Origin of the sequence: Qipengyuania sp., from assembly GCF_965277845.1 — a bacterium.
Lineage (GTDB): Bacteria > Pseudomonadota > Alphaproteobacteria > Sphingomonadales > Sphingomonadaceae > Qipengyuania.
Genome location: NZ_OZ255844.1, coordinates 1965778 through 2075834, shown reverse-complemented (window position 1 = coordinate 2075834; position 110057 = coordinate 1965778). Strand labels below are relative to the sequence as shown.

At 64.3% G+C, this 110057-nt stretch carries 116 protein-coding genes and 3 tRNA genes (2 of these 119 only partly in view); 67 read left to right on the top strand and 52 right to left on the bottom strand.

The genetic code is table 11. From position 1 onward, the window contains the following. On the bottom strand, window positions 1–39 hold the start of the coding sequence (locus tag ACQY4G_RS10185; RefSeq protein ID WP_067695022.1) for an Lrp/AsnC family transcriptional regulator. It extends 423 nt beyond the left edge of the window; 39 of the gene's 462 nt are visible here — the first part of the coding sequence; the start codon lies at window positions 37–39; its stop codon lies off the left edge, out of view. A 243-nt stretch (window positions 40–282) separates the two neighbouring features. Here ACQY4G_RS10185 and ACQY4G_RS10180 point away from each other — a divergent pair, with 243 nt between their 5' ends. From ACQY4G_RS10180 to ACQY4G_RS10160, 5 genes are all read left to right on the top strand, one after another. Then, complete coding sequence (locus ACQY4G_RS10180; protein WP_421990701.1) at window positions 283–2106, top strand: sensor histidine kinase; 1824 nt, start codon at window positions 283–285, stop codon at window positions 2104–2106. A gap of 282 nt (window positions 2107–2388) precedes the next feature. After that, the gene (locus ACQY4G_RS10175) at window positions 2389–3120 is read left to right on the top strand and encodes a WalW protein (protein ID WP_366932975.1); all 732 of its coding nucleotides are present in this window, start codon (window positions 2389–2391) and stop codon (window positions 3118–3120) included. A 56-nt stretch (window positions 3121–3176) separates the two neighbouring features. Next, window positions 3177–3253 (top strand) — tRNA-Ile (locus ACQY4G_RS10170). A 26-nt stretch (window positions 3254–3279) separates the two neighbouring features. Beyond that, window positions 3280–3356, top strand: a tRNA-Pro gene (locus tag ACQY4G_RS10165). A 77-nt stretch (window positions 3357–3433) separates the two neighbouring features. Further along, the gene (locus ACQY4G_RS10160; RefSeq protein ID WP_421990699.1) at window positions 3434–4765 is read left to right on the top strand and encodes an MATE family efflux transporter; all 1332 of its coding nucleotides are present in this window, start codon (window positions 3434–3436) and stop codon (window positions 4763–4765) included. A 9-nt stretch (window positions 4766–4774) separates the two neighbouring features. On the opposite strand, the gene ACQY4G_RS10155 is transcribed toward ACQY4G_RS10160, so the two are convergent. Next, window positions 4775–5971: a GGDEF domain-containing protein gene (locus ACQY4G_RS10155; RefSeq protein ID WP_421990697.1), complete on the bottom strand. Its 1197-nt coding sequence runs from the start codon at window positions 5969–5971 to the stop codon at window positions 4775–4777. A gap of 191 nt (window positions 5972–6162) precedes the next feature. Next, entirely contained in the window at window positions 6163–7374 is a 1212-nt protein-coding gene (locus tag ACQY4G_RS10150) for a GGDEF domain-containing protein (protein ID WP_291169926.1), read from the bottom strand. 272 nt (window positions 7375–7646) lie between these two features. Between ACQY4G_RS10150 and ettA the strand changes: the two genes are divergently transcribed. The 3 genes from ettA to ACQY4G_RS10135 all read left to right on the top strand — a co-directional run bounded on the left by ettA (window position 7647) and on the right by ACQY4G_RS10135 (window position 10264). Further along, a complete protein-coding gene (gene ettA / locus ACQY4G_RS10145; RefSeq protein ID WP_421990695.1) occupies window positions 7647–9326 on the top strand; it encodes an energy-dependent translational throttle protein EttA in 1680 nt (559 codons plus the stop codon). Beyond that, window positions 9326–9763, top strand: a complete 438-nt coding sequence (locus ACQY4G_RS10140; protein WP_421990693.1) for a hypothetical protein — start codon at window positions 9326–9328, stop codon at window positions 9761–9763. Before ettA ends, ACQY4G_RS10140 begins: the two co-directional genes overlap by 1 nt. Before the next feature lie 189 nt (window positions 9764–9952). Continuing rightward, a complete protein-coding gene (locus ACQY4G_RS10135; protein ID WP_421990691.1) occupies window positions 9953–10264 on the top strand; it encodes a GIY-YIG nuclease family protein in 312 nt (103 codons plus the stop codon). Between the two features lie 6 nt (window positions 10265–10270). Here the strand turns inward: ACQY4G_RS10135 and ACQY4G_RS10130 are convergent, their stop codons facing one another. Next, a complete protein-coding gene (locus ACQY4G_RS10130) occupies window positions 10271–11401 on the bottom strand; it encodes an endonuclease/exonuclease/phosphatase family protein (RefSeq protein WP_421990689.1) in 1131 nt (376 codons plus the stop codon). Window positions 11402–11599: 198 nt separating this feature from the next. On the opposite strand from ACQY4G_RS10130, the gene ACQY4G_RS10125 reads away from it, so the two are divergent. Beyond that, window positions 11600–12037, top strand: coding sequence for an FKBP-type peptidyl-prolyl cis-trans isomerase (locus ACQY4G_RS10125; RefSeq protein WP_067694991.1), 438 nt, complete (start codon window positions 11600–11602; stop codon window positions 12035–12037). A gap of 49 nt (window positions 12038–12086) precedes the next feature. After that, entirely contained in the window at window positions 12087–12353 is a 267-nt protein-coding gene (locus tag ACQY4G_RS10120; RefSeq protein WP_421990687.1) for an acylphosphatase, read from the top strand. Here the strand turns inward: ACQY4G_RS10120 and ACQY4G_RS10115 are convergent. Continuing rightward, window positions 12350–12919, bottom strand: a complete 570-nt coding sequence (locus ACQY4G_RS10115) for a pyridoxamine 5'-phosphate oxidase family protein (RefSeq protein WP_421990685.1) — start codon at window positions 12917–12919, stop codon at window positions 12350–12352. The genes ACQY4G_RS10120 and ACQY4G_RS10115 overlap by 4 nt on opposite strands. 189 nt (window positions 12920–13108) lie before the next feature. Between ACQY4G_RS10115 and ACQY4G_RS10110 the strand changes: the two genes are divergently transcribed. After that, window positions 13109–14245, top strand: coding sequence for an RcnB family protein (locus tag ACQY4G_RS10110; protein WP_421990683.1), 1137 nt, complete (start codon window positions 13109–13111; stop codon window positions 14243–14245). Window positions 14246–14333: 88 nt separating this feature from the next. On the opposite strand, the gene ACQY4G_RS10105 is transcribed toward ACQY4G_RS10110, so the two are convergent. Continuing rightward, on the bottom strand, window positions 14334–14888 hold the full coding sequence (locus tag ACQY4G_RS10105) for a cytochrome b (RefSeq protein WP_421990681.1): 555 nt from the start codon (window positions 14886–14888) through the stop codon (window positions 14334–14336). Between the two features lie 99 nt (window positions 14889–14987). Here ACQY4G_RS10105 and ACQY4G_RS10100 point away from each other — a divergent pair, with 99 nt between their 5' ends. After that, complete coding sequence (locus ACQY4G_RS10100; protein WP_067694979.1) at window positions 14988–15656, top strand: prolyl hydroxylase family protein; 669 nt, start codon at window positions 14988–14990, stop codon at window positions 15654–15656. Between the two features lie 7 nt (window positions 15657–15663). On the opposite strand, the gene ACQY4G_RS10095 is transcribed toward ACQY4G_RS10100, so the two are convergent. After that, window positions 15664–16776, bottom strand: coding sequence for a PAS domain-containing protein (locus tag ACQY4G_RS10095; protein ID WP_421990679.1), 1113 nt, complete (start codon window positions 16774–16776; stop codon window positions 15664–15666). A gap of 57 nt (window positions 16777–16833) precedes the next feature. Next, complete coding sequence (locus tag ACQY4G_RS10090; RefSeq protein ID WP_421990677.1) at window positions 16834–18468, bottom strand: lysine--tRNA ligase; 1635 nt, start codon at window positions 18466–18468, stop codon at window positions 16834–16836. 226 nt (window positions 18469–18694) lie between these two features. Here ACQY4G_RS10090 and ACQY4G_RS10085 point away from each other — a divergent pair, with 226 nt between their 5' ends. Then, window positions 18695–19054 (top strand): hypothetical protein, encoded by a 360-nt coding sequence (locus ACQY4G_RS10085; RefSeq protein ID WP_291169887.1) that lies wholly within the window; start codon window positions 18695–18697, stop codon window positions 19052–19054. 137 nt (window positions 19055–19191) lie between these two features. Here ACQY4G_RS10085 and ACQY4G_RS10080 read toward each other — a convergent pair whose 3' ends face one another. Continuing rightward, window positions 19192–20166 (bottom strand): hypothetical protein, encoded by a 975-nt coding sequence (locus ACQY4G_RS10080; protein ID WP_421990675.1) that lies wholly within the window; start codon window positions 20164–20166, stop codon window positions 19192–19194. A 197-nt stretch (window positions 20167–20363) separates the two neighbouring features. On the opposite strand from ACQY4G_RS10080, the gene ACQY4G_RS10075 reads away from it, so the two are divergent. Both ACQY4G_RS10075 and ACQY4G_RS10070 read left to right on the top strand, forming a co-directional pair. Continuing rightward, complete coding sequence (locus ACQY4G_RS10075) at window positions 20364–23105, top strand: ATP-dependent DNA helicase (RefSeq protein ID WP_421990673.1); 2742 nt, start codon at window positions 20364–20366, stop codon at window positions 23103–23105. Beyond that, the gene (locus ACQY4G_RS10070; protein ID WP_067694962.1) at window positions 23102–23629 is read left to right on the top strand and encodes a SixA phosphatase family protein; all 528 of its coding nucleotides are present in this window, start codon (window positions 23102–23104) and stop codon (window positions 23627–23629) included. Before ACQY4G_RS10075 ends, ACQY4G_RS10070 begins: the two co-directional genes overlap by 4 nt. A gap of 83 nt (window positions 23630–23712) precedes the next feature. Here the strand turns inward: ACQY4G_RS10070 and ACQY4G_RS10065 are convergent, their stop codons facing one another. Together ACQY4G_RS10065 and soxR are read right to left on the bottom strand one after the other, a co-directional pair. Beyond that, complete coding sequence (locus tag ACQY4G_RS10065; protein ID WP_421990671.1) at window positions 23713–24024, bottom strand: DUF6968 family protein; 312 nt, start codon at window positions 24022–24024, stop codon at window positions 23713–23715. Between the two features lie 62 nt (window positions 24025–24086). Then, the gene (soxR, locus tag ACQY4G_RS10060) at window positions 24087–24524 is read right to left on the bottom strand and encodes a redox-sensitive transcriptional activator SoxR (RefSeq protein ID WP_067694959.1); all 438 of its coding nucleotides are present in this window, start codon (window positions 24522–24524) and stop codon (window positions 24087–24089) included. Window positions 24525–24649: 125 nt separating this feature from the next. Between soxR and ACQY4G_RS10055 the strand changes: the two genes are divergently transcribed. After that, on the top strand, window positions 24650–25021 hold the full coding sequence (locus ACQY4G_RS10055) for a VOC family protein (RefSeq protein WP_421990669.1): 372 nt from the start codon (window positions 24650–24652) through the stop codon (window positions 25019–25021). On the opposite strand, the gene ACQY4G_RS10050 is transcribed toward ACQY4G_RS10055, so the two are convergent. The 3 genes from ACQY4G_RS10050 to ubiA form a co-directional block, all read right to left on the bottom strand. Continuing rightward, window positions 25012–25362, bottom strand: a complete 351-nt coding sequence (locus tag ACQY4G_RS10050) for an ArsR/SmtB family transcription factor (RefSeq protein WP_421990667.1) — start codon at window positions 25360–25362, stop codon at window positions 25012–25014. The two genes, ACQY4G_RS10055 and ACQY4G_RS10050, sit on opposite strands and share 10 nt — an antisense overlap. Before the next feature lie 79 nt (window positions 25363–25441). After that, window positions 25442–25894: a tRNA (cytidine(34)-2'-O)-methyltransferase gene (locus ACQY4G_RS10045; RefSeq protein WP_421990665.1), complete on the bottom strand. Its 453-nt coding sequence runs from the start codon at window positions 25892–25894 to the stop codon at window positions 25442–25444. A 93-nt stretch (window positions 25895–25987) separates the two neighbouring features. Beyond that, complete coding sequence (gene ubiA, locus ACQY4G_RS10040) at window positions 25988–26890, bottom strand: 4-hydroxybenzoate octaprenyltransferase (protein ID WP_421990663.1); 903 nt, start codon at window positions 26888–26890, stop codon at window positions 25988–25990. A 136-nt stretch (window positions 26891–27026) separates the two neighbouring features. On the opposite strand from ubiA, the gene ACQY4G_RS10035 reads away from it, so the two are divergent. Genes ACQY4G_RS10035 through ACQY4G_RS10025 form a run of 3 tightly spaced genes read left to right on the top strand, consistent with a single transcriptional unit; the run spans window position 27027 to window position 29518 of the window. Further along, window positions 27027–27782 (top strand): 16S rRNA (uracil(1498)-N(3))-methyltransferase, encoded by a 756-nt coding sequence (locus ACQY4G_RS10035; RefSeq protein ID WP_421990661.1) that lies wholly within the window; start codon window positions 27027–27029, stop codon window positions 27780–27782. A 42-nt stretch (window positions 27783–27824) separates the two neighbouring features. Beyond that, window positions 27825–29195, top strand: a complete 1371-nt coding sequence (locus ACQY4G_RS10030; protein ID WP_421990659.1) for a glutamate--cysteine ligase — start codon at window positions 27825–27827, stop codon at window positions 29193–29195. A 20-nt stretch (window positions 29196–29215) separates the two neighbouring features. Next, window positions 29216–29518 (top strand): putative quinol monooxygenase, encoded by a 303-nt coding sequence (locus ACQY4G_RS10025; RefSeq protein WP_291169855.1) that lies wholly within the window; start codon window positions 29216–29218, stop codon window positions 29516–29518. Here the strand turns inward: ACQY4G_RS10025 and ACQY4G_RS10020 are convergent, their stop codons facing one another. The 5 genes from ACQY4G_RS10020 to ACQY4G_RS10000 form a co-directional block, all read right to left on the bottom strand. Then, window positions 29519–30874: a methyltransferase family protein gene (locus ACQY4G_RS10020; protein WP_421990657.1), complete on the bottom strand. Its 1356-nt coding sequence runs from the start codon at window positions 30872–30874 to the stop codon at window positions 29519–29521. 55 nt (window positions 30875–30929) lie between these two features. Beyond that, window positions 30930–32273, bottom strand: a complete 1344-nt coding sequence (locus tag ACQY4G_RS10015; RefSeq protein ID WP_291169852.1) for a PQQ-binding-like beta-propeller repeat protein — start codon at window positions 32271–32273, stop codon at window positions 30930–30932. 40 nt (window positions 32274–32313) lie between these two features. Further along, complete coding sequence (locus ACQY4G_RS10010) at window positions 32314–33114, bottom strand: tetratricopeptide repeat protein (RefSeq protein ID WP_291169850.1); 801 nt, start codon at window positions 33112–33114, stop codon at window positions 32314–32316. Window positions 33115–33231: 117 nt separating this feature from the next. Next, window positions 33232–34341 (bottom strand): glycosyltransferase family 4 protein, encoded by a 1110-nt coding sequence (locus ACQY4G_RS10005; protein ID WP_421993614.1) that lies wholly within the window; start codon window positions 34339–34341, stop codon window positions 33232–33234. 32 nt (window positions 34342–34373) lie between these two features. Then, window positions 34374–35306, bottom strand: coding sequence for an alpha/beta fold hydrolase (locus ACQY4G_RS10000; RefSeq protein ID WP_421990655.1), 933 nt, complete (start codon window positions 35304–35306; stop codon window positions 34374–34376). Window positions 35307–35315: 9 nt separating this feature from the next. Here ACQY4G_RS10000 and ACQY4G_RS09995 point away from each other — a divergent pair, with 9 nt between their 5' ends. Both ACQY4G_RS09995 and astD read left to right on the top strand, forming a co-directional pair. Continuing rightward, window positions 35316–36731, top strand: coding sequence for a protein adenylyltransferase SelO family protein (locus ACQY4G_RS09995; protein ID WP_421990653.1), 1416 nt, complete (start codon window positions 35316–35318; stop codon window positions 36729–36731). 68 nt (window positions 36732–36799) lie between these two features. Further along, window positions 36800–38212 (top strand): succinylglutamate-semialdehyde dehydrogenase, encoded by a 1413-nt coding sequence (astD, locus tag ACQY4G_RS09990; protein WP_421990651.1) that lies wholly within the window; start codon window positions 36800–36802, stop codon window positions 38210–38212. A 7-nt stretch (window positions 38213–38219) separates the two neighbouring features. Here the strand turns inward: astD and ACQY4G_RS09985 are convergent, their stop codons facing one another. Both ACQY4G_RS09985 and ACQY4G_RS09980 read right to left on the bottom strand, forming a co-directional pair. After that, complete coding sequence (locus tag ACQY4G_RS09985) at window positions 38220–38930, bottom strand: hypothetical protein (protein ID WP_421990649.1); 711 nt, start codon at window positions 38928–38930, stop codon at window positions 38220–38222. A 218-nt stretch (window positions 38931–39148) separates the two neighbouring features. Continuing rightward, the gene (locus tag ACQY4G_RS09980; RefSeq protein ID WP_421990647.1) at window positions 39149–39658 is read right to left on the bottom strand and encodes a glycine zipper 2TM domain-containing protein; all 510 of its coding nucleotides are present in this window, start codon (window positions 39656–39658) and stop codon (window positions 39149–39151) included. A gap of 183 nt (window positions 39659–39841) precedes the next feature. On the opposite strand from ACQY4G_RS09980, the gene rarD reads away from it, so the two are divergent. Next, window positions 39842–40744: an EamA family transporter RarD gene (gene rarD / locus ACQY4G_RS09975; RefSeq protein ID WP_421990645.1), complete on the top strand. Its 903-nt coding sequence runs from the start codon at window positions 39842–39844 to the stop codon at window positions 40742–40744. On the opposite strand, the gene pyrC is transcribed toward rarD, so the two are convergent. Further along, window positions 40722–41759: a dihydroorotase gene (gene pyrC / locus ACQY4G_RS09970; RefSeq protein WP_421990643.1), complete on the bottom strand. Its 1038-nt coding sequence runs from the start codon at window positions 41757–41759 to the stop codon at window positions 40722–40724. The two genes, rarD and pyrC, sit on opposite strands and share 23 nt — an antisense overlap. Window positions 41760–41797: 38 nt before the next feature. Here pyrC and ACQY4G_RS09965 point away from each other — a divergent pair, with 38 nt between their 5' ends. Continuing rightward, window positions 41798–42541 (top strand): YgfZ/GcvT domain-containing protein, encoded by a 744-nt coding sequence (locus ACQY4G_RS09965; RefSeq protein WP_421990641.1) that lies wholly within the window; start codon window positions 41798–41800, stop codon window positions 42539–42541. On the opposite strand, the gene ACQY4G_RS09960 is transcribed toward ACQY4G_RS09965, so the two are convergent. Then, complete coding sequence (locus ACQY4G_RS09960) at window positions 42522–43121, bottom strand: TetR/AcrR family transcriptional regulator (RefSeq protein WP_421990639.1); 600 nt, start codon at window positions 43119–43121, stop codon at window positions 42522–42524. The two genes, ACQY4G_RS09965 and ACQY4G_RS09960, sit on opposite strands and share 20 nt — an antisense overlap. Before the next feature lie 117 nt (window positions 43122–43238). Here ACQY4G_RS09960 and ACQY4G_RS09955 point away from each other — a divergent pair, with 117 nt between their 5' ends. Beyond that, window positions 43239–44117 carry a metal-dependent hydrolase gene (locus ACQY4G_RS09955; RefSeq protein ID WP_421990637.1) on the top strand — a complete coding sequence of 293 codons (879 nt, stop codon included), beginning with the start codon at window positions 43239–43241 and terminating at the stop codon, window positions 44115–44117. Between the two features lie 133 nt (window positions 44118–44250). Here ACQY4G_RS09955 and ACQY4G_RS09950 read toward each other — a convergent pair whose 3' ends face one another. From ACQY4G_RS09950 to rplU, 3 genes are all read right to left on the bottom strand, one after another. Next, window positions 44251–44793 (bottom strand): GNAT family N-acetyltransferase, encoded by a 543-nt coding sequence (locus ACQY4G_RS09950; RefSeq protein WP_291178664.1) that lies wholly within the window; start codon window positions 44791–44793, stop codon window positions 44251–44253. 222 nt (window positions 44794–45015) lie between these two features. Beyond that, window positions 45016–45285: a 50S ribosomal protein L27 gene (gene rpmA / locus ACQY4G_RS09945; RefSeq protein WP_067694900.1), complete on the bottom strand. Its 270-nt coding sequence runs from the start codon at window positions 45283–45285 to the stop codon at window positions 45016–45018. A gap of 12 nt (window positions 45286–45297) precedes the next feature. Then, entirely contained in the window at window positions 45298–45771 is a 474-nt protein-coding gene (gene rplU, locus ACQY4G_RS09940) for a 50S ribosomal protein L21 (RefSeq protein WP_067694897.1), read from the bottom strand. A 113-nt stretch (window positions 45772–45884) separates the two neighbouring features. Between rplU and ACQY4G_RS09935 the strand changes: the two genes are divergently transcribed. Beyond that, on the top strand, window positions 45885–46478 hold the full coding sequence (locus ACQY4G_RS09935) for a hypothetical protein (RefSeq protein ID WP_157075185.1): 594 nt from the start codon (window positions 45885–45887) through the stop codon (window positions 46476–46478). A 66-nt stretch (window positions 46479–46544) separates the two neighbouring features. Here the strand turns inward: ACQY4G_RS09935 and ACQY4G_RS09930 are convergent, their stop codons facing one another. The 14 genes from ACQY4G_RS09930 to coxB form a co-directional block, all read right to left on the bottom strand. Then, window positions 46545–46967 carry a hypothetical protein gene (locus ACQY4G_RS09930; protein ID WP_421990635.1) on the bottom strand — a complete coding sequence of 141 codons (423 nt, stop codon included), beginning with the start codon at window positions 46965–46967 and terminating at the stop codon, window positions 46545–46547. Window positions 46968–47041: 74 nt separating this feature from the next. Further along, entirely contained in the window at window positions 47042–47509 is a 468-nt protein-coding gene (locus ACQY4G_RS09925) for a molybdenum cofactor biosynthesis protein MoaE (RefSeq protein ID WP_421990633.1), read from the bottom strand. After that, the gene (locus ACQY4G_RS09920) at window positions 47502–47744 is read right to left on the bottom strand and encodes a MoaD/ThiS family protein (protein WP_421990631.1); all 243 of its coding nucleotides are present in this window, start codon (window positions 47742–47744) and stop codon (window positions 47502–47504) included. The genes ACQY4G_RS09925 and ACQY4G_RS09920 overlap by 8 nt, the downstream gene beginning before the upstream one ends. 3 nt (window positions 47745–47747) lie before the next feature. Then, a complete protein-coding gene (locus tag ACQY4G_RS09915; protein WP_421990630.1) occupies window positions 47748–48047 on the bottom strand; it encodes a Rossmann fold domain-containing protein in 300 nt (99 codons plus the stop codon). Further along, window positions 48044–48418, bottom strand: a complete 375-nt coding sequence (locus tag ACQY4G_RS09910) for a dihydroneopterin aldolase (RefSeq protein WP_291169798.1) — start codon at window positions 48416–48418, stop codon at window positions 48044–48046. Before ACQY4G_RS09910 ends, ACQY4G_RS09915 begins: the two co-directional genes overlap by 4 nt. A 65-nt stretch (window positions 48419–48483) precedes the next feature. Beyond that, entirely contained in the window at window positions 48484–49377 is an 894-nt protein-coding gene (locus ACQY4G_RS09905; RefSeq protein ID WP_421990629.1) for a class I SAM-dependent methyltransferase, read from the bottom strand. After that, window positions 49377–50768, bottom strand: coding sequence for a threonine synthase (gene thrC, locus ACQY4G_RS09900; protein WP_421990627.1), 1392 nt, complete (start codon window positions 50766–50768; stop codon window positions 49377–49379). The genes ACQY4G_RS09905 and thrC overlap by 1 nt, the downstream gene beginning before the upstream one ends. Before the next feature lie 50 nt (window positions 50769–50818). Next, the gene (locus ACQY4G_RS09895) at window positions 50819–51385 is read right to left on the bottom strand and encodes an SURF1 family cytochrome oxidase biogenesis protein (RefSeq protein ID WP_421990625.1); all 567 of its coding nucleotides are present in this window, start codon (window positions 51383–51385) and stop codon (window positions 50819–50821) included. A gap of 93 nt (window positions 51386–51478) precedes the next feature. Then, window positions 51479–52300, bottom strand: coding sequence for a cytochrome c oxidase subunit 3 (locus ACQY4G_RS09890; RefSeq protein WP_067694869.1), 822 nt, complete (start codon window positions 52298–52300; stop codon window positions 51479–51481). 66 nt (window positions 52301–52366) lie between these two features. Continuing rightward, window positions 52367–52939 (bottom strand): cytochrome c oxidase assembly protein, encoded by a 573-nt coding sequence (locus tag ACQY4G_RS09885; RefSeq protein ID WP_291178633.1) that lies wholly within the window; start codon window positions 52937–52939, stop codon window positions 52367–52369. Between the two features lie 124 nt (window positions 52940–53063). Further along, entirely contained in the window at window positions 53064–53981 is a 918-nt protein-coding gene (locus tag ACQY4G_RS09880; RefSeq protein ID WP_421990623.1) for a heme o synthase, read from the bottom strand. A gap of 23 nt (window positions 53982–54004) precedes the next feature. Continuing rightward, window positions 54005–54964, bottom strand: coding sequence for an alpha/beta fold hydrolase (locus ACQY4G_RS09875; RefSeq protein WP_421990621.1), 960 nt, complete (start codon window positions 54962–54964; stop codon window positions 54005–54007). A 79-nt stretch (window positions 54965–55043) separates the two neighbouring features. After that, entirely contained in the window at window positions 55044–56762 is a 1719-nt protein-coding gene (ctaD, locus tag ACQY4G_RS09870) for a cytochrome c oxidase subunit I (protein WP_291169777.1), read from the bottom strand. 30 nt (window positions 56763–56792) lie between these two features. Further along, window positions 56793–57857 (bottom strand): cytochrome c oxidase subunit II, encoded by a 1065-nt coding sequence (gene coxB / locus ACQY4G_RS09865; protein ID WP_291178625.1) that lies wholly within the window; start codon window positions 57855–57857, stop codon window positions 56793–56795. Between the two features lie 211 nt (window positions 57858–58068). On the opposite strand from coxB, the gene pyrE reads away from it, so the two are divergent. Genes pyrE through ACQY4G_RS09825 form a run of 8 tightly spaced genes read left to right on the top strand, consistent with a single transcriptional unit; the run spans window position 58069 to window position 63666 of the window. Further along, a complete protein-coding gene (gene pyrE, locus ACQY4G_RS09860; RefSeq protein WP_067695259.1) occupies window positions 58069–58650 on the top strand; it encodes an orotate phosphoribosyltransferase in 582 nt (193 codons plus the stop codon). After that, window positions 58647–59390: a pyridoxine 5'-phosphate synthase gene (locus ACQY4G_RS09855; protein WP_421990619.1), complete on the top strand. Its 744-nt coding sequence runs from the start codon at window positions 58647–58649 to the stop codon at window positions 59388–59390. The genes pyrE and ACQY4G_RS09855 overlap by 4 nt, the downstream gene beginning before the upstream one ends. Next, complete coding sequence (gene acpS, locus ACQY4G_RS09850) at window positions 59387–59788, top strand: holo-ACP synthase (protein ID WP_067694854.1); 402 nt, start codon at window positions 59387–59389, stop codon at window positions 59786–59788. Before ACQY4G_RS09855 ends, acpS begins: the two co-directional genes overlap by 4 nt. Next, window positions 59785–60660: a signal peptidase I gene (lepB, locus tag ACQY4G_RS09845; protein ID WP_421990617.1), complete on the top strand. Its 876-nt coding sequence runs from the start codon at window positions 59785–59787 to the stop codon at window positions 60658–60660. Before acpS ends, lepB begins: the two co-directional genes overlap by 4 nt. A gap of 23 nt (window positions 60661–60683) precedes the next feature. Further along, window positions 60684–61796: an AI-2E family transporter gene (locus tag ACQY4G_RS09840; protein ID WP_157075184.1), complete on the top strand. Its 1113-nt coding sequence runs from the start codon at window positions 60684–60686 to the stop codon at window positions 61794–61796. Then, window positions 61786–63030 carry a DUF3089 domain-containing protein gene (locus tag ACQY4G_RS09835; protein WP_291169760.1) on the top strand — a complete coding sequence of 415 codons (1245 nt, stop codon included), beginning with the start codon at window positions 61786–61788 and terminating at the stop codon, window positions 63028–63030. The genes ACQY4G_RS09840 and ACQY4G_RS09835 overlap by 11 nt, the downstream gene beginning before the upstream one ends. Continuing rightward, complete coding sequence (ruvX, locus tag ACQY4G_RS09830) at window positions 63006–63494, top strand: Holliday junction resolvase RuvX (protein WP_421990615.1); 489 nt, start codon at window positions 63006–63008, stop codon at window positions 63492–63494. Before ACQY4G_RS09835 ends, ruvX begins: the two co-directional genes overlap by 25 nt. A gap of 7 nt (window positions 63495–63501) precedes the next feature. Continuing rightward, entirely contained in the window at window positions 63502–63666 is a 165-nt protein-coding gene (locus ACQY4G_RS09825) for a hypothetical protein (RefSeq protein WP_421990613.1), read from the top strand. On the opposite strand, the gene ACQY4G_RS09820 is transcribed toward ACQY4G_RS09825, so the two are convergent. From ACQY4G_RS09820 to ACQY4G_RS09810, 3 genes are read right to left on the bottom strand one after another with little or no spacing between them, the layout of a single operon-like run. Next, entirely contained in the window at window positions 63657–64553 is an 897-nt protein-coding gene (locus tag ACQY4G_RS09820; RefSeq protein ID WP_421990611.1) for a transposase, read from the bottom strand. The two genes, ACQY4G_RS09825 and ACQY4G_RS09820, sit on opposite strands and share 10 nt — an antisense overlap. Continuing rightward, window positions 64541–65512, bottom strand: a complete 972-nt coding sequence (locus ACQY4G_RS09815) for a hypothetical protein (RefSeq protein WP_421990609.1) — start codon at window positions 65510–65512, stop codon at window positions 64541–64543. Before ACQY4G_RS09815 ends, ACQY4G_RS09820 begins: the two co-directional genes overlap by 13 nt. A 15-nt stretch (window positions 65513–65527) precedes the next feature. After that, window positions 65528–65680, bottom strand: a complete 153-nt coding sequence (locus ACQY4G_RS09810; protein WP_421990607.1) for a hypothetical protein — start codon at window positions 65678–65680, stop codon at window positions 65528–65530. A gap of 133 nt (window positions 65681–65813) precedes the next feature. On the opposite strand from ACQY4G_RS09810, the gene ACQY4G_RS09805 reads away from it, so the two are divergent. Further along, window positions 65814–66260, top strand: coding sequence for a PaaI family thioesterase (locus ACQY4G_RS09805; protein ID WP_067694838.1), 447 nt, complete (start codon window positions 65814–65816; stop codon window positions 66258–66260). Window position 66261: 1 nt separating this feature from the next. Beyond that, window positions 66262–66669: a PaaI family thioesterase gene (locus ACQY4G_RS09800; RefSeq protein ID WP_421990605.1), complete on the top strand. Its 408-nt coding sequence runs from the start codon at window positions 66262–66264 to the stop codon at window positions 66667–66669. 4 nt (window positions 66670–66673) lie between these two features. On the opposite strand, the gene ACQY4G_RS09795 is transcribed toward ACQY4G_RS09800, so the two are convergent. Both ACQY4G_RS09795 and cobS read right to left on the bottom strand, forming a co-directional pair. After that, complete coding sequence (locus tag ACQY4G_RS09795; RefSeq protein ID WP_421990603.1) at window positions 66674–68875, bottom strand: transglycosylase domain-containing protein; 2202 nt, start codon at window positions 68873–68875, stop codon at window positions 66674–66676. Window positions 68876–68924: 49 nt separating this feature from the next. Then, window positions 68925–69917, bottom strand: a complete 993-nt coding sequence (gene cobS / locus ACQY4G_RS09790) for a cobaltochelatase subunit CobS (RefSeq protein ID WP_421990601.1) — start codon at window positions 69915–69917, stop codon at window positions 68925–68927. A gap of 108 nt (window positions 69918–70025) precedes the next feature. On the opposite strand from cobS, the gene ACQY4G_RS09785 reads away from it, so the two are divergent. From ACQY4G_RS09785 to ACQY4G_RS09770, 4 genes are all read left to right on the top strand, one after another. Continuing rightward, window positions 70026–70871 carry an oxygenase MpaB family protein gene (locus ACQY4G_RS09785; RefSeq protein WP_421990599.1) on the top strand — a complete coding sequence of 282 codons (846 nt, stop codon included), beginning with the start codon at window positions 70026–70028 and terminating at the stop codon, window positions 70869–70871. A 66-nt stretch (window positions 70872–70937) separates the two neighbouring features. Continuing rightward, window positions 70938–71291, top strand: a complete 354-nt coding sequence (locus ACQY4G_RS09780; RefSeq protein WP_291169736.1) for a DUF1428 domain-containing protein — start codon at window positions 70938–70940, stop codon at window positions 71289–71291. A gap of 15 nt (window positions 71292–71306) precedes the next feature. Next, window positions 71307–71936: a glutathione S-transferase family protein gene (locus ACQY4G_RS09775; protein ID WP_421990597.1), complete on the top strand. Its 630-nt coding sequence runs from the start codon at window positions 71307–71309 to the stop codon at window positions 71934–71936. Window positions 71937–72000: 64 nt separating this feature from the next. Beyond that, complete coding sequence (locus tag ACQY4G_RS09770; RefSeq protein WP_421990595.1) at window positions 72001–72393, top strand: DUF302 domain-containing protein; 393 nt, start codon at window positions 72001–72003, stop codon at window positions 72391–72393. Here ACQY4G_RS09770 and ACQY4G_RS09765 read toward each other — a convergent pair. Next, window positions 72390–72983: a DnaJ domain-containing protein gene (locus ACQY4G_RS09765; RefSeq protein WP_421990593.1), complete on the bottom strand. Its 594-nt coding sequence runs from the start codon at window positions 72981–72983 to the stop codon at window positions 72390–72392. The genes ACQY4G_RS09770 and ACQY4G_RS09765 overlap by 4 nt on opposite strands. Before the next feature lie 83 nt (window positions 72984–73066). Here ACQY4G_RS09765 and ACQY4G_RS09760 point away from each other — a divergent pair, with 83 nt between their 5' ends. From ACQY4G_RS09760 to ACQY4G_RS09745, 4 genes are read left to right on the top strand one after another with little or no spacing between them, the layout of a single operon-like run. After that, the gene (locus ACQY4G_RS09760; protein WP_421993612.1) at window positions 73067–73315 is read left to right on the top strand and encodes a BolA family protein; all 249 of its coding nucleotides are present in this window, start codon (window positions 73067–73069) and stop codon (window positions 73313–73315) included. A 13-nt stretch (window positions 73316–73328) separates the two neighbouring features. Then, window positions 73329–74219: a pirin family protein gene (locus ACQY4G_RS09755; RefSeq protein WP_421990591.1), complete on the top strand. Its 891-nt coding sequence runs from the start codon at window positions 73329–73331 to the stop codon at window positions 74217–74219. Window positions 74220–74229: 10 nt separating this feature from the next. Further along, window positions 74230–75045, top strand: coding sequence for an SDR family NAD(P)-dependent oxidoreductase (locus ACQY4G_RS09750; RefSeq protein ID WP_421990589.1), 816 nt, complete (start codon window positions 74230–74232; stop codon window positions 75043–75045). A gap of 2 nt (window positions 75046–75047) precedes the next feature. Further along, window positions 75048–75950 (top strand): alpha/beta fold hydrolase, encoded by a 903-nt coding sequence (locus ACQY4G_RS09745; protein WP_421990587.1) that lies wholly within the window; start codon window positions 75048–75050, stop codon window positions 75948–75950. On the opposite strand, the gene ACQY4G_RS09740 is transcribed toward ACQY4G_RS09745, so the two are convergent. After that, window positions 75951–77042, bottom strand: a complete 1092-nt coding sequence (locus ACQY4G_RS09740; protein ID WP_421990585.1) for a DUF2332 domain-containing protein — start codon at window positions 77040–77042, stop codon at window positions 75951–75953. A 36-nt stretch (window positions 77043–77078) separates the two neighbouring features. Between ACQY4G_RS09740 and hisG the strand changes: the two genes are divergently transcribed. The 10 genes from hisG (at window position 77079) to ACQY4G_RS09690 (ending at window position 87971) form a co-directional block, all read left to right on the top strand. Next, window positions 77079–77735 carry an ATP phosphoribosyltransferase gene (gene hisG, locus ACQY4G_RS09735; RefSeq protein ID WP_421990583.1) on the top strand — a complete coding sequence of 219 codons (657 nt, stop codon included), beginning with the start codon at window positions 77079–77081 and terminating at the stop codon, window positions 77733–77735. Next, entirely contained in the window at window positions 77735–79024 is a 1290-nt protein-coding gene (gene hisD / locus ACQY4G_RS09730) for a histidinol dehydrogenase (protein WP_421990581.1), read from the top strand. The genes hisG and hisD overlap by 1 nt, the downstream gene beginning before the upstream one ends. Next, window positions 79021–79473 carry a transcription antitermination factor NusB gene (nusB, locus tag ACQY4G_RS09725; RefSeq protein WP_067694795.1) on the top strand — a complete coding sequence of 151 codons (453 nt, stop codon included), beginning with the start codon at window positions 79021–79023 and terminating at the stop codon, window positions 79471–79473. The genes hisD and nusB overlap by 4 nt, the downstream gene beginning before the upstream one ends. Window positions 79474–79587: 114 nt before the next feature. Beyond that, on the top strand, window positions 79588–80451 hold the full coding sequence (gene thiL / locus ACQY4G_RS09720) for a thiamine-phosphate kinase (RefSeq protein ID WP_421993610.1): 864 nt from the start codon (window positions 79588–79590) through the stop codon (window positions 80449–80451). Window positions 80452–80605: 154 nt separating this feature from the next. Further along, window positions 80606–82762 carry a sodium-translocating pyrophosphatase gene (locus ACQY4G_RS09715; RefSeq protein WP_421990579.1) on the top strand — a complete coding sequence of 719 codons (2157 nt, stop codon included), beginning with the start codon at window positions 80606–80608 and terminating at the stop codon, window positions 82760–82762. Window positions 82763–82887: 125 nt separating this feature from the next. Beyond that, entirely contained in the window at window positions 82888–84063 is a 1176-nt protein-coding gene (locus ACQY4G_RS09710) for a GNAT family N-acetyltransferase (protein WP_421990577.1), read from the top strand. After that, window positions 84060–84938, top strand: a complete 879-nt coding sequence (locus ACQY4G_RS09705) for a transcriptional regulator (RefSeq protein WP_421990575.1) — start codon at window positions 84060–84062, stop codon at window positions 84936–84938. Before ACQY4G_RS09710 ends, ACQY4G_RS09705 begins: the two co-directional genes overlap by 4 nt. A 7-nt stretch (window positions 84939–84945) precedes the next feature. Continuing rightward, a complete protein-coding gene (locus ACQY4G_RS09700; protein WP_428483064.1) occupies window positions 84946–85986 on the top strand; it encodes a GNAT family N-acetyltransferase in 1041 nt (346 codons plus the stop codon). Beyond that, window positions 85983–87020, top strand: coding sequence for a hypothetical protein (locus tag ACQY4G_RS09695; protein ID WP_421990571.1), 1038 nt, complete (start codon window positions 85983–85985; stop codon window positions 87018–87020). The genes ACQY4G_RS09700 and ACQY4G_RS09695 overlap by 4 nt, the downstream gene beginning before the upstream one ends. A gap of 21 nt (window positions 87021–87041) precedes the next feature. Next, window positions 87042–87971, top strand: coding sequence for an acyl-CoA thioesterase (locus ACQY4G_RS09690; protein ID WP_421990569.1), 930 nt, complete (start codon window positions 87042–87044; stop codon window positions 87969–87971). A 306-nt stretch (window positions 87972–88277) separates the two neighbouring features. Here the strand turns inward: ACQY4G_RS09690 and ACQY4G_RS09685 are convergent, their stop codons facing one another. After that, complete coding sequence (locus tag ACQY4G_RS09685; protein ID WP_421990567.1) at window positions 88278–88571, bottom strand: hypothetical protein; 294 nt, start codon at window positions 88569–88571, stop codon at window positions 88278–88280. A gap of 62 nt (window positions 88572–88633) precedes the next feature. Between ACQY4G_RS09685 and ACQY4G_RS09680 the strand changes: the two genes are divergently transcribed. Next, window positions 88634–92023 carry a type ISP restriction/modification enzyme gene (locus tag ACQY4G_RS09680; protein ID WP_421990565.1) on the top strand — a complete coding sequence of 1130 codons (3390 nt, stop codon included), beginning with the start codon at window positions 88634–88636 and terminating at the stop codon, window positions 92021–92023. A gap of 126 nt (window positions 92024–92149) precedes the next feature. After that, entirely contained in the window at window positions 92150–93970 is a 1821-nt protein-coding gene (locus tag ACQY4G_RS09675) for a DEAD/DEAH box helicase (RefSeq protein ID WP_421990563.1), read from the top strand. Window positions 93971–93992: 22 nt separating this feature from the next. On the opposite strand, the gene ACQY4G_RS09670 is transcribed toward ACQY4G_RS09675, so the two are convergent. From ACQY4G_RS09670 to ACQY4G_RS09660, 3 genes are all read right to left on the bottom strand, one after another. Then, on the bottom strand, window positions 93993–94811 hold the full coding sequence (locus ACQY4G_RS09670; RefSeq protein WP_421990561.1) for a universal stress protein: 819 nt from the start codon (window positions 94809–94811) through the stop codon (window positions 93993–93995). 196 nt (window positions 94812–95007) lie between these two features. Continuing rightward, window positions 95008–95499, bottom strand: coding sequence for a hypothetical protein (locus tag ACQY4G_RS09665; RefSeq protein WP_421990559.1), 492 nt, complete (start codon window positions 95497–95499; stop codon window positions 95008–95010). 178 nt (window positions 95500–95677) lie between these two features. Then, a complete protein-coding gene (locus ACQY4G_RS09660) occupies window positions 95678–95851 on the bottom strand; it encodes a hypothetical protein (RefSeq protein WP_421990557.1) in 174 nt (57 codons plus the stop codon). 247 nt (window positions 95852–96098) lie between these two features. On the opposite strand from ACQY4G_RS09660, the gene ACQY4G_RS09655 reads away from it, so the two are divergent. Next, window positions 96099–96821, top strand: a complete 723-nt coding sequence (locus tag ACQY4G_RS09655) for a class I SAM-dependent DNA methyltransferase (RefSeq protein ID WP_421990555.1) — start codon at window positions 96099–96101, stop codon at window positions 96819–96821. A 146-nt stretch (window positions 96822–96967) separates the two neighbouring features. On the opposite strand, the gene uvrC is transcribed toward ACQY4G_RS09655, so the two are convergent. Next, complete coding sequence (uvrC, locus tag ACQY4G_RS09650; protein WP_421990553.1) at window positions 96968–99040, bottom strand: excinuclease ABC subunit UvrC; 2073 nt, start codon at window positions 99038–99040, stop codon at window positions 96968–96970. Window positions 99041–99119: 79 nt separating this feature from the next. Here uvrC and ACQY4G_RS09645 point away from each other — a divergent pair, with 79 nt between their 5' ends. From ACQY4G_RS09645 to ACQY4G_RS09595, 11 genes are all read left to right on the top strand, one after another. Then, window positions 99120–100403, top strand: coding sequence for an APC family permease (locus tag ACQY4G_RS09645; RefSeq protein ID WP_421990551.1), 1284 nt, complete (start codon window positions 99120–99122; stop codon window positions 100401–100403). Window positions 100404–100454: 51 nt separating this feature from the next. Continuing rightward, complete coding sequence (locus ACQY4G_RS09640; RefSeq protein WP_421993608.1) at window positions 100455–101576, top strand: NAD(P)/FAD-dependent oxidoreductase; 1122 nt, start codon at window positions 100455–100457, stop codon at window positions 101574–101576. 110 nt (window positions 101577–101686) lie between these two features. After that, the gene (locus tag ACQY4G_RS09635) at window positions 101687–103300 is read left to right on the top strand and encodes a WS/DGAT/MGAT family O-acyltransferase (RefSeq protein ID WP_421990549.1); all 1614 of its coding nucleotides are present in this window, start codon (window positions 101687–101689) and stop codon (window positions 103298–103300) included. Continuing rightward, entirely contained in the window at window positions 103297–104076 is a 780-nt protein-coding gene (locus ACQY4G_RS09630) for an esterase/lipase family protein (protein ID WP_421990547.1), read from the top strand. Before ACQY4G_RS09635 ends, ACQY4G_RS09630 begins: the two co-directional genes overlap by 4 nt. 124 nt (window positions 104077–104200) lie before the next feature. Then, window positions 104201–104446, top strand: coding sequence for a translation initiation factor IF-1 (infA, locus tag ACQY4G_RS09625; RefSeq protein WP_007163491.1), 246 nt, complete (start codon window positions 104201–104203; stop codon window positions 104444–104446). A gap of 6 nt (window positions 104447–104452) precedes the next feature. Further along, the gene (locus tag ACQY4G_RS09620) at window positions 104453–105028 is read left to right on the top strand and encodes a Maf family protein (RefSeq protein WP_421990545.1); all 576 of its coding nucleotides are present in this window, start codon (window positions 104453–104455) and stop codon (window positions 105026–105028) included. After that, window positions 105021–106001 (top strand): ribonuclease, encoded by a 981-nt coding sequence (locus tag ACQY4G_RS09615; RefSeq protein ID WP_421990543.1) that lies wholly within the window; start codon window positions 105021–105023, stop codon window positions 105999–106001. The genes ACQY4G_RS09620 and ACQY4G_RS09615 overlap by 8 nt, the downstream gene beginning before the upstream one ends. Further along, window positions 105991–106182, top strand: a complete 192-nt coding sequence (gene yacG, locus ACQY4G_RS09610; RefSeq protein WP_067694724.1) for a DNA gyrase inhibitor YacG — start codon at window positions 105991–105993, stop codon at window positions 106180–106182. Before ACQY4G_RS09615 ends, yacG begins: the two co-directional genes overlap by 11 nt. Window positions 106183–106272: 90 nt before the next feature. After that, a tRNA-Phe gene (locus tag ACQY4G_RS09605) sits at window positions 106273–106347 on the top strand. A 175-nt stretch (window positions 106348–106522) separates the two neighbouring features. Continuing rightward, window positions 106523–107326, top strand: a complete 804-nt coding sequence (gene purC, locus ACQY4G_RS09600; protein WP_067694721.1) for a phosphoribosylaminoimidazolesuccinocarboxamide synthase — start codon at window positions 106523–106525, stop codon at window positions 107324–107326. A 123-nt stretch (window positions 107327–107449) separates the two neighbouring features. Continuing rightward, window positions 107450–110057, top strand: partial view of a M16 family metallopeptidase gene (locus ACQY4G_RS09595; RefSeq protein WP_421990541.1) — the 5' portion only. Its footprint extends 239 nt past the window's final position; the window shows 2608 of its 2847 coding nt (coding positions 1–2608); its start codon is at window positions 107450–107452; the stop codon falls past the right edge of the window.

The following is a 110057-nucleotide window of genomic DNA, read 5'->3' as shown; positions in this document are numbered from 1 at the left end:
CCCCAGCAACCGCCGGTCGATATCGTCGAGATTGGCCATACAAAGTGCCCCTGCTACCCTGGCGCCAGAGGCAGGGCATCGCGAAACTTCCACGAAATGTTGACAACGCGATGCAGCCGTCTTGGCTAACATTATTATCCCTGCCAGCAATTGTCCCGCTTTGCAACGCGTTACCAACGCTCACTAGAGGTAAATCGGCGGGTAACTATATCCCTTGTCCTTCGGCCAATGCCGCGAAGGCATGGCGAACTCTGCGACCTTGCTGCCTATTCCGGAGACTGAATGCATTTCGACGACCGCCTTGCCACTGTGCTGCGCCATCGCGCCGCCGGCGAGCGTGCGGCGAAAACCCAGTTTCGCCAGTTGCTCGACCTGTTGGGCGAACGACCGCAGGCAGGGGATCCGGCGCTGAAAGCGGCCGCCTATCTGCGCCTGATCGCCTTGGCCGAGGTCATCCCCGTGGCCGACCGCGCGGCGATCGTGGGGGAGAACGGCTGGCGGTTCCGCAATCCCGAACTGGTTCGCTGGTTCGGCGAGGCGCATCCGGCCATCGCCGGAGCGGCGCTCTATCGTGCGCAACTTACCGGCGAGGAATGGGCCGAACTTATCCCGCGCCTCCCTATTCGTGCGCGCGGCTTTCTGCGCCATCGCACGGACCTGCCGACCGGCGCGATTCGCGTACTCGACCGGCTAGGCGTTTCCGACCGGGCATTGCCGGTGCCGAGCGATATGACCCGGTCGGATATCGGGGAGGATGCAGACAGCGAACCCACCGACGTCGGCGAGCCCGAGCCGTTGATCCTGCGACCGGCCAATGAAAACAGCCAGACCGCGGCTACGCCGGCATCGGCAGATCAGCAGAACAATGTGAATGTGGATGGTGCGGGGCCGGCCGTGCCGCCAGTCGAAGAACCAGCACCGACCGCGTCCAGGGAAGGAACCGCTGGCAAGCCCGATGACATCCGCTCGCTGGTCGAACGGATCGAGAGCTTTCGCAAGGCGCGCGGTCCTGCTTCGCAAGCCCATGACGCGCCGACGTTGCCGATGGCGGGGCTGGACGAGGTGCAGCACCGAAAACCGATCGATGTGTTCAGCTTCGGGACCAATTCGGAAGGCCGCATCGACTGGGCCGAACCCGATATCGCGCCGATGGTGGTGGGTATCGACCTGTCGCAACGCCGCGATGGCGGGCAGGCGGGCGAGGACTTCGCCAGCGCATTCATCAATCGCCAGCCGGCACGCGGTGTGCCCATCACCCTCTACGGCGCCACGGCCATCGAGGGCGATTGGATCGTCGATGCCGCTCCGCGCTTCACTCGCAGCGAGGGGCGCTTCTACGGTTATGTCGGACGCTTTCGGCGCGCGATCGCGACGGTGGACGATCGCGCCCAGCGCGGCGCCGACCGTTTGCGCCAGCTGCTCCACGAACTGCGTACTCCGGTCAATGCCATGCAGGGTTATGCCGAGGTCATCCAGCAGCAGGTCTTCGGCCCCACGCCGCATGAATACCGCGCGCTGGCAGCTTCCATCGCAGGCGATTCCGCGCGCATCCTGGCCGGCTTCGACGAACTCGACCGGCTCGCGCGGCTGGAGACCGGGGCGCTCGACCTCGAAGCCGGCGAAAGCGATTTTGCGAACGTCGTGCGAGCACAGCTCGCCCAGTTGCAAACCGTGCTCGGCCCTCGCGTCGCGCGCTTCGATGCACGCCTTACCGACCGGCCAGCCCCGCTGGCGCTCGCGCAGAACGAGGCGGAAATGCTCGGCTGGCGAGTGCTGGCGACATTGGCTGGCGCCACCGGCGCGGGCGAGAACCTTTCGCTCACTCTCGCGCTCGATGGCGAACAGGTCACGCTGCGCGCACAACTCCCGACGAAGCTCGCCGGAGCGGAAGACGTCTTCTCCTCTGACGTCAGGTCGGGCGGAAGCACGCTGAGCTCGGGCATCTTCGGCGCCGGCTTCTCGCTCCGTCTTGCTCGGGCAGAGGCCCGCGCGGCGGGCGGCGAGCTGGCGCGCGAAGAGAACGAGCTCGTTCTCAGCCTGCCGCTCTTGACCGGCGCCGAGACGCTGCCTAGCCCTGCCGATGCGCCTGATCGCGCGGCTGGCTAGGACACAGAAAAAATCATTTACGCCAACCTCCTCGAACCGCCCAAACCTTCGCAGACGGCGCGCTTCGCCGAAGGTTTCGGACAGCGCTCGCTCCTGACGATCGACACGGAAGAGGAATTCGACTGGAACGCCCCGTTCCGCGCCGATGGCTACGGGCTCGATCACGTCCGCGCGATCAGCGGGTTTCAGGAATTTTGTGAAGGCATCGGGGTCTCGCCGGTATATCTGGTCGACTGGCCTATCGCTACCGACCCGCTTGCGCGTGAGATCATCGGTGATGCGGTGCGCGCCGGCCGGGCCGAAGTCGGCGTGCAATTGCACCCCTGGGTCAACCCGCCGCACGACGAAGAGGTAAACGCCCACAACAGTTTTGCCGGCAATCTCCCGCACGACTTGGAGGCAGCCAAGTTTCGCCGGCTACGCGATACGATCGAGCAGGGTTTCGGTATCGCCCCGCGGATCTACCGCGCGGGCCGCTATGGCCTTGGCCCGCAGACCGCCAAACTACTGAGCGAGAACGGCATCGCGATCGATAGTTCGGTGCGCGCCCGTTACGACTATTCGGAAACCGGTGGCCCGGATTATTCGCGCCACCCGGTCGTCCCCTACTGGACCGATCCGGACCATCGGCTGCTCGAACTGCCGCTGACTACCGTATATTGGGGCATGCTGCGCCAGCAGGGCCAGCAGCTATTCCCGCTCGCGGGCAAAGTGCCCAAGCTCGGCGGCGTGCTGTCGAAGCTCGGAATGCTCGAGCGAATCGGTCTCACGCCAGAACGCGTCACCAAGGAAGAGGCGCTGCGCGCGCTCGATATCGCGATCGACGACCAGTTGCCCGTACTTGTGATGAGCTTCCACAGCCCTTCGCTCGCGGCCGGCCATACGCCCTATGTCCGCACGGAAGACGATCTCGACCGGCTGTATGATTGGCTGCGCGCGATCTACGGCTATCTCGAGATTCGCGGTGTCCGTCCGACGACGATCGAAGAAATCATGACCGCAGTGGACGCCTAGCGCTTGCAAGCCCCGCGCGCCGGGGCTAGGCGCGCTGTTCCGCACGGCGTGGCTGGGGGCCCGTAGCTCAGTTGGTTAGAGCTGGCCGCTCATAACGGCTAGGTCGCGGGTTCGAGTCCTGCCGGGCCCACCAAGCCTGGCGCGGTGCGGAAAATCGGTCGGGGAGTGGCGCAGCCTGGTAGCGCACTTGTTTTGGGTACAAGGGGTCGCTGGTTCGAATCCAGTCTCCCCGACCAGCATTTCGTGAGACGAAGCCTTCCGGAGGACGGTTTGGGCCGAAATGCCCCCAAGCGAAGCGCGGGAGGTGCGCCGTTTGAATAACCCGACTGCCGACGCCTCTCCCGTTATCGACACCCGTTTGATCTGGGCGATCGCATTGCCCGCCATGGTCACGAATGTCGCCACGGCACTGATTGGCGTGGGCGATATGTGGATCGTCGGGCGGCTTGGCGATGCCCCGACGCAAGGGGCCGTCGATATCGGCGCGAAGCTTTTCGCCACGCTGTTCACGGTCATGAATTTCCTCAAGACCGGCACTACCGGTCTGGTCGCGCAGGCGGGTACTCGCGACGGCGCTGGGGCACAGGCCCAGGTGCTGCTCAAGGGACTTTTCGTCGGTCTCGCGATCGCGGCATTGCTGCTGCTTGCCAAGCCGGTGCTGCTGCCCTTGCTGCTCGATGCGCTCGGCGCCGAAGCGAGGGTGCGCTCCGCTGCCGTCGTCTATGCCGACATCCGCTACTGGAGCGCCCCCGCAGTGATGGTCAATTTCGCGCTGATCGGTTTTCTGGTCGGACGGCGGCGTATGCGCGAGGTACTTGCGATCGAGGTATTCTACAATCTGCTCAACGTCGCGCTGGGCCTGTGGCTGGCACTGAGACTCGACTGGGGGATCGCCGGCATCGGCTGGTCGAGCTTCATCGCCGAGTTCGCCAAACTGGCGGTTACGGGGCTGTTGATCTGGCACCTGGCGGGACGCGACATTCGCGCAGCGCTCGGCGCCGGCGCAGGCATTTCGTTCAAGGCACTCAGGCCCTTTCTTTCCGTAAACCGCGATCTCTTCCTGCGCACCGTCGTTCTGATGGTGGCGATTGCCGCGCTGACCAGGCTCGGCGCCGAGCGCGGCCCTATAGTGCTGGCGGCGAACGGAATCATCTACCAGCTGTTCGTGCTGACCGCGCTGCTGCTCGACGGATTCGAGAACGCGGCCCAGGTGCTCAATGGCGAACGGATGGGAGCACGGGACCGCCCGGGTTTCGATGCCTATATCGGAGCGCTGTTATGGCGCGGCCTCGGCCTCGCAGTGCTGCTTTGTGCATTCTTCGCGCTTTTGGCCGGTCCGCTGATCGACAGTTTCGCCGCCACCGAAGAGGTCGCGCGCGTGGGCCGGGAATATGCGATCTGGCTCGCGATCATCCCGCTCGCCGGCTTCGCCGCCTTCGTTTACGATGGCGTCTTCGTGGGAGCCAGCTGGACACGATGGCTGGCCGTTTCGATGCTTGGTGCAGCAATGCTCTACGCCGCTGCGCTCTGGCTGACCTGGCCGCTCGGCAATCACGGCCTGTGGCTGTCATTCACCCTTTTCCTCGCAGGACGCGCGGCGATCCAGGCCTTGGTCGTACCGCGCCTGTCGCGGCGCGATTTCTGAATTGCGGCTTCAGGCGGCGGTTCGACCGGTCGCGATATCGACGATCGAGGCTCCCCCACCCTGCCGCGGCGAACAGCAGACCCGGTCTCGCCCAGCGTCCTTGGCGGCATAGAGCGCCCTGTCGGCGCGCGCGAAGAGCTTGCCGTATCCTTCCCCCGGCTCCCATTGGGCCACGCCGAAACTGGCCGTTAGCAGCAGGTCGTCTCCGCCCTCTTCGATCGGCGACTGCGCGAAAGTTTCGCGGATGCGTTCGGCAAGCCGCCCGGCCCCCTCCAGTTCGCACTGCCACACGAGGATGCAGAATTCCTCGCCCCCGATGCGGCCGACCCTGTCGCTGGCTCGCACCATCCGTCTCAGCAGCGATCCGAAACTGGCGATCACGCAATCGCCGATCTGGTGGCCCCAATCGTCATTGACGCGTTTGAAGTGGTCGATATCCGCGACGATGACAGACAAGCTCTCGTTCTCGGCATAGGCTTTCTCGAGCATCTCGATAGCATCGTTCTCGAATGCCCTGCGCGTCTTGAGGCCGGTCAGGTGGTCGCGGCTGGATTCGGTCGCCAGGCGGCGAAGCTGATCCGAAACGCAAGCCGCGACAAGGGCCATGGCGAGGCTCGTCGCAAGAAGCGCCACGGTCACCAGCAGCAGGGCATAGAAGGGGGAATCGTGATACTGCTCCGTCGTCATCGGCCCCGATACGCCGATCGCCACATAGGGCCTGACATAGAACTGCACCGCCGTGAGGGTGATCAGGATCAGGATCGCGCGGTCCACCCGCTGTTGCTGGCTTGCCCTTGTCAGCATCAGCGCGATGATGGCGCTCATCAGCCCGTAACAGCTATTGGTGAGATAAAGCCTGGGATTCTGGTTGTCGGTGAAATTGGTGACGAGGAGCAGAACGGCTGTAATCAGTACGGCCGCGGAAAGGGCCTTTAAGGGCACCGATACGCCAGCCCTCAATCCGACCCCCATTGCAAGGCAAATGACCGCCGTCGAATAGACCAGGTGCATTATCAGAAAGGAGCCCTTGCTGTCGGGCGCGGGGGTGAAGTGCTGGATAGCGAAGCCGATCGCCATGGCCACGTAGCAGCCGGCAAGGAAAAGCGTATGCTTGGCTTGCCGTTCGCGCAGCCAGAGCAGAACGAAAATGCCTGCAAAAAGCAGGGTGATCACGGGGATGATAAGGCCGATGATGGATTCGCTCATGCCGCGGTGGGATCCCTCCGGTACCTTTAAGGTAGGCCTTAAGCCGTTGAGATTTGGTTTATATGATCGGCGTTGATCTACGCTAAGACAGATCGGGATCGTCCAGAGAACCGTTACCGCGCAGGGCCAAACGGGCCGCTGGACATTGGTCGCGGAGTCCGGATTCTGCGAATGAGGGAGACGGGCGTCGCCTAAGCGCGCGCTTCCTGCAACGTGTCGGCGTCCTGCTTGATCGGGGTGACGACCGCCTTCTTCTTACCCCCGCCATCGCGTATCACGCGATTGCGGCCTCCCTCCTTCGCACGATAAAGCGCAGCATCGGTACGCGCAAAGAGCTTGCCATACCCCTCACCGTCGGCGCGCGCGGCGACGCCGAAACTGGCGGTCAGGCGATGATCGTCGGGCATGCCCGCGATCTGCAGTTCGGCAAAGCTCTCACGGATGCGTTCGGCCAGGGTGATGCCCGCCTTGGCATTGCAGTTCCAGGCCAGGACGCAGAACTCCTCGCCACCGATGCGGCCGGCGATATCGGTATCGCGTATCGTGCCCTTGATGACTTCGCCGAACTGTTTGATGGCGATATCGCCGACCTGATGGCCCCAAACGTCGTTTACCGCCTTGAAGTGATCGATATCGGCCACCACCAGCGAAACGGGAACGCATTCCAGTTTCGCCCGCTCGAGCATTTCGACAACGTCCTGTTCGAAAGCGCGGCGCGTTCGAAGACCCGTCAGCCCGTCGAGGTCGGCCTGTTCGCGCACGGCCTTGATCTGGTCGTAAACACAGGCGCCGACCAGAACCATCGCGGTCATCAGCGAGATCAGCGCCAGCGAGAGGTTGAGTACCGAATAATAGATCGACTGCCGATAGACATCGGCAGGAATGGTTTGCTCGACCAGCAGCGTGAGCACCGGGCGAATCATGAACTGCGCCGCGAGCAGCGCATGCATGGTGATGATCAACCGGTCGATCGCCTCCCGCCGCTGGGCGCCGAGCAGTGTCATGATCAGAACCAGATACATCGCCCCGTATCCGACATTGACGATGACGAGGCGCGAGGAGATATCGGGCGACGTGACCACCGCAACCGCGAGAGTGGCCGCCGAAAGCGCATAGATGATCAGATGGACGCCGAGGTGGTGCGGCTGGCCCGCGCGCTGCGTCAGCGCCCAGACCCCGCAGGCGACCGCCATCGAATAGAAGAACTGGGTGACGTGGAAGACATAGGGCGAACCGGTGTCGAGCAAGTGCGTCGCGGCGAAGCCCAGGGCGAAGAACAGATAGCCTACCGCAAAGCCGAGGACGTAGTTCCCCATCTTCCCGCGCCACCACATGACGATGAAGACCGCGAGAAACACGATCGACATCGTCGGTGTGATCAGACCCATTATCTGTTCGCGCATGGACCGCCCCTGCCCTTCCTGCCCGTGGAATAGGCAGTTTCCGTTAACTCTTGGTGTAAGTGGAACCCCCAACTACGCCCTAAAATCGGATGTTTTTTAACATTTGTCCATGATCCATTTGCGCCTCCAACTGTTTCGCCCTGGCAGCGTTGCCCGCGCGCAACCTCGATTTCGCACGCTTGCCCCGTGGCACGGGTGCGACTATCTGCGCCCCCATACCTCGCGGGCCATCTCGCCCGCCCATCCATTCGATATCTCAAGGACCCAGCCCGATGGCCGCCCAATACGCTTTCGTCATGAAGGACATGACCAAGACCTTCCCCGGCGCTTCCAAGCCGGTACTCAGCAATATCAACCTGCAATTCTACCAGGGTGCCAAGATCGGCATCGTCGGCCCCAACGGTGCGGGCAAGTCGACGCTGATGAAGATCATGGCCGGCATCGACACCGATTTCACCGGCGAGGCGTGGCCGGGCGAGAACATCACCGTGGGCTACCTGCCGCAGGAGCCCACGCTCGACGATAGCAAGACCGTGCTCGAAAACGTCAAGGACGGCGCGCGCGAGATTGCCGACAAGGTCGATCGCTTCAACGCGATCAGCGCCGAAATGGGCGACCCAAAGGAAGATACCGATTTCGACGCGCTGATGGAGGAAATGGGCACGCTCCAGGAAGAAATCGACGCGGTCGACGGCTGGACGCTCGACAATCAGCTCGAAATCGCGATGGAGGCTCTGCGTTGCCCGCCCGGCGACTGGCCGGTCACCGACCTCTCGGGCGGTGAGAAGCGCCGCGTCGCACTCACCCGCCTGCTGATCCAGAAGCCCTCGATCCTGCTGCTGGACGAGCCGACCAACCATCTCGACGCCGAAAGCGTCCAGTGGCTCGAAAACCACCTCAAGGAATATGCCGGCGCGGTGCTGATGATTACCCACGACCGCTACTTCCTCGACAATGTGGTGGGCTGGATCCTCGAACTCGACCGCGGATCCTACTACCCCTACGAAGGCAACTATTCGACCTATCTGGAAAAGAAGGCCAAGCGCCTCGAGCAGGAAAGCCGCGAGGAATCGGGGCGTCAGAAGGCGCTCAGCCGCGAACTCGAATGGATCCGGCAGACGCCCAGCGCGCGACAGACCAAGTCGAAGGCGCGTATTCGCAAGTTCGAACAGCTCCAGGAAGAGCAGATGGGCCGCAAGCCGGGCAAGGCGCAGATCGTCATCCAGGTGCCCGAGCGCCTCGGCGGCAAGGTGATCGAGGCCAAGAACATCTCCAAGGCCTATGGCGACAAGCTGCTGTTCGAAAACCTCTCCTTCATGCTGCCCCCGGGCGGTATCGTCGGCGTCATCGGGCCGAACGGCGCGGGCAAGTCCACGCTGTTCAAGATCCTCACCGGCAAGGAACAGCCCGACAGCGGCACGGTGGAAATCGGCGACACGGTTCGCCTCGGCTATGTCGACCAGAGCCGCGACCACCTCGACCCGAAAAACAACGTGTGGGAGGAAATCTCCGACGGGCTCGACTATATGAAGGTCAACGGCCACGACGTCTCGACCCGCGCCTATGTCGGCGCCTTCAACTTCAAGGGGCCGGACCAGCAGAAGAACGTCGGCAAGCTCTCGGGCGGTGAACGCAACCGCGTCCACATGGCCAAGATGCTGAAGGAGGGCGGCAACGTCCTGCTGCTCGACGAACCGACCAACGACCTCGACGTGGAAACGCTGGGCGCGCTGGAGGAGGCGATCGAAAACTTCGCTGGCTGCGCCGTGGTCATCTCGCACGACCGCTTCTTCCTCGACCGCCTCGCAACGCACATCCTCGCCTTCGAAGGCGACAGCCACGTCGAATGGTTCGAGGGCAACTTCGAGGCTTACGAAGAGGACAAGCGGCGCAGGCTGGGCGATGCGGCGGATCGTCCGACGCGGTTGGCGTATAAGAAGCTTACTAGGTAGTGTGGACAGCAATCATCTCTGCTGCAGCCGCAATCGTAATCGCGGCGCTAACTCATCTATTTAATAAGAGTCGGGAACGGGAAGCAACCTGGCGTGCAAAAAAGCTGGAATATTACGAAGCATTTTTCCGCGCGTGCTCCGGTATCTCTGGTGGCGCCAATCCTCCGAACGACGCGAAGATCGCTTTCGCCAACGCGATGAACGACTTGCATCTTATCGCATCACAAGACGTGATTGATGTATTGCACGAGATGCAAGAAATCGTCGCGGAGTCCAATGCACACAAATTCTCAATCGAGCGCCACGATGAGATTTGGTCACGTTTGGTCTGGTACATTCGAGAAGATCTTGGAGACGCTCCGCAAAAGCCCATAGGGGAATTCAAAGCGCGTCTTTGGGCATCTGGCACTGGTGCAAACGTTCAGCCGCCGCGGTAGATTCGCAGTTATCCGCGTGCATCTCGCCCTGCGGGAAAAACTCGTCATCCCCGCGTAGGCGGGAATCCAGTGTGGCTTCGGCGCTTCCTCGCTCTGGATTCCCGCCTACGCGGGGATGACGAATTTGCTTGCGGATCTCGGAGGGCAATTGGCGATGACGTTGCGTGCGACCCGGGATAAGCGTCACCCATGTCTTTCGAGCGCACGCCCTGCGTCTATATACTCGCCTCGCAGCGTAACGGCACCTTGTATGTCGGCGTGACTTCCGATCTGGAGAGCCGAATTCACCAACACCGCACCGACGCGGCCGACGGATTCTCCAAGCACTACGGCGTCAAGAGGCTCGTATGGTTCGAAGTGCACGAGGAAATGGAACCCGCAATTATTCGTGAGAAGCAGCTCAAGAAGTGGAACCGCGCGTGGAAGCTGCGGCTGATTGAAGAAACCAATCCTCAGTGGCACGATTTGGCGGAGGATTTCGGGTTCGAGACGTTGAGGTAGCGTCGATCAGCTTTCCTCGCCCTCGACCGCATCACGTGCCGAATCCTCCTCGAACTCTTCCATAACCTCGCCCGCTTCTTCCTCGTCGTCCTCGTCGGGGGCCTTGGCGCGCTCGTTGCGCGAGCGGGCGGCCTCCGGGTCGAGGCACAGGCGGGCGATGACCGGGCGGTGGTCGGAGCCGACGCTCTCGCCTACGCGCATTTCGGAGAAGAGGAATTCCTCGGTCACGAACAGATGGTCGAGCGGCCAGCCGAGCCACACCATGCCCGCCGGAAAGGTGGCGTAGGTTCCACGCCCGATACGCGGGTCGAGAAAGCCGCCGATATCCTTGAACAGGCGCGTGGTGTCCGACCAGGCGACATCGTTGAAATCGCCGATCGCCAGCACCGGCAGCGCGAGGTCCTGCGCCTGCTTGGCCGCCATGACGATCTCCGCGTCGCGCTCCTCGGTGTCCTGCCTGGGCACGGGCGGGCGCGGATGCAGGCCGATCATGCGAAAGTCGTGCCCGCCGACCGACAGCGTGGCGAAGACGCTCGGCGTGTCCTTCTGCGCCAGATCCTGGATAGAGGCGTTCGCCATCGGCAGCTTCGAGGCGAACATGATGCCATAGGTATTGTCCAGCGGCCGGTCGATGCGCCCCGGATAGCCTGCGAGCGCCGGCGCAACCGCATCGGCCCAGGCCCGGTCGGTTTCCATCAGCAGCACGATATCGGGATCGAGCCGCCGGATGAGGTCCACCGTGCGGCCGTATTCGCGATTGTCCTGCAGCACATTGAGCGTGAGCGTGGTGAAGCAGCCCGTCCGGTCGGTTTCCTGTTCAGCCACGCGATCCACCTCCGGCGAGGTCATGGGCGTGTACGGCAACACCCGATAGAACTGCCAGAGCGCGAAGCCTGCGAGCGCGAGGGGTAGCCAGGGCCGCCATGCACGATCGAACCTCCACAGCGCGAGCGCGGCGGCGATCATCGCCAACAGGATCTGGATCCGCGGGAAATCCCATATCCGGATCCACCATTGGTTGAGTTCGGTCGTGCTCATGAGCGAGCCGACCACCAGCAGCACGGCGATGGCGCGCATGATCCACAGCCCGACCCTTGCCCATCGTGCGCCCGATCCGATCTTATGTGCGCGTCCCATTCGGACAGACCCCCTTGTTTTCGTGGTTTCCCCTATCGGCGATTGCGCCAACTATCCACCGAAAGCTCGGCATCCGGGTCGGGCCGTTTGACTAGTGCCGCCGGACTTGCGAGACTCTGTGCCAAGGCGCCCGTTGACAGGGCGCGCTTCCCGACGGCGCATCGATGCCGCGAACACGAAATCCCGAAAAGGACATGTATGACGACTCCCAACACCGGTGACACCGTAACCATCGACTATGTGCTCAAGCGCACCGACGGCGAAGTGGTCGGCGATACCGCGCAGGCCGGCCCGCAGGAAATCCAACTGGGCAACGGCCAGATCTTTCCGCAGATCGAAGAGGCGCTGACCGGCATGAATGTCGGCGAAGAACAGTCGGTCGCCATCCCCTGCGACAAGGCCTTCGGACCGCGGCGCGAGGAAATGGTCATCGACATCCCGCGCGCCAACCTGCCGGCCGAACCGGCCCCGCAGCCGGGCATGGCGATGCAGGCGCAATCGCCCGACGGCCAGCCGCTGACGCTCTATATCGTCGAAGTCGGCGACGAGACGGTGAAGGCCGACGGCAACCACCCGCTGGCAGGCGAGGACATCACTTTCGACATCACCCTGCGCGAGATCAAGCAGGCTGCCTGATGACGGGAATGCGGGCGGCGTGGCTGGACGGCGGGAGCCGCAAGAGCCGATGACCGCCCGCCATCTCATCGTTCACGGCCGCGTGCAGGGCGTTTTCTATCGCGACTGGACGGTGGAAACCGCGCGCGATCACGGCCTTGCAGGCTGGGTGCGCAATCTGCCCGACGGCACGGTGGAGGCGCATCTCGAAGGGGACGGAGAAGCAATCACCCGCATGATCGCTGCGATGCACGACGGCCCGCCCCGCGCGGCGCCGACGCGAATCGAACAGCGCAGCGCCGAGCCCCAGGGGCTACGTGGCTTCACTCGACGCTAGGGTGAAATCCACGTCCCCCCATCGCGCGTCAGAAGGGCACGACGATGACCGGTGTGGGCAAGGCTGAACCAGTCGATCTCCGCCACCTCGACCAAGAGGATGGCAAAATTTTCGCGGGCGGGAACGATCTGTTGGTCATCGGGTTCGGCGCCTTCGAATTGCTGTGGCAGGCCCGATGTTGGCACATCCGACACCGCACCGGGGCCTTCCCCCAGATAGCAGCGCCGCGCGAAATTGTTGCTCTCGGCCCAAGCGGAATCCACCGCCGGCCCTTCGCGCTCGATTCGCCCTGTTCCCCGCAAACGCAATTGGACCTTTGCGGGCCGATCGTAGCCGAGAACGGCGACACGCCGATCCGCCTCGATCGCAGCCACCTTGGACGCGCGGACATCCGTATGGAAACGCAGCGTCCAACGATCGCAATCGAAGGCGCGCAGCACCATGACCCGCGCGTCGGCATCGGCAGTGGCGACAACGGGCGTGTGCATGGGCGAACGCCGATCACGCGCCGCTTCTTCCAGCCGCGCGGCGATATCGGCGCGGACCTCGTCGAGCGTCTCGTACATCGCCAATGCAATGCATGCGCGGAGCCATAGTGCCAAGGCGGCATTGCGTTCATATTTTTCGTCATTAATATGAATGGCACACCGGTAGACCGGTTCAGTTTGGCGTCAGGCCGTTGTGATACAAGATACCACATCGACAGTGGCCGCGGGTGGTGGAGCGGCATCGGACCGACAAAGAGGACACGCTCCATGAATCCAACCAAGCTAATGAAAGGCAGCGCGCTGAGCGCCCTCGCCGCGGCGATGGCTCTCACTGCCCTGCCGGACGAGGCCGAAGCGCAGCCGCGCGAAATGCAGGAACGCATCCGGGCCGCCCAGGGAGACCGCAGCGAGACCCGCCAGCAGCGTCGTGCACAGCGACAGGAAGCGCGCCAGCGCGCCCGCCAGAATGCGGCGCGCGAGTTCCGCCGGACGCAGAACGGTCGCCGGGCAGGTGGGCGGGATCGCACCGAAACCACGGGTAACAACCGGGTAGACTTCAACGAAGCACGCGCACAGCGCCGTGCAGAACGACGTGCCGAGCGGCGCGATTTCCGCCGGGATCAACGCGCCGACCGGCGCGATAATCGTCGCGATCAACGTGCCGACCGCCGGGATTTCCGCCGCGATCAACGTGCCGACCGCCGGGATTTCCGCCGCGACCAGCGTGGCGAGCGCCGAGCCGACCGCCGTACCGACCGCCGGGAGTTTCGCGAACGCAACCGCACCTATCGCGGCGATCGCAATCGGACCTATGTCGACCGCAATCGGGCCGAGCGTCGTGCCGAACGGCGCCGTGAGGCTCGCCGCGACGCCTATCGTGCGGGCCGGCGGGACGAACGCCGCCGCGACGCGCGCGAGGATCGGCGCATTCGTCGCGATGCCTATCGCGACGGACGCCGGGCCGAGCGTCGGCGCGACCGGTGGGAGGATCGCCGTATCCGGCGCGACTCCTACCGTGACGGCTATCGCGAGGCCCGCCGCGACCAGCGGCGCGCACGCTATCATGACGGGCGCCGGTGGCGGCATTACGATCGTTGGGACCATCGCCGCTGGCGCAACAACCGCCGCTACAACTGGTACAACCATCGCTATTACAATCGCGACATCTTCCGGCTGGGCCGATACTATGCGCCCTATCGCGACTATCGCTATCGCCGGTTGAGCATTGGCGTGCGCCTCGGCAACCTGTTCTTCGGCAGCCGCTACTGGATCAACGATCCCTGGCGCTATCGCCTGCCCGAAGTCTACGGACCCTATCGCTGGGTGCGCTATTACGACGACGTGCTGCTGGTCGACATTTACAGCGGCGAAGTGGTCGACGTGATTTACGACTTCTTCTGGTAGGCCCCGTCACCGATCGGCTTGAGAGTGGTCCGGTCGGCCAACAAAACCCTCGCCGAGCGATCGGCGGGGGTTTTTCATGGCCGCACCATCAGCCAGGCACCTTGCCGAAAGGCAGCATGCGGAAAATGCCGCCGTTCTTGTCGACAAAAGTATGCTTGAGCGCACCGAGAATATGCAGGCCGATCAGGTAGATGAAAATGTTGCCGCCGAGCGCGTGCATGTCGAAGATCGATCCCCCGAGGTCGTCGTTCTCGCCTAGTGGCAGCGGCGGGATGGTGAACAGACCGAAGAAATCGATGTCGCGTCCGGTCAAGGAGTTGGCCAGCCAGCCGCCTAGGGGCAGGCCGATCAGAAGGACATAGAAGAGGATGTGCACCGCCCGCGCCAGCGTCGCCTCCCATTTCGCGAGACCGCTCGGCAGCGGCGGCACCGGGTGGGTCCAGCGCCAGGCGAGCCGCGCCAGCGTGAGCAGAAGAATCGCGATTCCCAGCGCCTTGTGATCGGCGAAAATCTCCGCCTTGGCAGGCATTTCGGCATGCTCGGCCGCCTCGGCGATGCGCCAGTTGACGATCACCGCGGTGGCGATGATCCAGTGGAACAGCATGGCGCCCTTCGAATAACGGCGTGCGGCAGCATCGGTCATTGATCCCTCCCGAACTAAGGCAATCCAGACTAGCGCTTCGACAGGTTGCGGCAAGCCACTACCTTGAAGCCACGAGCACGCTTGCTAACAGGGCGCACGATGAGCAAGACCGCGAACGTTCCCGATCAGGATGCGCTCAAGCGCGTCGGCGCCATGGTGCGCAAGCGCCTCGACTCCGATCCGCAAGCCTACAAGATCCCCACCGACAAGGCCGAGATTTACGCCATCGGGAATTTCCTCTCCCCGGAGGAATGCCAGCGATTGATGCTGATGATCGATGCGGTCGCGCGGCCGAGCGAATTGCACGAAACCGCATATGTCGCGAAGTTCCGCACCTCCTATTCGGGGAATTTCGATCCGCACGATCCCTTCGTCAAGGCGATCTCCCGCAGGATCGACGATACGCTGGGCCTGCCGGGCAAGGTGGGCGAGAACATCCAGGGCCAGCGCTATCTTCCGGGCCAGGAATTCAAGCCGCACAATGACTGGTTCTATACCGACCAGGAATACTGGAAGCTCGAGAAGAAACGCGGCGGCCAGCGCTGCTGGACCGCCATGGCCTTTCTCAACGAGGTAGAGGAAGGCGGGCATACGCATTTCGTCGAAGTCGGTGCCTCGATCGAACCGAAGCCGGGCGTTCTCCTCGTCTGGAACAATGCGACCCCCGCGGGACTACCCAACGAAAGCACTCTTCATGCCGGGACGCCGGTACTCAAGGGGCAGAAATATGTCCTGACCAAGTGGTACCGCACGCGCAAGCACAGCTAGTCCGTCGCTAGGCGTCGGTGCCCGCAAATGCCGGCACGCGGATGGTAGCGCGAAAGCCCTCGGGCGCGAATCGGGGATCGAATTCTCCCTTGAGGCTGCGGATCACACCCTCGATCAGGCGGGTTCCAGACCCCGTCCCCTTCAAGTCGGGCTCCCCGGGGAGCGGACTAGCGCCGCGTTCGCGTTTTTCGATCCAATTGACGGTCAAAGTGTCGTCATCGGCACCCCAGTCGATTTGAACCTTGCCATCTTCGTGTGCGAGCGCACCGTATTTGAGGGCGTTGGTCGCCAGCTCGTGCAGTGTCAGGCCCAGCGGGGTGACATGTTTGCGAGGCAATTCGATCGCCTCGCCGGTGAGGGCGATCCGATCGGGATGCGAATTGCGATAGGGGCGCATCACCGCCTCGACGAGAGTACGCAGATTGCTGCGACCCTCATCCAGGCCTTCTTCGGCAAGCGACACGCGATGGGCTCCTGCTAGCGCCTCGATGCGGCGCTCGATCTTGGCCGAGAGTTCGTCAACATCTTTCGAACCTCGCGCCGATAGCCGCACAATGGCCGTTAGAACCGCAAAAAGATTGTCCGTGCGGTGACGCAACTCGGCTGCAACGCGCTCGTTCTCGACGATGGTTTCCCGCGCCGCCAGCAGCTCGGTAATGTCCCATTGCGAACCGAAAAAGTAGGCGAGATTGCCTTCTCGATCGTAGATTGGTCCCACGTGGACGGCGTTCCAGAATGCGGTCCCGTCTTTGCGGTAGTTGAGGATATCGACGACGGTATAGTTTTCGGTCTCGATAGCCTTGCGAAGCTTGGCCACTGCGGAGGGCCTGGTTCCCCGCCCTTGCAGGAACCGGCAGTTTTGCCCGATGATCTCGTCCATCGAATAGCCGGTGAGATCGGTAAACGCCTTGTTGCAATAGACGATCGGGCAATCCGGTTGATGCGGATCCGAAAGAGCAAGCGCCATGCGGGTCTGCTCCGTCGTTTCGAGAAACAGTTGCGCGGAGCCGATCCTGAGGTCGGCTAGCCGGCCGGCTATGCTCGCATGATGTTCTGCACTGAGACTGTCGATCGCCTCCGGCGTTTCACCTTCCGCTTCGCTGTTGCCCCCGCGATTCATCGTGCCGCCTTCGATCTGCCGCCTGCCCCGCGATTTTGCCGCGAAGCAGACCCGGAATCAAGATTGGCCGCGCGCCAACGCCTCGGCGATCAGCTTGCGCGTATTGGCGACGCCATAGAGCGCAATGAAGCTGCCCATGCGCGGCCCCTGATCGCTGCCGAGCAACGTCTGGTAGAGCGCCTTGAACCAGTCGCGCAGGGTGGCGAAACCATGTTCCTCGCGCTTGCCGATTTCGTAGACCTGGGTCTGCAGATCCTCGGCGCCGGTGTCCTCCGCGGCATCTGCAAGATAGGCATCGAGCGCGCGCAGCGCTTCCGCCTCGTTGTCGGTCGGCGCGCGCTTCTCCAGCGTCGGCACGATGTAATCGCGCGTGTAAGCGACGGCAGTGCCGATCAAAACCGCCAGCTCCGGCGTGATCTTGCCCGCGCCGATATAGCTTTCGAGATAGTCGCGCAGGTTCTCCTCGGTCGCTTCCGCACCCAGCACGCTAGCCAGATTCAGCAGGAGGCCATAAGTCACCGGCAGGCTGTCGCCTGCGCCCGGGGCCTCGCTGCCCTCGAACCCGCCGTTGGCACGCAACAGGTGCCAGGCCGGATTGCCAAGTTGCTTGTCGAGCGCTTGTTCGACCAGGCGCTCGCGGAATTGCCAGTAATCGTCCACCGCACGCGGAATCACGCCGACATGGAGTTGCTTGGCGCTCTTCGGATTGGGGAAGATGTAGAAGCCGAGGCTCTCTTCCGATCCGTAAGTCAGCCACTCTTCGATCGAGAGGCCGTTGCCCTTGGACTTGGAAATTTTCTCGCCGTTCTGGTCGAGGAACATCTCGTAGATCAGTCCCTCCGGCTTGCGACCGCCCAGCGCCTTGACGATCTTGCCCGACTGGATGCCGCTGTCGGTCAGATCCTTGCCGTACATCTCGTAATCGACGCCGAGCGCATACCAGCGCATCGCCCAGTCGACCTTCCACTGCAGCTTGCTCATCCCGCCAAGCGCCGACTGTTCGACCACGGTCCCGTCCTCGTCGGTGAACCGAACCGTACCGGCCTCGGCATCGACCACCTCGACGGGCACCTGCAGCACACGCCCCGTGGAGGGCGATATCGGCAGGATGGGTGAATAGGTCTTGCGCCGCTCCTCGCGCAGCGTGGGAAGCATGATGTCGAGAATGTCCTGGTTCTTGCGCAGGACCTGGCGGAGCGCATCGTCGAAACGCCCCGAATTGTACATGTCGTTCGACGCGATGAATTCGTACTGGAAACCGAACCGATCGAGGAATTCGCGCAGCTTCGCATTGTTATGCGCGGCGAAGCTTTCGTGACCCTTTTCGAACGGATCGGGGACACGCGAAAGCGGCAGGTGCAGATTCGCCTCGAGCAATTCCTTGTTCGGCACGTTGTCGGGCACCTTGCGCAACCCGTCCATGTCGTCGGAAAAGGCAACAAGGCGCGTCTTGCCGTCTTCCGGCTTCGCACCGATCATGGCCTCGAAGGCGCGGCGCACCAGCGTGGTGCGCAGCACCTCCTGGAACGTACCGATATGCGGCAGGCCGCTGGGACCGTAGCCGGTTTCGAACAGGACCGGCGAACCGTCCGGCTTGGCACCGTCGGGATAGCGTTTGAGCAGGCGCTGCGCCTCCTGGAACGGCCAGGCCTTGGACACGCGGGCGGCTTCGATCAGGTCGGTCATGCTCATATCCGCGCCTCTCGCGAAATTGCGGCTGCCGCGCAAGCGGCAAGTTGTCTCTCGCATTTATATCCAGATCCGTTCGACCGCGAGCACCCCCAGCCCCGTGGCCCCCGCAAACGCAACCCGCGAATGCCCCCATGGTGGAGCGAGTTCGAATCGAAAACCGCCGCACGAACCGGGAAAAGGCCCGGGCGGCCGATGGGGTCGCGAATATAAAAAGGGGATTTAGATCATGGCATCTCTTCCAAGCTTCGACGAAGAAAAGGTCCAGAACGCGCTGGAGGCAGCCAGTCGGCACAACGAGATCGTCGGGGCCACCACGGCAGATGGCAGTCCCAACATTCTTGGCGGCGGCGAATATGCGGCGCTGGCCGAATGTATCAGCGTCACGGTCAAGGATCACAAGATCTGCCTCGATCTGCCGCTCGGGATCGGTTCGGTGTGCATCCCGATCCCGATTTCGGTTCCGGAAGGAACCGCGGCGCAGGCATGCCTGCACATCTGCACCACATGGGGCATTCCGACCGGCGTCAAGGTGACCGTGTCCGTCGGCGGAGTCCAGATCGTCTCGAAGTCCTTCGGCAAATGCTGAGCAGGGCCTGACGGATCGGCCGGGGCCACCGCACCTCCTCAGGTCCCGGCCGGTACGACCGAGACGGCAATAGGGGCGCCTTCCCTTTCGGGAGGACGCCCCTACCGCTGCGACACCAGTCGGGGTCGGGAGGGGGTTCAGGCTGTCGCAGGACGCCAGCCGCGCAGCTCGGGCCAGACATTGGTGTACTGGCTCAAATCGATGCTCGGCTTGCGATCGGTGAAACGGGTGCCGATCGACTGCAGGATCAGGCGGGCACGCTTGGCGCGAGCCTTGGGCGAGGCGAATGGGTTGGCGCGGTCGGGCCCGGCTGCGATCATCCGTTGCAGCAGCCGCCTGCGCTCTTCGGGATCGCGCGGCAGCTCGGCCGGAAGCTCTACCGCGGCACCACGGCTTACGCCCACCGGTCGCGAAGGTTCTGAACCCATCGCTGGCAGCGGTGCATCATGCGCCGTGACCCGCGGTTCGCGTTCGATCGTGCGGTGGGCATTGACGATCGGACGTTGGATTACCGGGACATCGGCCTCCCGGCGCCGGCGGCGGCGGCGCGCAAGCAGCAGCAGGAGCGCGGCAAGGCCGATCCCGCCCGCGCCCAGCACAGCGAACAGCAGCGCAGCGTCGGAGCTGTCGTTTACCGGTTCGGGCATTGGATCCGGCGCGGCTTCGGCAGCGGGCTGGGCCTCGCCCGGAACGCTCGCCGCCGTCGACTCCTCGATCGTCGGCACAGATGTGACCGTCTCGTCGACAGGAGCAGCCGTGGTGCGCGGAGTGACGGCGGCCGGGGCGGGCGTTTCGGCGCGCTGCTGCGGAGCGGTGCTGCGGGTCGTATCGGTGGTAGCGACCGGTTCAGCTTCACGCACCACCGGCGGCTCGACCAGCGGCTCTGCCTGCGGCAGCTCGATCGCGGTCACGGGGGCGGGTTCGGGCGCCGCCATGATCATTGGCGCGGGCGAGGAGACGGGCTCGGGCGTCGATGCGACGATCGGTGGCGGCACCAGCGGCTCTGGCATGAAGGCCGTCGCATCCTGCGCGACGGCTGCCGGTGCATGGAGCGCGGCCATCGCGGCAATCGCGACGGGGGCGCTGGAGAGAAGGGGGCGTGTCGTGTTCATGCCGGATAAAACGGGCACAATTTCGCCATAGTTCCGGTAATCGGGCGTTCAGAAAACTCCAACAGGCTGTTTTCTCGTAATTTCTCTCGCGGGTTTCACGGCCAGCCGCCGAGCGTTTGCGACGAACCGAATGAGCTCCGGCATGGTCTCGCCGCGCTCTGTTTACTTTTCGTTCCCGCCCTTTCATGGTCATTTTCGTGAGCGAGCTGCTGCCCCTCCCCGCCCTTCACGCCAGCCACGCAGGTACGTGGCTGCGAGACCCCAATGGCGGGACGCGCGGCTGTTCGAAAGGCGAAGCGGTAATGGCCGCGGCCGATACGCCGCAGCTGCTAATGAATGCGCCGTTGGTAGCCAACCGGCTGGGCTATCCGGACCTTTCGGGGCTCGACCTGCTCGAGCTCTTCGCCTTCGTCCACCCCGCGCGGTTTTGCGTACCCACGCCCAAGGGGCTGGCGCACGCGCTGGGGCTGGAAGAACCTGCTGACGATGCCGGGGTGCCGCTGTTGCTGCAACAGGCTGCAGGGGCCTTGATAGCGACTTGCGAGAACGAGGACTGGCCCGAACGCGAGGGTGCATGGTCGGCGCAGCAATCGCTCGCGCGGCTCCGCTGGCCCTGGTCGGGCGTGCTCGCCCCGCACATCCGCAAACCCGAACGTGCCGAGAAATGGCTCTTCAGCCGCCTGCCCGAGTGGGAGGAGGCCGCCGAGCGCGCGCAGCCCGCACAGGTGCGGATCGAGGAACCGGAGATCGAGGCGCAGCTCGAACGGTTGACCGGCGAAGGAGCCGAGCGGCGCGACGGCCAGCGCAATTTCTCGAAGGGTGCGGGCCACGTCTTCGGCCCGCGCGATCGGCAGAAGCGGCCGCATGTCCTGCTGGCGCAGGCGGGCACGGGGATCGGCAAGACACTGGGCTATCTCGCCCCGGCCTCGCTCTGGGCGGAGCGTTCCGGCGGCACGGTCTGGGTCTCGACCTATACCAAGAACCTTCAGCGCCAGCTGCGGCGCGAGAGCGCCCGCGCCTGGCCTGCCGCCCGCCCCGATGGTTCGCCGCCCGTGGTCGTGCGTAAGGGGCGCGAGAATTACCTCTGCTTGCTCAATCTGGAAGACGCACTGCAGGGCGGTTTTGCCGGCCGCCCCGCCATACTCGCCCATCTGGTCGCGCGCTGGGCGGCCTATTCGCAGGATGGCGACATGATCGGCGGCGATCTGCCCGGCTGGCTCGGAACGCTGTTCCGCAAGCGCGGCATTGCAGCGCTGACCGACCAGCGCGGCGAATGCGTCTATGCCAGCTGCCCGCATTACCGGAAATGCTTCATCGAGCGGAGCGCGCGCAATGCCGCACAGGCCGATCTCGTGATTGCCAATCATGCCCTGGTCATGGTCAACGCCGCGCGCGGGCGCGATCCCGCCAGCCGTCCCACGCGCATCATCTTCGATGAGGGCCATCACGTTTCCGATGCTGCCGACAGCACCTTCTCCGCAGCGCTCACGGGGCAGGAAGCGATCGAGCTGAGGCGCTGGATCATCGGACCGGAAAAGAACAGCCGCGGGCGTCGCCGCGGCCTGTCCGCGCGGCTCGCCGATGTCGCGAGCTATGACGATGCAGGCGGCGAGGCGGTGGAGGACGCGGTCGAGGCCGCGCACGCGCTGCCCGCCGATGGCTGGCTCGGCCGACTTGCGGAAGGCGCGCCGTTGGGGCCGCTCGAGGAATTGCTCGCCGCCGTCCGCGCCACCACCTTCGCGCGCGACGAGAGCGGTCTCGAGATGGGCTATGGTATCGAGACCGAGGCCGCGCAACTGCCCGGCGAGCTGATCGAGGCGGCGGGCACTGCCGCGCAGGCGCTGGCGGCTATCCGGACACCGCTGCTCAAACTTGCCGGACGGCTCGAAGCAGTAATGGAGGACGCACCCGACTGGCTCGACGGTCAGGGTCGCGCGCGGATCGAAGGTGCCCGCCATTCGCTCGCCTGGCGGATCGACCTGATCGCCGCCTGGGAAGCGCTGCTGTCGCGGCTCGGAGGGCCTGCGGACCCGGAATTCGTCGATTGGCTGCAGGTCGATCGCAACGATGCACGCGAATTCGACGTCGGGCTGTACCGCCACTGGCTCGATCCGATGAAGCCGTTTGCGAAGGTCGTGCTCGAACCCGCGCATGGCGTGATGCTGACCAGCGCGACGCTGACCGATCGCGACGAGAGCGGGCCCGACTGGCCGCACGCCATCGCCAAGAGCGGTGCGCCGCATCTCGAACTCAGTCCAAGGACCGTGCAGGCGGACAGTCCGTTCGACTATGCGAGCCGCGCCGAGGTCCTGATCGTCACCGATATCCGCAAGGGCGATATCCCCGCGCTCGCCGGCGCCTATGCGCGGCTGATCGAGGCAAGCGATGGCGGCGTCCTCGGCCTGTTCACCGCGATCCGCCGGATGCGCGCAGTCTATGGCCGCATCGCAGACCGGCTCGCGCGCGCCGGGCTGCCGCTCTATGCGCAGCATGTCGACCCGATCGATACGGGCACGCTGACCGATATCTTCCGCGACGATCCACGCGCCAGCCTGCTCGGCACCGATGCGCTGCGCGACGGGGTCGACGTGCCGGGGCGCAGCCTGCGCTGCGTGGTGATGGAAAGCGTGCCCTGGCCGCGTCCGACCATCCTCCACCGGGCGCGCCGCGCCGCCGCGGCCGAGCAGCAGGGCGGCGCGCAGCGTTACGACGACAGCATCATCCGCGCCAGGCTCGCCCAGGCCTTCGGCCGGCTGATCCGCACGCGCGAGGATTCGGGCCATTTCGTCGTTCTCTCGCCCGCCTTCCCCAGTCGCTTGCTGTCGGCCTTCCCCGAAGGCACGCCCGTCACGAGGCTGACACTCGAAGAGGCTTTACAGCGCGTCGCCAAGGGTGTTGTTAGCCCCGAGCATTCGCCAGCGGAGAGCCAACCATCGTGAAAATCCTCGGCCTGTTGCGCCACGCCAAGTCCGATTGGGGCCAGAGCGACAAGCGCGATTTCGACCGTGGACTCAACGATCGGGGGCGCAAGGGAGCCGAGGTCATCGGCGAGCATATCCGCGCGCATGGCGTTGCTTGGGACCGGCTCGTCGCCAGCCCCGCCGAACGCGTGAAGAGAACCCTGGCCGAAGCGCTTCCCGAGCTCGCGCCGCAATGGGACGAGCGGCTCTATCTCGCGGGCACCGACACGATCATGACCGTGATCCGCGAGGCGGGCGGGGACGGCGACAGCCTCCTGATCTCGGGCCACAATCCCGGGCTTGGCGACATGCTGTTCGAACTGGTTGCGCCCAAGAACGAGAACGCGCTGTACGACGAGGCCAAGGTGAAGTTTCCGACCGCCGCCTATGCGGTGTTCGAACTCGATATCGAGGACTGGGCCGATCTGCGCGACGGCTGCGGTAAGCTCGTGCATTTCGCCCGCCCGCGCGACCTCGATCCGGAACTTGGGCCCGAATATTGAGACGCCCTGTCCGGTTTGAGACGCGTCGCGTTAGCCAGTATTTGGCGGTTTGTGGGTGGGGAGCGGCCACTCAGCCAATGCCGCTACCCTCTCGTTGCTGAGGTGTTTCCACTGAGCGGAGGCAGTCCAAGTTCTCTCCCGTCGAGCCATCGAACTTCAAGCCCGTCCCGCTCCCGACGGAGCAAGAGGTCGCTATGCATGGCCTGCATTGCGAGCAGCAGAGATTGAACGCTGTCCACTCCCCAAGCACTGCGCGAACGAAGACCGTCGGGCCACTTGATCTCATACCGGCAACTGAAGTCCTGACCATCAGAAACGGGCTGATAGAACCGACACGTTAGCTCGGTTCCGTCGAGTAGATAGGTCCGCTCCAGAAAAGGATCACTCTGTTCCATCGGCAATCATTTGACCGAGTCCTCCGATGACCGCAATGTCGTCGCCAACGGACCGTCCGCAACTAGCGCAGCACCCGAGGACCCGGCCCGCCTTCCGCGGCGATATCGTCGGGATTGTAGAGCTTGCACGTTTTCAGGCTCAGGCAGCCACAGCCGATGCAGCCGTCGAGATTGTCGCGCAGCGCCTGCAATTGCGCGATCCGGCGATCGAGGCTTTCGCGGATCGCCTCGCTGATCTTCCACCAGTCGAAACTCGACGGCGTGCGCCCCTGGGGCAGGCTGCGCAAATGGTCGCCGATCTCTTCGAGCGAGAGGCCGAGTTTCTGCACGATCAGGATGAAGCTCAACCGCCGGATATCGCTGCGCAGGAAGCGTCGCTGGTTACCGGCGGTGCGATGTGCCTGGATCAGCCCCTTGTCCTCGTAGAAGCGGATCGCCGAGGTCGAGAGGCCGGTGCGGCGCGCAAGGTCGCCGATGCTGAGAAGGTCGTTCGAGTTCATCGATTTCACTGATAGGGCTTTTGAAGCTTGACCTCAAGTGAAGTTGAAGTTGCATAGGTATGGGCATCGCAAATGCGGACGTCCGACCGGTTCTCGGTTTGCCGTCCCTGTCAAGGAGATGCACCATGTCCACCGGACGCCTCGAACACGCTAATATCTCGGTTACCGATCCCGACCGCAGCGCAGACCTGCTGAAAGACCTGCTCGGCTGGAAGGAGCGCTGGCGCGGCAATTCGCAGCTTGGCGGGCGGACGATCCATGTCGGAGAAGCCCACGATTACATCGCGCTCTATACGGGCGAGCATGTGAAGGGCGAGTATCGCAAGGGACAGCCGCTCAACCATGTCGCCTTTACCGTCGACGATCTCGACGCGGCGGAAAAGGTCGTTGCCGCGCATGGGCTGAAATCCTTCGGCCATGACGACTACGAGCCGGGTCGCCGATTCTATTTCTTCGATTGGGACGGAATCGAATTCGAGGTGGTCAGCTATGAATGAGCCGATCCTGCGAGAGCCGATGTTCGCGCCGCGCGAACCCCGTGTGCAGAACCGTGGTAACCGGACATCGCTGCCAGCGGAACCTCCTCGAACCGACCCAGCCAGCGCCGCGCCATCTTCGCGAGCGGCACCGGGTTGAGATAGTGCCGCTTGCAACGCCCGTCGCGCTCGGAGGCGACCAGTTCGGCTGCCTCGAGCACGGCGAGGTGCTTGGCCACCGCCTGGCGCGTCATCGGCAGGTCTTCCGCCAGATCCGACAGGGTCAGGCCGCCCTCCTCGCTCAGCCGGTCCAGCAAGTGCCGCCGGGTGGGATCGGAAAGGGCGACGAAGGTGTCGGTCATCGAGTCGAGATTAAGAACGCCTTGCCGAGTCGCTCAAGTTTCAGGCGCCTGGGGGTGGACACTTGTCCACCGTCGGGCGCTAGTCCGGGAGCGTTCCGGTCTGCCGCAACGCCTCGGCCAGCGCGATGGCCGCGCTGGTCGCGACGTTGAGCGAACGGACCTGCTCGCGCATCGGCAGACGCACCTTCGCATCGCTCGCCTCGACCACATGGTCGGGCACGCCCGCGCTTTCCTTGCCGAACAACAGCACGTCGTCGGGGCGATATGCATAGTCAAAAGCCGATTGCGTCGCCTTGGTGGTAAAGAGCACCAGCCGCCCCTCCCCCAGCGTCTCGCTGAAAGCAATAAAGTCCGCGTGCCGCACGACCTCGACATGGTCGATATAGTCCATGGCTGCGCGGCGCACGCGGCGATCGTCCCATTCGAACCCCATTGGTTCGATCAGGTCTATTCGCGCACCCAAACAGGCACAAAGCCGCATCACCGCGCCGACATTTCCTGCAATTTCGGGTTCGAACATCGCGATGCGCATGGGATCAGATCAGCCGCCCAGATATCACGAGGAGACCGAACCGTTCATTGCAGCCGTTCTCAAGCGGCCCAACCAAATCGCATTGCGCCAACATCAGGCATTCCCCACGACGAAACAGGCGGCGGCGACCAGTGCCCCCGTCCAGCGATTGGCGCGGAAGCGGTCGAGCGGGTTGCCGGGGTCCTCTCCGTTGAGCGTGGCGACCTGCCAGACAAGGTGCCCTGCCGCGGGCAGCAGCGCGAGCAGCGCGACCCAGTCGGCGCGGTAGAGCCAGAAGGCCAGCGCCCACAACGCGACGGCACCGGCATAGAACAGCGCCACCCCGCCCTGCACCCGCCCGCCCAATCGAAGGGCGCTCGAGCGGATGCCGACCAGCGCATCGTCTTCGCGGTCCTGCATGGCGTAGATCGTGTCGTAGCCGATGACCCACAGCGCTGCACCCGCATACATCGCTGCGAGCGCGTCCCAATTGTCGGCGCGCAGCTGCGTCCAGCCGACCAGCAGCCCCCAGGTGAAAACCATGCCCAGCCATGCCTGCGGCCACCAGGTGATACGCTTCATGAAGGGATAGGCGGCCACCAAGCCGACGCTGGCCAGCGCGACCCCTTGCGCGAGCGGGCGCAACTGCCACAGCACGAGCAGGCCGACGGCGCACAGCGCGAGCAGCCAGGTCCAGGCGAGCTTCTTGGAGATCCGCCCGCTCGCCACCGGGCGCACCGCAGTGCGCGCCACCTTCCGGTCGAGATCGGCATCGACGATATCGTTATAGACACAGCCCGCCCCACGCATGGCAATGCTGCCCAGCAGCATCCAGCCCAGCAGTTCGAGCTGCCAGCCCGCGCCGGTCAGCCACACACCCCAGGCGCAGGGCCAGAACAGCAGCCACCAGCCGATCGGCCGGTCGAACCGCGCCAGCTGCGCCAGATCGCGCGGCAATTGCGGCAGGCGCGCGACGAGGCCGCTATGTTCGCTGTCGGGGACGATGGTTTCGGACATCCAGTGCCCCCTAAACCAATCCGTCATTCCCGCGAAGGCGGGAATCCCGCTTTTTGCGGCATGCATCCAAAGGCGTCGCAGGATCCCCGCCTTCGCGGGGATGACGGAAGGAAAGAATGTCGCTAGCTGCCGGATCATGCCCGCAACCCCCGCCTGGCCGCCCAAGAGCGCCCCGCGCCTGTTCGTCGAACAGGAACTTGCCGCCGACGCCCCCGTGCAGGTCGAAGGAAACCAGGCGCATTACCTCGCCAAGGTGATGCGCGTCTCGCCCGGCGATGCGGTGATCCTGTGCGACGACATTACCGGCGAATGGGCTGCCGAAGTGGTCGAGGCGGGCAAGCGGCACGTCCTGCTCGAACCCAGGCAACACCTGCGCCCCCGCGAACCGGTGCCCGATTTCTGGCTCTGCCCGGCGCTACTGAAGAAAGACCGCTTCGACTTCGTGCTCGAAAAAGCGACCGAGCTCGGCGTCGCGCGCATCGCGCCCGTCGTCACCCGGCGCTGCGTTGCGGACAAGCTCAATGCCGAACGTGCCGATACCATCGTCACCGAGGCAGCCGAGCAATGCGCGCGCACCGCGCTGCCCGAAATCGCCCCCGTTGTAAAGCTCGACCCGCTGCTGCGCGACTGGCCGCAGGAACGCCACCTGTTCTTCGCCGATGAGGAAGGGGGCGAACCGGCTGCCGATGCCTTCTGCTATGCCGAGGGGCCGGCGGCGCTGCTGGTCGGACCCGAAGGCGGTTTCGACGATGCCGAGCGCGCCGCGATCCGCGCGCATCCCACCTCGGTCGCGATCAACCTCGGCCCGCGTATCCTGCGCGGTGAGACCGCAGTGATTGCGGGTATCGCGATCTGGATGGCCGAGGCGGGCGACTGGCTCGGCGAAGATTAATTTCCTTTCCACGCAAGGTTCGGTTGCCTATCGCCACTCGTCATGAGCACGCGCGAGACGTCCGGGGCAGAGGATCCCATCATAGAATCCCGCGACCAGTTGGTCGCTCCGATGCAGCGCGGCGAGAAGCCGAAGCACGCCTGGCGCATCGGCACCGAGCACGAAAAGCTGGTCTATTGCCGCAAGAGCTTTCGCGCGCTTTCCTATGACGAGCCCGGCGGAATCCGCGATATCTTGCTGAGTTTGAAGGAGTTCGGCTGGAAACCAATCGAGGAAGGCGGCAAGGTCATCGCCATGAGCGGCGAGGATGGCACGGTCAGCCTCGAACCCGCCGGCCAGCTCGAATTGTCGGGCGCGCCGCTCGAAAATCTGCACGACACCTGCGCCGAGACGGGGCGGCACCTGGAACAGGTCAAGGCAATCGGCGAGCGGTGCGGAGTCGGCTTCCTCGGCCTCGGCATGTGGCCCGACAAGACCCGTGAAGAATTGCCCGTCATGCCCAAGGGGCGCTACGAAATCATGATGCGGCACATGCCGCGCGTGGGCAGTCTCGGCCTCGACATGATGCTGCGCACATGCACCATCCAGGTGAACCTCGACTATGGCTCCGAAGCCGACATGGCGCAGAAATTCCGCACTGGTCTCGCGCTTCAACCGCTCGCCACCGCCCTGTTCGCCAATTCGCCCTTCACCGAAGGGAAACCCAACGGTTACCTGTCGTACCGCTCGCACATCTGGAGCGACACCGATCCGCACCGCACAGGCATGCTGCCTTTCGTGTTCGAGGACGGCTTCGGCTACGAACGCTGGGTCGATTACATGCTCGACGTGCCGATGTATTTTGTTTTCCGCGAGGGGAAATACATCGACGCCGCAGGCCTTAGCTTCCGCGATTTCCTGGAGGGAAAGCTGGAAGTCCTGCCGGGGGAAAAACCGACCGAAGCCGATTGGTGGGACCACCTCTCGACCGCATTTCCCGAAGTGCGGCTGAAGAGTTTTCTCGAAATGCGCGGCGCCGATGGCGGGCCTTGGAGTCGCATCTGCGCGCTTCCCGCCTTCTGGGTCGGCCTGCTCTACGACCAGGGCGCGCTCGATGCGGCCTGGGATCTGGTAAAGCACTGGACGATGGAAGAGCGCGAGGAACTGCGCAATGCCGTGCCGAAGCTGGCGCTGGACGCGTCGATCCCCGGCGGCGGCAAGCTGCAGGACCTCGCGAAAGACGTGCTCGCGATCGCCCGCGCCGGGCTGGCCGCGCGCGGACGCCTCAACACCTCGGGCGACAACGAGACCGGCTTCCTCGAAACGCTCGACGAGATTGTTGCCAGCGGCAAGGTCCCGGCACAGACCTTGCTCGATCGCTATCATGGCGAGTGGGGCGGCGATATCAAACGCGTCTACAAATACAGCTTTTAGTGGACTGAGGGAGACAGGCGATGATCCAGATCAGCGGAACGATCAAACTGGGGCGCTCGATCGATGCCGCCACGCGCAAGGCGATCGTCGAGATGGTGCGCGCCAGCCGCGCTGAAGACGGCTGCCTCGACTATACCTTCGCCAGCGACATCGCCGATCCCGATACGCTGATCCTGTTCGAACGCTGGCGCGACCGCGCGGCACTGGATGCGCATGGCCAATCGGAACACATGGCCGAATTCCAGAAGGTCATGGCCGCCAATCCGCCACAATCGCGCGATCTGAGAATCTACGAAACCGACGACGGCCAGCCGCTCGGCTGATTATTCTGCCGGCTGCTCGGTGAGCACCTGCCGCGGCTTCACCCGATTCCACAGCCGCGTCAGCGGGGCGGTCAGGAGACCATGCTGCGCCATCCATGCGTGGTATTCGCGATACTTCTGATCCTCGGCAAGCAGGTGCGCTTCCTCGGTCTTGGCGCGCCAGAGATAGATGCCATTGACTACCAGCAGGAAGAAACAATTGCGGATCGCCTCGACCGGCGAACCGCTGGTCACGAGGAACGGCAGCACCGCCGCCCACCAGAACAGGTTCTTCGACACATAGGCCGGGTGCCGCGTGAAGCGGTACGGTCCGTTGGTCAGCACGCCGCGATAGGTGAGGTTAGAAAACCGAAGGCCGAAGGCGAAGGTCGCCCAGGCATAAATCCCGGTGAGGAACACCAGCAGCGCACCCCATAGCGCAATCAACGTGTCGTTGCCCGCCATCCAGTGGAGCCAGCCCGCCGTGTCATGCTCGTAATTGATCGCCTTGCCCCCGCCCAGAATGCCCCACATGATCGGCGGATAGCAGACCAAGGCCGCAATCCAGCCGCCCAGCAGCGGATTGCCCGAGCGGATATGCGCATCGAGCGGGCGCATGGTGACTATATAGCCGACCGTGCCGATCATAACATCGATCATGAACATCGCCTCGATGATCGTCAGCGCGATGCGTTCGGGCCGCGCGGCGATCTCGACGAAATCGGCGGTCACGATATTGCGGTAGGCGAAGGGAATAATCGAGATCATGAAGGCGGTGAAGAAGGCCTTGATGATCCACGTCTGCCAGTGCTTCCTCACCTCCGCCATGTCCCAGCCGGGCCGCATCAGCAACAGCGCGCCGAAGTGCCAGGCGTGGTCGCGCTGGTTCACCAGAGCGCGGTCGATCCAGAAAACATAGGGCACCGACAGCACCACCAGCGGGAGCGCGGCATAGCCGAGCACCTGCATCGAGAAGAGATACTGCCCCTCCCAATACCAGCGGCACAGGCAATAGAGACCGGCGATGATCGCCCAGGTGGCCCACAGGCCGGCCAGCTTGACCCAGGTCGCATGGCGATCCGGTGTGCGATTGCGGACGAGCGACCAGTCGAGGCCGGTCGACGGACGCAAATGCACCTTATCGACGAAGATCGACCAGGCCGCCATCGGAATAGCCGCGGCGAGCAGGCCGACGAGCGCGGAATTGCGCCCGCCCAGCGTATCGCGCGGCACCGACCAGTCGAAGACCTCGGCAATATCGGGAAAGGCACGCGCGAAAGCCACCCAGGCAAACAGCCCGGCAAGGCCGACCAGCCCCACGGCCGAGGAAACATCGCTCGTTGGCCGTGCGAGGGGTGCTTGCTCCGTCGCGTTCATGACCGCCCTTCGTTAGCCCAGATTGGTTAACATGGCGGTCACGCTAGCACGAAAATCAGCGGAAGGCGGTAATCCGGCCGCTGTCGTCGAGGATGTAGAGCGTGTTGTTCGCCACGACCGGCGCCAGCGACACCGGTTGGTCGAGGTCGGTGAACAGGCTTGCCGAACCCTCGCCCGTGCTGATGCGATAGACCTCGCCGCGCGAATTGACCGCCCAGAGATTGTTCCCCGCCAGCACCGGGCCAGACCAGAAGATCGGGCCTTCCTTGTCTTCTTCGTCGCGCCAGCGCGGCAATTGGGTCAGCCAGCGCACCTTGCCCGTCGAGCGCGCGATGGCGAGCAGGCGCGCATCGTCGGTCAGCGTGAATATCCATTCGCCAGCGATGGCCGGGGTCGAAATCCCGGCGAGATTGAGCTCCCAGATGCGCTGGCCGGTAACCAGTTCGTACGCCGCCATGCGGCCGCCCTGGCCGAGCGCATAGACGCGCCCGCTGTCGATGATCGGATCGGCATCGATATCGGTCAGCGATCCAACCTGCGTCGAGATCGAGGTGCGCGCGAGGGCATCGGCCCACAGGACACGACCGTTTTCGTAGCGATAGGCATTGAGCTCACCCGAGCTGTAGCCTGCGATAACAGTACCCTGCCCGGCTGCCGGTGCTGCCACGCCGAACACACCGGCCTGCGTCGAAGAGCCCGATTCCTGCCACTGGATCGAACCATCGGCTGCATCGAGCGCGAAGATCTGGTTGTCCTGCGTCATCACGAAAACCGACCCGAAGGCGATCGTCGGCGAACCCCGGAGGGGGCCCGAGGGCTTGACCTTCCACAGTTCCGAACCCGTCTCGGCATCGAGCGCGATAACGTCGCCCGCGCCGTCGGTCATGTAGACGCGGCCATTGTCATAGCTTGCCCCGCCGCCGAAGGCCGATGGCCTCAAGTCGCTCTCGAGTCCGGGATCGTAGGACCAGCGGCGCGCGCCCGTTTGCGCGTCGAACGCCGCAAGCGTGCCGTCGCCACCTACCGCGAACAGCATGCCGCCGCCCACGACCGGCGATGCACCCAGCCGCCGACGGTTTGTCGCGCCTTCGATATCGACGCTGAAGGCACGGATCGGATTGCTTGCCAGGGCCAGATGACCATAGGACTTGCCGGCATTGCCACCGGCCTGGGCCCAGGCCTCGTTCGCCTGCGCGGGCGGCAATACCACCGAAACGCCTGCCAGCGCGGGGTCGACTTCGGCGCCGGTCTGGATGCGCGACAGGATCGGCTGACGCTCGCCCATGGTGGGCGTGACCTTCTTGTCGTCGCCGCCGCCGAAAAGGCCGCCACTGCAGGCTCCAAGGCCGATCGCCAGTGCCGCTACGATTGCGGTGCGCGGTAGGTTGGTGGACTTCATCTGTATCCTCGTTCCGTATTTCTGGCGGGCCGCAATCGGCCTATTCGGTCGTGGCCGCGGCGTTTTCGCCTTCGGCCGGATCGCGTTCGACCCCTTGTTCCTCGAGCAGCGCATCGACATCCTCGATCGCATCGACACCCAGCACGCCGGCCATCTGGCGCGCGCGCGAGCGGATCGATTCCGGCCCGTTGTCGTCCTTGGCAATCTCGGCAAAGAGGGCGCCCGCTTCGGCACGCTGCCCCTGATCGAGGTAGGCATGCGCGACCAGCTCGCCGGCGCTGGCGAAATAGGGCTCGCCCGGGACCGCGAGCGGCTTGAGCGCAGCGATTACCTCCGCGCTCGACATGTCGTCGTAGTTCAGTGCCACGCCGCGCAGGCGCGCCAGATCGCGGAAGGCAGGCGCGGCATCCTCGTTCTCGGCGACGCTCTGGAACAGGCTGGCGGCCACCTCGGTATCGCCGCGCTGTTCGGCAATCCCCGCGCGCACCATCGCAGCGACCACGGCGGCGCCCGCGCCATCCTTGCCGGCGAGTTCCTCCAGCCGGTCGAACCCGCTGTCGAGATTGCCCGCCTGGATCTGGTCGAGCGCACCCACCAGCGCTTCGGAATCGCGCTCCATCTCGGCTTCCTGGCGACTGTCCCAATAGAGATAGCCGCCGAAAGCGACGAGGCCGGCGATCAGCAGACCGAACAGCGGCTTGCCCCAGGCTTCGAGGAACGCCTCGGCATCGCTCTGGCGGACGGCTTCGTCGACTTCGCGAACCAGCGCTTCCTGCTCGGCATTCGCCTGCCTGGAGCGTTTGTCGTCGCTGGACTGCTTCTTCTTGGGTGTCAGGGCCACTGGGGCGGGCTCCATCTGGATAGATATCGGTTTGCGCGGCTCTTTAAGGACAGGTGCGGGCAAGGGCAATGGTCGGCAAAGCCTGTCCCCGCCCGCGTGAATGCGGGCTGAAAGGTCTCACAGCTCGATTCGCATCGCGCTCGAATAAAGGCGGCGATAGGTCGAGATCATCTTCGCCTCGTCGAATTCCGCCACCGCCTTGGCGCGATTGGCTTCGCCGACCTCCTTGCGCAGATCCTTCGAGACGGCCAGCTGGACCAGCGCCATACCCAGCTCCTCCTCATAGCCCGGCGGCGTGACGAACTCGGCATTCGGTTCGGCAACCATGCTTGCGATGTCGCCCACGGCGGGCGCCACGATCGGGAGACCGGCCGCCATGGCCTCGACCACGGAAAGGGGGAACTGCTCGGAATCGCTCGACAGCGCGAAAATGTCGAACAGGCCGATCACGCGCGCGGGATCGTCGACCGCGCCGGGCAGGTGGACGCGGTGGTTGATCTCCAGCCGATCGGCCTCCGCCAGGATCGCATCGCGCGCATCGCCCTCGCCCAGGATGACGAGCTGCCAGTTGTCGGCGAGTTGGGAAAACACGCGCACCAGCCGCGGCAGGTTCTTGATCGTCCGCAGGCCGGCCAACGTGCCCACCCACAGCTCACCCGGATGCTTGATCAGCCGCAGCGCGTCCCTTTTGGGCCGCATGGCGAAAGACTTTGTGTCGATGCCGTTGGGTATGCGCTTCACCCTGCCCAACGGCTGCTGCCAGTCGACCAGCGCGATTTCTTCGAGCCGCTCCGAAGGGACGACCAGCCCCGAAGCCTTGCCCAGGGCGATCCGGCGATACCAGGTGCGGCCGGTCTTGAGCTTCTTCAGCTCACTCTCGTCGAAACCGTCCTCGTGATGGATCAGCGGCGGGAGATTGTGCAGGTCCTTGAATAACGTATGCGCCATGACGGCATCCATGGCGCCCCAGTTATAGGTGCAAACGAGGTCGAAGCCCTTCATCGCCTTGGCGAGCTTCTGCAGGCGCCCAGGCGTCGGGCGTCCCTTAAGGCTGGGAAAATCGGGCTGAATGCGCGCATCGATGGATTTGGCGATACGATCGGCAGCGCCCAGCCGATCCGGTTCGGCGGACACGATCGTATGCCGCGCCTTCTTACCGAAAGCGTTGATCAGTTGGACCGTGCGCAGTTCCTTGCCACCGGCAGCGAAAGTGGATTGCAAATGCATGATATGCGGCACCGCGCCGCCGCGCGCCCGGTTCACGCGACCCGCGCCAGAAGTCGGTCGATGGCAGCGCGCGCCTCGGGCTCGTCGAGCGTCGGCGCGTGGCCGACCCGGGGAATGACCGCACTATGCGCATCCGGCGCGATTTTTCGCATATCGGCAAAGCTGCGCTCCGACAGCAGGGTCGACAATTCGCCTCGAAGCAGCAGCAGCGGCTTGTCCTTGAGCGCTTCGAAAGCCGGCCACAGGTCGACCGGCGCAGCGGCTTCGGGGCTGGCGAGGATCGGTTCGGCTATCTTCATGTCGTAATCGAAGGATATCCGGCCGTTGTTGCACAGCGTCATGGTGCGCTTGGCCATGGCGATCCACGCCTGGATGTCGAAGGCCGGGAAAGAGGGACCATGCACCTCCTCCAGCGCGCGTGCGGCGTGCATCCATGTCGGAAAGCTGCGGCCTTGGCCGACATAGGTCTTGATCGTGTCGAGCCCGGCAGTTTCCAGCACCGGCCCGATGTCGTTGAGCACCGCCCCCGCAATCCGCTCGGGCTGTTCCTGCGCCAGCAGCATCGTCATCAGCCCGCCCATCGACGTGCCGATGGACACGAAGCTGTCGATACCTTCCTGCGCGAGTAGCGCCAGCAGGTCCTCGACATAGGTCGCCAGAGCGTAACTGTCCGATTCTTCCGCGTAATCGCTGTCCCCGCGCCCGCGCATCGAAGGCACCAGAACGCGCCAGCCCTGCCCCGCGATATATGGGGCGAGATCGTCGAAATCGCGCGCATTGCGCGTCAGCCCATGCAGGCAGATGACCGGCGGGCGATCCCCTGCGGTCCCATATTCGCGGAAATGGAGGGTGAGACCGTCGGCGCTCTGCCAATGGCGGTCGGTAAAGCTGGTATCCATGTCTAGCGGCGAAAACCTTAGTCGCTTGGCGTTCCTGCCCTTGTATCGGGCCGTATTGCCGCTCACTATCGCCGTATGCGCGCCGAACCGCAAGCCGCGAGCTATCGCCCCAACACCCCTATCACCACACTTGCCGACTGGATCGGCGACGCGGTGGAGCCGGCCGAGTTTCCGAAAAGCCAACTGCGCTTCCGGAACGATCGCCATGCTGCAAGCGTGGGACTGGCAGAATTGTCGGACGAAGAATGGCTGCGACATTTCGGTCGATTCGAGCCCTTGCCGGACAATCTCCCCCGCCCGCTCGCGCTGCGTTATCACGGACATCAGTTCCGCGTGTACAATCCCGAAATCGGCGACGGGCGCGGCTTTCTTTTCGCGCAGTTACGCGATGGCGCGGACCGCCTGCTCGACCTCGGCACCAAGGGCTCGGGCCAGACGCCGTGGAGCCGCGACGGCGACGGCCGGCTGACCCTCAAGGGCGCGGTTCGCGAAATTCTCGCCACCGAAATGCTCGAGGCGCTCGGCGTCTATACCTCGAAGACCTTCAGCGTGGTGGAAACCGGCGAGCAATTGTGGCGTGGAGACGAACCGAGCCCGACTCGATCGGCGGTGATGACGCGGCTCAGCCACGGGCATATCCGCATTGGTACCTTCCAGCGCCTGCTCGCAATGGAAGAGCGCGAGCCTATGGCGCAACTGGTCGACTATTGCCTCGCCCAGTTCCCCGGACCGCCCCCGCCCGGGGATGCGCCGGGATGCGACGAACCGGCGGTGCGCCTGATGCACCTGGTGGTCGAGCGGCTGGCCGATCTTTCCGCCGCATGGATGGTGGCCGGCTTCGTCCACGGCGTGCTCAACACCGACAATATGAATGTCTCCGGGGAAAGCTTCGACTATGGACCGTGGCGCTTCCTGCCACGCTGGGATCCGGGCTTCACTGCCGCCTATTTCGATCACCAGGGCCTTTACGCTTTCGGTCGGCAACCCGAAGCGCTGCACTGGAATTGCGGCCAGTTCGCCGTGGCCCTGCGGTTGCTGGCCGATGCCCCGCCGCTGATTGCCGCGATGGAGCGGTTCGGGCCGCTCTACGCGGAAGCAGTCGGCAGGCGCTGGTGCTGGCGCATGGGGCTCGCGCCGCGCGATGCCGAATCCAACGGCAAACTCGTGGGAGCCTGTGAAAAGGCCATGAACGAGAGCGGCATTGCCCCCGACGAATTCTTCTTTTCCCACCGGGCGGGTCGCAATGCCGGGGGCGATCTCGCCGAAGTGCTCCAGGGATTCGAACCGATCTCCGACGATCATCCCTATTGGGACGAGGATGCCCCGCAATCGATGCTGATCGAGGAAGTCGAGGCGATCTGGGCGGCCATCGCAGAAGACGACGACTGGCAGCCGCTGCACGACAAGGTCGCTGCCCTGCGCCGGATGGGCGATGCCCATGGCAATGCACCGGCCCCGGCAGGCCATCCCCGGCCGCAATCGACGACTTGAATTGACGCGGCGCGCCTAACCCACCACTTAGGCTGCGTTTCGAGAAGCCACAGGACATTAGATACGTAATGGCGACCGATCTGGTCTCAACCGAACCCGCAACCGGCTGGGAAATCTGGCACGGCAAATCCGGCGATGTCGACGCCGCCGTCGAACGCGCCCGCAAGGCGATGCGTGACTGGGCGCGCGAACCGCTCGGCCGCCGGATCGAATTCATGCGGCGCTTCGCCAACCAGGTGCGCAAGCATGCCGATCCCTTCGCCGAACTGATCGCCCGCGAGACCGGCAAGCCCTTGTGGGAAGCCCGCACCGAAGTCGAGGCGGTCATCGGCAAGGTCGAGATCTCGATCACCGCCTATGCCGAACGCACGGGCCAGAAGAAACTCAACAGCGCGCTGCAGGGCACCGCCGCCGTGCGGCATAAGCCGCATGGGGTGATGGCGGTGCTCGGCCCCTACAATTTCCCAGCCCATCTGCCCAACGGGCACATCGTCCCGGCGCTGATCGCGGGCAATGTGGTGATCTTCAAGCCAAGCGAGAAAACGCCGGCTGTCGGCGAGTTTCTCACCCGCTGCTTCCACGAAGCCAAGGTGCCCGAAGGCGTGGTGCAGTGCATCCATGGCGGCGTCGAAGTCGGCCAGGGGCTGGTCGAACACTGGATGGTCGATGGCGTGCTGTTCACGGGTTCGGCGCGCGCCGGCATCGCGATCAATCGCAAGCTGGCGTCCGATCCGGGCAAGATCGTCGCGCTGGAAATGGGCGGCAACAACCCGATCGTCATGCTCGACACGCCCAAGGTCGAGGATGCGGCGGCGACCATCATCCAGTCGGCCTTCACCACCGCCGGCCAGCGCTGCACGGCGGCCCGGCGCCTGATCGTCGTCGATTCGATGTTCGACAAGATCGTGCCTGCGGTGAAGGCGCTGGCCGAAAAGCTGATCGTCGACGAACCCTTCGCCGATCCGCAGCCCTTCATGGGCTGCGTGATCGACAATGCAACGGCCGATCTGCTGACCGAAAGCTTCGTCGCGCTGATGAGCCGCGGCGGCAAGCCGATCATGCATATGAAGCGGCCTGACGAGAAACTGCCCTTCCTCACGCCCGCGATCCTCGATGCTACCGAGATTCACGAACGCCCCGACATCGAACTGTTCGGCCCGCTGTTGCAGGTCGTCCGGGTGGCCGATTTCGACGAGGCGATCTACGAGGCGAACAATACGCGATACGGCCTTTCGGCCTCGCTCATCGGCGGGAAACCGGAAGATTTCGAACTGTTCTGGAACGAGATTCGCGCCGGTATCGTCAACTGGAACCGCCCCACCAATGGCGCTTCATCGGCCGCGCCCTTCGGCGGCGTGGGCCTGTCGGGCAACCATCGCCCGGCGGCCTATTACGCCGCGGACTATTGCGCCTATCCGGTCGCCAGCAACGAAATGGGCCAGCCGCGCGCGAGCATCGGCGTGGGGATCAAGGAAAGCTGAGTTCAACTCAGTCGGTGGTGACGAGATCGATTTCGGTCACGCCTTCGGGCAGGCGCCGTCCATAGACGACATAGGCCGCATCGCCCTTGGTCCCGCTCAGGATGTTGTCGCCCGCGCTGGTGACGTGTTCGACGCTGAACCCGGCGCCCCTGGCACGGGTGTAATAGAATGCGAGCACCTCATCGAGGGGGACCGGCGTGAGAAAAGAAACCACTCTCAGCGCACATTCGCCCTCGTCGGTCCCGGCGGCTTCCTGCGTATTGCCGCGCGGATAGACGGGGAAAGCGGCAGGCAATTTGGCGGCCCAGGCCGAAGAATATTCTACCTTGTCGCCGCAATTCTCGCCGCCCGGCGCGACTGCTGCGCGTGCTGCGGCCACCATGGCCTGGCTTGGCGCCGCACCTTCGCCGAGCGCCGTGGCAGTAGGGGCGGACACAAGCTCGCCGCGGCCGCCGACCAGTTCGGCAGCGCGGCTGCGCGCAGCCTCGACCGCACGCGGCGACTTGTCGATATTGGGAATCGCGGCATTGCCCGTGCCCGACAGCGCGGCATTCGCCTCGTTGCGGCCGGCAAGATCCGGATCGGTCATCAGCTCATCGTTGAGAGCCTGTTCGCTGGCCGGGTCCATAGCGTCGCCTGCCGCCTCGTCCTCGGCCGTATCGCCGCAGCTCGCAAGCAGAGCGACGGGGACGAGAGAGGCGAGCAGGCGACGTTTCATGGGTATACCTTCAGCTTGGGAACACGAACGGCATAAGGCCGGAGTCGCCAGGACTTCCAGCCTCTCGACATGCCCTGCACCATAGCGGGACATGCGCTTGGACAAAAGCTAAAGGGCGCCGCCCGCCTCCGGAATGGAGGACGGACGACGCCCGCACGGCTCGGTGGGGAACCGTGGTTTCCGACCGTGGGTGGGCACGGCCGGAACTCGCAAAAGGGTTAGCCGCAGCGCGTTCGGGAACGGTCGATCGAGCGGCCGAGCAAGGCGCCCGCTGCCCCGCCTAGGATCGCGCCAAGCGTTCGGTCTCCACCGCGCCCGGCGATTTCGTGACCGAGCAGCGCGCCGACCCCGGCACCGACCAGCAGGCCGGTGGTGCCATTGTCGCGGCGGCAATAATAACGCCCGTCACGCCCGCGCCAGATACGCGTGTTCGCGCGAACAGGCTGGCCGTAATAGCGGTCGTAGCCCATGTAATAGGGCCGCGATTCGTAGCGCCGGTCGTCGCGGTAATCTCTGTAATCCCGGTAGTCCCGGTAGTCCCGGTAGTCCCTATAATCCCGATAGTGGCGATGATGACGATGGCGCTTGTGTTCGTAGGTCATGTCCCCGGTAACGGTGGCATGCGCGCCCTGCGTCGCGTGCAGCGCGGGGGCTGCGCCTGCCGGCACCGCAAGGGCAAGGCCCGATGCGGCCAGCGCCATCGATGCAGTCTTGAAAAACTTCGACACGGCTTCGTCCTTCTGGTTGGGGCTGGCCACCACAGCCACGTTGTCGATGCCGTTAAGCTTTACGCCCTCGAAGCTGAACCGAATGCAACGGCATCGTCAGATTTGCGATTTTCGACGAATCGAGGTCTGGGCAGCGATGAAATGAAGCTTGCGGGCACGTGCTCACCCCCCTAGCGCGCCCCGATGGATGCCAGCGCCCCACCCCAGCACGACCGGACGGGCCTTGTCGCGGCCTTCGGTGCCTACATCATCTGGGGCTTCCTTCCGCTCTACCTGATTCTCGTGCAGAGCGTCCCGGCGTTCGAATTCGTCGGTTGGCGGATCATCTGGACACTGCCGCTGTGTCTGCTGATCGTGCTGTTTCGCCGGCAGCTGCCCGATCTGCGCGCCGCCCTCGCCAATCGTCATACGCTCGGCTGGCTTGCCGCGAGCGCGGCGCTGATAGCGGTCAATTGGGTGGTCTACGTCTGGGCGATCCAGAACGGCCAAGTCTATGCGGCGAGCCTTGGCTACTACATCAATCCGTTGCTCAACGTGTTGCTCGGCACGCTGCTCTTGGGCGAGAAGCTGACGCGGCCGCAATGGGTCGCGGTAGGCATTGCCGCGATCGGCGTTTCGCTCCTTGTCGCGGGCGCGCTGACGACGCTGTGGATCAGCCTGACGCTGGCGCTGAGCTTCGGGAGCTACGGGTTGATCCGCAAGCAGCTCGACGTCGGATCGCTTCCCGGACTGACCATCGAATCAGCTCTACTGCTGGTCCCCTCGGCGGGGGTTGCGTGGTATTTCGCGCAAACCCAGGGCTCTTCCTTCGCCGTCTCGGCCGAGCTCAGCCTGGCGATCATGGCGGGCGGCGCGCTGACCGCCTTCCCGCTGCTGTTCTTCGCCATCGCCGCGCGCAAGCTGCCCTATTCGACACTGGGCTTCATCCAGTTCCTCGCGCCGAGCATCGTCTTCGTCCTCGGCCTGACCGTATTCGGCGAAAAGCTGAAACCGGCGCAGGCTGCATGTTTCGCCTGTATCTGGACGGCGGCGGCGATCTTCGTCTGGGACCTCGTCGCCCGGTCTAGGAGGCCAGCCGCCAGCTGAGCGTTTCGCCCGCGTGGAAGGGCACGATCCGCGCCTCGCCGCCGTCCACCTCGTCCGGGACCTCGACCGACTCCTTCTCCAGCGTGATTCGCTCCTCATTGGGCGCGAGGCCGTAGAAGGCCGGACCGTTGAGGCTGGCGAAGGCTTCGAAATGCTGGAGCGCGCTCTCGTCCTCGAACACCTGGATATAGCTTTCGAGCGCGAAGGGCGCGTTGAAGATGCCCGCACAGCCGCAGGCGCTTTCCTTGTCGTGGCGATGGTGCGGCGCGCTGTCGGTCCCGAGGAAATACTTCCGCGAGCCGCTGGTCGCCGCGCCGCGCAGCGCGAGGCGATGCTGTTCGCGCTTGGCCACCGGCAGGCAGTACATATGCGGACGGATCCCGCCGACGAGGATGTCGTTGCGGTTGATATGGAGGTGCTGCGGCGTGATCGTCGCGGCGATATTCGGCCCCCCGCTCTCGACGAAGGACACGGCCTGCATCGTGGTGATGTGTTCGAAGATGACGCGCAGGGCCGGCAGCCGGTCGACCAGCGGCTGGAGCACGCGGTCGATGAACACCGCCTCGCGGTCGAAGATGTCGATATCGGGAGTGGTCACCTCGCCATGAACGCAAAGCGGCATGCCGATCTCGGCCATCCGCTCGAGCACGCCCATGATATTGGCGACATCGGTGACCCCGTGGGCGGAATTGGTCGTCGCGCCCGCCGGGTAGAGCTTGGCCGCGGTCAGCACGCCATCGCCGTGGCCCGCCGCCAGATCGTCCGCATCGCTCTCGTCGGTGAGGTAGGCAGTCATCAGCGGGGTGAAGTCCATACCTTCGGGCACCGCCGCCAGGATCCGCTCGCGGTACGCGGACGCCAGCGCCGTGGTGGTCACCGGAGGGGAAAGGTTGGGCATCACGATCGCACGCGCGAACTGGCGAGCGGTCTGCGGCACCACCGCGCGCATGGTTGCGCCGTCGCGGAAGTGCAGGTGCCAATCGTCGGGGCGGCGGATTGTCAGCGATTCGACCATGGTGTTGCCTATGGCGGCGAGCGGCCTATCTGTCACCCATGACTGCTACCCGCCTGACCAGCCGCGCCGTGATCCGCCTGTCTGCCGAGGATCCCGAAGAGGACGTCGCGGACTTCCTGCAGGGCCTCGTGACCAACGACGTCACCGGCAATCTGCCCGTTTATGCCGGACTGCTGACGCCGCAGGGCAAGACGCTGTTCGATTTCCTCGTCTGGCCGGGTCCCGGGGGCGAATTGCTGATCGATTGCGAGGCGGAGGCGGCGGAGGAATTGGCCAAACGTCTCTCGCTCTATCGCCTGCGTCGCAAGATCGAGATTCGCGTCGATCCCACCGTTTCCGTCCATTGGCAGCGCGAGATGGGCGATGGCGGCGCTGCCGATCCGCGTCTCGGCGCTTTGGGCCAGCGCTGGCTTGCCCCCGCGGAGGATGCCCAGGAGGCGGCCGACGAAGCGTGGCTAGCGCACCGGCTCGCACTGGGCGTACCGGAAGGACGCGCCGAGCTGGGCGATGTTTTGTGGCTCGAGACCAATGCGGTCGAGCTGAACGGCGTCACCTTCGCCAAAGGCTGCTATGTCGGCCAGGAAAATACTGCGCGAATGAACTGGCGCAGCAAGGTCAACCGGAGGCTGGTCGTGGTCCCGCTCGACCGGTCGGACGAAAAACGGCGCAAGGCCGGTTACCCGGAATTGGGATTGGCGGTCGACCATCTGAGACTGGCGGATATCGATTTCGAGAACACGCCGGGATGGATGCGCGAGGCGGTTACCGCTTCGGAAGGTTAGCGTCCATCGAGCGGGTGAGCATGCGCTCGGCCCGATCGCGCGCGGCCGCATCGGGCAGGCCGAGCGACCGGGCCAGAGCGGTGCCGATCAGTGCATCGCCCATGGCCATCAGCACCAGTGCGAGCGTTTCTTCATGCACATGCATGGCATCGACACCATGCGCCGCTTCTTCGGGGGCGATCTCGTCGACCAGCTGATGGATCGTCTCGACGATGGGGGTCAGCGCATCCTCATTGCCCGTCAGGATCATCCAGCTGGCAAGCGCGCCCGCCCCTTCCTTGTCGAAGGCATCGAAGGCGAGGTCGACCACTTCGCGGGGGCTGCCCAGCCCGGCGCGGCTTGCCCGCACGGCGTCGATGATCGTGTCGCACACCGTTTTCGCGAGGTGGCCGGCGAGCGCTTTCTGCAATCCCGCGGCCGATCCGAAATGGTGAAGCAGATTGGCGTGCGTACGCCCGATTCGCGAGGCAACGGCCTTGAGCGTTACCGATTGCGGGCCCGTCTCGATCAGCAGCGCGCGCGCCGACTCGAGTGCAGCCAGGCGCGATTCCTCGGGGGAGAGTCTCTTGCGTGTCGCCATGTGTGGTGCGGATTACCCCATCCAAAACGGGGTGGAAAGCGCTAAGGGGCTTTTTATTGACAGGCGTGTAAGTAAGCCTTACTTACATCGATGTCAGTTAATCTCGCGGAGCCCTCCATGAACGCCCCCGTTTCGATCGACACCGATACGCGCCATGCAGCCCCCACGCCGGCCGACCTCACCATTACCGTGCGCGACGAGCGCTTCAATCGCGATACCAACCCCCGTCGCTGGTGGGCGGGCGAACCTTTCGGCACTGCCTGGCACAACGCGCTGTCGGCCACTTTCCCTCGCGGAGAGGCCTTCTTCATCGAAGCGGTAAAGGCCCATCGCGAAGGCGCCGACCCCAAGCTCGAGGCGGAAATTCGCGCCTTCGTTAAGCAGGAAATCAACCACACGCGCGAACACATCGCCTTCAATCGCCTCGCGGAAGATACCGGCTACGATATCAAGGCGATCGATGCGCGCGTGGCCGAACTGCTCGCCCTGACCAAGGACCGCCCGGCCATCGCCAACCTCGCCGTCACCATGGCGCTGGAACACTACACTGCGATGATGGCCGCCGAATTCCTCGCCAATCCGAAGCATTTCGAGAATGCCGACAAGGAAGTGCGCGACATGTGGCGCTGGCACGCGGCCGAGGAAATCGAGCACAAGGGCGTTGCCTTCGACACCTGGAACCATGCGACGAAAGACTGGACCGCCTGGCGCCGCTGGAAGGTCCGCAGCCTGGTGATGCTGACGGTCACCGCGCGCTTCTTCAAGAACCGCTGGATCGATTCGCTCGCTCTGCTCGAACAGGACGGCATCACCGGCTGGAAAGCCAAGTGGGGCCTGTTGAAGTATCTGACTGTCTCGCCCGGGGTGGTGCGCCGGATCTTCCCGGCATGGCTTGCTTACTTCAAGCCGGGCTTCCATCCCTGGGATCACGACGACCGCGAGCTGATCAAACTCTACGAGGGTGACTTTGCAGACGCGCTGATGCCCGCCGAATGACGTGAGTCCCCGCCAGGGCGGGGACCCCGGCAGGATCGGCGCAAGTCAGCCTGAGACCCCCGCCTGCACGGGCGATCGATAAGAAAAGACCCCGCAAGCGTACCTGCTTGCGGGGTCTTTCTTTCGCGTGCCGTCAGGCCGCTTGTGATGAAGTCTGGTCGGCGGCCTCGAGGTCGAGCCGGAACAGCGCGCAGGGCACGTCCTCGCCCCGGGCGCAGCTGTGGCGCTGCGCGACCTTGCCCGTGGGCAGGAAGCCTATCTTACGCAGCACCTTGCCCGAGGCAGGATTGTCGATGAAGTGACCGGCCTCGATCCGGTTGTGGCCGAGCAGCCGCGCGATTTCCAGAACCCCGCTGGCCGCCTCGCTGGCAAACCCGCGTCCCCAATAGGGCCGCGCAATCCAGTAACCGATCTCCGCATCGGCTCCCTCGCAGGGGTCGATCCCAATGCAGCCGATCAGCTCCGAGCCTTCGGCGGAAGGCAAGGTAATTAGGAACACCGGATAGCGCGGATCCTGCTCGCGCATGACGAATTCGCGGGCATGTTTGGGGAGATAGGGCCACGGCGCGCGGGCAAGATTGCGGACCACGCCTTCATCGGCAATGCCGCCGAACAGCGCTTCTGCATCTTCAGGCCAGGCAGGCCGCAACAGCAGCCTTTCGGTCACATGGAACATCGGTAATCTCCCCGTCTATCCACGCTCCGGGCTCCTAGGCCGGACGCGTGACAATTGCATGATGGCGAAAGAAAATTTCGCCGCGAAATCGAAGAGGGAGAAACGACGAGAGGGAGACGGCCCCCTTCCCTGCGGAAAGGTCCCATCTCCCTCTTCGGCTGCCGGATCATGGACCCGGCTGGGACCGTCCCGTTTGGACGATCCCGTTATCGGAGCGTCCGGTTATTCGGCGGCTTCGGCCAGCATGTCGACCGAGACGAATTTGCGGTCGAGCTTGCCCTTGTGGAAGCGCACAATACCGTCGGTAAGGGCGAACAGCGTGTGGTCCTTGCCCATGCCGACATTGGCACCCGGATAGAACTTGGTGCCGCGCTGACGCACGATGATGTTGCCGGCGACGACGTTTTCGCTGCCGAACTTCTTCACACCAAGGCGACGACCGGCTGAATCGCGACCGTTGCGCGACGAACCGCCTGCTTTCTTATGTGCCATCGTCCGTGTTCCTTACTTCTTGTCTTCGGTCTTCTTGGCGGCGGCCTTCTTGGGCGCTGCCTTCTTGGCCGGAGCCTTCTTCGCAGCCGCTTCCTTCTTCGGAGCAGCCTTCTTGGCCGGGGCCTTCTTTTCTGCGGCGTCGTCCTTCTTGGCTGCTTCCTTCTTGGGAGCGGCCTTCTTGGCGGTGCCGGTGCCGACATCGGTGATGCGCAGCAGGGTCATCTGCTGGCGGTGACCGCTCTTGCGGCGATAGTTGTGGCGGCGACGCTTCTTGAAAACGACGACCTTTTCGCTCTTCGCCTGCGCAATGATCTCTGCCGAAACGGTGACCTTGCCGGCGTCGGAAAGCGTGTCGCCCTCGCCCGCAAGCAGGACATCACCCAGCGTAACGGTATCACCGGCTTCGCCAGCCAGCTTCTCGACCGCGATCTTGTCTCCGGCGGCAACCCGGTACTGCTTGCCGCCCGTGCGCACTACTGCGAACATGGTGGTTATCTCTCGTTCAAATTGCTGTGCCGTGATCTTGCGAGTGCACGGCGCGCCCGTCAGGCCGCCAGAGGCAGCCCCGGAAAGAAGCGTGCCGTTAGGCGAAAGGAGTGGTGAAGTCAACGCTTGCGGCGAGGAAAATTGCATCCTCGCTGGTGCATGGCGACGCGCGTGATATGGAGAACGCGATGATCGATCGCAAGCACCTTGTCGCTCCGCTCGCTGCAATCCTGCTGGCAGGATGCGCGAGCACCGCCTCGGACCGTTACCCCTCGCTCGCGATCCGCGATGTGGAACGCGCGGAAGGAACCTTCGAGCCGGTGCCCAGCCCAAGGCTCGACGTTCCCGAGGTCGAGGTAGACCTTGCTGGCGGGCTGGAAGCGCGCCTTGCCGCCCTGCTCGGCCACGCGCAGGCTGCGCACACAGATTTCACCAGCGCGGTTCCCGCTGCCGAACGCCGGGTCGAGGCCGCCGCGGGCAGCGCCATGGGTAGCGACAGCTGGGCTGCGGCCCAGGTCGCGCTGGCGGATCTCGATTCGGCGCGCAGCAACGCCGCGATCGCGCTGGGCGATCTCGACATCCTCTTCACCGCCGCGACCGTGCAGGCGGAAGATGCCGCGGCGATCGCCGCTACGCGCGACGCGGTCGTCGCGCTGGTGGCCGAGGAAGATGCGGTGCTCGAACGGCTGCGGGCACGGGTCCGCTAGGCCGCATACCAAAAAGCGCGGAGCCGGTTTCCCGACCCCGCGCCTCTCCCCAAACTGTCTAGGCGGTCAAACCAGCGCGGCGATCGTCACCGAGGCCACGCCCCAACCGAAGATCAGCACCGGCAGGATCAGCACCTGCGCTGCCGCGTCGCGTGCGGTCACCCGACCGGTGTGGGTCGCGATGCCGCGGCTTTCAAGCTTGTCCCAGCTCATGTTGCGCGCGCGATGGCCGGGCGCCAGCCGCGTCCAGATAAGCGGCAGGCCAAAGCCGGCAACAATGAACAGCGCGAAGATCGCCATCGGGATGATCAGGCCCGGCGTCGACAGCCCGGCCGCCATCACCGCCAGAAATCCCAGATAGAGCCCGACGGTCGCGAAATAGAGCCCCTTGGGAAGCTCGAAGCTGCGGTCGGCATCGTGCGCAACCTTGGGCGATTCGACGATGGCGGCCTGTTGGGCAACCAGCTCGCGGGTGAAATGCTTGGACATGGCGGGCTCCTTTGTTTGAGCCTTGATGCCCCTGTCCCGGTGTCCATTCCTTGATCTCGATCAAGAAGCGCGGATTATTTCCACCGTTCGAGGTCGATCCGGTCCCGATCGCGCGGCTCGATCCAGTGCCAACCGTCGCTGCGCCTTTCGCGTTTCCAGAACCAGGCGGCGGATTTGAGATGATCCATCAGATAGTCGGCAGCTTCGAACGCATTGCGGCGATGCCGCGCGGCTGTGGCGACCAGCACGATCGGCTCTCCCGGCCTCATCATCCCGATCCGGTGCCAGGCGAGCGCGCCGACCAGATTGAATCGATCGTACGCCGCTTGGGCCAGGTCTTTCATGCCCGCGAGGGTGAGCTTTTCGTAATGCGACAGCTCGAGCGCTTTCACGTCGCCATCAGGCCGCACCTTGCCGAGAAAGGACACGATCCCGCCCGCCTCGCCATGGGCGGCATTGAACGCGGCCAGCGCCTCGCCCACCGACAGTCCCTTGTCGAGCAGCCGCACATCGAGCGGCGCCGAGAGAGAAAGCCTACCCACCGCTCACCGGAGGCAGCAGCGCCACCTCGTCCCCGTCGCGCGCGGCAAGCACGGTCTTGTCGGCCAGAACCTTGCCAGCACACGCGACATTGACGCGTTCCTCGTTCAATTGCTCGGCAATCGCCGGCCCGACCGCCTCCAGCAATCCCGCCCAGTCGAGCGGCCCGGGAACCTCGCGCTCCTGCTCCCCCGCGAGATCGCGCAAGGGGCCGAGGAAAAGGATGCGCACGCCCATGGGTCAGGTCTCCAGATACTGGCCGGTGATCCCCGGCGCGTTGGCTAGATAGGCTTCGGTCGCATCGACTGCACCGCCCTCGCCCGCCACCATGTTGATCCGGCGCGGCGCGTGCTTGCGCGCAAGGCCCGCAACCAATGCGATGCGCCATTCGCGATGGGTGTGATCTGCCACGGGCATGGCCAGCATGACGTCCTCGTCGCTGCCGAGTATATCTTCGACATGCGCCAGCCAGTGCTGGTGGAAGACGCCCGCGGCGGCGAGCGGGTCGTCGGGCAATCCGTCGACCGCGATGCGCTTCATTCGCGCCGCTCGCGATGCAGCGTGATCCCGATCTTCTCGCCCGCCTCGGCGATGGCCAGCTTGACGATCTTCACCGTCACCGCCTCGACCCGCTTGTCCTGCAGGAAGAGTGTCTCGCAGACGTGATCGGCAACCGCTTCGATCAGCTTGAAGTGCACGCCTTCGGGCAACGCCTCCGACGCGGCGAACTTCAGGTCCATATAGTTCTTCGAATGGTCTAGCGACGTGTCGGGCTCGTAACGATGCAGCGGCTTCATCCGCACCTGAATGGTGAAGCGCAGCGGCTGCGGCCGGCCGGTTTCTTCGGAATAGATGCCGGTGAGCACATCGTGCTCGAATTCGGCCACTTCGAGGATCAGCGAATCATTCATTGGCAGCGGCCTTAGCGCATCGCCCCGAAAAGTGGGCACCGGTTTTCGGGTAAGGTGATGCGCCATCAAGCGCGCGAATTGGACCAGCGCGCGAAGATCGCGGTGGGAAGCAGGCGTCCCGAGCCATCTTCCTGCACCGCGAGGTCGCCGTGCTCCACCTTGCCCGGCAGCCCGGCAAAGACTTCATCGAGCAAGCCGCCCAGCGCCAGGCTGCTCATTCGTACCGCATAGACAGTGAGGAACAGAAAGCTGCTGTCGGAATCGAGCAACTGCCGACAATCGGACACGAGATCGGGCAGCCCCTGCTCGAGCCGCCACACCTCGCCATCGGGACCGCGCCCGAACTTGGGCGGATCGAGAATGATCCCGTCATAGCGCCGCCCGCGCCGCACCTCGCGCGCGGTGTACTTCATCGCATCCTCGACCAGCCAGCGGATCGGGCGACCGGCAAGCCCGGCCAGCTTGGCATTCTCGCGCGCCTGCGCAACCGATTTCTTGCTCGCATCGACATGGGTGACGCGGCCGTAACGGCTAAGCGCCTGGGTTCCGACGCCGGTATAGCCGAACAGGTTCATCGTCTCGGCGTTGGTCGCATCGCCCAGTTGCTCGCCCATCCAGTCCCACACCGGCGCCATATCGGGGAAGAAGCCGAGGTGGCGGAACGGCGTACATTGCGCGTTAAAGCGCGCCTCCTCGCCCCAACCCAGTTCCCAGCCATCGCGCGGGACGGATTTGGAATACTGCCAGCGACCGCCGCCATCTTCGTCGCTGCCCGGGACGAATTCACCATGCGCATCCCAAGTCTCGAGCCGCGGGGACCACATGGCCTGCGGTTCGGGGCGGATGAAGCGATAAGGGCCATATTGTTCGAACTTGCGGCCATGCCCGCTGTCGAGCAGGCGATAGGCGTCCCAGCCCTCGCCCACCATAAGAACCGGATCGCGTACGAAATCTGCCATCAGGACGCGTGCCCAAGGATATGATCGCGCACCGCCTCATAAGTACCGGGAAGTTCGGCATAGGCTTCCTCGCGCGCGAAGAGGTCGCCGACGCGCGAAGGCAAGGCAGGCCGCGATCCCGTGGCGCGTTCGACCGCGTCAGGGAATTTTGCAGGATGTGCCGTCGCCAGCGTGACGACCGAAATGTCGGCGGGAAGCTCCAGCGCACGCGCAGCGTGCAGGCCGATCGCGGTGTGCGGATCCACGATCTCGGAGCATTCCGCGCTGGCCCAGCGCATCGCGCGCGCCATGTCGTCCTCGTCGGCGCGCAGGCTGGTGAACAGGGCGGAGGCACCCTCGCGCTGGGCGTTGGTCAGCTGCATGGCTTTCGCCGCTTCGAACGCGCGCATCTGTTCGGCCAACGCCACGCCGTCGCGCCCTCCCACGTCGAAGAGCAGACGTTCGAAGTTCGAGCTAACTTGAATATCCATGCTCGGAGCGGCGGTTGGGGTGACCGCTCCGGTCGAATAATCGCCCGCCGAAAGCGCGCGGTGCAGGATGTCGTTGACGTTGGTTGCCACGATCAGCCGTTCGATGGGCAGGCCCATGCGCGCAGCAACATGGCCCGCGAAGACATCGCCGAAATTGCCCGTCGGCACGCTGAAGGCGAGCTTGCGCTCAGGTCCACCGAGATGGAGCGATGCCGCGAAATAATAGACTACCTGCGCCATCAGCCGCGCCCAATTGATCGAATTGACCGCTCCGATCCGGTGCTTCGCGGTCACTTCAGTATCGGCGAAGATACGCTTCACCATGGCTTGCGCATCGTCGAAGCTGCCATCGATAGCGATGTTGTGAACATTGGGCGCGCGCACCGTGGTCATCTGGCGGCGCTGGACGTCGCTGACGCGGCCCTTGGGATGGAGCATGAAGATCTCGACCCGGTCGAGCCCCGCCACCGCATCGATAGCCGCGCTGCCGGTATCGCCGCTGGTTGCGCCGACGATGGTCAGATTGCCGCCCTCGCGCGAAAGGAATTCCTCGAACAGCAGGCCGAGCAATTGCAGCGCCACATCCTTGAAGGCGAGCGTCGGTCCGTGAAACAGTTCGAGCAGCCACTGACGCTCGTCGAGCTGGGTCAGAGGCGTCACGGCCGCGTGGGCGAAGCGGCCATAGGCCTGTTCGGTCAGTTCACGCAGGCGCTCGGGCGTCAGGCTATCGCCCACAAAGGGCTGCATCACTCGCGCGGCCAGTTCGGCATAGGGCAGTCCGCGCATGGCCGATATCTCGTCCATCGAGAAACGCGGCCACTCCTGGGGCACGTAAAGGCCGCCGTCGCTGGCGAGGCCGGTCAGCGTGACGCCGGCGAAATCGAGCGCAGGGGCGCTTCCGCGGGTTGAGACGTATTTCATCGGCAAAGGCGGTTAGCGGGGCGCGCAGGTACGAGCAAGCAAGCGGCTCTTTAATCCGCCCTAGCCCGCGTGGACCGACGGCGCAGCGCGAGGAAGTAGATGACCAGCGCCGTCAGCGCGAAGAAGAACCACTGGCCGGCATAGGCAAGGTGGTTGTTGGGCAAGGATGCCGGATCGGGCTGCAAAAGCGGTTCCAGGCCGGCGGCGGGCTTGGTAGCGACGATCCTGCCCCCCGGCGCGATCACCCCGCTGATTTCACCGCCATCCCATGCGATAGGGGTGGGATCGCGGGAAAAGCCGATATCCACGAGTGCCGGGCTGCCATCTGCAAGGCGGCAAGTCGCGCGCTGGGCCACGCCGTTCCGACCATCCGCACTTCGACCCGCTATTGAGGTCATGCTCTCAACCTGCTCGCAGGCAACCGTGGTGCGCCGGTAAAGCAGCTCGTCCCGTTCGGCGGGATCGGCAGGGTAGTCGACCTCGCTGGACATTGCCGCAGCCTGCTGCGCGCTGGCGATGAGGGCTTCCTTCTCGCCCTTGCGATCGAGCTGCCATATGCCGAGCGCGATCATCGTCGCGACCGCAGCGACAACGATGACGGTCGGGATCAGGGGCATGCGCATGGTCATTTCAAATCTCGTCGCATACGAGAAGGGCAGCGCCGGCCATGCCGGGCTGCCCCTCGTGTGTTTCAGTCCTGTCGACTGGCATCAATGGACGGCAGCGCCCCAGCCGCCCCAGATGTAGACGACGATGAACAGGAACAGCCACACGACGTCGACGAAGTGCCAGTACCAGGCCGCCGCCTCGAAGCCGAAGTGCTGGCGCGGGGTGAAGTGGCCCTTATAGGCGCGTACCAGGCACACGATCAGGAAGATCGTACCGATCAGCACGTGGAAGCCGTGGAACCCGGTCGCCATGTAGAAGGCCGAGCTGTAGGTGTTGCCGCCGAATTCGAACGGAGCGACCGCATATTCATAGGCCTGGATCGAGGTGAAGATCACGCCGAGGATGATCGTCAGCCAGAGGCCCTTCTTGAGGCCCTCGCGATCGCCATGGATCAGCGCATGGTGCGCCCAGGTCACGGTGGTACCCGAACACAGCAGGATCAGCGTGTTGAGCAGCGGCAAGCCGAAGGGGTCGATCACATATTCGATCGCCGCAGGCGGGAAGGTCCCGCCGATGACGTCGGACAGCTCGCTGGGGAACAGCGCGAAATCGAACCAGCTCCAGAACCAGCCGACGAAGAACATCACCTCGGAGGCGATGAACAGGATCATGCCATAGCGCATGTGCAACTGGACGATCGGCGTGTGGTCGCCGCGTTCGGCTTCCTTCACGATGTTGCCGAACCAGGCGAAGAAGGTCGCGATCAGGCCGGCGATGCCGAGGCCGAGCACGAGGTGCGCGCTGGCCATCTCATGCATGTAGAGCACCAGGCCACTGGTGAAGGTGAGCGCCGAAATCGAGCCGATGAACGGCCAGATATCGGGTTCGAGAATGTGATATTCGTGATTGACGTTGCCAGCCATAGTACTCGCGTCCTGGGTTTCGCTTTGCGGGTGCCCTTAATGCGCGATGGCGCGCGGGTCTAGGGTCTACTCGGCAGATTCCAATGCCCGGTGGAAAGTATAGGAGAGCGTGATCTGCTCGACACCCTCCATATTCGGGTCGTCGAGCGCCTTGGGGTCGACGAAATAGAGCACCGGCATGCGCACTTCCTGCCCAGGCTCTAGCACCTGCTCGGTGAAGCAGAAGCACTGGATCTTGTTGAAATAGGCCCCGGCCTGTTCGGGCTCGACGTTGAAGGTGGCGGTCCCGGTTATCGTCTCGTCCGACGTATTCTTCGCGAGATAGATCGCCATGTCGCGCTGGCCGATGGAAACGGTGTCTGTCACCTGTTCGGGGCGGAAGCTCCAGGGAACATCGCCCGCCGTCGTGCCGTCGAAGCGGATCGAAATGGTCTTGCCGCCGGCGCTCGCGCCGAGGCGTTCGGCAAGCGCCGCGTCGCTTTCACTCGCGCGCTGCGTAGTGCCGCCGAAGCCGGTCACCTGGCAGAACAATTCGTACAGCGGGACCGCGGCATAGCCGAGGCCGAGCATGGCCAACGCGCCGCCGAAAGCCAGCAGCGCGGTGCGATTCTTGCGGGTTTCGAGGGTGGCAGCAGTCATGGCGTGGTTCACATCCGTGCGATTGTAATCACGTAGAAGAGAATGGCAAAAAACAGCAGCAGGCCGCCGAGCACGAGATTGCGGCTCTTCTGGCGGCGCTTGTATTCGGTTTCCTCGTCGGGAGTCATGCGATCCATCCCAGGTTGAAAAGCACCCGGTCCACCACCAGCGCGGCGAACAGTGCGAAGAGATAGAGGATGCTGAAAGCGAACAGGCGCTTTTCGGGCCTCATAGTGTCGTTCTCACCTGTTTGCCGGAAAGCGACCGGAACCGAAAGCGCAAGGAAAGCAAGCGTCAGCGCAAGCGAAGCAACACCGTAGACCATGCCGGTACCGCCGATAAACCATGGGGCAGCGGCAATGGGCACGAGCAGCACCGAATAAGCGAGGATTTGGCGGCGCGTCGAGGTCTCGCCCCGCACGACCGGCATCATCGGGATGCCGACATTTGCGTAATCGGTCTTCACAAACAGCGCGAGCGCCCAGAAATGCGGCGGCGTCCACATGAAGATGATCAGGAACAGGAGCACCGGCATCAATGTGACCTCGCCGGTCACCGCGACCCAGCCGATCAGCGGCGGGAAGGCGCCCGCCCCGCCGCCGATGACGATATTCTGCGGCGTCCGCGGCTTGAGCCAGATCGTGTAGATCACCGCATAATAGATGATCGCGACGAACAGGATCGCCGCCGCCAGCCAGTTCAGCGCGAGTCCCATGATGAGCACCGAAGCGACCGAAACCAAAATACCGAAATCGCGCGCATCGGTCGGGTTCATCCGCCCTGCGGGGATGGGACGCTTGGAGGTCCGCTTCATGCCGGCATCGAGATCGGCTTCCCACCACTGGTTGAGTACAGCCGAACCGCCGGCCCCCATCGCAATACAGAGAATAGCCGTAAAGCCGAGTACCGGATTGATGTCACCCGGCGCAGCGAGCAGGCCGCACAGGCCGGTGAAGATTACCAGGCTCATCACGCGCGGTTTGGTCAGCGCGAAGAAGTCGCGCCATTCCGCCGGGAGCTGTGTGGAGGCAGTATGGGTCATGGAATCGGGCGCCATATAGGCGTTCAGATGCGATTTAGCCAGTCAATCAGGATGCGATTCACCGCATCGGGGCGTTCCTGCTGCGTCCAGTGTCCGACACCATCGAGAACATGGCCCTCGGCCCTTGGCGCAAACATCTTCACCAGCGCGACCGGATCCTCCACCGCGCCGAACAGGAAAGTCGCCGGATCGCGTGTGCCACCGATGAACAGCGCAGGCTGCTCGATCCGCTTGCCCGCCCAGCCCTGCAGCCATTCGTAATCCGTCTCGTGATTGCGATAGCGGTTGAGCGGGCCGCGAAAGCCCGAAGCCTTGAATTCGGCTTCGTAGAAATCGAGATCGTCCTCGGTCAGCCAGGCGACTGGCGCGGGGTCGGGCAGACCTTCTAGAAACGTCGCCCCCAGCGGCTTGTCCCAGTAATCGCCCGGCGGCACGTCGCCGCTGATCGAATACATCATGCGCTGAACGAAATCGCGCGGCTCCTTCTCCGCCTCGGCCTCTGCGACGCCGGGCTCCTGGAAATACTCCTGATAGAAGAATCGCCCCTGCGACGTGAAGTGCTCCCGGAAGACCTCGGTAAACGGCCGGCTCGGAACACCCGCGAAGGGCACCGATAACCCTGCGACCGCGCGGAAATGCTCGGGATGGGTAAGCGCCGAATTCCACACGATCGGTGCCCCCCAGTCATGGCCGATCAGGATTGCGGGATCTTGGGGCGAAAGTGCCTGTCTCAAGCCCACCAGATCGCCTACTATCCGCTCCATCGCATAGGCTTCGACCGGATCCGGCTTGTCCGATCCGCCATAGCCGCGCACGTCGATCGCGCAGGCGGTAAAGCCCGCTGCCGCGATCGGGCCGATCTGGTGCCGCCAGGAGTACCAGCTCTCGGGAAAGCCGTGGACCATGACGACGAGGGGCCCCTTGCCCTCGATCGCACAGCGCAGACTCACCTCCCCCGTATCGACGGTACGCATTTCGGGCATTGGGCTGGCACTCCGGACAAAAGAAAACGACCGGTCCACCATGGGACCGGTCGCTCTCGTGTGTCCAGTGCCTAGACGTTTAGGCCGTGGCGGGCTTGGCCTCGCTCATGTGGTCGTGGGCCGTGTGATGGTCCTCGATCACCGGTAGCGTCTCGAACTGGTGGAACGGCGGCGGGCTCGACAGGCTCCATTCGAGCGTGGTCGCACCTTCGCCCCACGGGTTGTCGGCTGCTTTCTTGCCGGCCACGAAGGCGTAGACGATGTTCACGAAGAACAGGACCATCGACAGGGCCATGATGGTGTAGCCGAGCGAGCTGATCTCGTTCCAGTAGGTGTAGGCATCGGCATAGTCGGGATAGCGACGCGGCATGCCCTGCAGACCGAGGAAGTGCTGCGGGAAGAAGATCACGTTCACACCGATGAAGAAGCCCCAGAAGTGGAGGTGCGAAAGCAGTTCGGAGTGCATCCGGCCGCTCATCTTCGGGAACCAGTAGTAGAAGCCGGCGAAGAGCGAGAACACCGCGCCCATCGACAGCACGTAGTGGAAGTGTGCCACCACGAAGTAGGTATCGTGGACCACGTCGTCGATGCCGCCATTGGCCAGGTAGACGCCGGTCACGCCGCCGACGGTGAACAGGAAGATCATGCCGATCGCCCACACCATGGGCGATTTGAACTCGATCGACCCACCCCACATGGTGGCGATCCAGCTGAAGATCTTCACGCCCGTAGGCACCGCGATGACCATGGTGGCCGCGGTGAAGTACATCTTCGTGTTCACGTCGAGACCGACGGTGTACATGTGGTGCGCCCACACGACGAAGCCGACGACGCCGATCGCGACCATGGCATAGGCCATGCCGAGGTAGCCGAAGACCGGCTTGCGGCTGAAGGTCGAGACGATCTGCGAGATCATGCCGAAGCCCGGCAGGATCATGATGTAGACTTCGGGGTGACCGAAGAACCAGAACAGGTGCTGGTAGAGCACGGGATCGCCGCCACCGGCCGGATCGAAGAAGGTCGTGCCGAAATTACGGTCGGTAATAAGCATGGTGATCGCCGCGGCAAGGACCGGCAGGGCCAGCAGCAGCAGGAAGGCCGTGACCAGCACCGACCACACGAACAGCGGCATCTTGTGCAGGGTCATGCCCGGCGCACGCATGTTGAAGATGGTGGTGATGAAGTTGGTCGCGCCCAGGATCGAACCCGCACCCGCAAGGTGGAGCGAGAAGATCGCGAAATCGACTGCCGGACCTTGGCTACCCGTGGTCGAAAGCGGCGCATAGACCGTCCAGCCGACGCCCGCGCCAGGCCCCGTGCCACCCGGCACGAACAGCGAGAACAGCAGCGAGACGAAGCCCGCGACGGTCAGCCAGAACGAGACGTTGTTCATGCGCGGGAAGGCCATGTCCGGTGCACCGATCATAAGCGGAACGAACCAGTTGCCGAAGCCACCGATCATCGCCGGCATGACCATGAAGAACACCATGATCAGGCCGTGCGCGGTAATGAACACGTTCCACATGTGCAGCGAGGTATCGAAATCGGGCGTGCCGCCCATGAACTCTGCCCACCACTGCAGGTACTGGATACCGGGCTCTGCCAGCTCCATACGCATGATGCCCGAAATCGCGCCGCCGATGATCCCCGCGATGATCGCGAAGATCAGGTAGAGCGTACCGATGTCCTTGTGGTTGGTGGACATGAACCAGCGCGCGAAAAAGCCGGGCTTGTGATCGGCATGATCGTGCGCATGGTCGTCGGTGTGAGCCTGGAAGCTGTCGGCGGTGGTGGCCATCGTGCTATACTCTCGAGCTAATCGTAAATCTTAAACGGTCGGGTCGACAGGAGCCGCCCCGGCACCCGGTGCGCCCGGCGCCGCGCTTTCGGGATCCTGCAGCGGCACGGCCGCAGGGTCGGCTTCGATGCCGGCCTCGTCGGCACCGGCGATCGTACCGCCCTGCGCCAGAACCCAGGCATTGTACTGATCCATCGGCAGCGCCTCGACTGCGATCGGCATGTAGCCGTGCCGCGCGCCGCACAGTTCCGAACACTGGCCGTAATAGACACCCGGCTCTTCGATCATCAGCAGCTTTTCATTGAGGCGGCCCGGGATCGCGTCGAGCTTGAACCACAGGCTGGGCACCGCGAAGGAGTGGATTACGTCGGCGGCGGTGGTCTGGAACCGGATCGGCACGCCGGCCGGTACGACCATGCGATTGTCGACGGCGAGTTGGAACGGCTCGCCGCGCGCTTCGGCTTCTTCCTTTGTCAGCATGTTCGAGACGATCTCGAAATCGCCATTGTCGGGATAGGCATAGCCCCAATACCATTGATAGCCGATGGCCTTGACGGTGATCGCGTCCTTCGGCGGCGACTTGTACTGCGCGCTCAGCAGGCCGATCGAGGGAACCGCGATGCCAAGCAGGATCAGCGCCGGAACCACGGTCCACACGACTTCGATCAGCGTGTTGTGGCTGGTCTTGGAAGGGACCGGATTGGAGCGCTTGTTGTATTTGAGAATTACCCAGACGAACAATGCAAGGACGAAGAGACTGATAAGCGCCATCACCCAGACGAGGCCGATGTGCAGCGCATTGGCCTGGTGCCCGATCGGCGAATACTGCGTCTGCACGTCGATGCCGGCAGGGATCGGCATGCCCTTGCCTTCGGTCGGCTTCATCGGCGTGTAGGCACCCGACCCTTCGGCAACCGCTTCGGGATCGGCGACGTCGGCTGCCGCCGCCGGATCGATCGTCTCGAGCTGCTGGCTCGGAGTCGCTTCGGCAACTTCCTGCGCGCTCACGCCCTGCGCACCAAAGGCAAGCATCGCGGCCATCGCAAGGCTGGTAGCAATCCGGTGGAACCCGTTGAGGGAGCCGAGAATTTTCATCGTCGTGGCACTCTTTCGTGTCGTGTCTCGTTCCGGGCCTGCCGACCGGCGCGAATCCCGTGTGCGCGGCAGGACGCGCCCCTGGCAGGGGCCCGATTGCGCCCGCCTATAGGCAGGGTTTGCGAATGCCTCAAGCGGGTGGCCGATAAAAATGTGCAAGCAGTTTTGCCTCTTGCGCAATCGCGCGCGAGCCGCTTTGGACCGCAGCATCATGACCGATGACGAAATCCTCCACGAATTCCGCGCCAGCGAGGCGCTGCTCGAAGGCCATTTCAAACTCTCGAGCGGCCGCCACAGCGGGCATTACCTGCAATGTGCGCGGGTGCTGATGAATCCCGAGCGTGCGGCAATGCTTGCCTTTGCGCTGGCACAGAAGCTTCCGCGCGACATTCGCAGCCAGATCGACGTGGTTGTCAGCCCGGCGATGGGCGGCATCATCATCGGCCAGGAAATGGGCCGCGCGCTGGGCAAGGATGCGATGTTCCTCGAGCGCCCCGACGGCGAATTTCATCTGCGCCGCGGGTTCCGGCTCGAACCAGGCGCCAAGGTGCTGATGGTCGAAGACGTCGTCACGACCGGCCTTTCCAGTCGCGAGGCAATCGCCGCGGTCGCCCGCGAAGGCGGCGAGGTGATCGCCGAAGTCGCGCTGGTCGACCGCAGCAACGGTTCCGCCGATCTGGGCGTGCCCTTCTACCCGCTCGTCGACATCAACTTCCCGACCTATGCGGAAGACGAGTTGCCCGAGGAACTGGCGTCAATCGAAGTAACCAAGCCCGGGAGCCGGAAGGCTTGACGGCCCCGCTGCGCCTCGGGGTCAATATCGACCACGTCGCCACGATCCGCAATGCGCGCGGCGGCGACCACCCCGATCCGGTTCGCGCCGCCGAAATTGTAGCGGCGGTGGGCGGCGACGGCATTACCGCGCATCTGCGCGAAGACCGGCGCCACATCCGCGATGCCGATCTCAAGCGCATCCAGGCCGCGACCGACCTTCCGCTCAACCTCGAAATGGCAGCGACCGAAGAGATGCTCGCGATCGCTCTGGCCCATACGCCTCATGCCGCCTGCATCGTCCCCGAGAAGCGCGAAGAGCGCACGACCGAGGGCGGGCTCGATGCAGCCGGGCTGCACAATCAGCTCGCACCGATCGTGTGGAAGCTGGCCGACAACGGCATTCGGGTGTCGCTGTTCATCGAGGCGAACGAACTGCAGCTTGAGGCTGCACAACGCCTCAAGGCACCCGTGGTCGAATTCCATACGGGCGAATATGCGCATGCCGGGCTCGACGGCGATAGCGAACGCGCGGATCGCGAGCTCGAGCGCATCGCGACAATGTCGAAGCTCGCGCGCGAGATGGGGATCGAGCCGCACGCCGGGCACGGTCTGACTTATGAGAATGTAAAATCCATCGCCGCCATTCCCGAACTCGCCGAGCTCAATATCGGGCACTACCTCGTCGGCGAGGCGGTGTTCGTCGGGCTCGAAGCCGCCGTTCGCCGCATGCGCGACCTGATGGACGAGGCGCGCGCATGATCATCGGTCTCGGTTCCGACCTGTGCAATATCGAACGCATTCAGAATTCGCTCGACCGTTTCGGCGAACGGTTCGAGCAGCGTGTCTTCACCGAGATCGAACGCGCCAAGGCCCGCCGTCGTCCCTTCACAATCGCCGGGACCTACGCCAAGCGTTTTGCCGCCAAGGAAGCTTTCTCCAAGGCGGTCGGCACCGGCTTTCGCCGCGGCGTGTTCATGAAGGACATCGGGGTAGTGAATGCCAAATCCGGCGCCCCCACCCTTGCGTTGACCGGCGGCGCGGCGATCGTGCTTGCGGAAATGGTGCCGCACGGCCATGAGGCGCGCATTCATCTCACCCTCACCGACGACCACCCATGGGCACAGGCCTACGTCATCATCGAGGCCATACCCCAGTGACCACCGACGCCACGGCAGTGAACAAGAAATCCGACAAATCCGACGAGAAAGTCGACTGGATCGCGGAAATCCGCGGCCTTGCGCTGATGCTGCTGGCAGTCTTCGCCTTTCACAGCTTCATCGCCAAGCCGTTCTACATTCCGTCGGAATCGATGATGCCCAATTTGCTGGTGGGCGACCGGCTGGTGGTGAGCAAATATCCCTATGGCTGGAACTGGAGCTCGATCAGCTTCCATCTCGCGCCCCGAGGCGACTGGCGCCTTGCGGGCAGCACGCCCGAATATGGCGACATCGTCATTCCAGTGCATCCCGAGCGCGACGAGGACTACATCAAGCGCGTCGTCGCCCTGCCCGGCGATCGCATCGCGGTCCAGAACGGTCAGATCGTCCTGAACGGGTCTCCGGTCGAGCAGAAGGTCGAACCCGCGATCGCGCTTCCGCTCGATGCCAATTCGCGGTGCGACGGTTTCGGATTCGACGATTTCCGCGCCGAAAATGCAGCCGGCGAACGCGTCTGCCGCGTTCCCGTCTTGCGCGAAACGCTGCCCAATGGTGCGACCTATCTGGTGATCGACCACCAGAACCAGGAACTCGACAATTTCGCAGAGATCACGGTTCCCGAAGGCCATGTCTTTACCATGGGCGACAATCGCGACCATTCGGCAGACAGCCGCGAACTCAACCACCCTCGCGGCCTCCTCGGCCCCATCCCGCTGGAGAATATCGGCGGACGTGCCGAATTCATAACCTTCTCGCTCGACGGGACGACGAGCCTGAATCCGATTAGCTGGTGGACGAGCCTTCGCGAAGGCCGCGCATGGTCGACCCTACGGCCTGCCATCGTGGAACGAAACCCCGTTCCCGAACGCTAGGGGCCTGCTAAAGGGGGCGGCACATGGCCGACAAGATACAGGACATCGACGACCGCGACCTGGGCACCAGCCCGTCGCGCATCAACGATCCGCGCATCCGACACGAGGTTTCGCGAGCCCTCGTATGGGTGGCTGTAGTCGGCGGCGTGGCACTTGCGGTCTGGATCGCTCGCCCACTGCTGGTGATTTTCGGCGCAATGGTCTTTGCCTCGATGATCGATGGCGGCGCGCGGCTGCTTGGGCGGGTCCTGGGCATCGCTCGCGCCTGGCGGGTCGCGATCGTGCTTGTTGCGACCGTCTCATTCCTTCTGTGGCTCGGATATTTTGCCGGCTCGACGATTTCGCAGGAGGCAGCCCAGTTGCCCGCGATCGTCGAGCGCCAGCTGGGTGAACTGGTCGCCTGGGCCCGGACTCAGGGCTTTCAGGTCGATCAATCGCAGCTGCAGAATTATCTCGGGAATATCGGCAGCGGGATCAGTACGGTCACGCGGGCGCTCGGCGGAATCCTTGGCGGCGTTGCGACCATCGTGCTGATCATCGTTATCGGCGTCTATGTCGCGATCGACCCGCAGCTTTACGAACGCGGCGTCGCCTGGATGCTCCCACGCGAGCAGCGCGACCGGTTCTTCATTACTGCCTCCAAAATGGGCCAGACAATGCGCCGCCTGATGGCCGGCCGGCTGCTCGGCATGTTCGTGGAAGCCGTTTTCACTTACGTCATGCTCGCCTGGGTTGCACCGCTGTTTGGGATCGGCGCGGTCCCGATGGCAGCATTGCTCGCGATTCTGACCGGCCTGCTCGCCTTTGTCCCCAATCTCGGCGCGATCATCTCGGGCGCGCTGATGGTACTGGTCGGCTTTTCGGGCGGTGTGGAGATGGGCATCTACACCATCGCGGTCTATTTCTTCGTCCAGAATTTCGACGGTTACGTCGTCATTCCGATGATTGCTAAGAAGACGGTCGATCTGGCGCCTGCGCTGGTTCTCGCATTCCAGCTGATCATGGGCATATTGTTCGGCATTATCGGCCTCTTCCTGGCCGATCCCCTGCTTGCGATGATCAAGGTCGCACTGGAGCGGCGAGCCGAGCAGGCGGGCGAAAGTTCGAAGAAAGAGGTTGCACCCGATGGCGCGTAAATTCCTGTATTTCGTGGCGGTCTGCATCGTCGTGGTCATCGTCGGCGCGATCGCGCTGACGATCTGGTCGCGCGAGGCGACCGAGATCGCCTTCGTGCCGCGCGGCGAATTCGTCGAGCAGGAACCGCTCGCCGCCAATGCCTATCAGGACCCGGCCATGTGGTACTCGCGTCCCGGCCTAGGCACGAGCGATCCCGCCCGATACCAGCCCGCGATTGCCGAGACCGCCCCCGATCCGGCCGAACGCGCGCCCTCGCCCGAAGCCCCGGCCGCCGAACGCAGCCTCGATGCTGCCGATCCGCTGGCGACCACCTCTTCGCGCGCGGGAGAAGCGGCAGCGAGCCGGGAGCTTCCGAGCTTCGCCGTGTTCTTCGTTCCGCCGACGAGCTACACCAAGGGAGCGCTGGGCGACTGGAATGCGGCACTCAACGATGCCGAGACCGACCAGCTCGCCGCGGTATTCCTTCGCGGCCTGGCCAGCCCTTTCAATCGCGCCGACGAGCTATGGGCTCCGAAATACCGCCAGGCCGCGGTCGGCGCATTTTTGACCGACAAGCCTGAAGCGACACTGGCGATCGACGCGGCTTATGCCGATGTCGCACAAGCGTTCGACTATTTCGTCTCCAGTATCGGCCCCGACAAGCCCATCGTCCTCGCCGGTCACAGCCAGGGCTCGACCCATGTCCTCAGGCTACTTCGGGACAAGGTCGCTGGCACGCCGCTCGAACCGCGCATCGCTGCGGTCTACGCGCCGGGCTGGCCGATCTCGGTCGAACACGACCTGCCGGCCCTGCCGCTGCCCGCCTGCGCTACGGCCAACCAGCCTGCCTGCCTGATCGCCTATGCCAGCTTTGCCGACGATGGCGACCCGGGCCAATTGCTCCGTCGCTACAGCATGATCAACGGGCTCGATGGCGAGCCCCGCGGAGAAGACGATCCGATAGTTTGCGTCAATCCGTTGACCGGCCGGGTCGGTGGCTCGGCCAACGCCGACGCCAACCTCGGCACGCTTGTGCCGAGCGACAATCTTGCAACGGCCGAACTCATCGCGGGCGCGGTCCCCGCCCGATGCGACGAACAGGGGCTGTTGCGGATCGGCGATCCACCCGAACTGGGCGAAGGCGTGCTGCCGGGCGGCAACTACCACGTCTACGATATCCCGCTGTTCTGGAAGAACCTGCAGGAAGACGTGGTTGCGCGAGTAAAGGCATGGACGAGCGCGCAAGCTTCGTAACCGACAATGCGCTGACCTATGGCGACGCGCTGCCCGAGGGCGGCGCGCTGCTCGGTCTCGACCTTGGCACCAAGACGATCGGCGTCGCGACATGCGATGCCGGCTGGCGCTTTGCCACTGCGGGCAAGACCATATCGCGCAGCAAATTCACCAAGGATTGCACGGTGTTGCGCTCGCTTGTGCAGGAGCGTTCGATCAGGGGCGTGGTAATCGGCCTGCCACGCAATATGGACGGCACCGAGGGTCCGCGTGCGCAGGCCAGTCGGGCCTATGCGAAAAACCTCGCCAAGGCGCTCGAACTACCGGTGCTCCTGTGGGACGAGCGCTGGTCGACTGCGAGCGCGGAAGCAGCGATGATCGGCCAAGACATGAGCCGCGCCAAACGTGCCGGGAAGATCGACAGCCATGCCGCAGCCGTGATCCTGCAAGGCGCGATAGACGCGCTCGCCGGTGGCGGGCTATGATCTCTGTATGATGAGACTGATCGACGCCCTCAAGCACCTCGTTACAGGCGAAGGTGCGGATCCCGACACCGGGCTCGCGCATCGCGAACGTTCGCTGTCGCGTGCGCTGGCGATCATCGGGGTGGTATTCGTGATCTTCGGCTTCGCCCTATTCGCCATGCTCTACACCTGAATTTCCGCCCGGCGCGCTTGTGCCTCGCGGGCGAGCATAAGATCTCCGGCCTGCTCTGCCTCACGCCACAGCGCATCGCGCGCCTGAGCATTGTCCAGCAATCCGCTGCGCGCCTCGAAGCACGCCAGCCGCATGCGAGTGCTGGGATGATTGCGCCCGAAATGCTCGGCCAGGTCCTGCGCTTCATCGTCGCCCAATGCCACCGCACACCGCATGAAGGTCTCGCTTGCGCCAGGATTGAGCACGCGGTCGACTCTCCCTTTGCCAAGATCGAAGCCATATTGGTCGAACCAGTCCTGCCCTGCATCGACGTGCATGATGTTGAGCGAGACCGATGTCGCCTCTGGCGGCAATTGCGAATGGACATCGACATGCGCACGGTAATGCATCAGTTTGCCTTCGGGCAGCGCACTGCGCTCGACGAAACGAAGGCCGACGTCCTCCCCGCGAAATCCGGCGATTTCTTCGTAATCGATCTCGTAATAGTCGCTGCGATAACCGGGACCGAAATAGCCCACGGTGAGGAAATCGAAATTGTGATCGTGCGGGATGCCGTAGACGAAGCTCTCCGCCCCGCTGGCGCGAAAGCAGCTCTCGTCCTCGCTCGGCCAGATGTTGGCGCGCAGGAAACAACCTGCGACGAGAGGCGAGAGCACGATGGCCTGCGGGCCATAGGCGCTGTCTTCGAAGATATCGCGGTGTCGTTCGCGCAATTGCTCGATCAGGAGATCGGCGAGAAAGCCTCGGTTGTTGGCGAGCCGTTCGAGCGCGGCCGCGGCGTCGGCAGTGCTGCGCCGGTCACGGGGATCGAATCCATTGGCGACGGCGTCGATCGTTTCCTCGAGGCTTGCGGAACAAGATTGGGTGTTGGCAATCACGCGGGGCATGGCGCGCTCTCCTTCTGCGTGAACTGAGGATGGGCTTCGACCAGCCTCGCGCGCAGGGCTTTGGCTGGCGAAAATAGCGAATCGCCAGGACTGCGCGCGATCCGTTGGAGTTCGTCGAACCCTGTGCCGCTATCCAGTGCGAGGCATTCGCGCAGGGCCTGCCAGCGCAGGTGATCGCTACCCGATCGCGCCATCTCGGCAAGCACCGGTGCGGCATCGACGCGTCCCATCCGCCCCATCAGCGCCATCATCATTTCGTGGCGGCTCTCACGCCGATCGCCGCTAGCCCGGTGGACCAGCCTGCCCGTAGCAAGATCGAACTGCCGGGTCGGCTGCGGACGGCGCGCGATGCGCGCAAGTCGCAACACAAGCAGTCGGCCTTCCGCATTCTGGACAATCCGCGATTGCGTTGCTTCGGCGAAGCGCAGGCATTCTCCGGCCATGATGCGACGCGGAACGCTATCGATCGTCGCACTACCGCCATGGTCCTCGACAATATCGAGCAGTGCGAGCTCGCCCCGCCCCGCCAAAACGATCTCGTGCCGCTCCGCGTCGGGGAAAGTGGCGGTCGCGGGTGATGTAGGCCCGCCCCAACCATCATGCAGCGCGAGGGCGAGCGTGGCCCGTCCCCTCGCCCCCAGCTGCAGAAAATGAAAACCGCTGCGCGACTGGTGGCGGAAGGCCAGTTGCGCCAGCGGGTTTTCGCGGTGGAGTGCGACCAGGCGGCCCACCAGCGGAGCGATCAAGGAATGCGCCGCCCCTCTTTGCGACACAAGCCGGTTCAGCCCGAAACACTCTTCCAGCTCGGCTCCCGCACCATAGGCCCCCAACCCGGCGAGCACCGCTGCGAGCCCGGGCTCCTGTCGGCAGTCTTCGACCGCCTGCGCGACCGCGCGGCGCATGGTGCGCTGCGCGGCATGGTCGCCCCGCAGCGCGCCGATTTGCGGATCGATATGCATCCGGTCGCGCCCCGGTCAGGCCAGCATTTCGACTGCCATGTGGTCATGGACATAGACCATGATGACCACGATCGTATCGTCGGATGCGCGCGTCGGCAGGCTGCCGAAAAGGCCGGTTACTGCGTCAAGGCCGGGCAGATCGCCCAAATCGAGCTTGGGAAGATTCATGGTTTGCTCCCGTCAATAAAGCGGACCTCGACCCCGTGCCCCCGTCCGCCATGTGCGAGAATGACGGCGAGAGGCGCGCGCTTGAAATTAAAACATTGTAAGGGCGCGAGCTGCGGGGCTATCGCGGCCCGCGATGAGCGAGACTGCGCGAAAATTCGATCCGGCACAGGCGACGTCCTTTTTCACCGGACGCGGTCATTCGGGCTGGCTGGGCCTCAGATATTCTGACCATGGCGACGACTGGGTCGAACTCGAATTACCTTGGCGCGAGGATCTACTCGGCGAGGAAGGCCAGCGCGTATTGGCCTCCGGCCCCATCCTCAGCCTGATGGACATGGCCAGCGGCATGGCGATCTGGCGCGCAATGGACGAGTTCACGGCGATTGCGACACTCGACCTGCGCGTCGATTACGTTCGGCCAGCCCGCGAGGGCGCCAGCGTGTTCGGACGTTCGCAATGCTATCGCCTGACCCGCAGCGCAGCATTCGTCCGGGGCCTCGCCCATGATGGCGACGCTGGCGATCCGGTGGCGCATATCCAGGCGGTCTTCATGAAGATCGCATCGACGGCGAGGCTCTGACATGGCGGAACCCCCCGAAATCGAGGCGTTGACACCCTATGCGCGCTCGCTCGGCATCACGCTCGAACGCTGGGACGACGGTACGCCCGTGCTGTCCGTGCCGTTCGAGGAAACGGTGGAGGGACGGCCCGAGCATTATCACGGAGGGGCAACCGGCGGGTTGCTCGAGACTGCCGGGTACGCGGCGTTGCGCGCCGAGCTTGCCCGTCAGGATCGGGTGGCGACACTCAAACCGATCAATATCACCGTCCAATATCTGGCCGCCGGCAAAAGCCGCACGAGCTATGCGCTGGGACGGATTACAAAGCTGGGCCGTCGTAGCGCGAATATCACGGTCGAAGCCTGGCAGGAAGACCGCGCGCGTCCGATCGCGACCGCGGTGATGAACGTGCTGATGGCGGAGCCATAGGCCGCTAGTTTTCCGCGTCCCGTTCCAGTTCGCGCAAACGTTCGTCGCGACGGTTGCGGATCGCTTCGAAGCGGCGTTCGTCGGCGCGCCGGCGCGCTTCTTCGATCGCCGCCTCGTCGATCGCGACACCCTCTTCACCGAAGGTAATGTCCACCGGAATGCCGTCGATTTCGGTCGAGAAGACCGCTTCGCCTTCGCGAATGCGCAGACGCGAATTGCCATCGCCGAGCGGAATGTCCTCAAGATCGGGCACATCCTGCGGTTCGATCGGGGTGCCCGGGTCTTCCTGCTCGCGCGGCGCGGGCTGCACGGGGGCGGCGCGCACATTCATTGCCTGGTTCATGAAATCGCGCCAGATCCGCGCCGGCAGTCCGCCACCGCTAATCCCGCCCTGGAGCGGGGAATTGTCGTCATTGCCGATCCACACGCCGACCACCAGGTCACCGGCATAGCCGACGAACAGCGCATCGCGATTGTCCTGGCTGGTGCCAGTCTTGCCGTAGTTCGGCCCGCGCAACATGGCGGCGCGGCCCGTGCCTTCGTTTATGGCTGCGCGGAGCATCGATTCGATTTCGTTATGCGTTTGGCCGGATAGGCTGTCGGGACCATCCCACAAGCGGTTCCACCAGCCCAGCTCCTCCCGTACGAAGGCATGAGGTTCGGCGGGAAAGGCATTTGCGGCGATTCCGGCATAAGCGGCCGTCAGATCGATCAGGGACATGCTGGTGGAGCCCAGTGCTATGCTGGGATCGCCCGCCACGAAGGAGGCACGAATGCCGAAGTCGCGTGCTGTCTCGATCACCTTTTCCGAACCGACCTCGTTGAACAGCCGCAGGGTCGCGACATTGCTCGACCGCGCCAGCGCATCGCGCAGCGTGATCGTTTCCGAATACCGCCCATCGGAATTGCGTGGGCGATAGCTGCCCTCTGTGATTTCGGTGTTGGCGATCGTATCGGTGGGCGACCAGCCGTTTCGCAGGGCGGCAAGATAGACGAAGGTCTTGATCGTGGACCCGGGCTGGCGCTTGGCCTGCGTGGCGCGGTTGAAGGGCGATTTGGCGTAGTCCTTGCCGCCGATCATCGCGACCACCTCGCCATTGCGACGCATGGCGACGAGCGCGACCTGCGCATCGCCCAGCGGAGCGCGCTGGGTTACCTGGCGGGCGATGTTCTGCAGCCTGCTGTCGAGCGTGGTGGTCAGCGTCTGGCGGGCATAGCCCTGCTCGGTAAGCTCGCGCGCTTCGGGCAACGCCCAGTCGGCGAAGTAGGTGCCGGTGGGCAAATCATTGCGCGTGCGCACATCGAGTGCGGGGGGCCTCATGGCGCGCGCTTCGGCCTCGGTGATATACCCGGCCGCGACCATCGACTGGACGACGATCCGCATCCGCCGCTCCGCACGGTCGTAGTGCTTGGTCGGCGCATAGGCGCTCGGAGCCTGCAACAGCCCGGCAAGCATCGCCGCCTGATTGGGTTTGAGGTTTTCCGGCTTGCGGTAGAAGTAGTGCAGGCTCGCCGCGCGCAGGCCGTAGACATTGTCGCCGAAATAGGCGTTCGACAGATAGCGGCTGAGGATTTCGTCCTTGGTCAGCCAGCTTTCCAGCCAGAAGGCGATCAATGCCTCGCGTGCCTTACGTGTCAGCGTGCGCTCGGGTGTGAGGAAGGTGAATTTGGCCAGTTGCTGCGTGATCGTGCTCCCGCCGCCGGTACCGGTCCAGGCGGCGCGTGCGATACCGCGCGGGTCGACACCCCAATGCGAATAGAAGCGCCGGTCCTCGGTTGCGAGAAAGGCCTCGATCACATGGGGCGGTAGGTCCGATACCACGACCGGTTCGTCGGTAATCGCACCATTGCGGGCGATCGGCGTGCCATCGGCGGCCAGCAACGTGATCTGCGGCGCCGCGATCGGCTCGAGCGATTTGGAAAGCGGTGCGGTGATTGCCAGCCAGGCGACCAGCACGATGAAAAGAGCGATTATTCCGGCCAGGATGCGCCCCACCCACCAGCGCTTGCGCCGTCCGCGCCAGTAGTCGCGCTGCCAGAACCGCAGTCGCTTCTTCTCTTCGGCAGCGAGCGCGCTGTCCAGCCGGTCGAGGCGGCTGTCCCAATCGTCGTAATCGAGGCCCTCATGCATCGCGTAATACCCGCGATGCGCAGGGTAGTCCGCCTGCGGCTCGGACTTGCGCCGGAAGGAATCGAAAACGCCCATCGCCTACTGTGTTAACCCAACAACACAGCGATTGATAGAGGGCGCAACCTCAACCCTTGCCAACCACGCTCTCGGGGAGGTCCTCGCCGAACACGCGCTGGTAGTATTCGGCAACCAGCATGCGCTCTTCCTCGTCGCATTTGTTGAGGAAGGACAGGCGGAAGGCAAAGCCGACATCCTTGAAGATGGCGTAGTTCTGAGCCCAGGTGATGACCGTACGCGGGCTCATCACCGTGCTGATATCGCCATTGATGAAGCCCCGCCGCGACAGATCGGCAACCTTGATCATGTCGGCGAGAATCTTCGGATCGATATCCGGATTCTTGGCCTCGACGATCTTCTGCTCGGTTTCCGCGGGCAGGTAGTTCAAACCAACGACGATGTTCCAGCGGTCCATCTGGCCCTGGTTGATCTGCTGCGTCCCGTGATACAGCCCGCTCGTGTCGCCCAGCCCGACCGTGTTGGCAGTAGCGAACAGGCGGAAATGCGGGTCGGGCCGGATCACGCGGTTCTGATCCAGCAGAGTCAGCTTGCCCTGCTGCTCGAGCACGCGCTGGATAACGAACATCACGTCCGGGCGACCCGCGTCATATTCGTCGAACACCAGCGCGACCGGATGCTGGAGCGCCCAGGGCAGCAAGCCCTCGCGGAATTCGGTAACCTGCAAACCGTCGCGCAGCACGATGGCGTCGCGACCGACGAGATCGATACGGCTGATATGCGCATCGAGGTTGATGCGGATACACGGCCAGTTGAGGCGCGCGGCGACCTGTTCGATATGCGTCGACTTGCCGGTGCCGTGATAGCCCTGCACCATCACGCGGCGATCATGCGCGAAACCGGCGAGGATCGCCAGGGTCGTGTCCGGGTCGAAGACATAGGCTTCGTCGAGATCGGGCGTGCGCTCGTCGGGCTTGGAAAAGGCGGGTACCTGCCAGTCGATATCGATCCCGAAGGTCTCGCGCACATCGACGGTGGTGTCGGGCGCGGCGAGGACGGTTTTGGCAGCGGCGTCGAAGGTCTTGTCGGTCATATCATTCATCGCGCGAAGCGGGTTAGACGGATGGATAGGTGGCTGCAAGCAACGAAATTGCATCACGGCCCAAGCTCCCCTCGACACGATCAGCGCACCACCGCATAGTCGCTCCCCATGCCGCCGACGCCACTGTCCGAACGTCTCCGCCTCAAGCTCGTCGATCGGGTCCGCGGCGTATTCAACGATGTGGAAAGCGGGCAGAAGCCCGTACCGCCCTCGGACGAGGCGCTGTTCGCAAAGGACAGCCCGATCCGCTTGGTGCACGCAGACGTTGTCGGAATGATGGTCGGCGGCATCCGCGGGCTGCTCCTGCAAATGCTTCACCCCCATGCGCTGCAGGGGGTGCTCGACCATTCGAATTTCCGCAGCGACATGCACGGTCGTTTGCGGCGCACCGCGCGGTTCATCGCAGTCACGACCTTCGGACATCGCGACGACGCGATGGCGGCGATCGAACGGGTGAATCGCATCCATGCAGGGGTTGGCGGCACCCTCCCCGACGGCACACCCTACTCGGCGACCGACCCGCGTGTGCTGGCCTGGGTCCACGTGGCAGAAGCGACCAGCTTTCTCGCGGCGTATCTTCGCCACGTTCGGCCCGACATGCCGGGAGAGGCCCAGGACGAATACTATCGCCAGTTCGCCGTCATCGCGCTGGCGCTGGGCGCCGATCCCGTGCCGACGAACCGCCGGGAGGCCGAAGCGATCTTCCGCGAGCTGCGGTCGGACCTGTCATCATCGCCCGCAGCACGCGAGGTAGCGGATCTCGTCCTCAACCAGCGCCCTGAAGGAACGCCGCCAGCCGTGCAGGCCCTGCTCGGGGCGGAAGCAGTCGCGTTGCTGCCGCCCTTCGCTCGCTCGATGTTGGGGCTCGACCGCCCGGGCCTCGCCGCCATTCCCGCACGCGCCGCGACCTGGGGCATGGGCAAGACATTGCGATGGGCATTCCGGCAGGGTTAGACCGGCGTAGGTACCGCCCGACTCGTTGCGAATGTGCTATGGCTCACCCGCGAGAGGAGAACGGGCATGTATGTACAAGGATTCGTGCTCCCGGTCCTGCCGGGCAAGAAGGACGCCTACATCGCCATGGCAAAGCAGGCGGGGGAAATGTTCCAGCGCTATGGTGCCCTCGAGATCGTCGAGGCGTTCGAGGACGACGTCAAGGATGGCGCACACACCGATTTCCGCAAGGCGGTGAAGGCCGAGGATGGCGAGCATATCGTGTTTTCCTGGGTCGTGTGGCCCGACAAGGAAACCTGCGTCGAAGCCGAGAAACAAATGCAAGCGAATGAGGAAATGGAGCCATCCGACGATATGCCGTTTGCCGGCAAGCGGCTGATCTATGGCGGCTTTACACCGATCTACACACTGGGACGCTGAAGAAAGACGAACATCATGGCCGACTATACGCTGTTTACCAACCCGATGAGTCGCGGACAGATTGCGCGCTGGGCGCTGCACGAGGCGGGCGCGGATTACGACACGCAGATCGTAGACTGGCACGACAAGTCGCAGGAATTGCTCGAGGTCAATCCAATGGGCAAGGTCCCCACCCTCGTCCACAATCACAATGGTCACGACCACGTGATTACCGAGACGGCGGCAATCTGCCACTACCTTGCCGCCATGCATGCGCCCGAACTCACCCCGAAGGCGGAGGAAACGGCCGATTACTTTCGCTACTTCTTCTTTGCCGCGGGCCCGCTGGAGCAGGCGATCATCGCGCGATCGATGGGCTGGACGGTACCGGAAGACAAGGAAGTCATGGCCGGTTTCGGCACCTACGAGCGAACCGTCGACACGTTGGAAACCCTGTTTTCCGACCGCGAGTACGTCTGCGGCGCTCGCTTCACGATGGCCGATGTCTATGTCGGAAGCCACATCGTCTGGGGCATGGATTTCGGGTCGATCCCAAAGCGCGATGTCTTCGAGAACTATGCGGCGCGACTACGCAAGCGAACCGCCTACGAAGAAGCGCGGGCGATCGACATGAAGCTGATCGAAGAGGCGCAGGGTCAAGCATAGCGACGATCGGCTCCGGGGAACCCATCACGCTGCATTCGCTTGATCACGGGAAAGGAGGCTTCCTTTGTCCTATTACTTGTCCACCCACCTGCACGAAACTTTCGACGATGCGATGCCGCAGGTCGAGCGCGCCTTAGCGGATCAGGGCTTCGGCATAATCACGCGAATCGACATGAGCGCGACACTCCAAGACAAATTGGGCAAGGATTTCCGCCCGTACACGATTCTCGGAGCTTGCAACCCCGAGGCCGCATATGTCGCGCTGCAACTCGAGAACAAGGTCGGCACCATGTTGCCGTGCAATGTCATCGTGCAGCAGGTCCACAAGGGTTTGGTCGAGGTGGCCGCGATCGATCCGGTCGCCTCGATGCAGGCGATCGACAATCCCGACCTCGACCGGGCTGCACACGAAATCCGCGACAAGCTGGCTGCAGCGATCAACATGCTCGGCGGCTAAGCGAGCGCGCGTGATTTCCTGAGCAGTTGGTATGCTTTCACTACACGATTGAGGCGCGCCTCGTACCGCCTGTCGCCCCCGTTCCGGTCGGGGTGGTATCTGCGGACGAGTTCGGAATAACGACGGCGCAGGCGGCGGCGGTCGGTATCGAGGCCCAGCCCCATGGTCTCCAAGGCCTCGGCCTCTTCGCGGCTGTAGCGGCCGTCCATCGCCATCTCCGCTTCGCGCCGGGCGCGGCTCTTGATCCCTGCCGCCCTCGCCGAAATCGCATCGAGCGGATCGTCGAAATCGGCCCAGCGGGGCATGCCGTCGACGCCCCCCGTGGGGCGGAAGCTCGGGCTTTCGGTGCGCCAGCCTGCACTGGGGGATTGGGCCGCGAACACCTCTTCCGCGCTCATCCCCTCGAACCAATCGTAGCCCGCATTGAATTCGCGCACGTGATCGAGGCATAGCCAGCGCCATTCACCCGGTCCGTCGAAGCCGTGCCCGCGTCCGCCCGGCGCGCGGAATTCACCCGCTTCCTGGCAGGTTGGATGCGCGCACACCCTGCCGCTGTCCTGGTACCGTCCGTGAAACTTTGTCTGCCGCATTCGTTCTAGAATGGGGGCGCAAAGCCTGTAAGAAAACCCTCGAGAGGAGATTCGAACTCGTGCCAGAACCAGTGCAGCAGGAAATGGAGCGCCTTCTGACCGAAGCCTTCGACCCGACGCGGCTCGAGGTAATCAACGACAGCGCCCAGCATGCAGGCCATGCGGGCGATGATGGCAGCGGCGAATCCCATTTCACCATCGTGATCGAAGCGACCGCCTTTGCCGAAAAATCCCGCCTCGACCGCCAGCGCATGGTCAACAAGGCGCTGGGCGACATTCCCGGCGAACGGGTCCATGCCCTCGCCATCCAGGCTTCGGCCCCCACAAGCTAGGAGACGAGTCGAGATGAGCCAGATCGATCAGGTCCTCACCCCGACTACGCACGATCTCGGCCAGTTCGAAGTCAGGCGCGTGCTCCCGGCCAAGGCGCGAAGGATGGTCGGCCCGTTCATCTTCGTCGACCAGTTCGGCCCTGCCCAACTAGACCTCGGCAGGGGTATGGATGTCCGCCCGCATCCGCATATCAATCTCGCCACGGTAACCTGGCTGTTCGAGGGCGCGATCGACCATCGCGACAGCTTGGGCAGTTTCTCGACCATCCGGCCCGGCCAGGTCAATCTGATGACCGCCGGCAAGGGTATCGTTCATTCGGAACGTTCGCCTGCGGCCGAACGCAAGGCGGGGCCGAAGCTCTACGGCATGCAGACATGGCTCGCCTTGCCCGACGGGCGCGAGGAGATCGATCCGGCCTTCGAAGCGGTCAAGGACCTCCCCGTCATCGAGGACGGGCGCGCCAAGGCCATCGTCATCATGGGCGAATTGTGGGGCGAGCGCGCGCCGACAACGACCTATGCCGACACCATCTATGCCGAAATCGTGCTGGGCGCCGGCGGGGCCATCCCGCTGGAGGAGGAAGCCGACGAACGGGCCGTCATGCTGGTCGGCGGCGAAGCGAGCGTGGACGGCCATGCATTGAAGGAATTCGAACTCGCCGTCCTGCAACCCGGGCGCGACATGACGCTCGAAAGCAAGAGCGGCGCGCGGGTCATGCTGCTGGGCGGAGAAGCCTTTCAGACCAATCGTCACGTCTGGTGGAATTTCGTCAGCTCCAGCCGCGACCGGATCAACCAGGCCAAGGAAGATTGGCGCGAGGGGCGTTTCGCCAAGGTCCCGGGCGACGAGGAGGAGTTCATTCCCCTGCCCGACGGCGCGCCGAAGACCGTTACCTATCCGTGAGGGGAGATCGATGAGTTTCGAAGGCAAGACCGCCTGGATCACAGGCGCCAGCAGCGGCATCGGCGCGGCGCTGGCGCGCGAGTGGGCGGGACGGGGCGCTCGCATCATCCTGTCGGGCCGCGACGAAGAAAGACTCGCCGAGGTGGCGGAATCCATCGAAACGGCGACGCTGATCCTGCCTTTCGACGTGCGCGACGACGAAGCCATGCAGGCAGCGACGAGCAAGGCCATTACCTGGCAGGGCGGTGTCGACATCTTCGTCGCCAATGCGGGGGTGTCGCAACGTAGCGCGGCGATCGATACCGACATTTCCGTCTATCGCGAGATCATCGATATCGACCTCACCGCTCAGATTGCCGCGACGCAAGCGCTGCTGCCGCACCTGGTCGAACGGCAAAACGGTACCTTGCTGTTCGTAAGTTCGATCGCGGGCAAAGTCGGCGTGCCGATGCGCACCGCATACTGCGCCGCGAAATTCGGACTGATCGGCTATGCCGACGCGCTGCGCGCCGAGCTTTCGCAGCAGGGCGTTTCGGTCCACGTCGTGTGCCCCGGCTCGGTCGCGACCGATGTCAGCCGCAATGCGCTGACCGCGGATGGAAGCAAACGCGGGCGCAGCGACAGCGTTATCGATAACGGTATCGCGCCCGATGACGCCGCCAAGCGGATCGTCGATGCGGTCGAAGCCAACCAGCGCGAAATCATTGTCGCCGAAGGCATGGAAGAGGCGATGGGCGAGATGCGTCGTACTCCCGACCAGCTGCTCGACCAGGTCGCTGGGATGGTCGCTGCCGGATACATGGAGAAGATGAAGGCGGAGGGCTGAGCGTGACACTCGAGCAGAAGCGGGTCGTGTTGGCCAACGGGATCGAACTCGACGTGGTCGACGAAGGGCCGCGGGACGCACCCGTGCTGATCTTCCTCCACGGCTTTCCCGAAAGCCACCGCACCTGGCGCAATCAGATCGCGCATTTTTCGGACCGGTTCCGCTGCATCGCCCCCGACCAGCGCGGCTATCGCGGTTCGTCCAAGCCGCAGGAGGTCAAGGCCTATACGCCCGACAAGCTGGCCGGCGATGTCTTCCTGCTCGCCGATGCGCTGGGCGTCGACAGCTTCACCGTGGTCGGTCACGACTGGGGCGGCGCGATTGCCTGGGGGGTGGCCTACGGCGGGATGATGAACGGGCGCGTGACCCGTGCCATCATCGCCAATGCGCCGCATCCGGTGCTGTTTCCCAAACTGCTCTACACAAACCGCGAGCAGCGCGAGGCGAGCCAGTACTTCCGCGATTTCCGCGATCCGGCGAATGATGCGCTGGTGCGCGAACACGGATTAGGCGCGCTGCTTATGAAGGTTTTCGAAGGCCAGGTGATGACCACTATAGAACCCGAGGAACAGGCCGCGCTGCTAAAGGACTGGTCCGACCCGGAAGCCGCGTTCGGCATGCTCAACTATTACCGGGCCAGCCCGATAGAGGTTCCGCCGATTGATGCTCCTTACGAACTGCCCGAAGATTACCAGCCTTATCCGCTGCCCAGGCTGACGGTCCCGACGCTAATCATCTGGGCGATGGAAGATCTGGCGTTGCCGCCCGCCAATCTCGAGGGCCTCAACGAGGTGATCGAGAAACCCGAAGTGGTGCCGGTGCCTGAATGCGGGCATTTCGTGCAGTGGGAGAAGCCCGATGCCTTCAACGCCGCAGCCGACGCTTTCCTCGCAAAAACCGGCTGATCAGCTGCGCCATTTGATCCATTTGCCGTGCGGATGCGCGGTTGCCAATCGGCGGCGCATGTCGCCATTCGGCCAGTAGCTGACCATCAACTCGTGGCGATGCGTGTCGCGATTGGCCTCGAGGCTGACCCACGCAAGCGGCGTATCCTCTCGTGCACGGCCGCCGGCGGCTTCCATAAGCTCGACGATCCGGTCGCGCTCGGGGCGCGGGATGTACTGCCACACCACCGAATGCATCAGCACGCGCGTCGTTTTCTCCTGCTGTGGTCGTTCCAAGCGGTCGGCAAGGAAATCACCCGCGCGCATGCGCTCGATATCGGGCGGAAAGGTCTTGGCCGCCTCGATCGCCGCATCCATCCGTGTAAAGCGTTCGGTGAATTCGGGCCAGATATAGGCCTTTAGGCGTAATGCCTGCGCCTCGTCGGTGAGATCGACCGGAGCGACATCGCACCCTTCCGCCCTCACAATGTCGAAACCGCAATCGGGTGGCGGATCGCCCCGCCATTCGGGCGTAATCTGCATGCGCGAAGTGCTGGGCCCGACTGTCACGCCGCCCAGATCGTAGCGATAACGCCGCATCATCAGGTTGATGCCCGCGCTCGAGCCGATCTCGAGCAGGTCGAAATTGCCCGGCAGGCCCTGATCGACGAGCCACAGGAACGCAGCCGCAAAACTGGCCGAGCGGCCTGCCTCGTTGGTCTGCGGCGGGCCGTCGAGCCACGGCATCAGGAAAGGTTCGTGCCGTTCGATCGCGTCGGCGACGACCTCGGTCGCGTTGGTTGGCCCCAACCCTTCGTAGATTGGCGCTAGGGCAGGCTCCTCGCCAGCCAAGTGAAGCGCATGCAATCCGCCCGCCACCCGCAGCGGCAGGGCATCTGCAAGCGCAGGCCCCGCCCAGCGCCGTACGCGGCGCATCACCGCCCCGCCCCTTTCGGTGTCGAGCAATTCGCGGAGTGATTGACATATCTGGGCCGTGATCGGCGCGCCGTTGTCGCGGCAATAGGCGACCTGGTTCTCGAAGGCCCGCGCGACCGCTTCGGGTCCGGTGGCATCGGGTTCGATCACGACATATTCCGCCTTGTCGATCGCCATTGCCCTTTGCCACCCCGCTGCTTATCTGCGCATCCCATGAACGATAGCCTGACCTTCGCTGTTCCCAAGGGCCGCATCCTCGACGAGGCGCTACCCGTGATGGCCCGTGCCGGCGTGGTGCCGGAAGACGGCTTTCACGACAAGGCCAACCGCTCGCTGACTTTCGCTACCAGGCGCGACGACATGCGCCTCATTCGCGTGCGCGCCTTCGACGTGGCAACCTTCGTGGCACATGGCGCGGCCCAATTGGGCATCGTCGGATCGGACGTGATCGAGGAATTCGACTACGCCGATCTCTACGCCCCGGTCGATCTCGATATCGGTCACTGCCATCTCGCGGTGGCCGAACCCAAGGAAGGCGGGGCGAGCGTCGATGGTGCAAGCCACCTGCGCGTGGCGACCAAATATCCCAGTCTGACTCGTCGCCACTTCGAACGGCAGGGGATCCAGGCCGAGTGCGTCAAGCTCAACGGCGCGATGGAGATCGCGCCCGAGCTCGGCCTCGCAGGCCGGATCGTCGATCTCGTTTCCACGGGGACGACGCTGCGCGAAAACGGGCTGGTCGAAACCAGCCGCATCCTGGACATTTCGGCGCGCCTGATCGTCAACCGCGCGGCGCTGAAAACCGACCCACGCGTCGCTGCACTGGTCGAGGCGTTCCGCGCCGATGCGGCCCGGCGCGAGGCCGCCTGATGCAGCTGCTGCGGATTTCGGACGACGGCTTCGAGAAGGCCTTTGCCCGCGTGGTGCGCAATCGCCGCGAGAGCGACCGGCAGGTCGGGCGCGACGTGGCCACGATGATCAACGAAGTGCGCGAGCGTGGTGACGACGCGCTGGTCGAATACACCGCTCGCTTCGATAATCATGGTCTTGGTAACGACGGCGATTGGCAGATTTCGGCGGAAGAGTGCCGCGTCGCCTACGACGCGCTCGATGCCGACCTGCGCGAGGCGCTGGAGACGGCCGCGAGCCGCATCCGCGCCTATCACGAAGGCCAGCTCCCCGAAGATCGCGACTATACGGACGATATCGGCATGCGCCTTGGCGCGCGGTGGACTGCGGTCGATGCTGCGGGGCTCTATGTTCCCGGTGGACGCGCGGCCTATCCCTCTTCGCTGCTGATGAACGCCATCCCCGCCAAGGTTGCCGGGGTCGACCGTCTGGTGGTGACGACACCCACGCCCAAGGGCGAGGTCAATCCGCTGGTGCTTGCCGCGGCGCATATTGCAGGCGTCGACGAAATCTGGCGCGTCGGCGGCGCACAGGCCGTGGCAGCGCTGGCCTATGGCACCAAGCGGATCGGCAAGGTCGACGTGATTGCGGGGCCGGGCAATGCCTGGGTCGCCGAGGCAAAGCGGCAGCTCTATGGCGTGGTCGGGATAGACATGGTGGCCGGTCCAAGCGAAATTCTTGTCATTGCGGACGCCAATAACGATCCCGAATGGATCGCCGCCGACCTTCTCAGCCAGGCGGAACACGATCCGACCAGCCAGTCGATCCTGATCACCGATAGCGAAAGCCTCGCAAGGCAGGTCGAGGATGCGATCGACCTTGCGCTGATGAAACTGCCGACCGCCAGGACCGCCAAGGCCAGCTGGGACGAGCACGGGCTGATCGTGATCGTCGATCGGCTCGACCAGGCCCCAACGCTGTCGGACCATCTGGCGGCCGAGCATGTCGAACTGATGGTGGACGAACCGCAAAAGCTGTTCGACGCCATGCGCCATGCAGGCAGCGTGTTCCTCGGCCGGCACACGCCCGAAGCCGTCGGCGACTATATCGCCGGGCCCAACCACGTCCTTCCCACTGGGCGCCGCGCTCGCTTTGCCAGCGGATTGTCGGTGCTCGATTTCATGAAGCGCACCAGCTTTATCGACGCGTCGGAGGCCGCGCTTGCGGCGATCGGTCCGGCGGCGGTCAGGCTGGCGGAGGCGGAAGGCCTCCCCGCGCATGCGCTATCGATTTCGACGAGACTGAAATGAGCCAGAATCCCAAGTCCCAGGCCCGCAGCGCCGCCCGCCTCGGCGCCGTGCAGGCGCTCTACCAGCAGCAGATGGAGGGCACTAAGCTCGCCAAATTGCTCGACGAATTCCACCAGCATCGGCTGGGCCGTGTGATCGAGGACGAGGAATATGCCGAGGCCGATGTCGATTTCTTCGACGATCTTGTCAGCGGCGTCGATGCGCGGCGCGAGGAAATCGACGCCAAGCTGACCGCGAGGCTTGCGCAGGGCTGGACGCTCGCTCGGCTCGACAAAACCATGCTGCAGATCCTGCGCGCGGGCTCTTACGAACTGCTAGCCCGCCCCGATGTCCCCAAGGCCAGCGCGATCAGCGAATATGTCGATGTCGCCAAGGCTTTCTTCGACGATCGCGAGGCGAAATTCGTCAACGGCATCCTCGACGCGGTGGCCAAAGAGGCCGGCCGCTAGTTTTCATGTCCGCTCGTGCTGAGCATGTCGAAGCACCGTCCTTCTGTTGGCGAGCACACCGCCTGATCAAAAGTACGGCCCTTCGACAAGCTCAGGGCGAACGGATAGAGGGCGATTGTGCACGAGACTGGATTCATCGCCGCCCTCAAGGCCTTGGCCAGCAGCCCCGCCGCGCGCGGGCTCGATGACGATGCGGCAGTCATCGAGATCGGCGGCGAAACGCTCGTCCTCACCCATGACACGCTGGTTGAGGGCATCCACGTTCGCGAGGGCGAGGATCCCGCCGATATCGCGTGGAAGCTGGTCGCGGTGAATCTCTCGGACCTCGCGGCAAAGGGTGCCGAGCCGGTCGGCGTACTCGTTTCGCACATGCTTGGCGCCGATGACGACCGGTTCGTCGCGGGTCTTCGCGAGGTTCTTGATGAGTACGGTACACCTCTGCTCGGCGGGGACACGGTGCGGGCCGACGGGCGCCGCGTGTGGGGCTGCACTGCAATCGGCAGGGCCACGCATACGCCCGTCCCCGACAGGCGCAATGCACGCATCGGCGAGGCGATCTACGTCACGGGCACGCTGGGGCGAGCGATGCTCGGGATGTCCGAACGCGGCTCGGGCGATGTCAACGACCTCGCCTATCGTCGCCCTCGCCCGCTCCTGACCGAAGGGCGCAAGCTGGCACCGCATGTCGGCGCGATGATGGATGTCTCCGACGGACTGCTGCTCGATAGCTGGCGCATGGCGCGTGCCAGCGGGGTCGGTTTCGCGCTCGGGAGGAAGGCGATCCCCGTGGCAGATCCCGCCCGCTTCGACGACTGCATCCGCTGGGGCGACGATTACCAGTTGCTGTTCACGGCGCCGGCATCGATCGAGCTGCCCGTGCCAGCCGCAAGGATCGGCATCGTCGAAAGGTCCGATCCGGTCCTCTCGCTAGACGGGCGCAATCTCCACCCCGAAGACGGTCTCGGCTACCAGCACTGATCGCTTGCGCGCGGCCCTATCGATAAGCGCGGATTGCTGCGTATTTCGACCTTGTCACGCAACAGATGGCCCTTATACCTCTCGACCCATGTTCCGGCGCTTCCCGCGCCGGGTCGCATAATCAATAAAACCAATCGGGAGGGGGAATTTCTTCGTGGACCTTGTTCTCATAGCAATTTTGCTGGGACTGCTGGCCGTACTGTACGGCTTCGTCACCAGCCGCCAGGTGCTCAAATCGGGTGCTGGCAACGAAAAGATGCAGGAAATCGCCGGCGCCATCCAGGAAGGCGCGCAGGCCTATCTCAAGCGGCAATATACGACGATCGGTTTCGTCGGCATCGTCGTCGCGGTGCTCGTATACGTCTTTCTCGGCATCGTACCGGCCATCGGCTTCGTCATCGGTGCGATCCTGTCGGGCGTCGCGGGCTTCATCGGAATGAACATCTCGGTGCGCTCGAACGTTCGCACGGCCGCCGCCGCGCAGAGCGGGCTGCAGCAGGGGCTCACCCTCGCCTTTCGCGCGGGTGCCATCACCGGCTTGCTCGTGGCAGGTCTCGCCCTGCTCTCTATTGCGGTCTTCTTCTGGTATCTCGTCGGCCCGGCCGGTTTTACCGCAGATAGCGACGCAGTGGTCTACGGCCTCGTCGGTCTCGCCTTCGGTGCCTCGCTGATCTCGATCTTCGCGCGTCTCGGCGGCGGCATCTTCACCAAAGCCGCCGACGTCGGCGCCGACCTGGTCGGCAAGGTCGAGGCAGGCATTCCCGAAGACGATCCGCGCAACCCCGCTGTCATCGCGGACAATGTCGGCGACAATGTGGGCGACTGTGCCGGCATGGCCGCCGACCTGTTCGAGACCTATGTGGTGACCGTCGGCGTGACCATGGTCTTGACCGCGCTGCTCTTCAGCGAAGTTTTGGGCGACCTGCTTATGCCCATGATGGCCCTTCCGCTGCTGATCGGCGGTGCATGCATCCTGACCAGCATCATCGGCACCTACTTCGTCAAGCTCGGCAAGGGCGGCACCAATGTGATGGGCGCGATGTACAAGGGCTTCATCGTTTCCGCGGTCCTCGCCATCCCGCTGATCTATTTCGTCATCAGCTATGCGCTGGGCGGTATGGGTACGGAGATCGGCGGCGCTGTCGCGGGCATTGATCCGGGGGCTCCGTTGGCGGAAGAAGGCACGGCCGAACAGGTCGTCGGCTTTACCGGCATGGACCTGTTCCTGTGCTCGGTCATCGGGCTCGCCATCACCGGCCTCATCATCTGGATCACCGAGTATTACACCGGCACGAACTATCGTCCGGTGCGCTCGATCGCCAAGAGTTCGGAAACGGGCCATGGCACCAATGTGATCCAGGGGCTGGCCATCAGCCTTGAATCGACTGCGCTGCCGACGATCGTGATCGTGGCCGGCATCATCGGCACCTTCCAGCTCGCCGGCCTCATGGGCATCGCCTATGCGGCGACCGCCATGCTGGCGCTCGCGGGCATGGTCGTGGCGCTCGATGCCTACGGTCCGGTGACGGACAATGCGGGTGGCATTGCCGAAATGGCCGGTCTCGACGACAGCGTTCGCGAGAAGACCGACATGCTCGACGCGGTCGGCAACACGACCAAGGCCGTGACCAAGGGCTATGCCATCGGTTCGGCGGGGCTCGGCGCGCTGGTGCTCTTCGCGGCTTACACGACCGACCTGGCGAAGCTGTTCCCCGATGCCGATGTCGATTTCAGCCTCGAGAACCCATACGTCATCGTCGGCCTGCTGCTCGGTGCGCTGCTCCCGTATCTGTTCGGTGCGATGGGCATGACCGCCGTGGGCCGCGCAGCCGGTGACGTAGTGGTCGATGTGCGCGAGCAGTTCGCTGCCGATGCGGGCATCATGGCCGGCACTTCCAAGCCGAACTATGCCAAGACCGTGGACCTCGTGACCAAGGCTGCGATCAAGGAAATGATCCTGCCCTCGATGCTGCCGCTTCTGGCACCCATCGTGGTCTATTTCGCGATCCTCTTCCTTGCGGGTCAGGAAAATGCCTTCGCGGCCGTGGGCGCATTGCTGCTCGGCGTGATCATCGGCGGGATTTTCGTCGCGCTGTCGATGACCGCGGGCGGCGGCGCATGGGACAATGCGAAGAAGTACATCGAAGACGGCAATCACGGCGGTAAGGGTTCCGAAGCCCACAAGGCCGCGGTAACCGGCGACACCGTGGGTGATCCTTACAAGGACACCGCGGGTCCGGCTGTGAATCCGATGATCAAGATCACCAATATCGTCGCGCTGCTTTTGCTCGCGGCGCTTGCAGCCGGCTGATCTTCATATCCAACCGAAACGAGGGGCGGCGGTACCGACGGGTATTGCCGCCCCTTCCTTTTCAGCGCGTTAACCGACTTTAAGCGCCTTGCGCCTATGCTTCGCGCAATTTGGAGTGGGGTCCAATGACGCGCATAGAGGAACTTGTCGGCAATCGATGGCATGGCGCGCACGTGCAGGGCCGTGCGTGCGCGGAGCTGGAGGAGGGGTTCACTGTAGCTCCTTGGCCGGAAATCGTCGGCAGGAGCTTCACGACCCACTGGGACGAGCTTGCCACGACATGCGCCACTCCCAATCCGTTTTTGGAGCAGTGGTTTCTCGAACCGTCCCTGCGCCAGTTCGATCCGAACGCCGAGGTCAACCTGGCCACGCTCGTGGTCGACGGGGAACTCGTCGGTCTGATGCCGATCCGGCGTGACGGCAATTATCACGGAACGGCCCTGCCCCATCTCGCCAACTGGCTGCATGCCAATGCCTTTTGTGGCGAGCCTTTGGTGGTGCAGCGACATTCGCGCAGGTTCTGGGATGGGATGCTCGGCTGGTGCGATCGCCATGGCCGCACGAGCCTGTTTCTCCACCTGGCGAACCTTCCCTGCGACGGTACCGCCTATCGCACGCTGCACGAAATCGGCAGGGAATCGGGTCGCAGCGTGAAGGTCGTGCAACGGATCGAACGCGCCGCCTTGCGCACGGGATTGTCCCCGCAGGAACATCTCGCATCAGCCCTCGTCAAGAAGCGCCGCAAGGAATTGCAGCGCAAGCACCGCCGCCTGGCAGAATCCGGAGCGTTCCGTTTCTCCCGCCAGCGAGGCGACGATGATATTGTCGCGTGGATCGACGAATTCCTGAATCTGGAAAGTGCCGGCTGGAAGGGCGCGCAGGGATCCGCGCTGGCCAGCCATGCGACCACCGAAGCGTTGTTTCGCGAGAGCCTTGCGGGCGCGGCCGCGCGGGGGCGGCTCGAGAGGCTTGCCTTCCATCTCGACGACAGACCCGTCGCAATGCTGTGCTCTTTTGTCGCACCCCCGCTCTGTTTCGGGTTCAAGACGGCCTATGACGAAAACCTGGCGAAGCTCTCGCCGGGAATGCTCCTGCAAGTCGAGAACCTCGCCGTCCTGGAACGCGAAGACATCGAACTGTCTGATAGCTGCGCCACGCCCGACCATCCGATGATCGGGCAGATCTGGCCGGACCGGCGACAGATCGCAATGCTGTCGGTCGGCATCGGGGGGCGTATCCGCCGCAGCGTCGGCGCGGCCCTTTCCGCCATCGAATTGCGCAGGATGGAAACCCGCGCATGACCCGTCACGATAGCTCGATTTCCGCCCGGTCATCGCGGGTCTTCCCACCCGAATCGCGCGCCGCCTTCGCACGCGATTATCCCGAAAAGCCGCATGTCCTGCGCCATCGGCTTCGCGCGGAAGAGCGCCTGACACTGGACGCGCTCGCCGCTCTGGGCGAGGCGCTTCCGCCCGCCTCCATCGAATACAATCGTGGCGATCTGCCGGTCGGGGTCGAAGGCAAGCCCGACGCCAATGGCCTCACCATCGGCGAAACGATCCGCCAAATCGTGACCAGCAACAGCTGGGCGGTGCTCAAGAATATCGAGCAGGTGCCTCAATATCAGGCGCTGCTGATGGACCTGCTCGACGAGCTTCGTCCGACGATCGAGGCGACGACCGGCGACATGCTGACACCACAGGGCTTCGTCTTCATCTCGAGCCCCAATGCGGTCACGCCCTATCATTTCGATCCCGAGCACAACATCCTGCTGCAATTGCGCGGTAGCAAGGTCATGACGCAGTTTCCCGCAGGCGATCCTGCCTATGCGCCGGACACCGTTCACGAGACTTACCACCTCGGCGGCCCGCGCGAGCTTCCGTGGCACGATGGCTTGCTCGCCGGTGGCACTCCCTTCGCCATCGAGCCGGGCGAGGCCGTTTACGTTCCCGTCATGGCGCCCCATTTCGTGCGCAACGGATCGGAACCCTCGATCTCGCTGTCGATCACATGGCGCAGCGAATGGAGCTATGCCGAAGCCGGCGCGCGCTGCTTCAACGGCATCGTTCGCAAGCTGGGCGTCAATCCGCGCGCTCCGGGCCGCTGGCCGGCGAGCAACCGTGCAAAATCTCTTGCCTTCCGGGCCTGGCGCAAGGCCTTCGGCACCGCGGGATGAAATGATAATGGGGGCCATGGTGCCAAGCGACCAGCAGGCCTGCGATGCCGCCTTGTTCGATGCACTGGCTCAATCCGGGCAGTCGAATCGCTCTTTCCTGCGCAGCCGGTGGTTCACTGCGGGCGCACGCTCGCCTGATGAAACCCTAGTGCTGCGAGACGCCACGGGTGCGCCATTGGCGGCGATCGCCCTCGCCGGACGACGCAAGGGTCCATTGCGCCTGCGAGAAGTCGGCGGGTGTTATTGGCCATTCCGGGGGATCCCGATTGCGGAGGACGCAACGGCCGAAACGCTCGCGCCCGCACTTCGCTCCGAACGCCAGAGGCTCGGGGCCGTCTGGCGGCTGGGTCCGGCCGAAGACGCTGATCCGGCGCTCGCAACTTTGCTTGCCGCCGCTCGTCAGGCAGGATGGACGGTGCTTTCCCGGCCGCTCGGGCAGGTATTTGAACTCGACCTTTCAGCGCTTGGCGATGGGGGCGATTGGCCTTCGTCCAAAACCAAACGCAAGAACCGCTGGCGCAAGCGGCGGCTGGAAGAGGATGGCGGACCGCTGCGCACTGAGGTCTTCTCGGGTAGCGACTGGACCGCAGATCAGCGCGACGCGATGGCCGCGATCGAAGCGGCAAGCTGGCTCGGCAAGCTCGACGATGGCGGCGACACCAAATTCCGCGATCCGGCCATGCGCCGCTATTGGGAAGAGCTGTGCGAAGATCCCAAGCTCGCCGACATGCTGTTCGGCAGCCTCATGTGGATCGGCGAGGTCCCCGCGGCCTTCACTTTCGGCATCGAGGCGGGCGATACGCGTTACTACGTCGCCAACAATTACGACGAGCGGTTCACCAAGTTCGGTCCGGGCCGCGTGCTGCTCTATGACGATTTCGCCCGTGCAGCGGATCGCGGGATAGCCCGGATCAGCTGGGGTCTCGGCGATGCCGGCTACAAGGGCGAGATGGGCGCGCAGCCCGGCCCCGAAATGGTCGACTTGCTGTTTGTGCGCGGGCGGCTGCCGGCAATGCTCCTGCGCCGCTGGTGGGAACGTCCACAATGAACCGCCCCATCTTCGCAATTGTCGGCGCTCTCGGCCTGCTCGCGGCCTTCCTGCTGGGCATGATGGCCTATGAGCAGCTGGCCTTCGGTTGGCCCTTTGCGCGCGAGGAATCCCCGCTGCACACCGGTTGGCACTGGCTCCGCCGCAGCGTCAACGCCGTGCTCTGCGCCGCGCTTGTCATCTCCCTGGCCCGCGTCCGCCGACATGGCGAGCCGCTTTCCCCGGGTGCTCTGACGCTCGCCTGGCTGGTTGCAGCGCTGACGGCGGTGGCCACGCTGCTGCTTGTCGCCAGCCCCGCAGCCTATGCCCGCGTGGGGGCGGAAGACAGCGCGATCGAATGGCTCAGCGCCCTGCTCCTCTTCGTCGCTGCCACCGCCATGGCAAAGCGGTTCCTCGATCTGCGTCGCACAGACCCCGCCACCCCGTTCCGCCGCCTCCACCTGCTCGGCGCGGCAGGTTTCGCCCTTCTGTTCCTGCTCATGGGCGGCGAGGAGGTGAGCTGGTTCCAGCGCCAGATCGGTTTCGCCACACCTGACAGCGTCGCGGCGCGCAACTGGCAGGGCGAATTCAACCTGCACAATTTCCAGACCGACCTCACCGAACTGGTGCTCTATGCGGGTACCGGCCTGTTCCTGATGCTCCTCCCTTTGGTCCGCGAGAGCGCGCTTGTGCGCTGGCCCATCGTCCGGCCTTTCGCTGCCTTCCTGCCCGATCGCACCGTGGCCGCAATTTCCGCGCCGATGCTGGTCTTCACCTACAGCCACTGGACGCTGCTGCCGGTGCAGGCGGCCTTCTGGATCGGGCTATTCGCCTGCATCGCCTTCGCCCGGAGCGCGGCAAGCACTCGCGAGCGGGCGCTGTGGAGCGTGTTCGCGCTGTGGGTCGCGCTCGGCCAGTTGCTCCACCTTCTTCTCGGCCACACTATGGTTATGATGTACGACAGCTCCGAATATCGCGAGCTGTTCCTGTGCTTCGGCCTGGCCGCCTATGCTTTCCGGCAATGGCGCACGGGTGGACGCTTGACGCAAACGTAAAGCGCCCGCAAAGCTCGCCAGGTGAGTATCGAAAAGAAACCTGAAGAGCTTGTCGCCGGCCTCGTTCGCCTGCTGACCGTTACCCGCAATGGCGAGGACGCCTTCACCGCGCCCCAGCAGCCGGGCGGCGTGGGCCGCGTCTTCGGCGGCCAGGTCATCGCACAGGCCTTGCAGGCGGCGCAGGCGACCGCGCCCGAGGGGCTCGAGGCGCATTCGCTCCACGCCTATTTCCTGCGCGGCGGCAAGGAGGGCGTTGACATCGCCTATACCACCGCGCGCGATTTCGACGGACGCAGCTTCGCCAATCGCCGCGTGGTGGCGAGCCAGCCCGACGAGGACGGCAACCAGCGCCCGATCCTCAACCTCACCGCCAGTTTCCAGCGCCCCGAGGAGGGCCTGAGCCACGACGATGTGACCATGCCTGACGTCGCCCCGCCCGAAGAGCTCAAGAGCGACATGGAGATGCGCCGCGCCATGGTCGAGCGCGCGGGCGACCGGATGAGCGAGCAGCAACGCAACCTCGTGCTGCGCCCGCGCCCGATCGAGATGCGCACGGTCGACCGGCTGCACTGGATGAACAGCGAACCGCGCGAACCCAAGGCACACAGCTGGTTTCGCACCGCGGCGCCGCTGCCCGCGATCGAGGACGACCCGGCGCTGCACCGCGCGGTGATCGCCTATGCCAGCGACTACACGCTGCTCGGCACCAGCGCGCTGCCGCATGGCCTGTCCTGGATGCGCGGCGAGCTGGTCGGCGCCAGCCTCGACCATGCGATCTGGTTCCACCGCCCGGCCCGCGCCGACGAATGGCTGCTCTACGCCACCGACGCCCCGTGGAGCGGCGGCGGGCGCGGCTTCAACCGCGGCCGCATCTTCAACCGCGACGGCGAGCTGATCGCCAGCGTCGCGCAGGAAGGCATGATGCGCAAACGGGTGAAGCGGGACGGCTAGTCCTCAAGTAGCGAAGTGGTAGGACCGACAAAGACCTCCTCAAGTAACGGTTGCGAAGCACGGCCGAATGCCGAACCGGTAGGACGGACAAAGGTGACAGCGTGTCACTTTCGCATTGTCACAGTAAATATCTGGTAAGAAACGATATTCTCCAAATTTTGCGCGAAGGTGACACGAGGGCGCGAGGCGCAAAATGCCGCAAGAGAGCCACGGCAGAGCGGTCTGGATACCGACGGTGTGAAAGAGCTGTCCAGAGCCCGACGAGGGCCCGATGCGAAGCTAGCACCGGCGGGGGATGTAGGAAAATCAGGCCGCCATCAGCAGCTCGATGCGCTCCAGTTCCTTGAAAAATTCGAAGCACAGCTGGTCACGCTCGTCATCGGGCAGCCAGCGGGTCATCTGCGGGAACACCACCTTGTTGTAGCGATAGGTCCGCCGGTCCCACATGTTCTCAGCCGTCACCGCGCGCGCCGATGCGAGGATTGCAGCCGCATCCTCGCGCACTTCGTCGGGATCGGGTTCAATGCGGACTTCGGACGCGTTGGGATTGTCGAGCCCTAGCCCTAACTGCCTCGAATCCGAACCGAAAAGATCGTTCACGAGTGAAATCCCATTGTGACGCGGCGACTATTCACGCTAGGGAAAATGACGGGAGGACATGCATGACGCAAGACGCCGCCGTCCAGAAAGCTGTGGGCGAATTCGGGAAAACTGCCAAGGCGAAACTGGCCGAAGGTGGCCAGCCCGAAGACCAATTGCGCAACCCCTTGGAAAACCTGTTCCAGGCGCTGGCGAGCGAGTGCGGTCACAGCGCGGGCAGCGTCGTGCTTGCCGGGGAGAAATCGCTCGCAGACCTTCACACACGCCCCGACTTCGCTGTGTCGGTGCGTAAGGCGCTGGTCGGCTTTATCGAGGTCAAGGCGCCGGGCAAAGGCGCCGATCCGCGCAAGTTCAAGCCGGGCCACGACAAGGAGCAGTGGGAGAAGCTGAAGGCGCTCCCGAACCTGATCTACACCGACGGCAACGCCTTTTCATTATGGCGCGATGGCGAACTGGTCGGCCAGATCGTCAAGCTGGAGGGCGATATCGAAATGTCGGGCGCCAAGCTTGGCGCGCCCTACGATTTCCTGTCGATGATCTGCGATTTCCTGGCGTGGCAACCGATCGCGCCGCGCAATGTCAAGCAGCTCGCCGAAACCTCTGCCCGCCTGTGCCGCTTCCTGCGCGACGAGGTGGCCGAGCAGCTCAAGGTCAAGAACAAGCAGCTTTCCGAGCTGATGGACGACTGGAAGGCGTTGCTCTTTCCAGAGGCCGACAATGACCGCTTTGCCGATGGCTATGCGCAGGCGGTGACATTCGGCCTGCTGATGGCCCGCTCGCGTAAGATCTCGCTTCAGAGCGAGATCGATCAGGTCGGGCGCAAGCTGGGCGAAAGCAATACGCTGATCGGCACCGCATTGCGGCTGCTGACCGAGCAGGAGTTCAATCTCGGCCCCGCGCTCGATACGCTCAAGCGTTCACTCGATGCGGTCGTATGGGCCGAAGTATCGAAGGGCGATCCCGAAGCCTGGCTCTATTTCTACGAAGATTTCCTCGAGGTTTACGACAACGCGCTGCGCAAGGCGACCGGCAGCTATTACACCCCGCCCGAAGTGGTGCAGGCGATGGCGCGGCTGTGCGACGAAGCGCTGAAATCGGACCGCTTCGGCCTGCCGCTGGGGCTGGCGGACGAGAAAGTGCATATCGCCGATCCCGCCACGGGTTCGGGCACCTATCTGCTCGCGATCATGCGGATGATCGCCGACACGGTGCGCACGAATGAAGGCGATGGCGCGGTTCCCGCGCAGATCGCAAAGGCGGCACAGCGGCTTTACGGGTTCGAAATGCAGTTCGGCGCATTCAGCGTCGCCCAGCTACGTCTGTTCGCCGAATGTGTCGATATCCTGCTGGACAACGAAAAGAAGGCGAAGCTCGCCGAAGGCGCATCGCAGGACGATGTCGACGCCATGGAGCCGAGCGAGGCGATGTTCGACGCGGCATCCGCCTCTGTACCCAAGCTCTTCGTCACCAACACTCTGGCCGATCCCTATGCCGATATCGAAAGCGGCACGGGTATCTACAAGGAAATCTCTGCCAGCCGGAAGGCCGCCAATGCGGTGAAGCGCGAAGCCCCGATTACCGTGGTAATTGGCAATCCGCCGTATAAGGAGAAGGCCAAGGGCAAGGGCGCGTGGATCGAGAAGGGGAGTTCGAGCAAGCCCGCCCCATTCGATGACTGGAAGCCGCCCGCCAGTTGGGGTGTTGGAGCGCACACGCACAAGCTGCGCAATCTCTACGTCTATTTCTGGCGTTGGGCAGCGTGGAAAGTGTTTCAGACGCTGGAGGACGAAAAGGACAAGGAAGCCGTGCGCGGGGACGCGAGCCAAGGTCTGGTTTGCTATATTACCGTGGCCGGTTTCCTGAATGGTGCCGGCTTTCAGAAGATGCGCGCCGACCTCCGCCGCGATTGCGATGAGATTTGGGTTATCGACTGCTCGCCGGAGGGCCAGCAGCCGAACATTCCAACACGCATTTTCCAAGGTGTCCAACAACCGGTGTGTATTGTGTTGGCTTCGCGTTCGAAAGGCAAAGATAAGGAAGCGCAGGCCAAAGTTTGGTATCGCCAGCTTCCGGTTGGAAAGCGCCAACTCAAGTTCGACGCGTTGGCTGAATTATCGCTTGCCGCCGATGGGTGGATGCCGGGAGCGCAACAGCCGCGCGCACCGTTTTTGCCTGCGTTCGTGGGTGGCTGGGCTGATTTCGTGTCGCTTGATAGTGTTCTTCCATTTAGTAGCCCAGGAGTGAAGCCTGGACGCACTTGGGTAATTGCTAGTGATCCAGATACATTGAAAGCTCGTTGGGATCGACTCTTGGCGGCGACTACACCGGCCGCAAGGAGCGAACTCTTCGAAAACAAACCGAATGATCGCAATACAAATAAGGCTGCCAAGCCCCTCGCCAAATTTCATTCGGACCTGCGGGCGCTGGAATCGATCATTGATGACCTACAATATGATGAGAAACGCGAAGCCGCGAGCAGCGAATTAGAGATCGTTGCGCCAACGGCATATGGGTTTCGGTCATTCGATAGGCAATCAATCATACCGGATGCTCGGTTGATCGACAGAGAGCGTCCTGAACTCTGGAGAATTTTTGGCGAGCTGCAGGTCCATTTGACTGCCCCTACCGATGTTTCGCCCACGAACGGACCAAGCCTCGCGTTTACAGCCTTACTTCCTGACCAGCATCACTATCATGGCCGCGGAGGCCGCGTTTTTCCCCTCTACCGCGACGCCGACGCAACCCAGCCCAACGTCTCCCCCGCCGTCCTCGCCGCGCTGGCCAAGGCGCATGGCAGCAAGCCCGATCCGGTCGGTGTCTTCGCCTATGTCGCGGGTGTGCTCGCGCATCCGGCCTTTACCGCGAACCACCAAGACGATCTCGTCCGCCCCGGCCTGCGCGTGCCGCTGACCGCCGATGCGGAACTGTTCGCGGAAGCCGCCGCGCTCGGGCGACGGGTGGTCTGGCTTCATACTTTCGGTGAGCGATTTGCCGATCCGGCTGCCGATCCACCGCGCCCGCCGGGCCAGCCGCGTCTGCCCGAAGACCGCCGCCCGCATATCCCGGCGGGCGGTGCGATCCCCAATACCCCCGAAGGCTTCCCCGACGAGATGTGGTACGAGGCCGAGAACCGGCGGCTTCATGTCGGCAGCGGTTTCATCGACCGTGTGCCGCAGGCGGTGTGGGATTACGAGGTGTCGGGCAAGCATGTGCTGACCCAGTGGTTCAGCTATCGCAAGAAGGACCGCAGCCGTCCGATCATCGGCGACCGCCGCCCGCCGTCCCCGCTGGGCGATATCCAACCCGACCACTGGTTGCCCGAATATACCAGCGAGCTGCTCAACGTGATCAATGTCCTCGCCTTGCTGACCGAGATGGAGCCGGCCCAAGCCGATGTGCTCGAGCGGATCGAGGACGGGCCGCTTGTCACTGCGAATTCGCTGGGTATTTGACCCCCTTTCGCACCTGCACAAAAAACAGCAAGCCAAACTGCGCAATATCCGCTATAGGCGCGCCGCACCCCCGTGCGCCCGAGCCGTGCCCCCTGCACCGCCGCGCCGGACAAGACACGAGATTCCATGGCTTTCGAAACTCTTCCGCCGGTGATCGGCGATGCACTGGCCGCACGCGGCTATGACGCACCCACCCCCGTCCAGGCCGCCGTCATCGATCCCGAAGCGCAAGGCCGCGACCTGATCGTTTCGGCGCAGACCGGCAGCGGCAAGACCGTGGCCTTCGGCATCGCGCTGGCCGACCAACTGCTCGGCGAACTGGGCGGCTCGCCGCTGAGCGAGAAACCGCTCGCGCTGGTCATCGCCCCCACGCGCGAACTGGCGCTGCAGGTCAGCCGCGAGCTCGGTTGGCTCTATGCGGGCGCGGGCCTGCGCATCGCGACCTGCGTCGGCGGGATGGATGCGAGCAAGGAACGCCGCAATCTGCGCGGCGGCCCGGCGATCGTGGTCGGCACGCCCGGTCGCCTTCGCGACCATCTCGAGCGCGGCGCGCTCGACCTGTCGGGCCTGATCGGCGTGGTGCTCGACGAGGCCGACGAGATGCTCGACATGGGCTTTCGCGAGGACTTGGAAGAGATCCTCGACGCGACGCCCGAGGGACGTCGCACGCTGCTGTTCTCCGCCACCATGCCGCGCCCGATCGAGCGGCTGGCCGAGCGCTACCAGCGCGATGCGCTGCGCCTCAGCCTCGTTGGCGAGACGCGCGGGCATGGCGATATCGCCTATCAGGCGGTGACCGTCGCTCCGTCGGAGATCGAGAATGCGGTGGTGAACCTGCTGCGCTTCCACGAGGCGGAGACCGCGATCTGTTTCTGCGCCACGCGCGAAAGCGTGCGGCGGCTGCACACGACGCTGCAGAACCGCGGCTTCGGCGTAGTGGCGCTGTCGGGCGAGCATTCGCAGTCCGAGCGCAACCAGGCGCTGCAGGCGCTGCGCGACCGCCGTGCCCGCGTCTGCGTCGCCACCGATGTCGCCGCGCGCGGGATCGACCTGCCGACGCTGAGCCTCGTGATCCATGTCGAGATCCCGCGCGATGCCGAGACGCTGCAGCACCGCTCGGGCCGTACGGGCCGCGCGGGCAAGAAGGGCACCGCGGCGATCGTGGTGCCCTACAACCGCCGCCGCCGGGTCGAAGGCATGCTGCGCGGCGCGCGGATCGAGGCCGAGTGGGTCGATGCGCCCACGCCCAAAGCGATCGCCAAGCGCGACCGGGCGCGGCTGCTCGAGACGATCACCGCAGAGCGCGAATACGAGGAAGGCGACCGCACCCTCGCCGCCGACATCATGGAGCGGATGAGCGCGGAGGACATCGCCGCCGCGCTGGTCCACGCCCACCGCGCCGAGCTGCCGACCCCCGAAGAGCTGCTCGCCAACACGCCCGAAGCGCGCGAGAAGGCCAAGGCCGAGCGCCACCGTCCCGGCTTCGAGGACGTGGTGTGGTTCAAGATGGACATCGGCCGCCGCCACAATGCCGAACCGCGCTGGCTGCTGCCGCTGATCTGTCGCCGCGGGCACATCACCCGCAACGAGATCGGCGCCATCCGCATCGGCCAGCACGAGAGCTGGTTCCAGGTGCCCCGCGCGGTCGCCGCCAAGTTCGCCGACACCGTCCAGCGCACCGCCTCGCCCGAGGACGAGCAGGACGCGATAGCCATTCTCGAGGCGCCCGACGGGCCGCGGGTCGAGGCCCGCCAGAACCGCAAGCACGGCGGCGGTGGTAAGGTCCACGCCCGCCCGCTCGGCAAGCCATCGGGGGACAAGCCCGCACGTGGCCGGCCGCCGTTCAAGAAGGGCAAGCCCGGCGGCGGTAAGCCCTTCGCGGGTAAGCCCAAATTCAGCGGCAAGGGCAAAGCGAAGGGCAAGCCCGGCGGCCCGCGCAAGGGCTGACCGGGCCTGCCCGCATTCCCGCTCAGTTGGTCATCAGCAGCGGGATGCGCACGTCGGATAGCATCGTGCGCGTCGCGCCGCCGAAGATCCGCTCGGTCAGCCGCGTGCGGCCATAGGCGCCCATCACGATGAGCCCCGCCTTGCGGTTTTCCGCGTGTTCGACCAGCGTTGCGCACACCCCCTTCTCGCCTGCTTCCGCCTCGATCATCTCGCTCGAGATGCCGTGGCGAGAGAGGTAGTCCGCCCCGTTTACCGGTGGCAGTTCGGGCTCCCTCTTGCCTCTCGCGGGTTCCTTGACCGTGACGAGATAGACGGTTTGCGCCTTGTGCAGCAGCGGGACGGCGGCCTTGAGCGCGTGCGAGGCTTCGGCAGACCCGTCCCAGGCGATCAGCGCGGGCGCCGTCGGATCGAACCGCTTGCAGGTATCGGGCAGCACGAGCACCGGGCAATCGGCGGTCACCGCCAGCTCGCCGGCGGTGAAGGACGGCGTGCCGTCGACCGTATTGGGATCGCGCGCGCTGACCACGGCGAGATCGTGCAGCGAGGATTCGCGCAGCATCGCCAGCGCCACCGGCCCCGCCGCCTCGACCCAGTTCCACGAGACGCCCTCGTTCGACAGGTCGTCGAGTGTCTTCTCGCGCAGCTTTTCGGCCTCCTTGCGCCAGAAGGGAACCATGGCGGCGAAGGCCGCGCCGTGGAAATCGATCGCTCCGGCGGCCTCGTAGGGGATGGCGTGCAGCAGCGTGACATGCGCATCGAAAGCGCGTGCGAGGTCGAGCACGGCGTCGAGCCGCCCGGAGAAGCCTTCGTCCCCGGTGGCGTTGAACAGAATGGTCTTCATGGCTCCGTCTCCTGTTGGCGGGAGGGCCGACGGGCCACGTCCCGGCTTGCAGTCGCACTATACATCACCGCGGCCCCCACACCTTGATCTGCATCAATTTGCAGCGGCATCGGGAAGGCCGCGAAGATGGCCGCACGCGAAGGTGCCGACATGGACCGTATATCGCATTGCCGGAAACCGTGACCTTCGGGCGGCGTCATAGCGCCGCCTCCGCCCGGTTGGTGCGCGAGATGAGCGCAAGAAGCGCGGATTCATCGGGTTTGCGGACCACACCCACATAGCATCCGCGGCGCAGCATGACCTGCCAGATGCCGGTCTCCACGCGCCATTCGAGCTGCGGGATCGTGACCTTCCGATCAGCCTTCAGGGCCGCGCGCGCCGCATCCAGCGCCGCATCGAGCCGCGCCCTCCCGGCGGGCGATTGCCGCCGCGCCAGCGCCACGTCCCACGCCGCCACAAACCCTTGCGCACCCGGACGCTCGCGCAGGCGATAGGCCGTCTCCCGCGCCATCGAAACCGCCCGCGCCGCCGCCGCGACCGAGCGCGTGGCGGCAAGATGCCCGATGAACTCCGCCTGCCGCACGGGCGTCCACCCGTCCGCACGATGGCGCAGCGGGACCGCATGGAACGGCGGGATGGTGACGGTGGGGGTGCGTGGCTGCGAGGAACGCGGAGGGTAGTGTTTCATCCGGCAGGGTAAGGCACGGATCGGAGGGTGAAGGAAAGAGTAACCTCTCCCTCCTGGCCGTATATCCGATCAGACGCTGCTGCACTTGTCAGTCAGGACTGCGCTGGCGGGACAGCAGCACCACTCCGGCTCGGAGGGCCGAGTGACGTCATGTCGGATTTCGAGTGGACAACCGACTCTACTCAGTCCTCGATTTCCCCTGCTGTCGCTTCTCGCGGACCTCTTTTTTAGCGCGACGCTTCTCCAATATTCCGAGCGCGTCGTCATCGCCCTCGGCGAACATCTCGTCGATCTCAGCGGCTGATTTGCCACCAAAAACCTGTTTGTAGGTTTGATGCTTACTACGGCTCATAAACCGCAACGTATTGCGCATTGCCGATGACCGCAATCGGGTCGGTTCAGGCCCGTCCGCTTCTGGCCCACACCTAGCTCGGTGAAAGCGGCTTCAGCTTGGGTGGTGAGCAGAAAGTCCGCTTTTGAGTACGAAGGTCGCGAAAGCAGACGCAGATCGTTGGCGGGTGCGATGGCAATTTGCGTGGGTTTGCCGAGTTTGAAGTGAGCATCTATTGTCTGGCGGATGGAGGGAGCGTCGGACAAACATGGCTGACTTTTTCGGGCCAGATGTCGCGTATCGTTACGACCGCGATCACTGCAATCAGACTGACGAGGAATTGGAAAAGTCGGTCGAATTTCTCGCCGAATTGGCTGGTTCTGGCCGCGCTCTGGAGTTCGCCATAGGTACAGGCCGAGTAGCCCTCCCGCTTTCAGATTCCGGCATAAAGGTTAGCGGCATCGAGCTGTCGGAAGCCATGGTTGGTGAGCTACGACGAAAGCCAAGGGGAAACGAAATCCCCGTTGCCATGGGAGACATGACTCAAACGAGTGTCGAGGGACGCTTCTCGCTAGTCTATCTCGTATTCAACACGTTATCGAATTTGACTTCGCAGGACGCACAGGTTGCCTGCTTTCGGAATGCGGCCGCTCATTTGGAAGATGGCGGACACTTTATCGTCGAGAATGCAATCCCACCCTTTTGGGGGTTGGCAAATGATACGACCAAGATGGCCTTCGACCGCTCGGATAGTCATTGGGGGATCGATGAGATAGACGTCGTGACACAACAAGGCACTTCTCACCACGTATGGCTCGAGGAGGCTGGTCCAAGGCTGATGGCTTTGCCGTTTCGCTTCGTTTGGCCGTCGGAATTGGATTTGATGGCAGCTTTGGCCGGACTTGAATTGGTTGAGCGGTGGCAGGATTGGTGGAGAACACCACTTACCGCGCAGAGCAAGGTTCATGTATCAGTTTGGCGAAAGCGCTAGAGCTTGCGGCATTTTCTAAACCGACAGAAGATTGTTTCAGCTGCAGATGCGGGCACACTCAACCCACCTCACTTTGTCCGAATTCCGCGACGAAGGTTCCGGTCTTTAGTGTCCGCAATAAAGGTCTTTAGCCGACCTCCGAATCTTCACCCACCCGTGTGATAGAAATCGTATATCTGCTGCGCCACGCCGGCGCTGATGCCGGGGGCGCGTTTAAGGTCGTCCAGCGCCGCCGCCCGCACCTTCCCTGCGGTGCCGAAATGCAGCAGCAGCGCGCGTTTGCGGGCGGGGCCGATGCCGGGGATTTCGTCGAGCGGTGAGGCAGTGATGGCGCGGCTGCGTTTGGCGCGGTGGGCGCCGATGGCGTAGCGGTGCACCTCGTCGCGCAGGGTCTGGAGGTAGAACAGCAGCGGTGAATTGACCGGCAGCGTCTTCTCGCGCCCGTCGGGGAAGTGGAACACCTCACGCCCCTCGCGCCCGTGATGCGGGCCCTTGGCGATGGCGATCAGGGGGACGTGCTCGATGCCCATCTCCTCCAGCGTATCGCGCACCGAGGACATCTGCCCCTTGCCGCCGTCGATCAGGACGAGGTCGGGCCAGATGGTCCTGTGATCCTCCCCGGACCGGGGAGGGGGACCGCCAGCCGCAGGCTGGGGGTGGTGGGGCACGGACTGCTGCTCCGGACCTTTACCGTCATGACCATCCTCCGGTGCCCCTCCACCATGCTGTGCATGGTCCCCCTCCCCGAATTCGGGGAGGCTGGCCAGGGCGCGAAACCGCCGGCTCATCACCTCGCGCATCATGCCGAAATCGTCGTTGGTTTGCGCGCTTTTGATGTTGAACTTGCGGTACTGGCCCTTCTCGAACCCCTCGGGGCTGGCGACGACCATCGCGCCGACCGCCTTGGCGCCCTGGATATGGCTGTTGTCGTAGATTTCGATCCGCTGCGGCACATCGTCCAGCTCGAGGAATTCGGCCAGGTCGCGCAGGATTCTCGCCTTGGTGCCGGTTTCGGCCAGTCGCCGGTCGAGCGCCTCGACCGCATTGCGACTGGCCTGCTGCATCAGCTTGCGCCGCGTGCCGCGCTGCGGAATCGAGATGGCAACGGCAGGGCCCGCCTTTTCCGCCAGCGCCTCGGCGATAAGCGCCTGCTCGGCCAGTTCGCGATCGACCAACACGGTGCGGGGCGGCGGCACTTCCTCGTAGAATTGCAGCAGGACGTCGGCGAGCACTTCGGCCTTCTCCAGATCGCCCGTATTGCGCGGGTAGAAGGTGCGGTGGCCCCAGTTCTGCCCGCCGCGGATGAAGAAGGCCTGCACGCCCACCTGCCCGCCCTTGGCGGCGAGCGCGAAGACATCGGCATCGCCCACGCCGGCTGCATTGATCGCCTGGCTGCCCTGGATGAAGGTCGCCGCGCGAAGGCGATCGCGCAGGATCGCCGCGGTCTCGAAATCGAGATCTTCGGCGGCCTTGGCCATCTGTTTCTCGATTTCGGCCTGCACCGCGCTGGATTTGCCGCCGAGGAAGTCCTTCGCCTCGCGCACCAGTTTCTCGTAGCCGTCCTCGTCGATCCGCCCGACGCAGGGGGCCGAGCAGCGCTTGATCTGGTAGAGCAGGCAGGGCCGGTCGCGATTGTTGAAGAAGCTGTCGGTGCAGCTGCGCAGCAGGAACAGTTTCTGCAGCGCATTCAGCGTCTTGTTGACCGAACCTGCGCTGGCGAAGGGACCGTAGTAATTGCCCTTGGCCCGCCGCGCGCCGCGGTGCTTCTGGATGCGCGGGAAGGCATGGTCGGCGCGCAGGAGTATGAAGGGAAAGCTCTTGTCGTCGCGCAGATGGACGTTGAACGGCGGGCGATAGCGCTTGACCAGTTGCGCCTCGAGCAACAGCGCCTCGGCTTCCGAATTGGTGGTGACGATCTCCATCGCGCGGGTCTGGCTTATCATCCGCAGCGTGCGGTTGGTGAGGCCCTTGACCTGCGTATAGTTCGCCACCCGCGCCTTGAGGCTGCGCGCCTTGCCGACATAGAGTACGTCTCCGCGCGTATCGAGCATGCGATAAACGCCCGGGCGCGGCTTGAGCGTCTTCACCGTTTCGCGGATCGCGGCGATGCCGGCCTCGAGATCGGGCTGCGCGCTGGCCACGGTCTTGGTGGCGCGTTCCTCGTTGAAACGCTCCTTTCCTCTCGGATCGTGGGGAGTACCGGCCTTCGTGCGCGACATGGGGGTGGAGATAGTGCGCCCGAACCGCTTAGGCAAAGGCCGCTTGTGCAAAGCGCCGTTTGCGGCCATCCCCCGCCCGATGGACGGGACGAAAATCGCACCGCCGCGCACGGTCGGCTTCTGGGGCACATCGCTTTTTCCGCTGAACGGGATGATCGGCGCGGGGATTTTCGCCCTCCCGGCGGTGCTGGTCGCGGCCGTGGGCAATTTCGCGCCGTGGATGATGCTGGTGGGCGGCGTGCTCTTCCTGCCGCTGGCGTTGTGCTACGCCTGGATGGCGAGCCGGTTCGAGCATAGCGGCGGATCGGTGCTCTATGGCGAGGCGGCCTTCGGGCGCTTCGTCGGTTTCCAGGCGGGCTGGGCGCGCTATGCCAGCGCGATCGTGACCGCAGCGGCGAACATGCATGTGATGATCGCCTATCTCGCGGCGCTGTTCCCGGTGCTGTCCGATCCCACCGTGGCGCCGATTGCGGTCGCCGTCGGGATCGGACTGATCACCGCGATCAACCTCTACGGCATGCGCGCATCGGTCGGCACACTCGGCATCATGACCGCGATCAAGCTGGTGCCGCTGGGCCTGCTGGTGGTCTCCGCCTTCTTCGCTGGACGAGAAACGGGCGAGATCGTGCTGCCGCAGTTCAGCCAGGTCGAGACGGTGATCCTGCTGACATTCTACGCCTTTATCGGCTTCGAGGGCGTGGTCGAGGCGGCAGGCGAGTTCAAGAACCCCAAGCGCGACGTGCCGCTGTCGATCGTCACCATGGTGAGCGGGGTGACGCTGCTCTACATGGCGATCATCTGGGCCTTCATCGCCATCGGGCCGCAGTTCGCGGGCGAGAACAATGCGCTGGCCGGCGTTGCGGGCGCTTCGATGGGCCAGCTCGGCTCGCTCGCCATCGTCATCGCGGCGAGCTTTTCCATCGGCGCGAACAATTTCGCCAGCGGCGTCGCCCAGCCCCGGCTGATGTACGGCATGGCCGAGCGCGGCATGCTCCCGCGCTGGTTCGAATATGTCCACCCGCGCTTCCTGACGCCGTTCAACGCGATCCTGTTCTACGGCGTGGTCGCAATCCTGTTCGGCCTGTGGGAGGGCTTCGAAGTGCTCGCCATCGCGGGCACGCTGGTGCGACTGGTGACCTATATCGTGACCAGCTGCGCGCTGCCGGTGCTCGAACATCGCGAGGGACGGATCGTGCCGTTCCACCTGTTCTGCGTGATCTTCGCGGTCGGCAGCTCGCTGTTCATTTCCGCGCAGGCGCAGGCGCAGGCCTGGCTGGTTCTCGGCGGTTTCATCGCTGCGGGCACGCTGCTCTATTTCATCGCGGCGCGGCAGCAGCCCGAGTATTCGATCGACGAGGCATAGGTGGCCGAAAGCTACGATGCGATCGTCCTCGGCGCGGGTGCCGCGGGGCTGATGTGCGCCGCGCGCGCCGGCCAGCGGGGCAAGCGCGTGCTGGTGCTCGAACGCGCCGAGAAGCCGGGCAAGAAGATCCTCATTTCGGGCGGCGGGCGGTGCAATTTCACCAATATCGGCGCGGGCCCGGCCAATTACCTGTCCAGCAACCCGCATTTCGCCAAGTCGGCGCTGGCGCGCTACACCGCGCGCGATTTCCTCGATCTGGTCGAGAGTTACGGGATCGCTTGGCACGAGAAGACGCTGGGCCAGCTGTTCTGCGATGGCTCGGCCAAACAGATCGTCGCGATGCTGCTCGATGAATGCGCGAAAGGTGACGTAGACGTACGCTGCAGCGAGGAAGTCGCCTCGGTCGAGCAGGGCGATGGCTTCGCCGTGACCACGCAGGCGGGCACCTACACCGCCCCTGCGCTGGTCATCGCCACCGGTGGCCCCTCGATCCCCAAGATGGGGGCGACCGGCTTCGCTTACGAGCTTGCCCGCCAGTTCGGCCTCAAGCTGGTCGAACCACGCCCCGCGCTCGTCCCGCTGACGCTGGGCGGAGAGGAAGTGCTGTTCCGCGATATCTCGGGTGTGTCGGCCCCGGTCGTCGCCACCGCGAACAAGTCCGGTTTTGCCGAAGCCGCGCTGTTCACCCATCGCGGCCTGTCCGGCCCGGCGATCCTGCAGGCGAGTTCCTACTGGCGCCCGGGCGAACCGCTATTCGTCGATTTCCTGCCCGATCGCAGCACCGAGTGGCTGCTCGATGCCAAGCGCGACACCCCGCGGGCCGGGTTCAAATCGCTGCTGCGCGATGCCCTCCCCGCGCGGCTGGCCGATATCCTGGCGGACAAGCTCGGCCTCCAAGGCGACCTCGGCAACCTCCCCGACAAGGCGCTGCGCGCGGCGGGCGAGCGGCTCAAGCGCTGGACCTTCCACCCCAACGGCACCGAGGGCTTCGCCAAGGCGGAAGTGACCGTGGGCGGGATCGCCACCACCGAACTCTCCTCCAAGACCATGGAAACCAAGCGCATTCCGGGCCTTTACGCCATCGGCGAGGCGGTCGACGTGACCGGCTGGCTGGGCGGTTACAACTTCCAATGGGCCTGGGCCAGCGGCGTGGCGGCGGGCGACGCCTTGTGAGCGTTCTCCGCTAGGGAAGGCCTTGACGGGCACGGCAAGTTGACGGGCGACCGCTAGCTGCTAGCCTCTCCTTTCGCACTCGCAAAAGCGGGGCATGCAAGGGGAACAGGATGCAGCAGCTCCAAGGCATGGATGCGAGCTTTGTCGCGCTGGAAACGCGCAACTCGCCGATGCATATCGGGTCGATCCTGATCTACAATCCGGCAACCGCCCCAGGCGGCTTCGTCCGGTTCAAGGACATCCTCGCCTTCTTCGAAAGCCGGTTGCAGCTTTCCAAGACCATGCGCCAACGCATGGTGCGCGTGCCCTTCGACCTCGATTATCCCTATTGGATCGAGGATCCCGATTTCGATCTCGAATACCACGTGCGACACGTCGCCCTGCCCGCGCCGGGCGACTGGCGGCAATTGTGCATCCAGGCGGCGCGCATCTTCGCCCGCCCGCTCGATCTCGAACGTCCCCCGTGGGAATTCACCGTCGTCGAAGGGCTCGACAATGTCGAAGGCGTGCCCAAGGGCAGTTACGCCTATATCACCAAGGTCCATCACGCCGCGATCGACGGGATGAGCGGGATCGATCTGATGGAAGCGACGCATACGCTTTCGCCCGACGAGCCGCCACCGCCCGGTCCCGACGAGTGGAAACCCGAAAAGGTGCCCAACCCGGTCGAGCTGCTGGGCAAGAGCTATTTCAACGCGATCACCAATCCGCTGAAACAGCTCGAGGTCGCCGCCAAGGCCGCGCCGGGTCTCGCCAAGGCGCTGAAGGGCCTCGCGGCGAAGGAATTCGACGTCTCTACCGAAATGATCGCGCCCAAGACGCGCTTCAATCGCAAGATCAGCCCGCACCGCGTGGTCGAAGGCGTCAGCGTCCCGCTTGCCGATATCAAGGCGATCCGCACCGCGCATGATGGGGCGAAGGTCAACGATGTCTTCCTGACGATCATCGGCGGCGCGATGCGCCGCTATCTCGATAGCAAGGGCGAGCTGCCCAAGAAGACGCTCACCGCCATGGCGCCGATTTCGGTCCGCTCGAAGGGTGAGAAGAATGCGATGGGCAACCAGGTCGCCGCGATGATCGCGCCGCTCGGCACGCATATCGCCGACCCGCTCGAACGGCTCGCCTGGGTCAACAACCGCACCACCAATTCCAAGGCGATGACCGACGCCATGGGCGCGCGCAACATGACCGAGATGAGCAAGGTCAGCCCCGCGCTGTGGATGAGCCTCGGCGCGCAGCTCTACACCCGCCTCAGCCTCGCCAATCGCGGGGTCGGGGCGATCTTCACCACCGTCGTGACCAATGTGCCCGGTCCGCCGGTGCCGATCTATTCCGCCGGCGCGCGGCTGGAAAGCATGATGGGTCTGATCTGCCTGACCGACGGCATGGGCCTCGCGCATGTGGTGCAGAGCTATACCGAGGAAGCGACCATCGCCTTCACCGCCGACCGCGAGATGATGGACGATCCCGAATTCTACGCAGACTGCATTCGCGAAAGCTTCGAGGAATTGCGCGATGCTGCCGCCAAGGAGACCGGCACATCGGCGAAGAAACCTGCACCGAAGAAGCGCACAACCAAGACGAGAGCGAAGAAGCCCGCCGCCAAGAAGCGGGCAGCGCCCAAGAAAAAGCCCGCAGAACCGGTCAAAGGGGGCACCAAGACCTCCGGCGCGCGTTCCAAGCCCAAGGCTGCCCATCCCCTGAAAGGTCCGACCACAGAATGACGACACAAGCAATCGAAGCCCGCCCGCCCAGCCGCCTGCTGACGCTGGCCGAACCGGGACGCGCGATGGGCGAACTGGCCAGTTTCTACGCGCTGCGCCCGCTGCTGTCCGGCCTGCCGCGCGGCGACGGACATGGCGTGCTGGTGCTGCCCGGCTTCATGGCCTCGGATTATTCGACCCGGCCGCTGCGTTCGCTGCTGTCGGACCTCGGCTATGACGCGGTCGGCTGGAACCTGGGTCGCAACGTCCGCGTCGATAATGCCCGGATCGAGGCCATGATGGCCTGCGTCGAGGAATTGCACGAACGCACCGAAGGCACGATCTCGATCGTCGGCTGGAGCCTGGGCGGCGTGTTCGCGCGCGAACTGGCCAAAATGGCGCCCGAGAAGGTGCGCGGCGTGATCAGCCTCGGCTCGCCGATCAGCGACGACCGCGGCCACACCAATGCAAGGCGGCTGTTCGAATACCTCAATGGCGAGGAGCCCGAACCGATGCAGGGCGGCAATTTCCGCCAGCTGGCCGAGGCCCCGCCGGTGCCCACCACCTCGATCCTCACCCGGACCGATGGCGTGGTCCATTGGCGCGGATCGGTGCAATGCGGCGACCATGCCGAATGCGAGAACATCGAAGTGCTGGCAAGTCACTGCGGCCTCGGCGTGAATCCGGCGGCGGTCTATGCCATCGCCGACCGGCTGGCGCAGGCGGAAGGCACATGGAAACCGTTCCGCGCGTCCGGGCTGGCGAGCCTATTCTTCCCCCGCCGCGCGCTGCACTGACGGCCTGAATCGCCTTTCCGGCCCTGACCGGGCGAGCGGAAACGCGCCGAGGCTTCCCTTTTGCCCCCTTCACCGCTAAAGGGCGCGGCTCTTACTGCACAAGCGAACGGACACGACACACTACATGGCGAAAGAAGAACTTCTCGAAATGCGCGGGCGCGTGGTGGAATTGCTGCCCAATGCGATGTTCCGCGTCGAGCTCGAGAACGGCCATGAAGTGCTCGGCCACACCGCCGGCAAGATGCGCAAGAACCGCATCCGCGTGCTGGTCGGCGACGAAGTGCTGTGCGAACTGACGCCCTACGATCTGACCAAGGCGCGCATCACCTACCGCTTCATGCCCGGTCGCGGCGGCCCCGGCCCGCAATAAGCGCAGGTGGGCCAGCCCACACTCATCCTGGCATCGGCAAGTCCCCGCAGGCGCGAGCTTATCGCGCGCCTCGGCATGACGCCTGCTGCTATCGCGCCAGCCGATATCGACGAGACGCCCCATAAAGGCGAACTGCCGCGCGATTATGCCAGGCGCATGGCGCGCGAGAAGGCGGAAGCCGCAGCGCGCGATGACGGACACGTGCTGGCAGGCGATACCGTAGTCGCCGCCGGCCGCCGTATCCTGCCCAAGGCCGAGGACGAAGCGACCGCGCGCCAGTGCCTCGAATTGCTTTCCGGCCGCCGTCACCGCGTCCTCTCGGCCATCGCGCTGCGCGCGCCCGACGGCACAATCCGCGAGCGGCTGAGCGAGACGGTGGTGATCTTCAAACGGCTCTCGGCGCAGGAAATCGACGCCTATATCGCCAGTGGCGAATGGCACGGCAAGGCGGGCGGATACGCGATCCAGGGCATCGCCGAAGGGCTCATCAGCCGCATCCAGGGCAGCCATTCGGGCGTCGTCGGTCTGCCGCTCTACGAAACGCGCGCGCTGCTCAAGGCAGCCGGGTTCGCAATTGCCTGACCCGGGCCCCGAGTGGCTTGTCGAGCACGGCATCGGCGAGAGCCGGGCCCTTCTGGTCGAGGGAGCCGAGGTGCTCGCCGCGAAACTGCGGTGGCGGGGCGACCTTCCGGCCGGCAGCCGCGCTACCGGGCTTCTCGTTTCCAAGCCCAAGGGCCGCAAGCGCGGGCTCGCCCGGCTCGATAACGGCACGGAGGTGATGGTCGATCGCATCCCCGAACGCGTAACCGAGGGCAGCCCCGTACCGATCCTGATCACCCGTGCGGCAATTGCCGAGCGCGGCCGCTTCAAGCGCGCGCAGGGCCGCATTCTCGACCTCCGCGAGGATGATTCGACCCACACGGACAACATTTTCGTCAGCGCGGATTGCGTCCGCCGCCTGCCTGCCGGAGAGTGGGAAGATATCTGGCACGCGGCATCCTCGGGCGAGGTGGAGTTTCCCGGCGGCTCGCTGCTGTTCTCCGTCACGCCCGCGATGACGCTGATCGACATCGATGGCGACCTTTCACCGCGCGAACTGGCGCTGGCCGCGGTCCCCGCCATCGCGCGCTGGCTCCCGCGGTTCGATCTGGGCGGGTCGATCGGAATCGATTTTCCCACGCTGCAAGCGAAGGCCGACCGCAAGGCGGTGGACGCAGCGCTGGAGGAAGCGCTCGCCGGCTTCCCCCACGAACGCACCGCGATGAACGGTTTCGGCTTCGTCCAGATCGTCGCGCGGCTCGAAGGTCCGTCGCTGCTGCACCGATTCGCCACTTCGCGCGTCGCCATGGCCGCACGCATGGCGCTGCGCCGCGCGGAAATGGTCGAGGGGCCGGGCCTGACGCTGCTGACCGTGCATCCCGCGCTCAAGGCCAAGTTCAAGCCTGAATGGCTCGCCGAACTCGAACGCCGCACCGCGCGCGCCGTGCGGGTAGAAACCGACCCGACCCTTGCGATAGAGGCGGCCACCGCCCAGATCGTCCCGCATGACGACTAAACCCGCCCGACCCTGCCCGATCTGCAAGAAACCGCGCAGCAAGGAGCACGCCCCGTTCTGCTCCAGCCGCTGCCGCGACCGCGACCTGTCGCAATGGTTCGGCGATGGCTATGCGGTGCCGGGGCGCCCCGCCCTGCCCGAGGAGATCGCGGCCGAAGTCACAGGCGGCAAGGAAGACTGAATTTGCCCCTTGCCAAGGCGCGCCAGCTTCGCCATAGGCGCGCTCTCATTGCTCGCGGGGCGGCCAACGCCCCTCTTGCCGAAGCAGTGTGCCCGGGTAGCTCAGTGGTAGAGCAGACGACTGAAAATCGTCGTGTCGGTGGTTCGACTCCGCCCCTGGGCACCACTTCGCTACCCCAGCCCGTCCCGATAGACTGACGACCGACATACGCCGCCAGCAGCGCAATTGCGTTTGTCGCGTCGCTTCTGTATGCGCACTGGCATTCGCCCCGGCAGTCGCAATCGCCAGTCGATTCCGTCGCCGGGGCGCAAGTCTTTGAAGCGCTAAGGAATGCACGCCCATGGCACGTCGCCGCCAGATCTACGAAGGCAAGGCCAAGATCCTCTACGAAGGTCCCGAGCCGGGCACGATCATCCAGTATTTCAAGGATGACGCGACCGCCTTCAACGCCGAGAAGAAGGGCACGATCAACGGCAAGGGCGTGATCAACAACCGCATCAGCGAGTATGTCTTCACGCGCCTGTCGCACATCGGCATCCCGACGCATTTCATCCGCCGCCTCAATATGCGCGAGCAATTGGTGCGCCAGGTCGAAATCATCCCGCTGGAAGTGGTGGTGCGCAACGTCGCCGCCGGTTCGCTCAGCAAGCGCCTCGGCATCGAGGAAGGCGAACTGCTGCCGCACACGCTGATCGAATATTGCCTCAAGGACGATTCACTCGGCGATCCCAAGGTCTCCGAAGAGGAAATCGCCTGCTTCAACTGGTGCAGCCATGAAGAGCTGCAGGACATGTCCTCGATGGCGATCCGCATCAACGATTTCCTGTGCGGCATGTTCAGCGCGATCGACATCCGCCTGATCGACTTCAAGCTGGAATTCGGCCGCATCTGGGACGGCGATTACAGCCGCGTGATCCTGGCCGACGAAATCAGCCCCGACGGCTGCCGCCTGTGGGACATCAACACCGGCGAAAAGCTCGACAAGGACCGCTTCCGCCGCGACATGGGCGGCGAAAGCGAAGCCTATCAGGAAGTCGCGCGCCGGCTCGGCCTGCTGCAGAACGACGACAGTGGTCCGGGTGAAGTGCTGGATATGAATGCGCACCGCGGACGGCTGCGGACGCCGTCGAAGCCCAAGAAGTAGCTCGGACGCCTCGGCGAAACGCGGAAAGCTTGGATTCAGGCCGCGTGCGGCATAGCTTGGGGTCTATCCGGCCCCCGCGCCGCAACCGAACAGGTGTCCGTGTCCGTTTCCCGTGCCCGCCGCATGCTCGCGGCGCTCCCGCTTATCGCCCTCGCGCAGCCGCTTGCCGCTGAAGACGCGCCAGCCATCACGCAGGCCGCAACCGTCCAGGCGGTTACCGGCTGGGGCCATCCAGTCTATGACATAGCCCCCGATCCGGCGGTGCGGTTCGGCGTGCTCGACAATGGCCTGCGTTATGCGATCCTGCGCAATGGCACGCCCAGCGATACAGCGGTCATCCGCTTCGGCTTCGATGTCGGCTGGATCGACGAGAGCGAAGACGAGCTAGGCCTTGCGCACATGCTCGAGCACATGGCCTTCAACGGTTCGCGCAACGTGCCCGAAGGCGAGATGATCAAGCTGCTCGAACGGCTGGGTCTTGCCTTCGGGGCGGATACCAATGCTTCGACCGGGTTCGAGGACACGATCTACAAGCTCGACCTGCCGCGCACCGACATGGAGCTGCTCGACACGGCGCTCATGCTGATGCGCGAGACCGCGAGCGAGCTGACCATCGCCGACGATGCGGTGGATCGCGAACGCGGGATCATCCAGTCCGAAACGCGCACCCGCAACAATTTCACTATCCGCCGCTACAAGCATTATTTCGACTTCGTCGCGCCGGAAACGCGTTACGCGGCGCGCTTCCGCGCCGACGGCACCGATGCGATCATCGACACCGCGCCCGGCCAGGCGCTGCGCGATCTCTACCGCCGCTTTTATCGCCCCGACAATGCGGCGCTTGTGGTGGTGGGCGATGTCGACCCCGACACGATCGAGGCGAAGATCCGCGAGCGGTTCGGCGATTGGGCGGTGCCGTCGACGCCCCGGGTCGAGGTCGCGAAGGGCAATGTCGACCTGGCGCGCGGTCCGGCGGCGGCCAATTTCGTCGATCCCGATGTGCAGCACATGGTCGTGATCGATCGCTTTGCGCCCTATGTCGAGCGCAAGCCGACTATCGCGGAAACCGATCGGTCCCGGCTGGTCGCGCTCGGCACCGCGATCCTCAATCGCCGGCTGCAGAGGATCGCCAATTCCGCCGATGCGCCGATCATAAGCGGAGGCGCATCGGCCTCCGACTTCTTCGACATCCAGCGCCGGGCTCAGTTACAGCTCCAGGCGCGCGAGGGCGAATGGCAGCGCGCGCTCGCAATCGGCGAGCAGGAGTGGCGCCGCGCAGTCGAACACGGTTTTACCGAGGCGGAACTGGCCGAACAGCTCGCCAATTTCGAACAGCGCTATCGCGATGCGGCCAACCAGCAGGACACGAGGCGCAACCGCCAGCTCGCCGAGGGCATCCTCTCGACCGCGCGGCGCGAGCGTATCTTCGTCAGTCCGCAGACGACTTACGAGCTGTTCCTCGCCCAGAAGCCGACAATCACGGTCGAAGCGGTCTCGCAAGCCTTCGCCCGGCACTATGCCCTGTCGGACCCGCTGATCCATGTTTCGACAAAACAGGCGATTCCCGACGCGCAGGAGACCATCCTGAAGGCCTGGCGAAGCTCCGCGGCACAACCCGTGGATCCGCCGGAAGACCGTAGCGGACTGGCCTTCGCCTATGGCGAATTCGGCACACCCTCGCCCGTCGTCGCGGACACGACGATCGACGATCTCGGGGTCAGAACCATCCGCTTCGGCAATAATGTTCGATTGAACTTGAAGTTTACGGCCCATGAGAAAGGCCGGCTGCGTTATACGATCCGTATCGGGTCCGGTCAGCTCGCCCTGCCCGCCACGCAAATGGGCCAGGCCGCTTTCCTCTCCACGGTCAGCGCGCTCGGCGGGCTGGGCGAGCATGGCTATGACGAATTGCGCCAGATCCTTGCCGGGCGCCGCCTGACCTACGGGTTCGATGCGGGCGAGGACAAGTTCATCGTGCGCGGCAGCGGCACCATGGCCGATCTGCCGCTGCAGATGCAGCTCAGCGCCGCCTATTTCAGCGATCCGGGGCTCAGATCCGAAATGCTGACGCGCTGGCAGGCGATCCTGCCACCCTATCTCGCGCAGCTCGATGCGACGCCCCAAGCGGTTGCACGCGCGCAGGTGGCGCGGATCGTCACGGATGGCAATCCGCGCTTCGGGATCCCCTCCGAAGAGGAGCTGGCCGCAGTGACCCTTGCCGAAGCACGCCGACTGGTCGCCGACCAATTCGCCGCCGCTCCGATCGAAATCTCCGTCGTCGGCGATTTCGACAGCGAGGCGGTGGTCGCCGCGGTCGGATCGTCCTTCGGCGCGCTGCCCGCCCGGGCCGAGGCGCTCGACGATTGGGAGAGCGAACGCCTCGCGCGGTTCACATCCGACCGCAGCGAGCGCGTGCTGACCCATGCCGGGGCCCCCGACCAGGCGCTGGCCATGACCTTCTGGCCGACCACGGACGACGACGATGCGCAAGAGGAGGCGACCATGCAGCTCCTCGCCACCGTGATGCGGCTTGAAATGCTCGATCGCATCCGCGAGGAACTGGGAGCATCCTACTCGCCCGGTGCGAACTCGGGCATGTCGCATATCTATCGCGATTTCGGGACGTTTTCGACCTCGGCGGTGGTCGCGCCCGGCGAGGCGGACGAAGTCTTCGCAGTGGTCGATGCGATCGCCACGGAATTCCGCGCCGGCCCGATCGATGCCGACCTGC

Bases quoted from the DNA above. Each gene is read 5' to 3' on its own strand.
- ACQY4G_RS10180 (WP_421990701.1), top strand. From the start codon at position 283: ATGCATTTCGACGACCGCCTTGCCACTGTGCTGCGCCATCGCGCCGCC.
- ACQY4G_RS10155 (WP_421990697.1), bottom strand. From the start codon at position 5,971: ATGAGCGAATCCATCATCGGCCTTATCATCCCCGTGATCACCCTGCTT.
- ACQY4G_RS10150 (WP_291169926.1), bottom strand. From the start codon at position 7,374: ATGCGCGAACAGATAATGGGTCTGATCACACCGACGATGTCGATCGTG.
- ettA (WP_421990695.1), top strand. From the start codon at position 7,647: ATGGCCGCCCAATACGCTTTCGTCATGAAGGACATGACCAAGACCTTC.
- ACQY4G_RS10135 (WP_421990691.1), top strand. From the start codon at position 9,953: ATGTCTTTCGAGCGCACGCCCTGCGTCTATATACTCGCCTCGCAGCGT.
- ACQY4G_RS10130 (WP_421990689.1), bottom strand. From the start codon at position 11,401: ATGGGACGCGCACATAAGATCGGATCGGGCGCACGATGGGCAAGGGTC.
- ACQY4G_RS10125 (WP_067694991.1), top strand. From the start codon at position 11,600: ATGACGACTCCCAACACCGGTGACACCGTAACCATCGACTATGTGCTC.
- ACQY4G_RS10120 (WP_421990687.1), top strand. From the start codon at position 12,087: ATGACCGCCCGCCATCTCATCGTTCACGGCCGCGTGCAGGGCGTTTTC.
- ACQY4G_RS10115 (WP_421990685.1), bottom strand. From the start codon at position 12,919: ATGTACGAGACGCTCGACGAGGTCCGCGCCGATATCGCCGCGCGGCTG.
- ACQY4G_RS10110 (WP_421990683.1), top strand. From the start codon at position 13,109: ATGAATCCAACCAAGCTAATGAAAGGCAGCGCGCTGAGCGCCCTCGCC.
- ACQY4G_RS10105 (WP_421990681.1), bottom strand. From the start codon at position 14,888: ATGACCGATGCTGCCGCACGCCGTTATTCGAAGGGCGCCATGCTGTTC.
- ACQY4G_RS10100 (WP_067694979.1), top strand. From the start codon at position 14,988: ATGAGCAAGACCGCGAACGTTCCCGATCAGGATGCGCTCAAGCGCGTC.
- ACQY4G_RS10095 (WP_421990679.1), bottom strand. From the start codon at position 16,776: ATGAATCGCGGGGGCAACAGCGAAGCGGAAGGTGAAACGCCGGAGGCG.
- ACQY4G_RS10090 (WP_421990677.1), bottom strand. From the start codon at position 18,468: ATGAGCATGACCGACCTGATCGAAGCCGCCCGCGTGTCCAAGGCCTGG.
- ACQY4G_RS10085 (WP_291169887.1), top strand. From the start codon at position 18,695: ATGGCATCTCTTCCAAGCTTCGACGAAGAAAAGGTCCAGAACGCGCTG.
- ACQY4G_RS10080 (WP_421990675.1), bottom strand. From the start codon at position 20,166: ATGAACACGACACGCCCCCTTCTCTCCAGCGCCCCCGTCGCGATTGCC.
- ACQY4G_RS10065 (WP_421990671.1), bottom strand. From the start codon at position 24,024: ATGGAACAGAGTGATCCTTTTCTGGAGCGGACCTATCTACTCGACGGA.
- soxR (WP_067694959.1), bottom strand. From the start codon at position 24,524: ATGAACTCGAACGACCTTCTCAGCATCGGCGACCTTGCGCGCCGCACC.
- ACQY4G_RS10055 (WP_421990669.1), top strand. From the start codon at position 24,650: ATGTCCACCGGACGCCTCGAACACGCTAATATCTCGGTTACCGATCCC.
- ACQY4G_RS10050 (WP_421990667.1), bottom strand. From the start codon at position 25,362: ATGACCGACACCTTCGTCGCCCTTTCCGATCCCACCCGGCGGCACTTG.
- ACQY4G_RS10045 (WP_421990665.1), bottom strand. From the start codon at position 25,894: ATGCGCATCGCGATGTTCGAACCCGAAATTGCAGGAAATGTCGGCGCG.
- ubiA (WP_421990663.1), bottom strand. From the start codon at position 26,890: ATGTCCGAAACCATCGTCCCCGACAGCGAACATAGCGGCCTCGTCGCG.
- ACQY4G_RS10035 (WP_421990661.1), top strand. From the start codon at position 27,027: ATGCCCGCAACCCCCGCCTGGCCGCCCAAGAGCGCCCCGCGCCTGTTC.
- ACQY4G_RS10030 (WP_421990659.1), top strand. From the start codon at position 27,825: ATGAGCACGCGCGAGACGTCCGGGGCAGAGGATCCCATCATAGAATCC.
- ACQY4G_RS10025 (WP_291169855.1), top strand. From the start codon at position 29,216: ATGATCCAGATCAGCGGAACGATCAAACTGGGGCGCTCGATCGATGCC.
- ACQY4G_RS10020 (WP_421990657.1), bottom strand. From the start codon at position 30,874: ATGAACGCGACGGAGCAAGCACCCCTCGCACGGCCAACGAGCGATGTT.
- ACQY4G_RS10015 (WP_291169852.1), bottom strand. From the start codon at position 32,273: ATGAAGTCCACCAACCTACCGCGCACCGCAATCGTAGCGGCACTGGCG.
- ACQY4G_RS10005 (WP_421993614.1), bottom strand. From the start codon at position 34,341: ATGCATTTGCAATCCACTTTCGCTGCCGGTGGCAAGGAACTGCGCACG.
- ACQY4G_RS09995 (WP_421990653.1), top strand. From the start codon at position 35,316: ATGCGCGCCGAACCGCAAGCCGCGAGCTATCGCCCCAACACCCCTATC.
- astD (WP_421990651.1), top strand. From the start codon at position 36,800: ATGGCGACCGATCTGGTCTCAACCGAACCCGCAACCGGCTGGGAAATC.
- ACQY4G_RS09985 (WP_421990649.1), bottom strand. From the start codon at position 38,930: ATGAAACGTCGCCTGCTCGCCTCTCTCGTCCCCGTCGCTCTGCTTGCG.
- rarD (WP_421990645.1), top strand. From the start codon at position 39,842: ATGGATGCCAGCGCCCCACCCCAGCACGACCGGACGGGCCTTGTCGCG.
- pyrC (WP_421990643.1), bottom strand. From the start codon at position 41,759: ATGGTCGAATCGCTGACAATCCGCCGCCCCGACGATTGGCACCTGCAC.
- ACQY4G_RS09965 (WP_421990641.1), top strand. From the start codon at position 41,798: ATGACTGCTACCCGCCTGACCAGCCGCGCCGTGATCCGCCTGTCTGCC.
- ACQY4G_RS09960 (WP_421990639.1), bottom strand. From the start codon at position 43,121: ATGGCGACACGCAAGAGACTCTCCCCCGAGGAATCGCGCCTGGCTGCA.
- ACQY4G_RS09955 (WP_421990637.1), top strand. From the start codon at position 43,239: ATGAACGCCCCCGTTTCGATCGACACCGATACGCGCCATGCAGCCCCC.
- ACQY4G_RS09950 (WP_291178664.1), bottom strand. From the start codon at position 44,793: ATGTTCCATGTGACCGAAAGGCTGCTGTTGCGGCCTGCCTGGCCTGAA.
- rpmA (WP_067694900.1), bottom strand. From the start codon at position 45,285: ATGGCACATAAGAAAGCAGGCGGTTCGTCGCGCAACGGTCGCGATTCA.
- rplU (WP_067694897.1), bottom strand. From the start codon at position 45,771: ATGTTCGCAGTAGTGCGCACGGGCGGCAAGCAGTACCGGGTTGCCGCC.
- ACQY4G_RS09930 (WP_421990635.1), bottom strand. From the start codon at position 46,967: ATGTCCAAGCATTTCACCCGCGAGCTGGTTGCCCAACAGGCCGCCATC.
- ACQY4G_RS09920 (WP_421990631.1), bottom strand. From the start codon at position 47,744: ATGGGCGTGCGCATCCTTTTCCTCGGCCCCTTGCGCGATCTCGCGGGG.
- ACQY4G_RS09915 (WP_421990630.1), bottom strand. From the start codon at position 48,047: ATGAAGCGCATCGCGGTCGACGGATTGCCCGACGACCCGCTCGCCGCC.
- ACQY4G_RS09910 (WP_291169798.1), bottom strand. From the start codon at position 48,418: ATGAATGATTCGCTGATCCTCGAAGTGGCCGAATTCGAGCACGATGTG.
- ACQY4G_RS09905 (WP_421990629.1), bottom strand. From the start codon at position 49,377: ATGGCAGATTTCGTACGCGATCCGGTTCTTATGGTGGGCGAGGGCTGG.
- thrC (WP_421990627.1), bottom strand. From the start codon at position 50,768: ATGAAATACGTCTCAACCCGCGGAAGCGCCCCTGCGCTCGATTTCGCC.
- ACQY4G_RS09895 (WP_421990625.1), bottom strand. From the start codon at position 51,385: ATGCCCCTGATCCCGACCGTCATCGTTGTCGCTGCGGTCGCGACGATG.
- ACQY4G_RS09890 (WP_067694869.1), bottom strand. From the start codon at position 52,300: ATGGCTGGCAACGTCAATCACGAATATCACATTCTCGAACCCGATATC.
- ACQY4G_RS09885 (WP_291178633.1), bottom strand. From the start codon at position 52,939: ATGACTGCTGCCACCCTCGAAACCCGCAAGAATCGCACCGCGCTGCTG.
- ACQY4G_RS09880 (WP_421990623.1), bottom strand. From the start codon at position 53,981: ATGACCCATACTGCCTCCACACAGCTCCCGGCGGAATGGCGCGACTTC.
- ACQY4G_RS09875 (WP_421990621.1), bottom strand. From the start codon at position 54,964: ATGCCCGAAATGCGTACCGTCGATACGGGGGAGGTGAGTCTGCGCTGT.
- ctaD (WP_291169777.1), bottom strand. From the start codon at position 56,762: ATGGCCACCACCGCCGACAGCTTCCAGGCTCACACCGACGACCATGCG.
- coxB (WP_291178625.1), bottom strand. From the start codon at position 57,857: ATGAAAATTCTCGGCTCCCTCAACGGGTTCCACCGGATTGCTACCAGC.
- pyrE (WP_067695259.1), top strand. From the start codon at position 58,069: ATGACCGATGACGAAATCCTCCACGAATTCCGCGCCAGCGAGGCGCTG.
- acpS (WP_067694854.1), top strand. From the start codon at position 59,387: ATGATCATCGGTCTCGGTTCCGACCTGTGCAATATCGAACGCATTCAG.
- ACQY4G_RS09840 (WP_157075184.1), top strand. From the start codon at position 60,684: ATGGCCGACAAGATACAGGACATCGACGACCGCGACCTGGGCACCAGC.
- ACQY4G_RS09835 (WP_291169760.1), top strand. From the start codon at position 61,786: ATGGCGCGTAAATTCCTGTATTTCGTGGCGGTCTGCATCGTCGTGGTC.
- ruvX (WP_421990615.1), top strand. From the start codon at position 63,006: ATGGACGAGCGCGCAAGCTTCGTAACCGACAATGCGCTGACCTATGGC.
- ACQY4G_RS09825 (WP_421990613.1), top strand. From the start codon at position 63,502: ATGATGAGACTGATCGACGCCCTCAAGCACCTCGTTACAGGCGAAGGT.
- ACQY4G_RS09820 (WP_421990611.1), bottom strand. From the start codon at position 64,553: ATGCCCCGCGTGATTGCCAACACCCAATCTTGTTCCGCAAGCCTCGAG.
- ACQY4G_RS09815 (WP_421990609.1), bottom strand. From the start codon at position 65,512: ATGCATATCGATCCGCAAATCGGCGCGCTGCGGGGCGACCATGCCGCG.
- ACQY4G_RS09810 (WP_421990607.1), bottom strand. From the start codon at position 65,680: ATGAATCTTCCCAAGCTCGATTTGGGCGATCTGCCCGGCCTTGACGCA.
- ACQY4G_RS09805 (WP_067694838.1), top strand. From the start codon at position 65,814: ATGAGCGAGACTGCGCGAAAATTCGATCCGGCACAGGCGACGTCCTTT.
- ACQY4G_RS09800 (WP_421990605.1), top strand. From the start codon at position 66,262: ATGGCGGAACCCCCCGAAATCGAGGCGTTGACACCCTATGCGCGCTCG.
- ACQY4G_RS09795 (WP_421990603.1), bottom strand. From the start codon at position 68,875: ATGGGCGTTTTCGATTCCTTCCGGCGCAAGTCCGAGCCGCAGGCGGAC.
- cobS (WP_421990601.1), bottom strand. From the start codon at position 69,917: ATGAATGATATGACCGACAAGACCTTCGACGCCGCTGCCAAAACCGTC.
- ACQY4G_RS09785 (WP_421990599.1), top strand. From the start codon at position 70,026: ATGCCGCCGACGCCACTGTCCGAACGTCTCCGCCTCAAGCTCGTCGAT.
- ACQY4G_RS09780 (WP_291169736.1), top strand. From the start codon at position 70,938: ATGTATGTACAAGGATTCGTGCTCCCGGTCCTGCCGGGCAAGAAGGAC.
- ACQY4G_RS09775 (WP_421990597.1), top strand. From the start codon at position 71,307: ATGGCCGACTATACGCTGTTTACCAACCCGATGAGTCGCGGACAGATT.
- ACQY4G_RS09765 (WP_421990593.1), bottom strand. From the start codon at position 72,983: ATGCGGCAGACAAAGTTTCACGGACGGTACCAGGACAGCGGCAGGGTG.
- ACQY4G_RS09760 (WP_421993612.1), top strand. From the start codon at position 73,067: ATGGAGCGCCTTCTGACCGAAGCCTTCGACCCGACGCGGCTCGAGGTA.
- ACQY4G_RS09755 (WP_421990591.1), top strand. From the start codon at position 73,329: ATGAGCCAGATCGATCAGGTCCTCACCCCGACTACGCACGATCTCGGC.
- ACQY4G_RS09750 (WP_421990589.1), top strand. From the start codon at position 74,230: ATGAGTTTCGAAGGCAAGACCGCCTGGATCACAGGCGCCAGCAGCGGC.
- ACQY4G_RS09740 (WP_421990585.1), bottom strand. From the start codon at position 77,042: ATGGCGATCGACAAGGCGGAATATGTCGTGATCGAACCCGATGCCACC.
- hisG (WP_421990583.1), top strand. From the start codon at position 77,079: ATGAACGATAGCCTGACCTTCGCTGTTCCCAAGGGCCGCATCCTCGAC.
- hisD (WP_421990581.1), top strand. From the start codon at position 77,735: ATGCAGCTGCTGCGGATTTCGGACGACGGCTTCGAGAAGGCCTTTGCC.
- nusB (WP_067694795.1), top strand. From the start codon at position 79,021: ATGAGCCAGAATCCCAAGTCCCAGGCCCGCAGCGCCGCCCGCCTCGGC.
- ACQY4G_RS09710 (WP_421990577.1), top strand. From the start codon at position 82,888: ATGACGCGCATAGAGGAACTTGTCGGCAATCGATGGCATGGCGCGCAC.
- ACQY4G_RS09705 (WP_421990575.1), top strand. From the start codon at position 84,060: ATGACCCGTCACGATAGCTCGATTTCCGCCCGGTCATCGCGGGTCTTC.
- ACQY4G_RS09700 (WP_428483064.1), top strand. From the start codon at position 84,946: ATGGGGGCCATGGTGCCAAGCGACCAGCAGGCCTGCGATGCCGCCTTG.
- ACQY4G_RS09695 (WP_421990571.1), top strand. From the start codon at position 85,983: ATGAACCGCCCCATCTTCGCAATTGTCGGCGCTCTCGGCCTGCTCGCG.
- ACQY4G_RS09680 (WP_421990565.1), top strand. From the start codon at position 88,634: ATGACGCAAGACGCCGCCGTCCAGAAAGCTGTGGGCGAATTCGGGAAA.
- ACQY4G_RS09675 (WP_421990563.1), top strand. From the start codon at position 92,150: ATGGCTTTCGAAACTCTTCCGCCGGTGATCGGCGATGCACTGGCCGCA.
- ACQY4G_RS09670 (WP_421990561.1), bottom strand. From the start codon at position 94,811: ATGAAGACCATTCTGTTCAACGCCACCGGGGACGAAGGCTTCTCCGGG.
- ACQY4G_RS09665 (WP_421990559.1), bottom strand. From the start codon at position 95,499: ATGAAACACTACCCTCCGCGTTCCTCGCAGCCACGCACCCCCACCGTC.
- ACQY4G_RS09660 (WP_421990557.1), bottom strand. From the start codon at position 95,851: ATGAGCCGTAGTAAGCATCAAACCTACAAACAGGTTTTTGGTGGCAAA.
- ACQY4G_RS09655 (WP_421990555.1), top strand. From the start codon at position 96,099: ATGGCTGACTTTTTCGGGCCAGATGTCGCGTATCGTTACGACCGCGAT.
- uvrC (WP_421990553.1), bottom strand. From the start codon at position 99,040: ATGTCGCGCACGAAGGCCGGTACTCCCCACGATCCGAGAGGAAAGGAG.
- ACQY4G_RS09645 (WP_421990551.1), top strand. From the start codon at position 99,120: ATGGACGGGACGAAAATCGCACCGCCGCGCACGGTCGGCTTCTGGGGC.
- ACQY4G_RS09640 (WP_421993608.1), top strand. From the start codon at position 100,455: ATGTGCGCCGCGCGCGCCGGCCAGCGGGGCAAGCGCGTGCTGGTGCTC.
- ACQY4G_RS09635 (WP_421990549.1), top strand. From the start codon at position 101,687: ATGCAGCAGCTCCAAGGCATGGATGCGAGCTTTGTCGCGCTGGAAACG.
- ACQY4G_RS09630 (WP_421990547.1), top strand. From the start codon at position 103,297: ATGACGACACAAGCAATCGAAGCCCGCCCGCCCAGCCGCCTGCTGACG.
- infA (WP_007163491.1), top strand. From the start codon at position 104,201: ATGGCGAAAGAAGAACTTCTCGAAATGCGCGGGCGCGTGGTGGAATTG.
- yacG (WP_067694724.1), top strand. From the start codon at position 105,991: ATGACGACTAAACCCGCCCGACCCTGCCCGATCTGCAAGAAACCGCGC.
- purC (WP_067694721.1), top strand. From the start codon at position 106,523: ATGGCACGTCGCCGCCAGATCTACGAAGGCAAGGCCAAGATCCTCTAC.